The organism is Citrobacter sp. CK185, assembly GCF_030333565.1.
GTDB classification, from domain to species: domain Bacteria; phylum Pseudomonadota; class Gammaproteobacteria; order Enterobacterales; family Enterobacteriaceae; genus Citrobacter_B; species Citrobacter_B koseri.
In genome coordinates, this window is the sequence record NZ_JAOWFR010000026.1 from 910,137 (window position 1) to 1,025,479 (window position 115,343).

The 115,343-nt window shown below is 53.5% G+C and carries 101 protein-coding genes, 1 tRNA gene and 3 pseudogenes (2 of these 105 cut by a window edge); 30 read left to right on the top strand and 75 right to left on the bottom strand.

Annotated elements, in window-relative coordinates:
* Nucleotides 1-233: the 5' portion of a YfaZ family protein gene (locus OGV79_RS18995; RefSeq protein ID WP_012131513.1), read on the bottom strand. 310 nt of this gene lie to the left of the window's left edge; only the first 233 of its 543 coding nucleotides appear in the window; the start codon lies at nucleotides 231-233; its stop codon lies beyond the left edge, outside the window.
* A gap of 272 nt (nucleotides 234-505) precedes the next feature.
* Here OGV79_RS18995 and OGV79_RS19000 point away from each other — a divergent pair, with 272 nt between their 5' ends.
* Entirely contained in the window at nucleotides 506-1,954 is a 1,449-nt protein-coding gene (locus OGV79_RS19000; RefSeq protein WP_286468801.1) for a catalase, read from the top strand.
* Between the two features lie 38 nt (nucleotides 1,955-1,992).
* Here OGV79_RS19000 and menE read toward each other — a convergent pair whose 3' ends face one another.
* The 8 genes from menE to OGV79_RS19040 all read right to left on the bottom strand — a co-directional run bounded on the left by menE (nucleotide 1,993) and on the right by OGV79_RS19040 (nucleotide 10,007).
* On the bottom strand, nucleotides 1,993-3,408 hold the full coding sequence (menE, locus tag OGV79_RS19005; RefSeq protein WP_286468802.1) for an o-succinylbenzoate--CoA ligase: 1,416 nt from the start codon (nucleotides 3,406-3,408) through the stop codon (nucleotides 1,993-1,995).
* Nucleotides 3,405-4,367, bottom strand: a complete 963-nt coding sequence (gene menC / locus OGV79_RS19010; protein WP_012131510.1) for an o-succinylbenzoate synthase — start codon at nucleotides 4,365-4,367, stop codon at nucleotides 3,405-3,407. Before menC ends, menE begins: the two co-directional genes overlap by 4 nt.
* Nucleotides 4,367-5,224, bottom strand: coding sequence for a 1,4-dihydroxy-2-naphthoyl-CoA synthase (gene menB, locus OGV79_RS19015; protein WP_012131509.1), 858 nt, complete (start codon nucleotides 5,222-5,224; stop codon nucleotides 4,367-4,369). Before menB ends, menC begins: the two co-directional genes overlap by 1 nt.
* Before the next feature lie 14 nt (nucleotides 5,225-5,238).
* The gene (gene menH / locus OGV79_RS19020) at nucleotides 5,239-5,997 is read right to left on the bottom strand and encodes a 2-succinyl-6-hydroxy-2,4-cyclohexadiene-1-carboxylate synthase (RefSeq protein WP_286468803.1); all 759 of its coding nucleotides are present in this window, start codon (nucleotides 5,995-5,997) and stop codon (nucleotides 5,239-5,241) included.
* Nucleotides 5,994-7,664: a 2-succinyl-5-enolpyruvyl-6-hydroxy-3-cyclohexene-1-carboxylic-acid synthase gene (menD, locus tag OGV79_RS19025; protein ID WP_286468804.1), complete on the bottom strand. Its 1,671-nt coding sequence runs from the start codon at nucleotides 7,662-7,664 to the stop codon at nucleotides 5,994-5,996. The genes menH and menD overlap by 4 nt, the downstream gene beginning before the upstream one ends.
* 128 nt (nucleotides 7,665-7,792) lie before the next feature.
* Entirely contained in the window at nucleotides 7,793-9,091 is a 1,299-nt protein-coding gene (menF, locus tag OGV79_RS19030) for an isochorismate synthase MenF (RefSeq protein ID WP_286468805.1), read from the bottom strand.
* Nucleotides 9,092-9,186: 95 nt separating this feature from the next.
* Entirely contained in the window at nucleotides 9,187-9,492 is a 306-nt protein-coding gene (gene elaB, locus OGV79_RS19035) for a stress response protein ElaB (protein WP_012131505.1), read from the bottom strand.
* 53 nt (nucleotides 9,493-9,545) lie between these two features.
* Nucleotides 9,546-10,007 (bottom strand): GNAT family N-acetyltransferase, encoded by a 462-nt coding sequence (locus tag OGV79_RS19040; protein ID WP_153258813.1) that lies wholly within the window; start codon nucleotides 10,005-10,007, stop codon nucleotides 9,546-9,548.
* Nucleotides 10,008-10,072: 65 nt separating this feature from the next.
* Between OGV79_RS19040 and rbn the strand changes: the two genes are divergently transcribed.
* Together rbn and OGV79_RS19050 are read left to right on the top strand one after the other, a co-directional pair.
* Complete coding sequence (rbn, locus tag OGV79_RS19045; protein WP_286468806.1) at nucleotides 10,073-10,990, top strand: ribonuclease BN; 918 nt, start codon at nucleotides 10,073-10,075, stop codon at nucleotides 10,988-10,990.
* Nucleotides 10,991-11,054: 64 nt separating this feature from the next.
* Nucleotides 11,055-12,059 (top strand): chemotaxis protein, encoded by a 1,005-nt coding sequence (locus tag OGV79_RS19050; protein WP_012131502.1) that lies wholly within the window; start codon nucleotides 11,055-11,057, stop codon nucleotides 12,057-12,059.
* Between the two features lie 62 nt (nucleotides 12,060-12,121).
* Here OGV79_RS19050 and nuoN read toward each other — a convergent pair whose 3' ends face one another.
* From nuoN to lrhA, 14 genes are all read right to left on the bottom strand, one after another.
* Complete coding sequence (nuoN, locus tag OGV79_RS19055) at nucleotides 12,122-13,579, bottom strand: NADH-quinone oxidoreductase subunit NuoN (RefSeq protein ID WP_012131501.1); 1,458 nt, start codon at nucleotides 13,577-13,579, stop codon at nucleotides 12,122-12,124.
* Between the two features lie 6 nt (nucleotides 13,580-13,585).
* A complete protein-coding gene (gene nuoM, locus OGV79_RS19060) occupies nucleotides 13,586-15,115 on the bottom strand; it encodes an NADH-quinone oxidoreductase subunit M (protein ID WP_012131500.1) in 1,530 nt (509 codons plus the stop codon).
* A 183-nt stretch (nucleotides 15,116-15,298) separates the two neighbouring features.
* Nucleotides 15,299-17,140, bottom strand: coding sequence for an NADH-quinone oxidoreductase subunit L (gene nuoL, locus OGV79_RS19065; RefSeq protein WP_012131499.1), 1,842 nt, complete (start codon nucleotides 17,138-17,140; stop codon nucleotides 15,299-15,301).
* Complete coding sequence (gene nuoK, locus OGV79_RS19070) at nucleotides 17,137-17,439, bottom strand: NADH-quinone oxidoreductase subunit NuoK (protein ID WP_000612644.1); 303 nt, start codon at nucleotides 17,437-17,439, stop codon at nucleotides 17,137-17,139. The genes nuoL and nuoK overlap by 4 nt, the downstream gene beginning before the upstream one ends.
* Nucleotides 17,436-17,990 (bottom strand): NADH-quinone oxidoreductase subunit J, encoded by a 555-nt coding sequence (nuoJ, locus tag OGV79_RS19075; protein WP_012131498.1) that lies wholly within the window; start codon nucleotides 17,988-17,990, stop codon nucleotides 17,436-17,438. Before nuoJ ends, nuoK begins: the two co-directional genes overlap by 4 nt.
* Nucleotides 17,991-18,001: 11 nt before the next feature.
* Nucleotides 18,002-18,544, bottom strand: a complete 543-nt coding sequence (nuoI, locus tag OGV79_RS19080; protein WP_012131497.1) for an NADH-quinone oxidoreductase subunit NuoI — start codon at nucleotides 18,542-18,544, stop codon at nucleotides 18,002-18,004.
* A gap of 14 nt (nucleotides 18,545-18,558) precedes the next feature.
* The gene (gene nuoH / locus OGV79_RS19085; RefSeq protein WP_012131496.1) at nucleotides 18,559-19,536 is read right to left on the bottom strand and encodes an NADH-quinone oxidoreductase subunit NuoH; all 978 of its coding nucleotides are present in this window, start codon (nucleotides 19,534-19,536) and stop codon (nucleotides 18,559-18,561) included.
* Nucleotides 19,533-22,259, bottom strand: a complete 2,727-nt coding sequence (nuoG, locus tag OGV79_RS19090) for an NADH-quinone oxidoreductase subunit NuoG (RefSeq protein WP_047463972.1) — start codon at nucleotides 22,257-22,259, stop codon at nucleotides 19,533-19,535. The genes nuoH and nuoG overlap by 4 nt, the downstream gene beginning before the upstream one ends.
* An 81-nt stretch (nucleotides 22,260-22,340) precedes the next feature.
* Nucleotides 22,341-23,678 (bottom strand): NADH-quinone oxidoreductase subunit NuoF, encoded by a 1,338-nt coding sequence (gene nuoF / locus OGV79_RS19095; RefSeq protein ID WP_012131494.1) that lies wholly within the window; start codon nucleotides 23,676-23,678, stop codon nucleotides 22,341-22,343.
* Nucleotides 23,675-24,175: an NADH-quinone oxidoreductase subunit NuoE gene (gene nuoE / locus OGV79_RS19100; protein WP_012131493.1), complete on the bottom strand. Its 501-nt coding sequence runs from the start codon at nucleotides 24,173-24,175 to the stop codon at nucleotides 23,675-23,677. Before nuoE ends, nuoF begins: the two co-directional genes overlap by 4 nt.
* 2 nt (nucleotides 24,176-24,177) lie before the next feature.
* A complete protein-coding gene (nuoC, locus tag OGV79_RS19105; RefSeq protein WP_286468807.1) occupies nucleotides 24,178-25,980 on the bottom strand; it encodes an NADH-quinone oxidoreductase subunit C/D in 1,803 nt (600 codons plus the stop codon).
* A gap of 85 nt (nucleotides 25,981-26,065) precedes the next feature.
* Nucleotides 26,066-26,740: an NADH-quinone oxidoreductase subunit NuoB gene (gene nuoB / locus OGV79_RS19110; RefSeq protein ID WP_012131491.1), complete on the bottom strand. Its 675-nt coding sequence runs from the start codon at nucleotides 26,738-26,740 to the stop codon at nucleotides 26,066-26,068.
* A gap of 15 nt (nucleotides 26,741-26,755) precedes the next feature.
* The gene (gene nuoA, locus OGV79_RS19115) at nucleotides 26,756-27,199 is read right to left on the bottom strand and encodes an NADH-quinone oxidoreductase subunit NuoA (RefSeq protein ID WP_012131490.1); all 444 of its coding nucleotides are present in this window, start codon (nucleotides 27,197-27,199) and stop codon (nucleotides 26,756-26,758) included.
* A 628-nt stretch (nucleotides 27,200-27,827) separates the two neighbouring features.
* On the bottom strand, nucleotides 27,828-28,766 hold the full coding sequence (gene lrhA / locus OGV79_RS19120; protein ID WP_012131489.1) for a transcriptional regulator LrhA: 939 nt from the start codon (nucleotides 28,764-28,766) through the stop codon (nucleotides 27,828-27,830).
* A gap of 935 nt (nucleotides 28,767-29,701) precedes the next feature.
* Here lrhA and alaA point away from each other — a divergent pair.
* Both alaA and yfbR read left to right on the top strand, forming a co-directional pair.
* Nucleotides 29,702-30,919 carry an alanine transaminase AlaA gene (alaA, locus tag OGV79_RS19125; protein ID WP_012131487.1) on the top strand — a complete coding sequence of 406 codons (1,218 nt, stop codon included), beginning with the start codon at nucleotides 29,702-29,704 and terminating at the stop codon, nucleotides 30,917-30,919.
* Nucleotides 30,920-31,023: 104 nt separating this feature from the next.
* The gene (gene yfbR, locus OGV79_RS19130) at nucleotides 31,024-31,623 is read left to right on the top strand and encodes a 5'-deoxynucleotidase (RefSeq protein WP_012131486.1); all 600 of its coding nucleotides are present in this window, start codon (nucleotides 31,024-31,026) and stop codon (nucleotides 31,621-31,623) included.
* Between the two features lie 91 nt (nucleotides 31,624-31,714).
* Here yfbR and OGV79_RS19135 read toward each other — a convergent pair whose 3' ends face one another.
* The 4 genes from OGV79_RS19135 to yfbV all read right to left on the bottom strand — a co-directional run bounded on the left by OGV79_RS19135 (nucleotide 31,715) and on the right by yfbV (nucleotide 35,328).
* Entirely contained in the window at nucleotides 31,715-33,547 is a 1,833-nt protein-coding gene (locus OGV79_RS19135) for an SLC13 family permease (RefSeq protein WP_012131485.1), read from the bottom strand.
* Between the two features lie 77 nt (nucleotides 33,548-33,624).
* Entirely contained in the window at nucleotides 33,625-34,302 is a 678-nt protein-coding gene (locus OGV79_RS19140) for a sugar phosphatase (RefSeq protein ID WP_115625750.1), read from the bottom strand.
* A complete protein-coding gene (locus OGV79_RS19145) occupies nucleotides 34,295-34,789 on the bottom strand; it encodes a YfbU family protein (RefSeq protein ID WP_012131483.1) in 495 nt (164 codons plus the stop codon). The genes OGV79_RS19140 and OGV79_RS19145 overlap by 8 nt, the downstream gene beginning before the upstream one ends.
* An 83-nt stretch (nucleotides 34,790-34,872) precedes the next feature.
* Nucleotides 34,873-35,328 carry a terminus macrodomain insulation protein YfbV gene (yfbV, locus tag OGV79_RS19150; RefSeq protein WP_003028087.1) on the bottom strand — a complete coding sequence of 152 codons (456 nt, stop codon included), beginning with the start codon at nucleotides 35,326-35,328 and terminating at the stop codon, nucleotides 34,873-34,875.
* Nucleotides 35,329-35,666: 338 nt separating this feature from the next.
* Here yfbV and ackA point away from each other — a divergent pair, with 338 nt between their 5' ends.
* The 3 genes from ackA to yfcC all read left to right on the top strand — a co-directional run bounded on the left by ackA (nucleotide 35,667) and on the right by yfcC (nucleotide 40,833).
* Entirely contained in the window at nucleotides 35,667-36,869 is a 1,203-nt protein-coding gene (gene ackA, locus OGV79_RS19155) for an acetate kinase (protein WP_012131481.1), read from the top strand.
* 76 nt (nucleotides 36,870-36,945) lie between these two features.
* Nucleotides 36,946-39,090: a phosphate acetyltransferase gene (gene pta, locus OGV79_RS19160; protein ID WP_024130156.1), complete on the top strand. Its 2,145-nt coding sequence runs from the start codon at nucleotides 36,946-36,948 to the stop codon at nucleotides 39,088-39,090.
* A 216-nt stretch (nucleotides 39,091-39,306) separates the two neighbouring features.
* Complete coding sequence (gene yfcC / locus OGV79_RS19165; protein WP_047462338.1) at nucleotides 39,307-40,833, top strand: putative basic amino acid antiporter YfcC; 1,527 nt, start codon at nucleotides 39,307-39,309, stop codon at nucleotides 40,831-40,833.
* 104 nt (nucleotides 40,834-40,937) lie between these two features.
* On the opposite strand, the gene OGV79_RS19170 is transcribed toward yfcC, so the two are convergent.
* The 5 genes from OGV79_RS19170 to OGV79_RS19190 all read right to left on the bottom strand — a co-directional run bounded on the left by OGV79_RS19170 (nucleotide 40,938) and on the right by OGV79_RS19190 (nucleotide 44,923).
* The gene (locus tag OGV79_RS19170; RefSeq protein WP_047462336.1) at nucleotides 40,938-41,891 is read right to left on the bottom strand and encodes a transketolase family protein; all 954 of its coding nucleotides are present in this window, start codon (nucleotides 41,889-41,891) and stop codon (nucleotides 40,938-40,940) included.
* Nucleotides 41,884-42,714 carry a transketolase gene (locus OGV79_RS19175; RefSeq protein WP_286468808.1) on the bottom strand — a complete coding sequence of 277 codons (831 nt, stop codon included), beginning with the start codon at nucleotides 42,712-42,714 and terminating at the stop codon, nucleotides 41,884-41,886. The genes OGV79_RS19170 and OGV79_RS19175 overlap by 8 nt, the downstream gene beginning before the upstream one ends.
* Nucleotides 42,711-44,102 (bottom strand): PTS ascorbate transporter subunit IIC, encoded by a 1,392-nt coding sequence (locus tag OGV79_RS19180; protein ID WP_012131474.1) that lies wholly within the window; start codon nucleotides 44,100-44,102, stop codon nucleotides 42,711-42,713. Before OGV79_RS19180 ends, OGV79_RS19175 begins: the two co-directional genes overlap by 4 nt.
* 22 nt (nucleotides 44,103-44,124) lie before the next feature.
* The gene (locus OGV79_RS19185; protein ID WP_024130155.1) at nucleotides 44,125-44,397 is read right to left on the bottom strand and encodes a PTS sugar transporter subunit IIB; all 273 of its coding nucleotides are present in this window, start codon (nucleotides 44,395-44,397) and stop codon (nucleotides 44,125-44,127) included.
* An 82-nt stretch (nucleotides 44,398-44,479) separates the two neighbouring features.
* The gene (locus OGV79_RS19190; protein ID WP_024130154.1) at nucleotides 44,480-44,923 is read right to left on the bottom strand and encodes a PTS sugar transporter subunit IIA; all 444 of its coding nucleotides are present in this window, start codon (nucleotides 44,921-44,923) and stop codon (nucleotides 44,480-44,482) included.
* Between the two features lie 250 nt (nucleotides 44,924-45,173).
* On the opposite strand from OGV79_RS19190, the gene OGV79_RS19195 reads away from it, so the two are divergent.
* Nucleotides 45,174-46,193 carry a LacI family DNA-binding transcriptional regulator gene (locus OGV79_RS19195; protein ID WP_012131471.1) on the top strand — a complete coding sequence of 340 codons (1,020 nt, stop codon included), beginning with the start codon at nucleotides 45,174-45,176 and terminating at the stop codon, nucleotides 46,191-46,193.
* A gap of 5 nt (nucleotides 46,194-46,198) precedes the next feature.
* Here OGV79_RS19195 and yfcD read toward each other — a convergent pair whose 3' ends face one another.
* The 3 genes from yfcD to yfcF are packed head-to-tail and all read right to left on the bottom strand — an operon-like array spanning nucleotide 46,199 to nucleotide 48,060.
* Nucleotides 46,199-46,753, bottom strand: a complete 555-nt coding sequence (yfcD, locus tag OGV79_RS19200) for an NUDIX hydrolase YfcD (protein WP_012131470.1) — start codon at nucleotides 46,751-46,753, stop codon at nucleotides 46,199-46,201.
* A gap of 55 nt (nucleotides 46,754-46,808) precedes the next feature.
* On the bottom strand, nucleotides 46,809-47,360 hold the full coding sequence (yfcE, locus tag OGV79_RS19205; protein ID WP_047462326.1) for a phosphodiesterase: 552 nt from the start codon (nucleotides 47,358-47,360) through the stop codon (nucleotides 46,809-46,811).
* Nucleotides 47,361-47,415: 55 nt separating this feature from the next.
* A complete protein-coding gene (gene yfcF, locus OGV79_RS19210; protein ID WP_047462323.1) occupies nucleotides 47,416-48,060 on the bottom strand; it encodes a glutathione transferase in 645 nt (214 codons plus the stop codon).
* A gap of 196 nt (nucleotides 48,061-48,256) precedes the next feature.
* Between yfcF and folX the strand changes: the two genes are divergently transcribed.
* From folX to OGV79_RS19225, 3 genes are all read left to right on the top strand, one after another.
* On the top strand, nucleotides 48,257-48,619 hold the full coding sequence (gene folX, locus OGV79_RS19215) for a dihydroneopterin triphosphate 2'-epimerase (protein ID WP_012131467.1): 363 nt from the start codon (nucleotides 48,257-48,259) through the stop codon (nucleotides 48,617-48,619).
* Between the two features lie 19 nt (nucleotides 48,620-48,638).
* Nucleotides 48,639-49,532 (top strand): TIGR01777 family oxidoreductase, encoded by an 894-nt coding sequence (locus OGV79_RS19220; RefSeq protein WP_110493998.1) that lies wholly within the window; start codon nucleotides 48,639-48,641, stop codon nucleotides 49,530-49,532.
* Nucleotides 49,533-49,602: 70 nt separating this feature from the next.
* Nucleotides 49,603-50,115 carry a GNAT family N-acetyltransferase gene (locus OGV79_RS19225; RefSeq protein ID WP_049008706.1) on the top strand — a complete coding sequence of 171 codons (513 nt, stop codon included), beginning with the start codon at nucleotides 49,603-49,605 and terminating at the stop codon, nucleotides 50,113-50,115.
* Between the two features lie 97 nt (nucleotides 50,116-50,212).
* On the opposite strand, the gene hisP is transcribed toward OGV79_RS19225, so the two are convergent.
* The 15 genes and pseudogenes from hisP to pdxB form a co-directional block, all read right to left on the bottom strand.
* Entirely contained in the window at nucleotides 50,213-50,986 is a 774-nt protein-coding gene (hisP, locus tag OGV79_RS19230) for a histidine ABC transporter ATP-binding protein HisP (RefSeq protein ID WP_049008687.1), read from the bottom strand.
* A gap of 7 nt (nucleotides 50,987-50,993) precedes the next feature.
* Nucleotides 50,994-51,710: a histidine ABC transporter permease HisM gene (gene hisM / locus OGV79_RS19235; protein ID WP_012131463.1), complete on the bottom strand. Its 717-nt coding sequence runs from the start codon at nucleotides 51,708-51,710 to the stop codon at nucleotides 50,994-50,996.
* A complete protein-coding gene (locus OGV79_RS19240; protein ID WP_012131462.1) occupies nucleotides 51,707-52,393 on the bottom strand; it encodes a histidine ABC transporter permease HisQ in 687 nt (228 codons plus the stop codon). Before OGV79_RS19240 ends, hisM begins: the two co-directional genes overlap by 4 nt.
* A gap of 185 nt (nucleotides 52,394-52,578) precedes the next feature.
* On the bottom strand, nucleotides 52,579-53,361 hold the full coding sequence (gene hisJ / locus OGV79_RS19245; RefSeq protein ID WP_286468809.1) for a histidine ABC transporter substrate-binding protein HisJ: 783 nt from the start codon (nucleotides 53,359-53,361) through the stop codon (nucleotides 52,579-52,581).
* Nucleotides 53,362-53,608: 247 nt separating this feature from the next.
* On the bottom strand, nucleotides 53,609-54,391 hold the full coding sequence (gene argT / locus OGV79_RS19250) for a lysine/arginine/ornithine ABC transporter substrate-binding protein ArgT (protein ID WP_012131460.1): 783 nt from the start codon (nucleotides 54,389-54,391) through the stop codon (nucleotides 53,609-53,611).
* 288 nt (nucleotides 54,392-54,679) lie between these two features.
* A pseudogene (locus OGV79_RS19255) lies at nucleotides 54,680-55,255 on the bottom strand (UbiX family flavin prenyltransferase); the annotation flags it as partial.
* A 91-nt stretch (nucleotides 55,256-55,346) separates the two neighbouring features.
* Complete coding sequence (purF, locus tag OGV79_RS19260) at nucleotides 55,347-56,864, bottom strand: amidophosphoribosyltransferase (RefSeq protein ID WP_012131457.1); 1,518 nt, start codon at nucleotides 56,862-56,864, stop codon at nucleotides 55,347-55,349.
* Between the two features lie 35 nt (nucleotides 56,865-56,899).
* Complete coding sequence (gene cvpA / locus OGV79_RS19265; protein WP_012131456.1) at nucleotides 56,900-57,388, bottom strand: colicin V production protein; 489 nt, start codon at nucleotides 57,386-57,388, stop codon at nucleotides 56,900-56,902.
* 314 nt (nucleotides 57,389-57,702) lie between these two features.
* Nucleotides 57,703-58,386: a cell division protein DedD gene (dedD, locus tag OGV79_RS19270; RefSeq protein WP_012131455.1), complete on the bottom strand. Its 684-nt coding sequence runs from the start codon at nucleotides 58,384-58,386 to the stop codon at nucleotides 57,703-57,705.
* Nucleotides 58,376-59,644, bottom strand: coding sequence for a bifunctional tetrahydrofolate synthase/dihydrofolate synthase (gene folC / locus OGV79_RS19275; RefSeq protein WP_286468810.1), 1,269 nt, complete (start codon nucleotides 59,642-59,644; stop codon nucleotides 58,376-58,378). The genes dedD and folC overlap by 11 nt, the downstream gene beginning before the upstream one ends.
* A 192-nt stretch (nucleotides 59,645-59,836) precedes the next feature.
* On the bottom strand, nucleotides 59,837-60,751 hold the full coding sequence (gene accD / locus OGV79_RS19280; RefSeq protein WP_104868401.1) for an acetyl-CoA carboxylase, carboxyltransferase subunit beta: 915 nt from the start codon (nucleotides 60,749-60,751) through the stop codon (nucleotides 59,837-59,839).
* Nucleotides 60,752-60,903: 152 nt separating this feature from the next.
* On the bottom strand, nucleotides 60,904-61,563 hold the full coding sequence (locus tag OGV79_RS19285; protein ID WP_012131452.1) for a DedA family protein: 660 nt from the start codon (nucleotides 61,561-61,563) through the stop codon (nucleotides 60,904-60,906).
* 23 nt (nucleotides 61,564-61,586) lie between these two features.
* Nucleotides 61,587-62,399 carry a tRNA pseudouridine(38-40) synthase TruA gene (gene truA, locus OGV79_RS19290; protein ID WP_130028612.1) on the bottom strand — a complete coding sequence of 271 codons (813 nt, stop codon included), beginning with the start codon at nucleotides 62,397-62,399 and terminating at the stop codon, nucleotides 61,587-61,589.
* Nucleotides 62,399-63,412, bottom strand: a complete 1,014-nt coding sequence (locus tag OGV79_RS19295) for an aspartate-semialdehyde dehydrogenase (RefSeq protein ID WP_012131450.1) — start codon at nucleotides 63,410-63,412, stop codon at nucleotides 62,399-62,401. Before OGV79_RS19295 ends, truA begins: the two co-directional genes overlap by 1 nt.
* A gap of 61 nt (nucleotides 63,413-63,473) precedes the next feature.
* Nucleotides 63,474-64,610, bottom strand: a complete 1,137-nt coding sequence (gene pdxB, locus OGV79_RS19300; RefSeq protein ID WP_200090852.1) for a 4-phosphoerythronate dehydrogenase PdxB — start codon at nucleotides 64,608-64,610, stop codon at nucleotides 63,474-63,476.
* A 102-nt stretch (nucleotides 64,611-64,712) separates the two neighbouring features.
* Between pdxB and flk the strand changes: the two genes are divergently transcribed.
* Nucleotides 64,713-65,714 carry a flagella biosynthesis regulator Flk gene (gene flk, locus OGV79_RS19305; RefSeq protein ID WP_049008705.1) on the top strand — a complete coding sequence of 334 codons (1,002 nt, stop codon included), beginning with the start codon at nucleotides 64,713-64,715 and terminating at the stop codon, nucleotides 65,712-65,714.
* Here the strand turns inward: flk and OGV79_RS19310 are convergent.
* Complete coding sequence (locus tag OGV79_RS19310; RefSeq protein ID WP_286468811.1) at nucleotides 65,711-66,889, bottom strand: MFS transporter; 1,179 nt, start codon at nucleotides 66,887-66,889, stop codon at nucleotides 65,711-65,713. The genes flk and OGV79_RS19310 overlap by 4 nt on opposite strands.
* A 241-nt stretch (nucleotides 66,890-67,130) precedes the next feature.
* Between OGV79_RS19310 and OGV79_RS19315 the strand changes: the two genes are divergently transcribed.
* The gene (locus tag OGV79_RS19315) at nucleotides 67,131-67,655 is read left to right on the top strand and encodes a YqhG/Tai3 family protein (RefSeq protein ID WP_286468812.1); all 525 of its coding nucleotides are present in this window, start codon (nucleotides 67,131-67,133) and stop codon (nucleotides 67,653-67,655) included.
* A gap of 111 nt (nucleotides 67,656-67,766) precedes the next feature.
* Here the strand turns inward: OGV79_RS19315 and fabB are convergent, their stop codons facing one another.
* Nucleotides 67,767-68,987 (bottom strand): beta-ketoacyl-ACP synthase I, encoded by a 1,221-nt coding sequence (gene fabB, locus OGV79_RS19320; protein ID WP_047462293.1) that lies wholly within the window; start codon nucleotides 68,985-68,987, stop codon nucleotides 67,767-67,769.
* Nucleotides 68,988-69,145: 158 nt separating this feature from the next.
* On the opposite strand from fabB, the gene mnmC reads away from it, so the two are divergent.
* On the top strand, nucleotides 69,146-71,146 hold the full coding sequence (gene mnmC / locus OGV79_RS19325; RefSeq protein ID WP_248622929.1) for a bifunctional tRNA (5-methylaminomethyl-2-thiouridine)(34)-methyltransferase MnmC2/FAD-dependent 5-carboxymethylaminomethyl-2-thiouridine(34) oxidoreductase MnmC1: 2,001 nt from the start codon (nucleotides 69,146-69,148) through the stop codon (nucleotides 71,144-71,146).
* Nucleotides 71,147-71,214: 68 nt separating this feature from the next.
* Here mnmC and OGV79_RS19330 read toward each other — a convergent pair whose 3' ends face one another.
* From OGV79_RS19330 to prmB, 6 genes are read right to left on the bottom strand one after another with little or no spacing between them, the layout of a single operon-like run.
* Nucleotides 71,215-71,493: a YfcL family protein gene (locus tag OGV79_RS19330; RefSeq protein WP_012131443.1), complete on the bottom strand. Its 279-nt coding sequence runs from the start codon at nucleotides 71,491-71,493 to the stop codon at nucleotides 71,215-71,217.
* A gap of 32 nt (nucleotides 71,494-71,525) precedes the next feature.
* On the bottom strand, nucleotides 71,526-72,074 hold the full coding sequence (locus OGV79_RS19335; RefSeq protein ID WP_012131442.1) for an elongation factor P hydroxylase: 549 nt from the start codon (nucleotides 72,072-72,074) through the stop codon (nucleotides 71,526-71,528).
* Nucleotides 72,074-72,883 carry a sulfite exporter TauE/SafE family protein gene (locus OGV79_RS19340; protein ID WP_012131441.1) on the bottom strand — a complete coding sequence of 270 codons (810 nt, stop codon included), beginning with the start codon at nucleotides 72,881-72,883 and terminating at the stop codon, nucleotides 72,074-72,076. The genes OGV79_RS19335 and OGV79_RS19340 overlap by 1 nt, the downstream gene beginning before the upstream one ends.
* Nucleotides 72,883-73,707 (bottom strand): penicillin-insensitive murein endopeptidase, encoded by an 825-nt coding sequence (gene mepA / locus OGV79_RS19345; protein WP_248622928.1) that lies wholly within the window; start codon nucleotides 73,705-73,707, stop codon nucleotides 72,883-72,885. Before mepA ends, OGV79_RS19340 begins: the two co-directional genes overlap by 1 nt.
* A 3-nt stretch (nucleotides 73,708-73,710) precedes the next feature.
* Entirely contained in the window at nucleotides 73,711-74,796 is a 1,086-nt protein-coding gene (gene aroC / locus OGV79_RS19350) for a chorismate synthase (protein WP_012131439.1), read from the bottom strand.
* A 38-nt stretch (nucleotides 74,797-74,834) separates the two neighbouring features.
* A complete protein-coding gene (gene prmB, locus OGV79_RS19355; protein WP_248622927.1) occupies nucleotides 74,835-75,767 on the bottom strand; it encodes a 50S ribosomal protein L3 N(5)-glutamine methyltransferase in 933 nt (310 codons plus the stop codon).
* Between the two features lie 165 nt (nucleotides 75,768-75,932).
* On the opposite strand from prmB, the gene smrB reads away from it, so the two are divergent.
* Nucleotides 75,933-76,484, top strand: a complete 552-nt coding sequence (smrB, locus tag OGV79_RS19360) for an endonuclease SmrB (RefSeq protein WP_248622926.1) — start codon at nucleotides 75,933-75,935, stop codon at nucleotides 76,482-76,484.
* 180 nt (nucleotides 76,485-76,664) lie between these two features.
* Here the strand turns inward: smrB and sixA are convergent, their stop codons facing one another.
* The 4 genes from sixA to OGV79_RS19380 form a co-directional block, all read right to left on the bottom strand.
* The gene (gene sixA, locus OGV79_RS19365) at nucleotides 76,665-77,150 is read right to left on the bottom strand and encodes a phosphohistidine phosphatase SixA (protein ID WP_047462281.1); all 486 of its coding nucleotides are present in this window, start codon (nucleotides 77,148-77,150) and stop codon (nucleotides 76,665-76,667) included.
* Between the two features lie 206 nt (nucleotides 77,151-77,356).
* Nucleotides 77,357-79,504, bottom strand: a complete 2,148-nt coding sequence (gene fadJ / locus OGV79_RS19370) for a fatty acid oxidation complex subunit alpha FadJ (RefSeq protein ID WP_286468813.1) — start codon at nucleotides 79,502-79,504, stop codon at nucleotides 77,357-77,359.
* Nucleotides 79,504-80,814, bottom strand: coding sequence for an acetyl-CoA C-acyltransferase FadI (fadI, locus tag OGV79_RS19375; protein WP_248622925.1), 1,311 nt, complete (start codon nucleotides 80,812-80,814; stop codon nucleotides 79,504-79,506). Before fadI ends, fadJ begins: the two co-directional genes overlap by 1 nt.
* Nucleotides 80,815-80,990: 176 nt before the next feature.
* Nucleotides 80,991-81,275, bottom strand: coding sequence for a YfcZ/YiiS family protein (locus tag OGV79_RS19380; RefSeq protein WP_024130148.1), 285 nt, complete (start codon nucleotides 81,273-81,275; stop codon nucleotides 80,991-80,993).
* Nucleotides 81,276-81,646: 371 nt separating this feature from the next.
* On the opposite strand from OGV79_RS19380, the gene fadL reads away from it, so the two are divergent.
* Entirely contained in the window at nucleotides 81,647-82,996 is a 1,350-nt protein-coding gene (gene fadL, locus OGV79_RS19385; protein WP_024130146.1) for a long-chain fatty acid transporter FadL, read from the top strand.
* A gap of 62 nt (nucleotides 82,997-83,058) precedes the next feature.
* On the opposite strand, the gene mlaA is transcribed toward fadL, so the two are convergent.
* A complete protein-coding gene (gene mlaA, locus OGV79_RS19390) occupies nucleotides 83,059-83,814 on the bottom strand; it encodes a phospholipid-binding lipoprotein MlaA (protein ID WP_024130145.1) in 756 nt (251 codons plus the stop codon).
* A 288-nt stretch (nucleotides 83,815-84,102) separates the two neighbouring features.
* Here mlaA and OGV79_RS19395 point away from each other — a divergent pair, with 288 nt between their 5' ends.
* A complete protein-coding gene (locus OGV79_RS19395; protein WP_012131426.1) occupies nucleotides 84,103-85,035 on the top strand; it encodes a formate/nitrite transporter family protein in 933 nt (310 codons plus the stop codon).
* Nucleotides 85,036-85,110: 75 nt separating this feature from the next.
* Nucleotides 85,111-85,185: transfer RNA gene (locus OGV79_RS19400), tRNA-Arg, on the top strand.
* Nucleotides 85,186-85,357: 172 nt separating this feature from the next.
* Here the strand turns inward: OGV79_RS19400 and OGV79_RS19405 are convergent.
* Nucleotides 85,358-86,962, bottom strand: coding sequence for an MFS transporter (locus OGV79_RS19405; RefSeq protein ID WP_052194464.1), 1,605 nt, complete (start codon nucleotides 86,960-86,962; stop codon nucleotides 85,358-85,360).
* A gap of 627 nt (nucleotides 86,963-87,589) precedes the next feature.
* Between OGV79_RS19405 and OGV79_RS19410 the strand changes: the two genes are divergently transcribed.
* Nucleotides 87,590-89,014 carry a glucose/sorbosone family PQQ-dependent dehydrogenase gene (locus OGV79_RS19410; RefSeq protein WP_199976271.1) on the top strand — a complete coding sequence of 475 codons (1,425 nt, stop codon included), beginning with the start codon at nucleotides 87,590-87,592 and terminating at the stop codon, nucleotides 89,012-89,014.
* 42 nt (nucleotides 89,015-89,056) lie between these two features.
* Here the strand turns inward: OGV79_RS19410 and OGV79_RS19415 are convergent, their stop codons facing one another.
* The 3 genes from OGV79_RS19415 to gap form a co-directional block, all read right to left on the bottom strand.
* Nucleotides 89,057-90,619: a sensor domain-containing diguanylate cyclase gene (locus OGV79_RS19415; RefSeq protein WP_012131422.1), complete on the bottom strand. Its 1,563-nt coding sequence runs from the start codon at nucleotides 90,617-90,619 to the stop codon at nucleotides 89,057-89,059.
* Nucleotides 90,616-93,159: an oxygen-sensing cyclic-di-GMP phosphodiesterase DosP gene (dosP, locus tag OGV79_RS19420; protein WP_286468814.1), complete on the bottom strand. Its 2,544-nt coding sequence runs from the start codon at nucleotides 93,157-93,159 to the stop codon at nucleotides 90,616-90,618. The genes OGV79_RS19415 and dosP overlap by 4 nt, the downstream gene beginning before the upstream one ends.
* 384 nt (nucleotides 93,160-93,543) lie before the next feature.
* On the bottom strand, nucleotides 93,544-94,545 hold the full coding sequence (gene gap, locus OGV79_RS19425; protein WP_286468815.1) for a type I glyceraldehyde-3-phosphate dehydrogenase: 1,002 nt from the start codon (nucleotides 94,543-94,545) through the stop codon (nucleotides 93,544-93,546).
* 182 nt (nucleotides 94,546-94,727) lie between these two features.
* Between gap and OGV79_RS19430 the strand changes: the two genes are divergently transcribed.
* Nucleotides 94,728-95,069: a helix-turn-helix transcriptional regulator gene (locus OGV79_RS19430; protein ID WP_071818848.1), complete on the top strand. Its 342-nt coding sequence runs from the start codon at nucleotides 94,728-94,730 to the stop codon at nucleotides 95,067-95,069.
* A 211-nt stretch (nucleotides 95,070-95,280) separates the two neighbouring features.
* Here the strand turns inward: OGV79_RS19430 and OGV79_RS19435 are convergent, their stop codons facing one another.
* Nucleotides 95,281-96,183 carry a LysR family transcriptional regulator gene (locus tag OGV79_RS19435; RefSeq protein WP_112001801.1) on the bottom strand — a complete coding sequence of 301 codons (903 nt, stop codon included), beginning with the start codon at nucleotides 96,181-96,183 and terminating at the stop codon, nucleotides 95,281-95,283.
* Nucleotides 96,184-96,707: 524 nt separating this feature from the next.
* Here OGV79_RS19435 and OGV79_RS19440 point away from each other — a divergent pair.
* The 4 genes from OGV79_RS19440 (at nucleotide 96,708) to OGV79_RS19455 (ending at nucleotide 100,073) form a co-directional block, all read left to right on the top strand.
* On the top strand, nucleotides 96,708-97,388 hold the full coding sequence (locus tag OGV79_RS19440; protein WP_012131416.1) for a hydrolase: 681 nt from the start codon (nucleotides 96,708-96,710) through the stop codon (nucleotides 97,386-97,388).
* A 65-nt stretch (nucleotides 97,389-97,453) separates the two neighbouring features.
* Nucleotides 97,454-97,732 carry a XapX domain-containing protein gene (locus OGV79_RS19445; RefSeq protein ID WP_012131415.1) on the top strand — a complete coding sequence of 93 codons (279 nt, stop codon included), beginning with the start codon at nucleotides 97,454-97,456 and terminating at the stop codon, nucleotides 97,730-97,732.
* Nucleotides 97,729-99,624, top strand: coding sequence for an amidohydrolase (locus OGV79_RS19450; protein ID WP_071260188.1), 1,896 nt, complete (start codon nucleotides 97,729-97,731; stop codon nucleotides 99,622-99,624). The genes OGV79_RS19445 and OGV79_RS19450 overlap by 4 nt, the downstream gene beginning before the upstream one ends.
* Before the next feature lie 14 nt (nucleotides 99,625-99,638).
* Entirely contained in the window at nucleotides 99,639-100,073 is a 435-nt protein-coding gene (locus tag OGV79_RS19455; protein ID WP_049008221.1) for a DoxX family protein, read from the top strand.
* Nucleotides 100,074-100,263: 190 nt separating this feature from the next.
* Here the strand turns inward: OGV79_RS19455 and OGV79_RS19460 are convergent, their stop codons facing one another.
* The 5 genes and pseudogenes from OGV79_RS19460 to OGV79_RS19475 form a co-directional block, all read right to left on the bottom strand.
* Entirely contained in the window at nucleotides 100,264-101,775 is a 1,512-nt protein-coding gene (locus tag OGV79_RS19460) for an EAL domain-containing protein (RefSeq protein WP_104868388.1), read from the bottom strand.
* A gap of 62 nt (nucleotides 101,776-101,837) precedes the next feature.
* Complete coding sequence (locus OGV79_RS19465) at nucleotides 101,838-102,419, bottom strand: LuxR C-terminal-related transcriptional regulator (protein ID WP_047462248.1); 582 nt, start codon at nucleotides 102,417-102,419, stop codon at nucleotides 101,838-101,840.
* A 97-nt stretch (nucleotides 102,420-102,516) separates the two neighbouring features.
* A pseudogene (locus OGV79_RS19470) lies at nucleotides 102,517-105,885 on the bottom strand (autotransporter outer membrane beta-barrel domain-containing protein); the annotation flags it as partial.
* A gap of 279 nt (nucleotides 105,886-106,164) precedes the next feature.
* Nucleotides 106,165-106,788: pseudogene (locus OGV79_RS21650) on the bottom strand (hypothetical protein); the annotation flags it as partial.
* 324 nt (nucleotides 106,789-107,112) lie between these two features.
* Complete coding sequence (locus tag OGV79_RS19475; protein WP_147293097.1) at nucleotides 107,113-107,331, bottom strand: hypothetical protein; 219 nt, start codon at nucleotides 107,329-107,331, stop codon at nucleotides 107,113-107,115.
* Between the two features lie 147 nt (nucleotides 107,332-107,478).
* Here OGV79_RS19475 and lpxP point away from each other — a divergent pair, with 147 nt between their 5' ends.
* On the top strand, nucleotides 107,479-108,399 hold the full coding sequence (lpxP, locus tag OGV79_RS19480) for a kdo(2)-lipid IV(A) palmitoleoyltransferase (RefSeq protein ID WP_101744049.1): 921 nt from the start codon (nucleotides 107,479-107,481) through the stop codon (nucleotides 108,397-108,399).
* A gap of 378 nt (nucleotides 108,400-108,777) precedes the next feature.
* Nucleotides 108,778-108,849 carry a membrane protein YpdK gene (gene ypdK / locus OGV79_RS19485; protein WP_010723117.1) on the top strand — a complete coding sequence of 24 codons (72 nt, stop codon included), beginning with the start codon at nucleotides 108,778-108,780 and terminating at the stop codon, nucleotides 108,847-108,849.
* A 51-nt stretch (nucleotides 108,850-108,900) separates the two neighbouring features.
* On the opposite strand, the gene alaC is transcribed toward ypdK, so the two are convergent.
* On the bottom strand, nucleotides 108,901-110,139 hold the full coding sequence (alaC, locus tag OGV79_RS19490; RefSeq protein WP_114848267.1) for an alanine transaminase: 1,239 nt from the start codon (nucleotides 110,137-110,139) through the stop codon (nucleotides 108,901-108,903).
* Between the two features lie 389 nt (nucleotides 110,140-110,528).
* Here alaC and ypdA point away from each other — a divergent pair, with 389 nt between their 5' ends.
* The 3 genes from ypdA to OGV79_RS19505 are packed head-to-tail and all read left to right on the top strand — an operon-like array spanning nucleotide 110,529 to nucleotide 113,847.
* The gene (gene ypdA, locus OGV79_RS19495; RefSeq protein ID WP_096753865.1) at nucleotides 110,529-112,226 is read left to right on the top strand and encodes a two-component system sensor histidine kinase YpdA; all 1,698 of its coding nucleotides are present in this window, start codon (nucleotides 110,529-110,531) and stop codon (nucleotides 112,224-112,226) included.
* Between the two features lie 14 nt (nucleotides 112,227-112,240).
* Nucleotides 112,241-112,975: a two-component system response regulator YpdB gene (gene ypdB / locus OGV79_RS19500; protein ID WP_012131403.1), complete on the top strand. Its 735-nt coding sequence runs from the start codon at nucleotides 112,241-112,243 to the stop codon at nucleotides 112,973-112,975.
* A 14-nt stretch (nucleotides 112,976-112,989) separates the two neighbouring features.
* The gene (locus OGV79_RS19505; RefSeq protein WP_012131402.1) at nucleotides 112,990-113,847 is read left to right on the top strand and encodes an AraC family transcriptional regulator; all 858 of its coding nucleotides are present in this window, start codon (nucleotides 112,990-112,992) and stop codon (nucleotides 113,845-113,847) included.
* A gap of 95 nt (nucleotides 113,848-113,942) precedes the next feature.
* Here the strand turns inward: OGV79_RS19505 and ptsP are convergent, their stop codons facing one another.
* A protein-coding gene (ptsP, locus tag OGV79_RS19510) for a phosphoenolpyruvate--protein phosphotransferase (protein WP_230010361.1) crosses the window boundary here: on the bottom strand, nucleotides 113,943-115,343 show its 3' portion. The gene runs 1,095 nt beyond the window's last position; 1,401 of the gene's 2,496 nt are visible here — the last part of the coding sequence; its start codon lies beyond the right edge, outside the window; its stop codon occupies nucleotides 113,943-113,945.

Sequence of the window (115,343 nt, forward strand, 5' to 3'; positions counted from 1 at the left end):
GTTGCCAGCAGCGGCCCAAGCGGAATATTCAGGCCGAGCCCCACGCCGGCAGCGTCGCCATCGTCGTCGTTATGCATCCAGTTGCCGCTCAACGCCAGCCCGGTGGATTCAGTACCGAAACCTACGCCAACGTTGGTGTAATCTTTACCCGCCTGGCCGCTAATGCTCATCGCATTCGCCGATGCAGAAGCGAACAACAGTCCGGCAACGCCTAATAAAATGCTTTTTTTCATTTTTACCCTTTCCAGCAAAGAAATAAACAAAAGACCCCAAAACCGCAGGATTGTACTGCCAGGCGCAACAGAATCAATGAGCTAAAAAAGCGATCTAATAACATATTGTAACTAAACACTACCTTTCAGGTTTATTAAACGTTACAAGAAGAGGCGTTCAGCGCAGCAGTCATTGCCCGAGATCAATATTTCATTCACAAATATTTTCTACATTAGTTTCCGAAATTAAACGGAAATTAAACATTTTTTCTAACGATCGTCGGGAGATAAAGATGAGCAAAAAAGGACTCACCACCGCAGCAGGCGTGCCTGTCGCCCATAATAACAACGTTGCAACCGCAGGCCCGCGCGGCCCCATGCTGCTACAGGACATCTGGTTCCTGGAAAAACTGGCCCACTTCGATCGTGAAGTGATCCCTGAGCGCCGTATGCATGCCAAAGGCTCAGGCGCGTACGGCACCTTCACCGTCACGCACGATATTTCACGTTACACTCGCGCAAAAATCTTTTCGGAGCCCGGTAAAAAAACGGATCTGTTCCTGCGTTTTTCCACCGTGGCGGGAGAGCGCGGCGCGGCGGATGCCGAGCGCGATATTCGCGGGTTTGCGATCAAGTTTTACACTGAAGAGGGCAACTGGGATCTGGTGGGTAACAACACGCCCGTTTTCTATCTGCGCGATCCGCTGAAATTCCCGGATCTGAACCATGTCGTGAAGCGCGACCCACGCACCAACCTGCGCAATCCGACCTACAAATGGGACTTTTTCTCCCATCTGCCGGAATCGCTGCACCAGTTGACTATCGACTTTAGCGACCGGGGTTTGCCTTTCTCTTACCGTACTATGCACGGTTTCGGTAGCCACACATTCAGCTTTATCAACAGCGACAACGAACGTTTCTGGGTGAAATTCCACCTGAAATCGCAGCAGGGCATCGCCAACCTGATGGATGACGAAGCGAAACGCCTGATGGCGGACGATCGCGAAAGTTCTCAGCGCGACCTGTACAGCGCCATCGAACAGGGCAACTTCCCCCGCTGGAAATTCTACGTGCAGATCATGCCGGAAGCCGAAGCCTCACAGGTGCCGTACAACCCGTTTGATCTGACCAAAGTATGGCCACACGGCGATTACCCGCTGATTGAAGTCGGCGTGCTGGAACTGAACCGCAACCCGGAAAACTATTTCTCCGAAGTGGAACAGGTGGCGATGAATCCGGCGAACGTCGTGCCGGGGATTAGCTTCTCCCCTGACCGTATGTTGCAGGGGCGTCTCTTCTCCTATGGCGATGCGCACCGCTATCGTCTGGGCGTTAACCATCAGCAGATCCCGGTCAACGCCCCGCGCTGCCCGTTCCATAACTACCATCGTGACGGCGCGATGCGGGTGGACGGCAACAGCGGCAACGGCCCAACCTATGAGCCAAACAGCTTTGGCGTCTTCCAGGAACAGCCTGATTTCAGCGAACCGCCGCTCTCTGTCGAAGGCGCTGCCGCGCACTGGGATCACCGGGAAGATACGGACTACTTCAGCCAGCCGCGTAAGCTGTATGAGTTGCTGAGTGATGAAGAACATCAGCGTATGTTCGCGCGCATCGCCGGCGACATGAAAGATGTGCCAGAATTTATTCAGCAGCGTCAGATTGGCTTGTTTAGCGAAGTTCATCCTGACTATGGCGCGGGCGTCGCCGCTGCCCTGCGGGCGTTAAAAGAAGCGAAATAACCGTTTCCACGGGAGCTGCGGCTCCCGTGTTGTTTACATTACGGACGGTTAGCGCGCACCCACTCCTGCAATGCCCGGCGCGAAACTTTGATCCCGCCGTTTTTCAGCGCTGATGGCAACGTCAACCAGCGTACCGGCTGCTGAAAACGCGCCAGCTTGTCTTTCACCCATTCCGCGAGATCGACGTTCCCGGCCTGCGCATCATATTCCACCACCGCCACCGGACGATGGCCGAACTCCCTGTCCTCTACCGGCACCACGAACGCCTGTAGAACATATGGATGCGCCGAGATAACGCGTTCCACCTCTTCCGGCTGAATGCCTTCCCCGCCGCTAAAGAACAGATTATCCAGCCGACCGGCAATCGTCAGCTTACCGTCGTTCAGTTCGCCGCGATCGCGGGTGGCGAACCAGCCTTCGCCGTTCACCAGCGGGATCAGCTTACCGTCGCACCAGTAGCCTTCCGCCATGCTGGCGGCGCGTAGCCAGACTTCGTCATTCACGATTCGGACTTCCCGCCCCGGTAACGCCGCGCCGACATCGCCCAGGCCGTCGGCCTCTTTCGCGCACACCGTCGAGGCAAATTCCGTCAGGCCATAACCGCACCAGCAGCGAATACCCTGCGCGCGAGCCTGCTCCGTCAGTTCAATCGGGATAGCCGCGCCGCCCAGCAGTACCGCTTTCAACGTTACCGATGCCGGATTCTCCAGCAGCCGCCACAGCTGAGTGGGAACCAGAGACGCATGCGTACACCCTTGCAGCATTGCTTCCAGCGGCAGCTTCTCACGCACGGTCATTCGGGCGCCCGCAAACAACCAGCGCCACATAATGCCCTGGCCGGAAACGTGAAACAGCGGCAGCGATAATAGCCAGTCATCCCCATCGGCAAACGGCATCAGGGACAGCACCCCCTCCGCGCTGGCCAGATGCGCCTGGCAGGTATGCACTGCGGCCTTGGGTAATCCGGTTGAGCCAGAGGTCAGCGTCATTGAACTCAGCCGCGTCGGCTGCCAGTCTGCGGCGTGTTCGCCTGACTCTTGCTGCATTTGCAGCGGTTGCAACGCCGGGAAGGTATTCTCCCCCTCCAGCAGCAAAGCAAACCGGAGCGTTAAGTCCGGCAGCAGCGCGTCGAGCAGCGGTTGCGGAAGCTGCGGGTTAACCGGCAGGACTCTTGCCCCGCATTGCAGTAAAGCCAGCCAGGCCAGCAGCGTTTGCGGGTGATTCCAGGCGCGCAGCATCACACCGCAGCCTTCAGAGACACCCTGAGCGGCAAAACCGCTCGCCAGCGCGTCAATACGGGTACAGAGTGTGCGCCAGCTTAGCACTTCATCATTAAGGCGTAAGGCGGGCGCATCTCCCCGCACCTGCCGCCAGTGACGCCACGGCCAGTCATTAAAAGATGACGGCTGGAGGCCCGATACGCTTGCGCTATCGGGCATTTCCCGGAGGCTCATAGCAGCCGTTCCAGCGCATCGTCGCTAACACACGGCAAAGCGCTGCCCGGCCAGCGGCGCACCTGCTGGGTTTGCATCAGGCTTAGCGTATCCAGACCCGGAATGGTCTGCGGCGTCAGCCACGCGGCAATACGCGCCAGCTGCGTTAAACCGAGGCTCGACTCGATGGAAGAGCTGATCACCGCCGTCAGTCCCAGCGTATGCGCGGCCTGTACCTGCTCGCGAACCTTTTCCAGGCTTCCGGTGAGCGTCGGTTTGATGACCACCGCGCTGACGCCCGCTTCCGCCGCAAAGACAAAATCGTCTTCACGCAGACTTTCATCCCAGGCAATCGCAATCCCGGTTTCACGCGCAAAAGCGCGGGAGTCGTCGCGGGTTTTACACGGTTCTTCAAGGAAGGCGATGCGGGCACGGTAGTCCGGGTTGACGTATTTCGCGAACTGCTGCGCTTTCAGCGGCGTCCAGGCGCGATTGGCATCCAGACGCAGATGCAGATCGGGAACCGCCTCCAGCAGCAGGTTGACCACCATTCCGTCGCGTACCGCTTCGTACAGACCGACTTTGATCTTGGCGACTTTCTCGCCAGGCATATCAGCCAGTTGTAGCACCAGATCGTCTGGATCGCCCGTACACAGCGGCGCGGCGCGGTAATCCGCCGCCTCTGGCAACGTCCCCGCCGCCTCCGCCAGCGCGCAGCTAACGCCAAACGCCACGGAGGGCACTTCAGGCAACGTTGACTGGCCTTGCAGCCAGCCGTTAACCCAGTCCAGCAGCGCGGCCTGCGCCTCCTCCAGGGTTTCCTGGCTGAAACCCGGAAGCGGGGAGATCTCCCCCCACCCTTCGCGCTCGCCGTCGCACAGACGGACATACAGCCCGTCGCGAGTTTTTAACCGCCTGTCGCGCAGAACCACCCCCGCGTCCATGGGGATCTGCCAGCGGTACACCTGCGCGCTACGCATTACGGATTCCGTTTGAATTTGCTGAAATCAGGCTGACGTTTCTGGTTGAAAGCGTTACGGCCTTCCTGACCTTCTTCCGTCATGTAGAACAGCATCGTGGCGTTGCCCGCCAGCTCCTGTAGACCCGCCTGACCGTCGCAGTCGGCGTTCAGCGCGGCTTTCAGGCAGCGCAGCGCCATCGGGCTGTTCTGCAACATTTCGCGGCACCAACGCACGGTCTCTTTTTCGAGGGAGTCCAGCGGTACGACGGTGTTGACCAGCCCCATATCCAACGCCTGTTTAGCGTCGTACTGACGGCACAGGAACCAGATTTCACGCGCTTTTTTCTGCCCGACGATACGCGCCATATAGGAAGCGCCCCAGCCGCCGTCGAAGGAGCCGACTTTCGGGCCCGTCTGGCCGAAGATGGCGTTTTCCGCCGCGATGGTCAGGTCACACATCATGTGCAGTACGTGACCACCGCCGATAGAGTACCCTGCGACCATCGCCACGACCGGTTTCGGGCAGGTACGGATCTGGCGCTGGAAATCCAGTACGTTCAGGTGATGCACGCCGGAATCATCCTGGTATCCGCCGTAGTCGCCGCGTACCTTCTGGTCGCCGCCCGCACAGAAGGCTTTCTCGCCTTCGCCGGTCAGAATAATGACGCCCACGTTGTCGTCATACCGGGCATCCGCCAGCGCCTGGATCATCTCTTTGACGGTCAAAGGACGGAATGCGTTGCGCACCTGTGGACGGTTAATGGTGATTTTTGCAATACCATCGGTGGATTTTTCATAACGAATGTCCGTGTAACCTTCGGAGCAGTCGTGCCATTCAACCGGTGCGTAAAGCATTGTTTCATCAGGATAGATCATAGTGTGTCCTTTAGTCAGAGACGCAGAATCTGAGCCAGACTGTCCACCACGCCTGCGGGGTTTTCCCGATGCGCGTTGTGTCCGGCGTTACGAATCATATGGCAAGGTACAGACAACTCCGCCGCCAGCGCGCGGAATTTGCTGTCGCGTTCACCACATAAATAATAAAACGGAAATGTGCGCGCATTTAGCCGCGCGCGTAAATCAGGCTGTACGGCAAGCGAGGTTGCCTCCAGCATCGCCGCCAGCGTTTCGCCATTGTTCTGGCTGCGCAGCGCGACTAATGCCTCTCTTTTCGAAGCATCCAGCGAAGCGAAAACCGGCTGCTGATACCAGTCAGTAAACACGTCGCGCAGCGGTTCACGGCGAAAGCGCGCTGCCCAACGACCGTCAGACCGTCGGCGCGCGTCACGCTCAGCCTCGCGTTGCAGTCCCGGGTGGCCGCCTTCAACCACCAGCCCGCAAAGACCCGGCAGAGTCTGGCACGCCGCCATCATCGCCACTCTGCCGCCGAGCGAGTAGCCGACCAGCCAGTATTTAAGTATGTTGTAACTAAATAATGTGTTACGCAATAAGTCGCACACATCAGCAAAGCCGCTGACACGAATATCGGCAGAATCGCCGTGACCAGGCAAGTCGATATACAGGCGCGAAAAGTCGGGAAACTGCTCACCGATCTGCTGCCATTCCCGGCAATCACCGGAAAATCCATGCAGAAAAACCAGCCAGGGAGACCCCGGCTGACCACCGTTCGCCTGCGCGCGCAGGATCATAGATGGCTCACCTGCGCCAGCAGCTGTTGCAGGGTTTGCGCCCCGTCCGTATCGTTCACGACCAGCTCAATCACCGTGGTTGTCGGCGTTCGCCAGACGCCAGCCAGCGCCACATCCAGCTCATCCCAGCTTTGCGGGCGGTGATATTTGAGGTTAAACATAGCCGCTGCGTGTTCAAAGTGGACGTTTTGCGGCATCAGGTAAAACCGCTCGCGCTCGCTCTGCGGTGTCGGCAACAAAGAGAAAATTTGTCCGCCGTTGTTATTCACCACAATCAGCACAAACGGCGCGGACACCTGGCGCAATAGCGCCAGTGCGTTGAGATCGTAGAGCGCAGACAGATCGCCGACGATAGCCAGCGTCGATTTCGCGCTGGCGCGCTGAACGCCCGCCGCCGTCGAGATCAAACCATCAATACCGCTGGCTCCCCGGTTGCTGTACACCGGGTAGCCCGCCGGTAGCTGCGACAGCGCGTCAATCAGGCGTACCACCAGGCTGTTGCCGACAAACAGTTGCCCTTGTTCCGGCAGATAGTCGCGAATGCGGTGCGCCAGTTGCGCTTCGCCGAACATATCGCGACGCGCGACAACCGCCTGCCACGCCTGCTCTGCCAGGCGCGGGATATCGACGCACCAGGGATGGCGTTTCTCCGCCGGATGCAGCTCCAGCCAGTCGGCGATTTTCGCCACCAGCCTGCGTCCGCGATGATGCGCCGGGTCCAGACGACCTTCGATATTATCAATAATCCAGTACTCTTCCGGCTCGCAGGTGGCCTGCCATTGCAGCAGACGCTTTCCGGTCAGGCTGCTGCCGAGTTGCACCACAATTTGCGCCTGCTGAAGCTCAGTGACGGCCTTCGCATTACCCAGCCAGAGATCGGCGCACGGCAGCGGCTGCCCGGTTTGCGACAGCACGTCGCCAATCAGCGGCCAGCCCAGCGTCTGCGCCCAAAGCGCGACTTTCTTGCCCTCTTCCGCGCTCATGCGCCCGGCCACCACTACGCCGCGTTTTTGCCGCCAGAAGAACCAGTCGCGCTGTTTGTCGCTTTCCAGCCGACGCGCTTCGCGCAGCCAGGGTTTGTCATCCTGCCACCAGTCGCCAAGGCTCTGCTGCCAGGCAAGCCCCGTGTCGTCCATATCGCCATACAGCGGTTCCGCAAATGGACAGTTGATGTGTACCGCGCCGGCATGCAGCGTCGCCAGGACGTTATCAAGGGTGGAGACCAGCCAGCGCGCGGAAATATCCTGCGTCGGGCGCGGCAAAGAGAGCGTCTGAGAAGGATGAGAAGCAAACATCCCGGCCTGACGAATCGCCTGATTCGCGCCGCAGTCAATCAGTTCCGGCGGACGGTCCGCAGTCAATAAAATCAGTTTTTCACCGGTAAGCCCCGCTTCAATCAGCGCCGGATAGAGATTTGCCACCGCCGTACCGGAAGTAACAATAACGGCAACGGGCTGCTTACTGACTTTCGCCAGCCCTAACGCCAGATGACCAAGACCACGCTCATCAAAGTGCGTGTGATGAATAAAGGCTGAATTTTCCGCTGCCGCCAGGGTTAAAGGCGTGGAGCGGGAGCCAGGGGCAATGCAAACATGCCTGACGCCGTGGCGAGTGAGTGCTTCCAGAATGACCGCCGCCCAGCGTCGGTTAAATGCGCTTACTGACATGAGATTGTCCGGTATCAATATTGCGACTCAGTATAAGGATCAGAAAAAATGGATTATTGATATGAGTCGGGAATATACACAAAATCATTCAGCAGAGCGCCTGAAGGATGAGGTGTATGTGCGACTCATTAGCTTTCCATCTGTAATAACGTGCGTAGCCCGGCTGCTTTGTTGTCGATCTCTTGCCATTCCTGTTCCGGGTCAGACCCGCGCACAATGCCTGCCCCGGCATACAGACGAACAACGTTCGCCGCGACTTTCGCCGAGCGCAGCGTCACGCAGAATTCGCTTTGCTGTAAAGACAGATAACCCGCCGACCCGGCATACCACTCACGTTCAAACGGTTCATGTTGCTGAATAAACGCGCGCGCCCGTTCACGCGGGATCCCCGCGACGGCGGCCGTGGGCTGTAGCTGTAGCAAACAGAGCGTGTCGTCAGCCTGATTGAGCGCCGTCCAGATACAGCGGCGCAGATGCTGTACTTTGCGTAATCTGAGCACCTGCGGCGGCAAAACATCGAGCGAGTGGGTGCAGCTTTGCAGGCGTTGACAAATATCTTCCACCACCAGCATGTTTTCACGCTGGTTTTTATCATCCTTCATCAACCATTCGCCCAGTTGCCAGGCCTGATGGTCGTCGGGATGATTCGCCACCGTGCCGGCCAGCGCCTCGGTGCGCAATGCCGTTTCACGTCGCCGCCAAAGACGTTCCGGCGACGAGCCAAGAAAGGCGCTTCCGGCGGAGAACGCCATAAAAAAATGGTAGCAGTTAAGGTTTAAACGGCGACTGGATGCCATCACGGCGGCGGCATTCACCGAGTGGGAAAACTGCAAATCCGTCGCCCGCGCCAGCACCACTTTGTCGAGATCGTCTTCGGCGATAGTCTGCGTGGCAAGCTGAATCAGGCTGGTCCAGCCTGCTTTATCCGGCCAGTGCTGCTCGCCCGTCAGGTGCAGGCGCAGCACCGGAATCGGCTTCACGCCCCTTAATGAAGAGAGAAACGCGATCGCCCGCCCGGCGTCTTCACGCAGTGAAACCGGGCTGTAGAGATACAGCCGCAGCGTTGCCATAGCGCCAGCGCGTCGCCATTCAAGACGCGGCAGCAGCAAATGCCCCTGCTGCGGTTCAAACGCATTCAGTCCCCAGATACGCAAATCGGATTGTGATTCATGCTGGCGGAGAAAGTGTTGCGCCTGTTCGAGAGAGGGGAACGTTTCAACGGCGCCGAGCACCGCGGCTTCTTCATCGCCATTACGCTGTTGCCAGTAAAATTGCGGCCAGATGGCCTGACTGACCAGCCAGCTTAATGCGTCAAACGCATCATTCAGAGGGAAAGGCACATCAACAATACGCATTCCTGGCGCCGCCGGTATCTCCTGCGATAACTGGCGCCGCAGATTTTCCAGCGCAGTAGTGATTGAATGCACGCGGACCTCTCCCTGTTAAAAACCTCACATTATACGGGGTACAGCGGAGAAAAAGCAGTACCCCCGTTTAGGGAGGAAATGCGATCCCGGTTACATTACCGCCGCGCCAGCAGTAATCCCAGCACCAGGCCGACCGCCGCGCCTGCGCCAATCCCTTGCCAGGGTTTTTCATGCACGTAATCATCCGCTTTATAAACCGCCTGTTTTGCGCGGTAATAGTAGCTGTCAGACGCATGGCTGACGCGATTTTTTACCTCTTCAAGCGCCCGTTCTGCGCGTGCTTTTAACTCAACATATTTTTGATCGGCAGGATCGCCGGAGGAACGCAGCACCTCTTCCAGCGTTTCGCTCAGGAGTTCCAGGTCGTCATCAATACGTGAACCATAAGAATGAAAAGACATTATATTCTCCCTTTCGATTAACGTTCCCACTAACTATAGACAAAACCGGAACATCACACCTGGCTAACCTCGCGCGCCATACCCATGTGCGGGATACCGTCTTCGTCATAAACGTCCGTCACCGGAACAAAGCCGAATCGCGCATAGAAGGATTGCAGATGCGCCTGTGCGCCGAGATAAAGCGCCTTCTCCGGCCAGTGTTGCTCGCAGGATGCCAGGGTCTGCGCCATAAGCTGTTGCCCCAGTTTTTCGCCGCGCAGCGCTTCGCTGACGATCACACGCCCAATCACCACCGGCTCCAGTTCGTCGTCGCTTTTCAGAATCCTCGCATACGCTACCAGCTCATCGTTATGCCAGCCCAGGATATGACGGTTCCCCCCCACCAGGTCATCGCCGTCCACATCCAGATACGGACACTGTTGTTCAACCACAAATACCGCGCAGCGCAATTTCAGTAACGCATAGAGTTGCGGGACGGATAATTCAGAATGATGCAGGTCTTGCCAGTGAATCATGGTGCGCTCCTTTTACGTATTCGCTTTATACTAGCCAGAATATTTTTTAAACGTGTAATGAAATAATGGAATTAATTTTTTTAGGTACTTCTGCCGGCGTTCCTACCCGCACGCGTAATGTCACGGCCATATTACTGAATTTACAGCACCCGACGCAGGCGGGGCTATGGTTATTCGACTGCGGTGAAGGCACCCAGCACCAGATGCTCAACACCGCGTTCAACCCAGGTAAGCTCGATCGCATTTTCATCAGCCATCTGCATGGCGATCACCTTTTCGGTTTGCCCGGTCTGCTGTGCAGCCGTTCGATGGCGGGAAACGCACAGCCGCTGACGATTTACGGCCCCAAAGGCATTCGCGAGTTCACCGAAACCGCATTGCGTCTTAGCGGCTCCTGGACAGATTATCCGCTGGAGATCGTTGAAATTACCGCCGGCGAAATTCTGGACGACGGCCTGCGCAAAGTGACCGCCTTTGCGCTTGAGCATCCGCTTGAATGCTATGGCTATCGGATTGAAGAGCATGACAAGCCCGGCGCGCTGGATGCCAGTGCGCTAAAAGCGGCAGGCGTGAAGCCCGGCCCGCTGTTTCAGGATCTGAAAGCGGGTAAAACCGTCACCCTGAACGATGGTCGCGTTATTAACGGCGCCGATTTTCTCGCGCCAGCCACGCCCGGGAAATCGGTGGCGATATTTGGCGACACCGCGCCATGCGCGTCGGCCATCACGCTGGCAAAAGGCGTGGACGTAATGGTGCACGAAGCAACGCTGGATACCTCAATGGAAGAAAAAGCCAACAGCCGTGGGCACAGCTCCACCAGGCAGGCCGCGCAGCTGGCGCACGATGCCGAGGTAGGCCAGCTCATCATTACTCACGTCAGCTCGCGTTACGACGACAGAGGCAGTCAACGCCTGCTGGCAGAATGTCAGGCGATCTTCCCCGCAACTGCGCTGGCTCACGATTTCGCCGTTTTCACGGTTTAACGCTCCATTTTTCTTCCTCAGTGCCGATAACAGAGAAAAGGCTGGCTTTCATATTGAGGATGCGATGGATAATTTCCAGAAAGATATTGATGACAGGGCTAACTTAACCCTGTCTAACCGCTTTGAACTGCTGTTATTCCGTCTCGGCACATCGCTGCATGAGCAGAAGTCGGAGCTATTTGGCATCAACGTATTCAAACTGCGCGAAATTGTGCCAATGCCCACATTTACGCGCCCTGCCGGAATGAAAGCCCCGCTTTTAGGTATGGTCAACATCCGCGATCAGGTGATCCCGGTCATCGACCTGCCCGCCGTGGCCGGGTGTAAACCGGAGAATGGGCTTAACATCCTGCTGATCACCGAATATGCGCGCAGCGTACAGGCATTTGCGGTGGAGTCCGTCGAGAATATTATGCGTCTGGACTGGCAGCAGGTGCATACCGCCGAGAAAGCGGTTAACGGCCGCTATATCACCAGCATTGCCTGTCTGGATGAAGACAAAGAGACCAACAACCTGGCGCTGGTACTCGACGTAGAGCAAATTCTCTATGATATCGTGCCGTCAAATCACGACTTGCGCGCCACCAATTTGAAAACCAGCAAGTTCAACATCACGCCGGGTGCGGTGGCGATTGTGGCGGAAGATTCTAAAGTTGCCCGCGCCATGCTGGAGAAAGGGCTGAATGCAATGGAGATCCCGCATCAGATGCACGTTACCGGTCAGGATGCCTGGGAGAAAATCCAGCAACTGGCGAAAGAAGCGGAGGCGGAAGGCAAACCAATTAGCGAGAAAATCGCTCTGGTGCTGACCGACCTCGAAATGCCGGAGATGGACGGTTTCACCCTGACGCGTAAGATCAAAACCGACGAGCGCCTGAAGAAAATTCCGGTGGTGATCCACTCTTCCCTTTCCGGCAGCGCCAACGAAGATCATGTGCGTAAAGTCAAAGCGGATGGTTATGTCGCGAAGTTTGAAGTCAACGAACTGTCGTCGGTGATTCAGGAAGTAATGGAACGCGCCGCGCAAAACGTCAGCGGGCCGCTGGTCAGCCGTCAGTTGCTGAGTTAACGTCCTGACGTTCAGGGCATAAAAAAACCCGCCACGGCGGGTTTTTTCGTTTCTGCTTTCGCTTACATCAGCGGCGTAGCTAACTGCACGATGCTAATCAGCGGTTGCGGGTAGATACCCAGCACCAGAACCAGCAGCGCGGAGATCAGAACCACAATACCGCCCGCGCTGTACTGCCAGTTAGACGGCGCATCGCGGTTAAGCTGCTGCGGCGCGCTCAGATAGAGGCTTACCGCAACACGCAGGTAGTAGTAGAGACCAATCGCGGAACCAACCACCACCGCGGCAACCAGCCACCACAGGCTGGCCTGCACACCGACCGCCAGGACGTAGAACTTGCCGATAAAGCCCAGCGTCATCGGGATACCCGCCAGAGAGAGCATCATCACGGTCATCACCGCCGCGAGGATCGGACGATGCCAGAACAGACCACGGTAGGAGAACAGTGAATCGGCATCCGGGCCACGGAACGGGCTGGACATCAGGCTGACCACGCCGAACGCGCCGAGGCTGCTGAACAGATAACCGGCCAGATAGACGCCGACGGCTTCCATCGACATCTCGCCGCTTTGCAGGGCGATCAACGCCACCAGCAGATAGCCGAGGTGAGAGATAGAGGAGTAACCGAGCAGACGCTTAATGTTGGTCTGGCTCAGCGCCATCAGGTTACCGAAGATGATGGAGGCAAAGGCAATCACGCCCAGCACGATACGTACCGCTTCGCTGTCGCCAACCGGCGCGTACAGGAACAGACGCATCACCACGCCGAAGATAGCGATTTTGCTCGCCGTCGCCAGGAAGGTGGAAACCGGCGCTGGCGCGCCCTGGTATACGTCTGGCGTCCACAGGTGGAACGGCACCAGCGAGAGTTTAAAGCCGAGACCAACAATCATCAGACCGAAGCCCGCCAGCAGCAGCGGTTCGTGCAGCATGCCGTCGCCGAGGCTCTTACCGAGCGCGACAAACGACAGGTTGCCAGACTGCGCGTACACCAGCGCCATACCGAACAGCAGGAAGGAAGACGCTGCGGCAGACAGAATGGTGTATTTGATACTGGCTTCCAGCGAGCGTTTCTGACGGAAGGCGTAACCAATCAGGCCAAACAGCGGCAGAGAGATCAGCTCAATACCGAGGAACAGCGCCGCCAGGTGGTTGGCGTTCGCCAGCAGAATACCGCCCAATGCGGCAATCAGCACCAGCAGGTAGAACTCTTCCTGGTTGTCGTTATAGCCTTCAAGCCACGGATAGGCAAAGGTACAGGTGGCAAGACTCGCCAGCAGAACCAGCCCGGTGTAAAGCATGGCGAAACCGTCAACGCGCATCAGCGGGGTGACGTCCATCGCGCCCGCCTGGCCGACAAACCAGAGCGAAACCAGCGCGGCGTTAAGCCCAATGACCGACAGCGTGGCATTGAGGAAGTGATTGCGTCGCCACGCAATGGAGAGCATCACAACCACCACCGTCAAGCCGACGATCAGCAGCGGTAGCAGCGCAATCAGGTGTTGTGGAGTTATTGTCATGGCGATTTACGGCCTTGTAGTAGTAACGGAATTAACAAACCACTGCTGGATGTTGCTCATCGCAGAATGCGAGGTATCCAGAATCGGCTGCGGATAGAAGCCAAGCAGTACCAGAAGCACGACCAGCAACAGGATGATAAACAGCTCTCGCAGCGACATCCCTGGCATGTCCTGGCTGGCAATCTGGCTCTTCGCTTTACCGAAGTAAGCGCGATGCAGCATCGCCAGCGAGTAAACGGAAGCAAACACCAGACCAAAGGTTGAGATCACGGTAATGACCGGAACCACCTGGTAGCTACCGAACAGAATCATAAATTCGCCAACGAAGTTACCGGTGCCCGGCATACCGAGCGTCGCCACCGCGAAGAACATCGACAGCGCAGGCAACCATTTAATTTTGCTCCACAGACCGCCCATCATACGCATATCACGCGTATGCAGACGTTCGTACAGCTGACCACACAGGATGAACAGACCCGCTGCCGACAGACCGTGCGCAATCATCTGGATTACAGCGCCCTGGTACGCCAGCTGGCTGCCGGTGTAGATAGCAATCAGTACGAAGCCCATGTGCGAAACGGAAGTGTACGCAATCAGACGTTTAATGTCGTACTGGGTGAAGGCCATCCACGCGCCGTAGAAGATGCCAATCACACCCAGCCACATCGCAATCGGCGCAAACTCGGCGGAGGCGTTCGGGAACAGCGGCAGCGAGAAGCGCAGCAGACCGTAAGCCGCCGTTTTCAGCAAAATACCGGCGAGGTCAACGGAACCTGCGGTCGGCGCCTGGGAGTGCGCGTCCGGCAGCCAGCCGTGCAGCGGAACCACCGGCATTTTCACCGCAAACGCGATGAAGAAGCCCAGCATCAGCAGGTATTCCACCCCGTGCGACATCGGCGTTTTCAGCAGGTCTTCGTAGTTGAAGGTCCAGACGCCGGTCGCATTGTGGTGTACAAACACCAGCGCCAGGATGGCAATCAACATCACCAGACCGCTCGCCTGGGTATAGATGAAGAACTTGGTAGCCGCCGTGATACGCGTTTTACCGTCAGAGGCTTTGTGCCCCCACAGCGCGATCAGGAAGTACATCGGCACCAGCATCATTTCCCAGAAGAAGAAGAACAGGAACATGTCGATGGCAAGGAACACGCCGATAACGCCGCCCAGAATCCACATCAGGTTCAGGTGGAAGAAGCCCTGATATTTTTCGATTTCATTCCAGGAGCAGAGTACCGCCAGAACGCCCAGCAGACCGGTCAGCACCACCATCAGCAGCGACAAACCGTCAATAGCCAGATGGATAGAGATGCCGAAGCGCGGGATCCACGGCAGAATGAACTCAGACTGCCACTGCGGAATGCCAGCGGCTTGCGTCAGTGAATAGCCGCCCTGCAACCACAGTTGCAGGCCAAGCGCCAGCGTCAGTCCCATGGTGATCAGCGCAATCCAGCGCGGCACCTTCACGCCGAAGCGTTCGGTCTGCCAGCACAGAAAGCCACCGATAAAGGGAATTAATATTAGCCAGGGTAGTAACATGGCGATCTTTATTCCTTGTTAAAGTCCCATCAGGACCTGATTTTCAACGAATTCTCACAACAGAAAATTCACTTCGGATTGCGGCCTTTTTTGCCCGGTGGCGCTAACGCTTACCGGGCCTACAGATTCCCGTAGGTCGGATAAGCGCCAGCGCCATCCGACATCAACCCACAATCCTCAAACTCAACGCAGTACCATCAACAGCGCCAGCACAACGACCGCACCGATGCTCATGGATGCCACATACCAGCGCAGATATCCGTTCTCGCTGAGCAGCAGGCCTTTACCTGCAAAGCGGGAAAGGATAGCCGGAACGTTCATCAGCGCATTGAGCGGGTCGCGTTTCAGCAGCCAGGCGACGCCGAGGAACGGCTTCACGAACACTTTGTCGTACAGCCAGTCGAAGCCCCAGGCGTTATACCACCAGGTGCCCAGCAGACGGCCCGGCGCACTGTTGGCGACAGAAGTCACCAGAGTACGTTTACCCAACCACAGCCATGCGGCAATCAGGATGCCGACAATCGCAACCACGCCGGAGGCAATTTCCAGGGTCATCACGCGGCTATGCTCAAGCTCGGTCGTCTGCGGCAGCACACCCTGCAACGGCGGCACAATCAGCGCGCCAACAAAGGTGGACAGTACCATCAGCACAATCAGCGGCAGGTGATGCGTAATCCCCTTCCCTGCATGAGCGTGAATTTGTTCTTTACCGTGGAACACGATGAAAATCATACGGAAGGTGTACAAGGAGGTCATGAACGCACCGACCAGACCTGCAACCATCAGATTGATATGACCATTCGCCATCGCGCCAGCCAGAATCTCATCCTTACTGAAGAAGCCGGCGGTAATCAGCGGCAGAGCCGACAGCGCCGCGCCACCCACCAGGAAGCAGAGATACACCAGCGGAATAGACTTACGCAAGCCGCCCATCTTGAAGATGTTCTGTTCGTGGTGGCAGGCCAGAATCACCGAGCCGGACGCCAGGAACAGCAGCGCTTTAAAGAAGGCGTGCGTCATCAGGTGGAAAATCGCCGCATCCCACGCCTGGACGCCCAGCGCCAGGAACATGTAGCCAATCTGGCTCATGGTGGAGTAAGCGAGAACACGTTTGATGTCGGTCTGCACCAGCGCGGCGAAACCGGCCAGCACCAGCGTAATCGCCCCAACGATCCCCACCAGATGCAGCACTTCCGGCGTCATCAGGAACAGGCCGTGGGTACGGGCAATCAGGTAAACACCGGCGGTAACCATCGTCGCGGCGTGGATCAGCGCGGAGACAGGCGTCGGGCCCGCCATCGCGTCTGCAAGCCAGGTCTGCAACGGCAGCTGCGCAGATTTACCTACCGCGCCGCCCAGCAGCATCAGCGTCGCCCACATCAGCATGTTGTTGCCGTCGGCGAAGTGCGCTGGCGCCAGTTCCACCATTTCGCGGAAGTTCAGGGTGCCCAGTTCGTTGTACAGAATGAACAGCGCAAACGCGAGGAACACGTCACCCACGCGGGTCACAACAAACGCTTTCATTGCCGCTGCGCCATTCTTCGGATCGGTGTAGTAGAAACCGATCAGCAGATAGGAGCACAGACCCACGCCTTCCCAGCCGAGGTACATCAACAGCAGGTTATCGGACAGCACCAGAATAACCATGCTGGCGATAAACAGGTTGGTGTAGGCGAAGAAGCGGGAGTATCCCTCTTCACCGCGCATATACCAGGAGGCGAACATGTGGATCAGGAAACCCACGCCGGTCACTACCGAGAGCATGGTCAGCGACAGGCCGTCCAGCACCAGGTTGAAACCGATGTTGAAATCACCCACCGACATCCACGTCCACAGCGGCTGGCTGAACGCCTGCTTGCCGTTAGCGAAGAAGTCAACGCCGACAAACGCCGTCACCAGCGCCGCCAGGCCAATGGAGCCGACGCCCACGGTCGCGGAGAGGTTTTCCGACCAGCGACCGCGAGAGAACGCCAGTAATACAAAGCCAATCAATGGCAGAATAATGGTTAAGGCAAGCATGTTCATCCACGCATCTCACTTACTGAATCGATGTTCAGGTTCTGGCGACGGCGGTGAAGTTGCAGTAACAGCGCCAGGCCAATACTCGCCTCCGCAGCCGCAAGGCTGATGGCAAGAATGTACATCACCTGACCATCCGTCTGGCCCCAGTAGCTTCCGGCGACCACGAAGGCCAGCGCGGAGGCGTTAATCATGATTTCCAGCCCAATCAGCATAAACAGCAGATTGCGGCGGATAACCAGACCGGTTAAGCCCAGCACGAATAAAATCGCCGCGAGGATCAGTCCATGTTGTAAGGGGATCATGCGTGCTCCTCCGTTTTTCTTTTCGCGCTGTCACCAGGACGGTTGCTCAGCACTTCGCCCACACGCTCTTCGCGACCGACGTGGAAGGCGACAACCAGACCGGCCAGCAGCAGCATAGAGGCCAGTTCGACCGCCAGAACGTAAGGCCCAAACAGCGAGATACCGACCGCTTTGGCGCTAATTGGCGTACCGTCGATACCCTGGTCGTTGACGCCCAGAATGGCGTACACGATCACCACCAGCATGATGGCCGACAAAATCGCCGGGCCAATCCACACCTGCGGTTTCAGCCACTGGCGTTCCTGCTCGATTTCCGAACCGCCGAGGTTGAGCATCATGACCACGAACACGAACAGCACCATGATGGCGCCCGCATAAACGATAATTTCCAGCGCACCGGCAAAGTAAGCGCCCAGCGAGAAAAACACCCCGGAAATCGCCAGCAGCGAAATAATCAGATACAGCAGCGCGTGTACCGGATTGGTGTGGGTGATGACTCGCAAGGTTGCGAGAATGGCGATCAGGCCACAGATATAAAAAGCGAACTCCATTGCCCCTCTCCTTACGGTAACAGGCTCTTGACGTCGATAGGCTTGGCTTCGTTCTCTGCTTCGCCCTTATCTTTGCCGTCGATTGCCATACCTGCCATCCGGTAGAAGTTATATTCCGGGTATTTGCCCGGACCGGAGATCAGCAGATCCTCTTTCTCATAAACCAGGTCCTGGCGCTTGTACTCACCCATTTCAAAATCGGGGGTGAGCTGAATGGCCGTCGTCGGACAGGCTTCTTCGCACAGGCCGCAGAAAATGCAGCGTGAGAAGTTGATACGGAAAAACTCAGGATACCAGCGACCATCTTTCATCTCTGCTTTTTGCAGCGAGATACAGCCTACCGGGCAGGCTACCGCACACAGGTTACAGGCAACGCAACGCTCCTCGCCGTCCGGGTCGCGCGTCAGCACGATACGGCCACGGTAACGAGGCGGTAGATAGACCGGCTCTTCCGGGTACATCTGCGTTTCGCGTTTCGCGAACGCATGCAGGCCGATCATCCAGATACTGCGTACCTGGGTGCCGAAGCCTACTAACAATTCTTTTAAGGTCATGGTCTTTGTGCCCCTTATTGCGCCTGCCAGAGAATGACAGCCGCCGTTACCAGCAAGTTGATGAGCGTCAACGGCAGGCAGACTTTCCAGCCGAAGGACATTACCTGGTCATAACGAGGACGCGGTAACGACGCACGAATCAAAATGAACATCATCATAAAGAACGCGGTTTTCAGCGCGAACCAGATGAATGGCGGTAAGAACGGGCCATGCCAGCCACCGAAGAACAGCGTCACCATCAGTGCGGAGATAGTAACGATACCGATGTATTCCCCCACGAAGAACAGACCGAATTTCATACCGGAGTATTCAATGTGATAACCATCGGCCAGTTCCTGTTCGGCTTCCGGCTGGTCAAACGGATGACGGTGACACACCGCCACGCCCGCGATGGCAAAGGTGACAAAACCAAAGAACTGCGGAATAACGTTCCAGATATCAGCCTGGTTGTTGACGATGTCGGTCATATTAAATGAACCGGCCTGCGCCACCACGCCCATCAGGGAAAGCCCGAGGAACACTTCGTAGCTGAGCGTCTGTGCTGATGCACGCATCGCCCCCAGCAGCGAGTATTTGTTGTTGCTCGACCAACCGGCGAACAGCACCGCATACACCGCCAGGCCCGCCATCATCAGGAAGAACAAAATCCCGATGTTCAGGTCAGCGACAACCCAGGTAGGGCTAACCGGAACGATAGCGAACGCCAGCAGCAGCGAGGTAAAAGCGATCATCGGCGCCAGGGTAAAGATGACGCGATCCGAGAATTTCGGGATCCAGTCCTCTTTAAAGAACATTTTGATCATGTCCGCGACCAGCTGGAGCGAACCGCCCCAGCCAACGCGGTTTGGCCCATAACGGTTCTGGAACAGACCCAGCAGACGACGTTCGCCAAAGCTCATGAATGCCCCGCAGGTGACCACCACCAGCAGGATCACCACCGCTTTGAGAATGCTCAGCAGGATCTCGATCAGATCCGGTGTAATCCAACTCATTGTTGCGCCTCCTGCAGATTCTCAAGACGACCGCCCGCCAGAACCGGCGCGATGCCAGGCATACCCATCGGCAATCCGACCTGCCCTGCCGTTAAGCCTTCAGCAATTTCAACCGGCAGCGTTACCGTATTGCCGTCGTAGCTGAAGGAAACGCGCGTTCCCGCATTCACGCCCAACTTCGCGGCATCAGCCGGGTTGAGTTTGATGTACGGTTGCGGCATACGGCTCTGGAAGACCGGAGAGCGCTGCGACATTTCGTCACTGCCAAACAGGTGATAGTACGGCGCGATACGCCACTGACCATCCTGTGCCTGGAAGCTGGCCGGAACGGTAGTGAAGTAATCAAGACCGTTTTCAGATGCTTCAATCAAACGCACGCCCGGATCGCCATGACGCAGTTTGCCGCCCACTTCATCCTGGAACTTGTTCCACGCCTGCGGGGAGTTCCAGCCTGGCGCCCAGGCAAACGGAATCTGCGAACGCGGCGCGCCCGGCTGGTTGTTCCCTTCCATTGAGAAGGCGAACATGGTGTCTTTATCCTGCGGCTGACGCGGCTCGTGAACGCTGATGTTAGCGCGCATCGCGGTACGACCGCTGTAACGGTGCGGCTCACGCGCCAGTTTCTGCCCGCGAATGCGGAAGGTCGCGTCCGGCGCGGCATCTTTAATGCCCGCCAGTTGCGGCATTGCGGCGATCGCGGCGTCAATAACGTGGTCCAGTTGCGTCCAGTCCACCTCGCGGTTCTGCACGGTGCTGTGCAGCGAGTGCAGCCAGCGCCAGCTTTCCAGCATCACGGTGTTGCTGTCGTAATAGGCCGGGTCATAAACCTGGAAGAAACGCTGCGCGCGGCCTTCGTTGTTGATGACCGTACCGTCGCTTTCCGCAAAACTTGCGGCGGAGAGCACCAGATGCGCATTCTCCATAATCGCCGTGCGCTGATGGTCAACCACCATCACCAGCGGCGCTTTTGCCAGCGCGGCATTTACGCGAACGGCGCTTGCATGACGGTGCAGATCGTTTTCCAGCACCACGACAGCGTCGGCACGACCGGTTTCCAGTTCGGTTAACGCGTCATCCAGCGAACCACCGCCCATCATGCCCAGCCCCATGCTGTTGACCGAGCGGGCAATCATGGTGATGCCGACATCCGAACCACGGCCTTTCAGCGCTTTCGCCACGTTGGCGGCCGCCTGAATCACTTCCGCGCTACCGGCGTTGGTGCCGGAGATAATCAGTGGTTTCTTCGCACCCGCCAGCGCCTGAACGATGACGTCGATTTTGTTCTGCAAATCGCTGCTGATGCCGTCGACCACCGGTGCGCTGTCGTCCAGCGCATGAGCGATGGCAAAGCCTAAACGCGCCTGATCTTCCACCGGCGCACGGTAAGTCCATGCCGCGATGTCATCCAGACGGGTGTTGTCAACATTGGTCACAAACAGCGGATGCTTAGCGCGCTGGCCGATGTTGAGGATGGCCGCAATCTGCCAGTCGGCCACTTTCTGGGCCGCCGCCATTTCACGCGCTTTGCCTTTCACCGCCTGGCGAACCGCCAACGCAACGCGCGCGCCGGTCTGGGTAATATCTTCGCCCAGCACCAGTACCGCATCGTAAGATTCGATGTCACGCAGCGCCGGAGTATGAATGCCGCCTTCGCGCAGCACTTTCAGCGCCAGTTGCAGACGTTCCTGCTCGCCCTGAGCGATACCGGTATAGAAGTTATCCGCGCCCACCAGTTCACGCAGCGCGAAGTTGCTCTCAACGCTGGCGCGCGGAGAACCGATGCCGATCACTTTCTTCGACTGACGCAGAATATCCGCCGCGCCCTGCATCGCCTGCTCGGCGTTGAGGGTGATCAGGTCATCGCCACGACGCTGAATCGGCTGACGAGGCCTGTCTTTCAGGTTCACATAGCCATAACCGAAACGACCACGGTCGCAGAGGAAGTAGTGGTTAACGGTCCCGTTGTAACGGTTCTCGATACGACGCAGTTCGCCGTAGCGCTCGCCCGGGCTGGTGTTACAACCGATGGAGCACTGCTGGCAGATGCTTGGCGCAAACTGCATGTCCCACTTACGGTTATAGCGCTCGGAGTGCGTTTTGTCGGTGAATACGCCGGTCGGGCAGATTTCTACCAGGTTGCCGGAGAATTCGCTTTCAAGCGTACCGTCTTCAGGACGACCGAAGTAGACGTTGTCATGCGCGCCATATACGCCCAGATCCGCGCCGTCTGCGTAGTCTTTGTAGTAACGCACGCAGCGGTAGCAGGCGATGCAGCGGTTCATTTCGTGAGAGATGAACGGCCCCAAATCCTGGTTGCGGTGAGTACGCTTAGTGAAACGGTAACGACGGAAGTTGTGGCCCGTCATCACGGTCATATCCTGAAGGTGGCAGTTACCGCCCTCTTCACAGACCGGACAATCGTGCGGGTGGTTGGTCATTAACCATTCCACCACGCTTTCGCGGAACTGTTTCGCTTCTTCGTCATCAATAGAAATAAAGGTGCCGTCGGTGGCAGGCGTCATACAAGACATCACCAGGCGACCACGCGTATCTTCCGCGTTTTGATATTGCTTCACCGCACACTGGCGGCAAGCACCGACGCTACCCAGCGCCGGGTGCCAGCAAAAGTACGGAATATCAAGGCCGAGGGACAGACATGCCTGTAGCAGGTTGTCTGCGCCGTTGACCTCATATTCTTTGCCGTCTACATGAATCGTAGCCATAGTCAGCATGCTTCCAGTTGGCTTAGTCAGGGACTAAGCGTTAATCGAATGACTTATCGCGATGCAGGGGTAAGCCCGCAATTACCAGCGCTCTTTCAGCAGGTTCGGCTGTATACCACCAATCACATGGGTATTGCTGAACGGCTGCTTGATGCCAGCTTCGAATTCTTCGCGGAAATATTTAATGGCGCTCTGCAACGGTTCGACCGCGCCTGGCGCATGCGCACAGAAGGTTTTACCCGGCCCGAGGAAACGACACAGTTGCTCAAGTGTCTCGATATCCCCAGGCTGGCCTTCGCCGCGTTCCAGCGCACGCAGAATTTTTACACTCCACGGCAGGCCGTCGCGGCACGGCGTACACCAGCCGCACGATTCGCGCGCAAAAAACTCTTCCAGGTTACGCACCAGCGACACCATGCCAATTTCGTGGTCAACGGCCATCGCCAGCGCCGTACCCAGACGGCTGCCCGCTTTACCGATGCTTTCAAATTCCATCGGCAGGTCGAGGTGCGCTTCGGTCAGGAAGTCGGTTCCCGCGCCGCCTGGCTGCCAGGCTTTGAATTTCAGGCCATCGCGCATGCCACCGGCGTAATCTTCGAGGATCTCACGCGCGGTAGTGCCGAACGGCAGTTCCCACAGTCCCGGATTTTTCACGCGACCGGAGAAACCCATCAGCTTGGTGCCCGCATCTTTGCTCTTCGAAATGTTCTGATACCACTCCACGCCGTTCGCGAGGATCGCCGGGACGTTACACAGCGTTTCCACGTTGTTGACGCAGGTCGGCTTGCCCCATACGCCGGAACTTGCCGGGAACGGCGGCTTGGAGCGCGGGTTGGCGCGACGACCTTCAAGGGAGTTAATCAGCGCGGTTTCTTCACCGCAGATGTAACGCCCTGCCCCAGTGTGAACAAACAGTTCGAAGTCGAAACCGGTGCCCATGATGTTTTTGCCGAGCAGACCTGCTTCGGTCGCTTCCGCGATTGCGCGGCGCAGATGCACAGCCGCTTCGATGTATTCGCCACGCAGGAAGATGTAGCCACGGTACGCTTTCAGGGCAAAGGCGGAGATCAACATACCTTCCACCAGCAGGTGCGGCAGTTGCTCCATCAGCAGACGGTCTTTATAGGTGCCTGGCTCCATTTCATCGGCGTTACACAGCAGGTAACGGATGTTCATGGATTCATCTTTCGGCATCAGGCTCCACTTCAGACCGGTGGAGAAGCCCGCGCCGCCGCGCCCTTTCAGGCCAGCGTCTTTCACCTGATTGACGATCTCGTCAGGAGACAGCCCGGTCAGCGCTTTACGCGCGCCTTCGTAGCCGTTTTTACTGCGGTATTCGTCCAGCCATACCGGCTGCTTGTCATCACGAAGACGCCAGGTCAGCGGATGCGTTTCGGGAGTACGGATAACGTTTTTCATTTATACCGCTCCAGTAGTTCGGGAATGGCTTCCGGGGTCAGATGGCTGTGAGTATCCTCATCAATCATCATGTTCGGCCCTTTGTCGCAGTTCCCCAGGCAACAGGTCGGCAGCAGCGTAAAGCGACCGTCAAAGGTCGTCTGCCCCGGCTTGATATTGAGTTTTTTCTCCAGCGCGGCCTGGATGCCCTGATAACCGGTGATATGGCACACCACGCTGTCACAGTAACGGATCACATGGCGACCGACCGGCTGGCGGAAGATCTGGCTGTAGAATGTGGCGACGCCTTCGACATCGCTCGCCGGAATACCCAGCACGTCGGCGATCGCGTAGATCGCGCCATCCGGCACCCAGCCACGCTGCTTCTGTACGATTTTCAGCGCTTCAATGGACGCCGCACGCGGGTCTTCGTAGTGGTGCTTCTCGTGCTCAATGGCTTCACGCTCTGCCGCACTCAGCTCAAAAGCCTCGGTTTGTGGTTGTTGATTCTCGTGCATAATTAGCGGTCCACATCTGACATAACAAAATCGATACTACCTAAATGAACGATCAGGTCAGACACCAGGCTGCCGCGCACCGCCACCGGAATCTGCTGCAAATGCGCATAGCTCGGGGTACGGATACGAGTACGGTAACTCATGGTGCTGCCATCGCTGGTCAGGTAGTAACTGTTAATACCCTTGGTCGCCTCTACCATCTGGAAGGATTCATTCGCAGGCATGACCGGGCCCCACGACACTTGCAGGAAGTGGGTGATCAGGGTTTCGATATGTTGCAGCGTGCGCTCTTTCGGCGGCGGCGTCGTCAGCGGGTGATCCGCTTTGAACGGGCCTTCCGGCATGTTATTGAGGCACTGCTCAAGGATGCGCAGACTCTGACGCAGCTCTTCGACTTTCAGCATCACGCGGGTATAGCAGTCGGACACGCCGCCGCCAACCGGGATTTCAAAGTCAAAGTTTTCGTAGCCAGAGTACGGACGTGATTTACGCACGTCGAAATCAATACCGGTCGCACGCAGCGCGGCGCCTGTACAGCCCCAGTCCAGCGCTTCTTTCTTGCCGTAAGCGGCAACGCCCTGGGAACGCCCTTTCAGGATGGTGTTGCGCAGCGCCGCTTTCTCGTAGGAGTCCAGACGTTTCGGCATCCAGTCCAGGAAATTGCGCAGCAGGCGATCCCAGCCGCGCGGCAGGTCGTGCGCGACGCCGCCGATACGGAACCAGGCCGGGTGCATACGGAAACCGGTGATCGCTTCCACCACATCGTAAATTTTCTGACGGTCGGTAAAGGCGAAGAAGACCGGGGTCATCGCGCCGACGTCCTGAATAAACGTCGAGATGTACAGCAGGTGGCTGTTAATGCGGAACAGCTCGGAGAGCATAACGCGAATCACGTTTACGCGATCCGGTACGGTGATACCCGCCAGTTTCTCTACCGCCAGTACGTACGGCATTTCGTTGACGCAGCCGCCGAGGTATTCGATACGGTCGGTATACGGAATGTAGCTGTGCCAGGACTGGCGTTCGCCCATTTTCTCAGCGCCACGGTGGTGGTAGCCGATGTCAGGCACGCAGTCGACAATTTCTTCGCCGTCAAGCTGAAGAACGATACGGAATGCGCCGTGTGAGGACGGGTGGTTCGGACCGAGGTTGAGGAACATAAAGTCCTCGTTTTCGGTGCCGCGTTGCATCCCCCAGTCTTCCGGTTTGAAGGTCAGCGCTTCCATCTCCAGATCCTGCTTGGCTTTGGTCAGCTCAAACGGATCGAATTCGGTGGCGCGCGCCGGGTAGTCTTTACGCAGCGGATGCCCTTCCCAGGTCGGCGGCATCAGCAGACGCGTCAGGTGCGGGTGGCCGTCAAACGTGATGCCAAACATCTCCCAGGTTTCACGCTCGTACCAGTTGGCGTTCGGGAAGAGTTTGGTAAACGTCGGCACATGCAGGTCGTTTTCAGACAATGCCACCTTGAGCATGATGTCGCGATTGCGGTCTATTGAGATCAGGTGGTAGAAAACAGAAAAATCCGCAGCGGGTAATCCGTCGCGGTGCGTGCGCAGACGCTCGTCCATGCCGTGTAAGTCAAACAGCATGACGTAAGGTTTCGGCAGTTTCTTTAAGAAATCGCCAACTTCCAGTAATTGTTCACGCTTGACCCAAACAACGGGTACCCCGGTGCGGGTCGCCTGAACGGTAAAGGCATCCGGCCCAAAACGGTTGCGCAGTTCGCCAATGACCGGGTCATCCAGATGATCCCGGGTTTGCCATACAGCGTCTTGCGCGGTTAAGTCGGTCATATTGTTCACCATTGCAAATGGTCCGTGGTAGTCGGCAGTGCTTCGCGTTATTTATGTAGTGATAAGCGAAGTGAAGTCTGCTGCCGACAGGCGCAAATTAAATCTCGTCTGGTGTACGTAGATTCGTTACTGCAATGCGTTCGCCGCGTTTACGTTCGCGCTCTGACTGCATATTGGCGCGATAAACGCCCTGATCGCCAACCACCCAGGAGAGCGGACGACGTTCTTTGCCAATTGATTCCTGCAACAACATCAGCGCCTGCATGTACGCTTCGGGGCGCGGCGGGCAGCCCGGGATATACACATCTACCGGGATAAATTTATCAACGCCCTGCACAACCGAATAAATATCGTACATACCGCCAGAGTTAGCGCATGCCCCCATGGAAATCACCCACTTCGGCTCCAGCATCTGGTCATACAAACGCTGAATAACAGGCGCCATCTTGGTAAAGCATGTTCCCGCTACCACCATCAGGTCGGCCTGACGCGGCGAAGCACGCAGTACTTCCGCGCCGAAGCGCGCCACGTCATGCACGGCGGTAAAAGAGGTCACCATCTCGACATAGCAGCAGGAAAGGCCGAAGTTATACGGCCAAATTGAATTCTTACGACCCCAGTTAACCATGTCATGCAGCGCGTGTTCGAGCTTGCCCATATACACGCTTTTGTTGATTTCTTGCTCCAGGGGGTCGGTTACGATCTCCTGTTTTTGCAGGGGGTAACGGTCATTCTCACCGTTGGGATCTATGCGGGTGAGCGTATAATCCATCTTAATGCCTCGCGGTTAGCGTTGACGATTAGCGATACTGTTCGTTTCCGGGTTCATACGCTCGCGGCGTGAACGCGCGGGCGTCCAGTCCAGCGCGCCAATACGCACCAGATAAACCAGACCAGCCAGTAACACAAAAATAAAAATTGCAGCTTCCACAAAGCCTACCCAACCGCTTTCACGGATAGAGGTCGACCATGCGAACAGATACAGCGCTTCAACGTCGAAGATAACGAAGAACATGGCTACCAGGTAAAACTTGGCAGACAGGCGTAAGCGGGCGGAGCCGACCGAGTCGATACCTGATTCAAACGGGGTGTTTTTCGACCTCGCGCGTGCGCGACCGCCTAAAAACCAACCGCCGACGAGCATCAGGCAGCACAGGCCAATGGCAATAATAAGAAAGATAGCGAATGCCCAGTGATGAGCGATGATTTCAGTGGATGTTGACATACTCATTGCTTACTCATCAAAAGTAGCGCCAAATTCTCTGCTCTTTTCGGCAGATGAACGCCACATCGATTCATGGGGAGGAATAAAAAAAACCTTACAATCACTGTAGAAAATGATTAAACAGCTAATTGATGTGGTTTTTTACTCCTTTCTATAACCTTTTGTCAACTTTAACAAAAGTTTCCTCACATTAATTTACATCGACCCAACACCATTAACATTTAATGCCATTTTGACTGATTTCGATCGCATCACCAGCCCGAATTTAATGTTGTTGAATCGTGTCCGTTGTGAAGTAAATGAGATAATACACTCCTATTTTGACAGGATTTTACGCAGATGCCTCCCCCTAAATGGGAGTATTTTCTTGATCTGTGACACGCTTTTGTTAATCCGCCATAAAAAACAGCAACAATTTCTCTAGTTTTTTAACATGGAAACAAAACCTGACCGTCAGTGCCTATTTTTCATCCAAATTAACAGGTTAATGACTACTTACTGATTTTTTAGGCTTTTTCCCGCATTTACGTTCGAAACGCCGGTAAATTGTATAAAAAAAGAACCGCTGGATGTTTTTTCAGCATCAGCGGCCCTTTTTTACACTTACATTTTATAACGTTTTTTTTGTGACTGGCTACTCAAAGTCACCTTCAACCATCAGCGAATCGTCTCCTCCTTCGGGAGTAAACTGACTGTATTGCCAGGGGTTTTGGTAACTGTCCATCGCCTGATAGATAACCTGCGCCAGTTCGTTCTGGCCTGATGGATCGCGACACAGTAAGTATTCCGTATCTGGCAACGGCGGTAATCCATCCGCAGCGCCGAGTACGCGTAAATCCGGGCTCATCATCTCAACCGGTCGCGCGGTGATCCCCAGTCCGGCTTTTACGGCCGCTCGTACCGCCGCTAACGTTGAGGCCACATAGGCAAGGCGCCAGGGAATATTCGCCGCATTCAACGTCGCTAATACGATATCGCGGAACGGGCTGGGATCGTCTAACAACACCAGCGGGATCGGTTCCCCCTTCTGTAGCACATATTCCGCCGCGCAGTACCAGTGTGTCGGCGATGTGCGCAGGTTCAGGAACTCGAAAGATCCCGGACGGTGCGTAGTGACAATCAAATCCACTTCCTGCGATTTCAGCATATCCACCATAAAGGCGTTACGTTTCACCCTCACATCCAGAGCAAGCTTCGGGTAAACCGAACTGATCCGATTGAGCAGGAAAGGCAATATCGTATCGGCGGATTCATCAGAAGCGCCAATTGTTAATACGCCCTGAAGATTGCTAAACATCAATGATGAGCACGCCTCATCATTAAAGCGCAGGATTTTTCTGGCGTAACCCAGAAGCTGAATACCGTGTTCAGTCAACAGCTTGTTACGACCATGACGGGCGAACAACTCCTTGCCCACAAGCTGCTCAAGACGCTGCATTTGCTGACTCACCGCAGACTGAGTACGACACACCGCCGCCGCCGCAGCGGCGAACGTGTTCAGATCGGCAACAGCAACAAACGTTCTCAGCAGATCGAGGTCGAGGTTAATTATCGGACGATTTGCATTTATCATAATTTTTCACTTACTGGCGGGTCATACCATGCTGACCTGGTTAATGCTGTGTGTTCATAAACAAACAATTCCATTTGTAATGTGCTTCCCTCGCCGTTTCACTTGCGTAACCAAGTGAAAGTAAAAATGTATTTGGTGCTGCTAACAACCTCTTCTCCTTTCTTTTCGAATAATCCCAGAGGTCATTACCAGGGATATATCGAGGAGAAGACGCATACCTTTTTAGGTAACAACGGAATTCTGCTAAGGATAAACGTGTAATTTTGTAAATGTAAAAGAAGTTAACGGACATTTACCGACACAAAAAAAGCCTACTGAGCAACAAGTTAGTTATAGATGCTCGTCATAAAAATTAGCAGACAACGCAGACTGCGCACCATTTCCTGGGGCTTATCTTAACCCAAAACCACTATATTTATAAGCCTTAATACGAATAATCTGAAGCGTGATTATGTTATCTTAACCAAGAAAATTATGTATTATTAATCTCACCAGCAGGTGCTTTTTAAATATTAAATAATAATTAATTAAGATCGCCACTACTCATTAATTCTACTTAACAATAGATTTACACCCTAACGTTTACAGATCATGGCGATAACAGTAGTTTCGTAAAAGCATTCAGTATTTTCCTGATAATTGAGTTATGCTGACGCCGCTAACACTTTCCTCCCTGAGTTTAGACTATTTTTTAACAAAACATACAACCACACAAAAGCCTGATACCAAAAACAAAAAACCAATAAAATAAATAAAAGCAGCAATAAAAACTGCAAGAATGGCATTAAAGCAGGACTTAACAGCACAATCCCACACTAAGCCTGAGCAAAATCTTCTACTGCTGACCCTTCAAAACTCACCGCTGTGGGAGTACATTGTTCCGTGCTGACTTCCACGGCAGGGAGTGGCGATAACAGCTAAAAAGGTCAAGATTCATGTCCCCCATTGAAAAATCCAGCAAACTAGAAAATGTCTGTTATGACATCCGCGGCCCTGTTCTGAAAGAAGCGAAACGCCTGGAAGAAGAAGGCAATAAAGTTCTGAAACTGAACATCGGCAACCCCGCCCCTTTTGGGTTTGAAGCGCCTGATGAGATCCTGGTCGATGTCATCCGCAATTTACCAACGGCGCAGGGGTATTGCGATTCAAAGGGTCTGTATTCCGCACGCAAAGCGATCATGCAGCATTACCAGGCGCGCGGCATGCGCGACGTCACCGTAGAAGATATCTATATTGGTAACGGCGTATCCGAATTGATCGTGCAGGCAATGCAGGCGTTGCTGAACAGCGGGGACGAAATGCTGGTTCCCGCGCCGGATTACCCGCTGTGGACAGCGGCAGTCTCGCTCTCCAGCGGCAAAGCGGTACACTATCTTTGCGATGAATCTTCTGACTGGTTCCCGGATCTCGACGACATCCGCGCCAAAATCACGCCGCGTACCCGTGGCATTGTGATAATCAACCCGAATAACCCAACTGGCGCGGTTTACTCCAAAGAGTTGCTGATGGAGATCGTTGAGATTGCCCGTCAACATAATCTGATCATTTTCGCCGATGAGATTTACGACAAGATCCTCTACGACGACGCTGAGCATCATTCTATCGCCGCGCTGGCGCCGGACCTGCTGACCATTACGTTCAACGGGCTGTCCAAAACCTATCGCGTCGCCGGATTCCGCCAGGGCTGGATGGTGCTGAATGGGCCAAAAAAACACGCCAAAGGCTACATTGAAGGGCTGGAGATGCTGGCGTCAATGCGTCTGTGCGCCAACGTTCCGGCGCAGCACGCGATCCAGACGGCGCTGGGCGGCTACCAGAGTATTAGCGAATTCATCATGCCGGGCGGGCGTTTGTATGAACAACGTAACCGTGCGTGGGAGCTGATTAACGATATTCCGGGCGTTTCCTGCGTGAAACCGCGCGGCGCACTGTATATGTTCCCGAAAATAGATGCGAAGCGCTTTAACATCCACGATGACCAGAAGATGGTGCTCGACTTCCTGTTGCAGGAAAAAGTGCTGCTGGTGCAGGGAACCGCGTTCAACTGGCCCTGGCCGGATCACTTCCGCATTGTAACGCTGCCTCGTATTGACGACATTGAAATGTCGCTGAGTAAATTCGGGCGCTTCCTGTCAGGATATCATCAGCTGTAACCGTAAACTGGCCGTCGGGTGCAACGTGAGCAAGACGAGTATTTGCATCCGATGGCCTTCTCTGCGCACAATGACCCTCAGGTTGTCATCATGAAAAGGTCACTATGAAGCAGAGCCATTTTTTTGCCCACCTCTCCCGCCTGAAACTGATTAACCGCTGGCCATTGATGCGCAACGTGCGCACCGAAAACGTCTCCGAACACAGTTTGCAGGTGGCAATGGTCGCCCACGCGCTTGCCGCTATCAAAAATCGCAAATTCGGCGGCCAGGTCAATGCCGAGCGTATTGCGCTACTGGCGATGTACCACGATGCCTCTGAAGTGTTGACCGGCGATCTCCCGACTCCGGTGAAATACTTCAATTCGCAAATCGCGCAGGAATACAAAGCGATTGAGAAAATTGCCCAACAAAAACTGGTGGATATGGTTCCTGACGAACTGCGCGATATTTTTGCACCGCTGATCGACGAACATGCTTACAGCGAAGAAGAGAAATCGGTTGTGAAGCAAGCCGACGCGCTTTGCGCCTATCTGAAGTGTCTGGAAGAGTTATCGGCGGGCAATAATGAATTCCTGCTGGCAAAAACGCGACTGGAAAAAACCCTGGCGTCGCGCCGCAGCGAAGAAATGGACTATTTTATGGCGGTGTTTGTGCCCAGTTTTCACCTCTCGCTGGATGAAATCAGCCAGGATTCGCCGCTATAAATCGTTTTGCCGGATGGCGACGTAAACGTCTTATCCGACCTACTGCTACATTTGTAGGCCGGATAAGCGAATAGCGCCATCCGGCAAAAAATCAAAACGGAAACAGCACCGGGATCATCACCACGCATACCGCCATAACGATTATCGTAAACGGCACCCCGATCTTAACAAAGTCGCTAAAACTGTAGTTCCCCGGCCCCAGAACCAGCGTGTTTACCGGCGAGGAGACCGGCGTCATGAACGCCGCCGACGCCGCCATTGCCACCACCATCGCGAAAGGATACGGTGACACCCCCATCGACTTCGCTGCCGCAAGGGCTATCGGCGCCATCAGCACGGCGGTCGCGGTATTGGAAATAAACAGCCCGATGGTGGCGCACAGCACAAACAGACATGCCAGCATCATATAGGGGCCATAACCGCCGCCGACATCCATCAATCCTTTAACGACCAGATCAACACCGCCGGTCTTTTGCAACGCCAGCGCAAAAGGCATCATCCCGACAATCAGGATAATGCTCGGCCAGTGAATCGCTTTGTAGGAGCTTTCTGCATCAATACAGCGGAATTTCCCCATCAGCAGGCAAGCAATGATTGCCGCGATCGGGTTAGGGATCTCATCGGTCAGCATCAGCGCAACCATCAGCACCAGACAGAAGATCGCATGCGGCGCCTGGCTGTGCGCCGGGGAGGCGTCGCTCACTTCCACAGGCATATTCAGCACCACGAAGTCACGGCCCTGTTTCGCCAGCTGACCAATCAGCTTCCAGTTTCCTACTACCAGAATAATGTCGCCCATTAACAGCGCTTCATCAGCAAGCGACCCTTCGATTGCCACGCCGTCACGCTTCAGACCGACGACATTCAGGCCATAGCGCGTACGAAAACCGATCTCGCGCACCGATTTGCCAATCAGTTCCGATTCGGGAATCAGGGAGATTTCCGCCATCCCCACGTCCAGCGCCTGATCGGAAAAATACTCGCCGCGTAAAACCATCGGCTCCAGCAGTTGCTCGCTGCAAAATTCCCGGAGATCCACCTCGGCGGCAGACATATCGATCAGTAACACATCGCGGGCGCGAAATTCCGACACCCCATTGACGTTAACAATAACGCGCCGAAAGCGCCGCCAGCGTTCAACGCCGATAACGTTCGCGCCATAGCGTTCACGCAGCTTGAGGTCATCCAGACGCTGGCCGACCATCGGCGAACCTGGACGAATGGCAAGCCGACGAGCGCGACCGGTCAGACGGTACTCTTTGATTAAATCGCGAAAGGCGCGACGCTTCCAGCCATCACGCTGCTGCGACGCATCATCCCCTTTCAACATAAAGCGCATCACCAGCATGTAGATAATGCCGAGGAACAGCACCACCAGCCCAATCGGCGTGACGCTAAAGAAGCTAAAACCGTGCAGCCCTTCGCGCAGCAGTTCACTGTTCACCACCAGGTTGGGCGGCGTCGCCACCAGCGTCATCATGCCGCTGATAAGACCGGCAAAACTGAGCGGCATCATCAGGCGTGAAGGCGAGGTCTGCATACGCATAGAAACGCTTAACACCACCGGGATGAAAATCGCGACCACGCCGGTTGAACTCATAAACGCGCCAAGCCCGGCAACGGTGATCATCAGCAGCACCAGCATTTTGACTTCGCTGCTACCAGCCATTTTCACCAGCCAGGCGCCCATGACCGTTGCGACGCCGGTACGCACCAGCCCGTCGCCGATAATGAACAAGGCGGCAATCAGAACAACGTTAGGATCGCTGAAGCCGGAAAAGGCCTCTGAGATGCTCAATGTTCCACTCAGAACAAAGGCGACAATGACCAGCAAAGCAATCGCGTCCATGCGCACTTTGCCCGTCGCAAACAAGATAACGGCAATCGCCAGTAAGGAGAGAACCCATATCAATTCACCGTTCACAACATATCCTTGTTAAATGAGAGGGATGGACTGATTCTGCCATAAAAAAGCCCCAACAATGCGGGGCTAAATCATGTTCAGGTATTTCTAAGAACGACCACGTTTCCGTTGGGCTGTTTGGTCACGGAAATGTGCTCAAGGCTGCTCAGGGCAAAATCGACGTCCGCAATGCGGGGCGTGTCCTCAGGCGCATTGACCGCAATGACATGACACCCGGCGGTCAGCCCGGAGAGAATCCCGGCAGGCGCGTCTTCCACCACCGCGCATTCCTGCGGCGAGAGGCCGAGCAGTTGGGCGCCCAGCAGATAGGCATCCGGTTCCGGTTTGCCGCGCTTCACACGCTCAGCGGTAACAAACACCTCTGGCGCAGGAAGGCCGGCCGCCTGATGGCGCGCCCGCGCAACCGGCATCGAGCCTGAGGTAACGATAGCCCAGGGGATACCGGCTTTATTGAGATGGTTCAGCAATTCGACCGCGCCCGGCAACGCCACAATCCCTGCCGTATCCGTCGCTTCTATCTGTTCCAGACGGGTAAACTCTGCGGCGATCTCCTCTTCCGGCTTTCCCGCCATGAAGTGTCGCAGAGAGGTGATAGCCTGCTTGCCATGAATAAAGCTCAGCACTTCATCATGCGTGAGGCCAAAACGATCGGCCCAGTTGCACCATGTCCGCTCTACAACGGGTAAGGAGTCAACCAACGTTCCATCCAGATCAAACAGAAAGCCTTTGCACTGCACGCTCACCCCCTCAGGCATTGATAATCTGATTAATTTCGTTCGAGCTCAGGTGATACTGGCGCGGGCAGGAGTGCCAGACATTCAGCATACGCTGGTATTTTTCCCACATCGGCGTCTGGGCATTAAAGCCATGCGTACCGGCATCAAAGTGGGTATAGCGCCCTTCCACGTTCACCATAAAGCGAACGTAGCCCAGATAACGCGCTTCGGTTGCGGCATCAAACCCGAGGAACGTCACGCGACGCTCGTCAATAGTCTGCGCGTCTTTCAGGTTAGTCCAGGACACATGTAAGGCGTGATACATCTCCATGATATCGATAATCGTGCGGCAGGTTTCTTCCTTCAGTTCGCCAAACTCACGATCCAGCTCACGCATCTGCAAGCCGTAGCCGCGTTCAATGATCGTTTGCAGACGGCGATAACGCTCGGCGTTGGTCGGGTCGAGCATGGTCATCATTTTGTACTGGTTAGACAAAATCAGACGTTGAGCGTTGGTCATTTCCATTTTGGGACTCCTGTATCACTCTACTGCGGTCAAAAAAAGAAGGCATTGGTATGCCTTCTTTTATATGCGTAATCAGGGGTCAATTACAAATCATCAAGGAAAGTTTTATCCAGTTGTTTGAAGGCGCGCTTAAGCGTGTCAGCTAATGCCTGGTAATCCGGCTTGCCTTCTACTGGCGACAACGCCTGCCCGGCTTCCTGCAATTTTCCCCGAACCTCATAGAACCAGTTCAGGATGGAAGGCGGGAGTGGCGTAACGGAGCGTTTTCCCAGCCACCACATGCCTTGCATCGGTAAACTGAGCGCAAACAGGGCTGTGGCAACCGCCGGGCCTAACTGACCGCCCAGCGCGATTTGCCAGCACAGCGTAAACACCGCGATCGGCGGCATAAAGCGAATGGCGTAACGCGTCATACGAATCACGCGGTTCTCAACAAAGACCGGCGCAAGGCGCTTTTCCATCGGCCACGTCTTTGCGTAGTGCTGCCCCCGGCGAAACAAACTAAAAAAATTCACGGAGCGATTATCCGGTGTCGACATGGCTTTACCTCAACTTCACATATAAAAATTCAAAAATTTGTGCAAAACAACAACTGCAAGGGACATCGTTCAAAACATTTTGTCATTGATACCCACTATCAGGTATCCTGTGTCGGCCTCTAAGGCCAGTAGTCCAAAATCATTGAGTCGTCAAATTTACATATAGTATGCCATTGGCTGAAAAATACGCAAAATGGCATAGACTCAAAGGTATTTCTTCCATCATGCCGAAAAAGATTATTGCGCATGATGTTAATCATAAACGTCAGCGTCATCATGCGTTACGCTCTATGGCTCACTGACGTTTTTTTAGCCACGTATCATAAATAGGTACTTCCATGTCGAGTAAGTTAGTACTGGTTCTGAACTGCGGTAGCTCCTCACTGAAATTTGCAATCATCGATGCAGCGAACGGTGAAGAATACCTTTCTGGTTTAGCCGAATGTTTCCATCTTCCTGAAGCACGTATCAAATGGAAAATGGACGGCAATAAACAAGAAGCGGCTTTAGGTGCAGGCGCCGCTCACAGTGAAGCGCTGAACTTTATTGTTAATACTATTCTGGCACAAAAACCAGAACTGTCTGCGCAGTTGACCGCAATTGGTCACCGTATCGTACACGGCGGCGAGAAGTATACCAGCTCCGTGGTCATTGATGACTCCGTTATCCAGGGCATCAAAGACGCTGCGCCGTTCGCTCCGCTGCACAACCCGGCTCACCTGATCGGGATTACTGAAGCGCTGAAATCCTTCCCGGAACTGAAAGAAAAGAACGTTGCAGTTTTCGACACCGCGTTCCATCAGACCATGCCGGAAGAGTCTTACCTGTATGCCCTGCCGTACAGCCTGTACAAAGAACACGGCGTACGTCGTTACGGTTTCCACGGCACCAGCCACTACTATGTGACTCAGGAAGCCGCAAAAATGCTGAACAAGCCGGTTGAAGAACTGAACATCATCACCTGCCATCTGGGCAACGGTGGTTCCGTTTCTGCAATCCGCAACGGCCAGTGCGTTGACACCTCTATGGGTCTGACCCCGCTGGAAGGTCTGGTGATGGGCACCCGTACCGGTGACATCGACCCGGCAATCATCTTCTTCCTGCATGACAACCTGGGCATGAACATCGATCAGATCAACAAAATGCTGACCAAAGAATCAGGTCTGTTGGGTCTGACCGAAGTCACCAGCGACTGCCGTTATGTTGAAGACAACTACACCGCTAAAGAAGATGCAAAACGTGCGATGGACGTATACTGCCACCGTCTGGCGAAATACATCGGCTCTTACACCGCGCTGATGGAAGGTCGTCTGGACGCAGTGGTCTTCACTGGCGGTATCGGTGAAAACGCGGCGATGGTGCGTGAGCTGTCTCTGGGTAAACTGGGCGTGCTGGGCTTTGAAGTCGATCACGAACGTAACCTGGCTGCCCGTTTCGGCAAATCTGGTTTCATCAACAAAGAAGGTACCCGTCCTGCGGTGGTTATCCCAACCAACGAAGAACTGGTTATCGCGCAAGACGCGAGCCGTCTGACTGCCTGATTTTACACCGCCAGCCTAGCTGGCGGTGCTGTTTTGTAACCCGCCTGAAACCGGCGGTAACGAAAGAGGATAAACCGTGTCCCGTATTATTATGCTGATCCCTACCGGAACCAGCGTCGGCCTGACCAGCGTCAGCCTTGGCGTCATCCGTGCTATGGAACGCAAAGGCGTTCGTCTGAGCGTCTTTAAGCCAATCGCTCAACCGCGCGCGGGTGGCAATGCGCCAGACCAGACTACCGCTATCGTTCGTGCAAACTCATCTGTCCCGGCGGCTGAACCGCTGAAGATGAGCCACGTTGAATCTCTGCTGTCCAGCAATCAGAAAGATGTGCTGATGGAAGAGATCATCGCGAACTATCACGCGAACACCAAAGATGCGGAAGTGGTGCTGGTTGAAGGCCTGGTTCCGACGCGTAAACACCAGTTCGCTCAGTCTCTGAACTACGAAATCGCGAAAACGCTGAATGCGGAAATCGTCTTCGTGATGTCTCAGGGCACCGACACCCCGGAACAGCTGAATGAGCGTATCGAACTGACTCGCAGCAGCTTCGGCGGCGCGAAAAATACCAACATCACCGGCGTTATTGTTAACAAACTGAACGCACCGGTTGATGAGCAGGGCCGTACCCGCCCGGATCTGTCTGAGATTTTCGACGACTCTTCCAAAGCGAAAGTGGTGAAAGTCGATCCGGCTAAACTCCAGGAATCCAGCCCGCTGCCGGTTCTGGGCGCGGTGCCGTGGAGCTTCGATCTGATTGCAACCCGTGCAATCGACATGGCGCGTCACCTGAACGCTACCGTTGTGAACGAAGGCGATATCAACACCCGTCGCGTGAAGTCTGTCACGTTCTGCGCGCGCAGCATTCCGCACATGCTGGAGCACTTCCGTGCGGGTTCTCTGCTGGTGACTTCTGCTGACCGTCCTGACGTACTGGTTGCGGCTTGCCTGGCGGCAATGAACGGCGTGGAAATCGGCGCTCTGCTGCTGACCGGCGGCTACGAAATGGACGCGCGCATCTCTAAACTGTGCGAACGTGCTTTCGCAACCGGCCTGCCGGTATTCATGGTGAATACCAACACCTGGCAAACCTCTCTGAGCCTACAGAGCTTCAACCTGGAAGTTCCGGTTGATGACCATGAGCGTATCGAAAAAGTTCAGGAATACGTTGCCAACTACATCAACGCTGACTGGATTGAATCCCTGACCGCGACCTCTGAGCGCAGCCGTCGTCTGTCTCCGCCTGCATTCCGCTACCAGCTGACCGAGCTGGCGCGTAAAGCCGGTAAACGCGTCGTTCTGCCGGAAGGCGACGAACCGCGTACCGTTAAAGCGGCAGCCATCTGTGCTGAACGTGGCATCGCGACTTGCGTCCTGCTGGGTAACCCGGAAGAGATCAACCGCGTTGCCGCCTCTCAGGGCGTAGAACTGGGCGCAGGCATTGAAATCGTCGACCCGGAAGTGGTTCGCGAAAGCTATGTCGCTCGTCTGGTTGAGCTGCGTAAGAGCAAAGGCATGACCGAAACCGTCGCCCGCGAACAGCTGGAAGACAATGTGGTTCTCGGTACGCTGATGCTGGAACAGGATGAAGTTGACGGTCTGGTTTCCGGTGCGGTTCACACCACGGCAAACACCATTCGTCCGCCGCTACAGCTGATCAAAACAGCACCAGGCAGCTCTCTGGTCTCTTCCGTGTTCTTCATGCTGCTGCCGGAACAGGTCTACGTTTACGGCGACTGCGCGATCAACCCGGACCCGACGGCAGAACAGCTGGCTGAAATCGCCATCCAGTCTGCGGAATCCGCAATTGCCTTCGGCATCGAACCGCGCGTTGCGATGCTCTCCTACTCCACCGGCACCTCTGGCGCAGGCAGCGACGTAGAGAAAGTGCGTGAAGCGACCCGTCTGGCGCAGGAAAAACGTCCTGACCTGATGATCGACGGCCCGCTGCAATACGACGCCGCAGTCATGGCTGATGTTGCGAAATCCAAAGCGCCGAACTCTCCGGTTGCAGGTCGCGCGACCGTGTTCATCTTCCCGGATCTGAACACCGGTAACACCACCTACAAAGCGGTACAGCGTTCTGCTGACCTGATCTCCATCGGGCCGATGCTACAGGGTATGCGCAAGCCGGTGAACGACCTGTCCCGTGGCGCGCTGGTAGATGATATCGTCTACACCATCGCCCTGACCGCGATTCAGTCTTCACAGCAACAGCAGTAATCTGCTTTGTGTGCCGGATAGCGACGCTAAGGCGTCCTTATCCGGCCAGCACTTCATATCTAAGGTCTGGAAATAGCGATTATTTCCAGATTTTTTATGCCCGCCGAACCGGCATGAACGAAATCCGATTTTCCCGCTTAGCTGCGCTGTATCAATGAATAACTATTCCTCTGTTCGCATAATTATCTCTTTGCCTTGCAACAGGGATAGTGTGTTATGTCCGCAGTAACAGAATCGCAATCGCGGCCTGCCAAAAAATGGGCGATGCCCGATACGCTGGTGATTATTTTTTTCGTCGCCATTCTGACCAGTCTTGCCACCTGGGTTGTTCCCGTCGGAATGTTCGACAGCCAGGAGGTGCAGTATCAGGTTGACGGGCAGACGAAAACCCGCAAAGTGGTCGATCCCCACTCTTTTCGTATTCTCACCAACGAAGCCGGTGAAGCGCAGTATCACCGCGTCCAGCTCTTTACAACCGGCGATGAAAGACCCGGCTTAATGAATTTCCCGTTCGAAGGATTAACCTCCGGTTCTAAATTCGGCACGGCTGTCGGCATCATCATGTTTATGCTGGTGATCGGCGGCGCGTTCGGCATCGTCATGCGTACAGGCACCATTGATAACGGTATTCTGGCGCTGATACGCCATACGCGCGGCAATGAGGTGCTGTTTATCCCGGTGCTGTTCATCCTCTTCTCACTGGGCGGCGCGGTTTTTGGTATGGGGGAAGAGGCCGTCGCCTTTGCGATTATTATCGCACCGCTGATGGTACGCCTGGGCTATGACAGCATTACCACCGTACTGGTCACCTATATCGCCACCCAGATTGGTTTTGCCAGTTCATGGATGAACCCGTTTTGCGTCGTGGTCGCGCAGGGGATTGCGGGCGTACCGGTCCTTTCCGGCTCTGGCTTGCGCATTGTTGTGTGGTTCGTTTCCACGCTGATTGGTCTTCTTTTTACCCTGACCTATGCCGCGCGGGTGAAAAAGAATCCCCATCTGTCGCGCGTCCATGAATCCGATCGCTATTTCCGTGAGAAGCAGGACGAAATCGCCCAACGTCCTTTCACAGCAGGCGACTGGCTGGTGCTGATTGTGCTGACTGGAGTGATGATTTGGGTTATCTGGGGAGTGATTGTTCACGCGTGGTTTATTCCTGAGATTGCCAGCCAGTTCTTCACGATGGGCGTGGTCATCGGCATCATTGGGGTTATTTTCCGCCTCAACGGTATGACGGTGAACATCATGGCCTCCTCGTTCACCGAAGGCGCCAGAATGATGATTGCCCCGGCCCTGCTGGTCGGCTTCGCCAAAGGCATTTTATTGCTCGTGGGCAATGGCGAGGCGGGCGACGCCAGCGTGTTAAATACCCTGTTGAACAGTATTGCTCACGGCATTAGCGGTCTGAACAACGCTGTCGCCGCATGGTTTATGCTGCTGTTTCAGGCCGTATTCAATTTCTTTGTTACCTCCGGTTCCGGTCAGGCGGCGTTAACGATGCCGCTTCTGGCTCCGTTAGGCGATCTGGTAGGCGTAAACCGTCAGGTTACGGTACTGGCCTTCCAGTTTGGCGATGGCTTCAGTCACATCATCTATCCAACGTCCGCATCGTTAATGGCGACATTAGGCGTGTGCCGGGTCGATTTTCGCAACTGGCTGAAGGTTGGCGCGACGCTGCTGGGGTTGCTGTTTATCATGTCCAGCGTGGTGGTTATCGGCGCACAGTTGATGGGATACCATTGATCAAAAATGCCGGATGGCGACGCTGGCGCGTCTTATCCGGCCTACGAGTCAGGTTATTGTAGGCCGGATAAGCGGCAGCGCCATCCGGCAACAACACATCGTTATTACAGCAGCGTTTTCGCCGCTTCCACAATGGCCTCTGCGGTCAAACCATACTCCTTCTGCAAGAAATCCTGCGTCCCGACCTGACCATAACGCTCTTTAACGCCGACGCGACGCATGGGCACCGGGCACGTTTCAACCAGCACTTCAGCCACGGCCGACCCAAGTCCATTATGAATGCTGTGGTTTTCACAGGTGACGATTCGCCCGGTTTTCTCCGCGTAATTTTTTACCAGCATGCGGTCGATGGGCTTGAGGGTAAACATATCGATAACCGCCGCGTTCACGCCATCCTGCTCCAGCTGGCGCGCCGCCTCCAGCGCCTCGGCAACCATAATGCCGTTGGCAATTAGCGTGATATCACTGCCTTCACGCAGAACATTCCCTTTACCGATGGTGAACGTCGATCCCGGCGCATAAATGCTCGGGGCCTGTTTGCGGATGGTTCGAACCCAGTAAAAACCCTCAAGATCGATAAGCTGGCGCAAAATATCCTTAAACATGACGGCATCGGTCACTTCCAGCACGACCGAATGCGCCAGCCCGCGCACAATGCCCATATCTTCAAAAGACATATGGGTGCCGCCGTTATGGCAGGCAGTCACGCCGGCATCCGACGCGATCACCTTGACGTTGTTGCGCTGGTAATCGAGCGACATAAACAGCTGATCAAAACAGCGACGGCTGGCAAAGGCGGTGAAGGTATGGACAAACGGTTTGCGTCCGGTGAGCGATAGCCCTGCCGCAGTGCCGATCACATTGGCTTCCATAATGCCGCAGTTGATCACATGCTGAGGATAATCCCTCGCAACGCCGTCCATCGCCATAGAACTCATGAGATCCGCTTCAAGTGCGATAATCTGGCTTCCGGCCTCTATCTGCTCCGCCACAAATCCGGCGTACACTTTACGCATTTCCATGCTCTCTTTTTGTCCCGCGGGTGCAACCTTAATCATGCGCGGCCTCCAGTTGGCGAATCGTCTCGTTAAGCGCCTTTTTCATCTCATCGGTCAGACGCAGGTGGTGGGAGTTGCTTAATTGTTCCAGGTAGGGCACGCCCTGTCCTTTAATACTGTCGAGGATCACCATGCGCGGACGGGCATCCGCCGCCGGAACCGGCTGAACGACCTCCAGCAGCCGGGCAATGTCATCGCCTTTCACGGTGACAACATCAAAACCGAAAGCGCGGAATTTCCCTTCCAGATCGAACGGGCAAATAATCTCATCCAGTTCGCCGTCCAGTTGCTGCTTGTTCCAGTCGATAAACACCGTCAGGTTGTTCAGGCGATGATGGGCGATAAACTGAAACGCTTCCCAGCACTGCCCTTCGTTCAGCTCGCCGTCACCGACGATACAAAATACCCGATTCGGGCGCCCGGCAAGTTTGTGCGACAGCGCCATCCCTCCGGCAATCGAGATCCCCTGCCCCAGTGAACCGGTCGTCGCATCCACGCCGCGTGTTTTTAACCTGTCTGGATGGCTCGGCAGACGGGTGCCGTTCTGGTTAAGCGTGTTCAGTTCTTCTGTCGGAAAGTAACCTTTAATCGCCAGCGTGCTGTAGAGCGCCGGGCCAGCATGACCTTTAGACAGCACAAAGTAATCGCGCTCCGGCCAGTCAGGGTCGGCCGGGTCAATCTTCATCACCGCGCCGTACAGCACCGCCAGCGTCTCCACTACCGACATGCTGCCACCGTAGTGGCCAAAGCCAAGCTGCGTCAATGACTTAAGAGTGGCAACGCGAATATCGCGCGCCAGTTGAGTAACTTCATTCACATTCATAATTTGGCTCCGGTATTCTCCTGCGTGTTACCCCCCGCAGATTTGTTTTTCGCAAACACGTTGTACGCCACCAGCAGCACGAACAACGCCACAACAAGCCCAGTGATGGCAAGCGGCGACAGGTAGCGCGCCAGATTGCCCAGCACAATTCCCACTGCGCCGAAATCAGCGTCTGAGAAGGTCGTATTCGCAAAGCCGATCGCCCCCAGCACGGGCAGCAGCAGAACGGGCAGGAAAGTGATCAACAGACCGTTGGCAAATGCGCCGATCATCGCGCCGCGACGCCCGCCGGTGGCATTACCAAATACGCCAGCCGTCGCACCGGTAAAGAAGTGCGGCACCACGCCCGGCAGGATCAGCACCAGCTTCATCTGTCCGAGCAGGAACAGACCGACCAGGCCACCGAGGAAGCTAAACAGGAAGCCAATCAGCACCGCGTTAGGCGCATACGGATAGACGACCGGGCAGTCCAGCGCCGGGCGGGCGTTCGGCACCAGTTTTTCTGAGAATCCGGTAAAGGCCGGTACGATTTCCGCCAGAATCAGACGTACGCCCTGTAGGATGATGAACACGCCCGCCGCAAAGGTGATCGCCATAATGATGGCGTAGACCAGGTAGTTCTGACCGCCGCTGAAGGTGCTCTCGACATATTCACGCCCCGCGCTCACCGCCATGATCAGATAGATAATCATCATGGTCAGAGAGATAGAGATCGAACTGTCGCGCAGGAAGCTTAAGTTTTTAGGCAGGTTCATCTCTTCGGTAGAGCGGGAACCTTTACCGCAAAGGCTGCCGATCCAGCCGGACAGCACATAACCCAGCGTGCCGAAGTGACCAAACGCAATATCATCAGTGCCGGTGATACGCTTCATATAGCGCTGCGCCAGCGCCGGGAAAAAGGCCATCACCAGCCCCAGAATCAGCGATCCGGTAAAGACGAGACCAACGCCGTCAAAACCGGCAACCGTCAGGATTACGCCGATCATACAGGCCATATAAAACGTATGGTGTCCTGTCAGAAAGATGTATTTCAGACGGGTAAAACGGGCGACCACAATATTCGCCACCATGCCAAAGGCCATGATCAGCGCCGTAGACGCCCCGTATTTTTCCAGCGCAATGGAAACAATCGCTTCGTTATTTGGAATAATCCCCTGGATATTAAATGCATGTTCAAACATTCCGCCGAGTGGATTTAAAGACCCGACCAGTACCGTTGCGCCGCCGCCCAGTACAATAAAACCTAAAATAGTTTTAATCGTGCCTTTCACCACATCGGAAAACGCTTTTTTCTGCGCGACAAGGCCAATTAAGGCAATTAACCCCACCAGCACCGAGGGCACTTTTAAGATATCAACAACAAAATTCAGCGTTTCAAGGATAAACATATCCGCCTCGCTTGCAATAAGGTTATTGTTTGGCGAACCAGGCGCGCAGCTGCGCTTCAAGTTCATTAATATCGATAATGTTATTAATCACCACCAGCTGGCTTTCCGGCACGCTGGCGCTGGCGGCAATATCTTTCGCCATGACAAACAGATCCGCAGCGCCAGGCGTCGCCGAGGAGAGGTCGGAATGCTCAACATCGGCATCAATTTCAAGCTTCCTGAGCACTTTTTTAATATTCATTTCGACCATAAAACTACTGCCCAGGCCAGAACCGCAAATAGCCATAATTTTCATTATCATCACCTTCTTTTAAGTAGAGTACGACCGCATCACGCAGGCGCGTAATGTGTCAGGTAATTCGGAATGCGTAATTAAATTAGAAACGTGCGATTATTGTTTTTATTTCCTCCAGCGACTTCGCCTGATGTAATTTATCCATATCGTCATCGCTGGAAAATAACTCTGCCAGCGCCGAAATCATTTCAATATGGCTGTGTTTGTCGGGTGCCGCGAGCATCACGATGATATCCACCGGATCGAACTCGCCCGCCCCAAATGAGACACCCTGCTCCAGCTTTAACAACGACAAGCCTAATCCCTTTGCTCCCTCTTCCGGTCGCGCATGCGGCATCGCCAGACCCGGCGCCAGAACGTAATACGCGCCCAGCTTATGGTGCTGCTCAACAATCGCCGTCACATATTCAGGTGTGATAACGCCAGCATCCAGCAGCGGTCTGGCGCATATTTCCAGCGCCTGCGGCCAGTTTTCCACCCTCGCCTGCCGCATGATGGTTGCATCCGTTAGCCAGTGATTGAGCACATATCCTCCTCGCGTGATTGCCAGATATGAGCAAACTTTATTCAAGCGCTGAAACCTTATCTGTGATCATATTCACAAAGATAGCGCTATCAAAAGTTATCAGTCAGATATGTGATAGCGCTATCAAAATACAATCAACGCGTGAAATCACAGCCTTAAACCGGATTTAAGGCGTATACTGCTATTCCCGTGAAGCGATGAATGACAATAAAAAAACATCTCAATACGTTGTAATTGCGCAGGAATCTGTATGTCTATAACTCGAAAACGGCGTAGTACTGGTAAGGTGACCATCGCCGATGTTGCTCAGCTTGCCGGTGTCGGCACCATGACCGTGTCCCGTGCGTTACGCACGCCTGAGCAAGTTTCCGATAAACTCCGGGAAAAAATCGAAGCCGCAGTAAATGAACTCGGTTATATGCCCAATCTCGCCGCAAGCGCGCTGGCTTCCGCCTCGTCACGGACCATCGCGATGGTCGTCCCAAACCTCACGGAAGCCGGTTGTTCAGAAATGTTTGCCGGACTTCAGCAAGTTTTACAGCCTGCGGGATACCAGATTATGCTGGCGGAGTCCCTTCACCATCTCGAACAGGAAGAGAAACTGCTGGAGACGCTGCTGGCCTCCAACATCGCCGCAGCCATTTTACTCAGCGTCGAGCACAGCGACACGGTGCGTCACTGGTTAAAAAACGCGTCGATTCCGGTGATGGAAATTGGCGCCATTCGTACCGATCCGATTGATATGAATATCGGTATTGATAACGTCGCGGCAATGTACGAACTGACCGAAATGCTCATTCAGCGCGGTTATCAGAATATTGGCCTGCTTTGCGCCAATCAGGAGCAGTGGATCTTTCAACAGCATTTGCAGGGCTGGTACAAGGCGATGTTGCGCCACCATATGTCGCCCAATCGCGTGATTAACGCCGCCCTGCCGCCAAACTTTTCCACCGGCGCCTCGCAGCTTCCCGAATTTATTCTGGCGTGGCCCGAGCTGGACGCGCTGGTGTGCGTATCCGATGAACTGGCTTGCGGTGCGTTATATGAGTGCCAGCGCAGACGGATCAAAGTCCCTGACGATCTGGCGGTGGTAGGATTCGGCGACAGCGATGTGAGCCGGGTTTGTCAGCCGCCGTTAACGACAATGGCCGTACCGCATCGTAAGATAGGCCTTGAAGCCGGACGCGCGCTGCTGGAACGTCTGAAGGATGGCAACTGGAGCGATCGGAAACAGATCGCCTCCAGTTTATGCCTGCGGGATAGCTGTTAGAGACCTTATTCCGTCTCTTCTTGCTTCTCTTGCTTTGCCGATTCATTGTTGGCATTGCGGGTCATCCACAACGCCAGCGCTTTCAATGAGTCCGGGGTGAACTCATCGCAACGCGCCGTAATTTCTTCCGGCGTCAGCCAGCAGACTTCGCTGATCTCTTCTTCCTGAAGCGCGAATGGTCCATGAGAAACGCAGCTAAATAATCCGCCCCAGACACGGCAATTATCATCTTCAAAATAGAACTGACCGTGCTCAGCAAACGGCACGCCTGCGATACCCAGTTCTTCTTCCGCTTCACGTCGTGCAGACTCCAGCAGTTGCTCATCGGCCTGCACCACCCCACCTGCGGTGGCATCTAACATGCCGGGCAAAAAGTCTTTTGTCTCAGTACGGCGTTGAACCAGAATTTTGCCCATACCATCATGCACGACGATATACGTTGCACGATGACGTAAGCGCTGCGCTCGCATTTGCTCCCGGCTGGATTGCGCAATGACTTCGTTCTCTTCATTCACAATATCCACCCATTCAGTACTTGCCAAACGACGCTGTTCCACCATCAGGAAACCTTCTTTTTCTGGCGCTCTTACGGCGCATTTACAATTGTGGGGTAAATTACGGATTAATCGCGACCTGCGCAATGATACTTTGATCATTGAGTGCGATTACGCTCAAAACATTATCATCCAGAATGCCGTAGCTTGCTGCAAACCCACCTTTCGGGATGCTGACTGAGCCTGGATTAAAGTGATACAGCTCGCCGCGTTTTTCAGCGACCGGCAGATGAGTATGCCCATAAGCAAGAACGTCGCCCGCATTTAACGCGGGTACATTATCCGCCCCGAACAGGTGTCCGTGGGTCAGGAAGATGCGCCGGTTTTCCAGCAGCACTTGCTGCCACGGCGCGGTTATCGGGAAATGGAGCAGCATCTGATCCACTTCGCTGTCACAGTTTCCCCGTACCGCAATAATACGCGCCGCCTGCTCGTTCAGGCGTTCTGCCACCTGCGCCGGTGCGTAGCCTTCCGGCAGCGCGTTACGCGGCCCGTGATAAAGCACATCACCCAGTATCACCAGCCATTGCGCGCCACTTTGCGCAAACCGTTCAAGTACGCGCTCTGTCGCAGGTAACGAACCATGAATGTCCGATGCAAACATCAGTTTCATCACTCACTCCTCGTCATAAAAAACCGCTCTATGATACTGGATTATACGCGGATTATCAGCCTGAACGCTTTGCGGAAAGCGCAATAAAACGTTGAACGGAGGCGCGCTGCCACTGGAATGCTGCATATTCCGCCAGTGCCTCAGGAATCTCGTCGCCGTTCAGTACGAGGCGGTTAAGCATGAGCGCCAAATCGGTATCCGCAATACACCATTCGCCAAATAAATTCGGCTTACCGTGAGCGAGCAAACCACTGGCCGTCGCCACCAGTTTTGCCGCGCTCTCTTTCCCCGCTTCGCTCAACGGGCCTTTCCTGGCCGCCGCAAAGACCACATCCGTCGAACGTTCCTCGCGAATGGGCATTAAATCACTGCGTAACCACGCCTGAATCTGGCGCGCGCGGGCGCGTTTTTGCAGATCGTGCGGGTAGATGCGCTCCCACTGCGGCGGCGCAAAGCGATCTTCCAGATACTCGGTAATCGCCGACGACTCGCTAAGCTCAAAGCCATCGATTTCCAGCACCGGGACGCGGCGCGTTAACGCGTAGCCCTGCCATGAGGGCTGCAAATGCTCGCCGCTGCTCAGGTCAACGGTTTTGAGGCTAAAAGGCAGTCCTTTCTCCTGCAAGGCAACATAAACGGATAAGACGTAAGGAGAGAAAAAGTTAGCGTCTGACCAAAGCGTAATCTCGGGTTTGCTCATAATGTCCTCTTCGTTCTTTGGGCTTTCTCTCAAAATATAGAGTCTTTCGCATACTGTCACCTGATGAAAACTCATACTGAGCCCGACAACAGAACGCGCAAGACTGCGACCTTAGCAGAAGCCTGAGAGTCAGAGCGAATAACGCGGCCGGGTTCTCGTGTATCATGCAAAGGTTCAACCATGGAGGACGCCTGCAATGTCACAACCTGACGCTATTATTCGTATAAAAAACCTTCGTCTGCGCACGTTTATCGGTATCAAAGAGGAAGAGATCCTCAACCGCCAGGATATCGTTATTAACGTTGCCATTCACTATCCGGCGGAAAAAGCCCGCGTAAGCGAGGACATCAACGACGCGCTGAATTACCGCACCATCACAAAAAACATTATTCAGCATGTGGAGAGCAACCGATTCTCGCTGTTAGAAAAATTAACTCAGGATGTGCTCGACATCGCACGCGAACATCACTGGGTCACTTATGCTGAAGTAGAGATCGACAAACTTCATGCGCTGCGTTATGCCGATTCCGTCTCCATGACGCTCAGCTGGCGACGTTAAACGCTATCCGGGAGGAAACATGCAGATTCTGATTACCGGCGGTACTGGCCTGATAGGACGCCACCTGATTCCCCGTCTGCTGGAACTGGGGCATCAGGTGACGGTCGTCACACGGAGTCCCGATAAGGCGCGTCAGCTTCTCGACTCCCGGGTTGCGCTGTGGAAAGGGCTGGAGGACAGGCAAAACCTCAACGACATAGACGCCGTGGTCAACCTTGCTGGCGAGCCTATCGCCGACAAACGCTGGACCGCGCAGCAAAAAGAGCGTTTGTGTCAAAGCCGCTGGTCCATCACGCAAAAGCTGGCGGATTTGATCAACGCCAGCGAGACGCCCCCATCCACGTTAATTTCCGGGTCTGCCGCAGGCTATTACGGCGATCTGGGCGAAGTTGTCGTAACGGAAGAAGAGCCGCCGCATAACGAATTTACCCATAAATTATGCGCGCGTTGGGAGCAGATTGCCTGTAGCGCGCAAAGTGATAAAACGCGCGTTTGTCTGCTACGCACCGGCGTCGTCCTGGCACCGGAAGGCGGCATTCTGGCCAAAATGATCCCGCCGTTTCGCCTGGGGCTGGGAGGGCCAATTGGCAATGGGCGTCAGTATCTGGCCTGGATCCATATTGATGATATGGTAAACGGTATTCTCTGGCTGCTGGATAACGACCTGCGCGGTCCGTTCAATATGGTTTCGCCTTATCCGGTTCGTAATGAACAGTTCGCCCATGCGCTGGGTCATGCGCTGAACCGCCCCGCAATCCTGCGCGTTCCCGCGACCGTCATCCGCCTGTTAATGGGGGAATCATCGGTACTGGTGCTGGGCGGACAGCGCGCATTGCCAAAAAGACTGGAGGCGGCGGGGTTTTCATTTCGCTGGTACGATTTAGAAGAAGCGCTGGCCGATGTGATCCGTTAAACCATTCACCTGGTCACTGTAGCCATTCCGGTGGTAAGGTAGTATGCCTGACTTCTGGAATGGCGATTTTATGGCGATAATAACCACCTCCCGATTGACCCTCTCCCTTTTTCAACCTACTGACTGGTCCTTTTTTCTCGCACTGCGTGAAAACCCTGAAATCATGCGTTATATGGCTGATATCACGCCGGAAAAAGACACTCGCCTGCTGTTCGCCCGTCGCCTCGTCTCAAAGCATACCTTCGTCATCCGCCTGCATAACAGCGATAAGCCTTTGGGCGACATTGGCTTACAAATTAGCCACCATTATCCGCAGGAAGCCGATATCGGCTATACGGTGCTCCCGGAAGCGCAAGGGAGAGGGATCGCCACAGAAGCCTTATATGCCGTCTGCGATTACGCCTTTACGCATACCAGCGTGAAAGCGATAAACGCCTATGTGCTGGCAGAGAATCACGCGTCTGTGCGCGTGCTGGAAAAGCGTGGTTTTACGCGGACTCAGGTGCTGGAAAACGCCTATGAGGTGAACGGCATCCGGTATGACGAATGGGTATACCGTCTGGAAAGCGAAATGGGGCGATAATCGCCGGATGGCGGCGATGCTTTATCCGGCCTACGTGTCGGCCCGGTAAGCACAGCGCCACCGGGCAAAATTGTTTCTCTGAGCGACGGATAAACCGCTACTTCAGCGAGCCTTTCAGGAACTGTTGCAAACGCGGGCTTTGCGGGTTGCCAAATACCTGCTCTGGATCGCCTTCTTCTTCGATTTTCCCCTGATGCAGGAAAATCACATGGGTGGAAACATGGCGGGCAAACCCCATTTCATGCGTCACCACCACCATCGTTTTCCCCTCTTCCGCTAACTGCTGCATGATACGCAAGACTTCGCCTACCAGTTCGGGGTCAAGCGCCGATGTCGGCTCATCAAACAGCAGCACCTCAGGTTCCATCGCCAACGCGCGGGCAATTGAGACGCGCTGCTGCTGACCACCTGAGAGGTGTACCGGGTATTTTCCCTGCGCACGTTCATCAATACCGACTTTCGCCAGGTATTTCACCGCACGCTCGCGCGCTTCATGTTTGCTTAATCCCAGCACCTGAATCGGCGCTTCCATAACGTTCTCCAGCACCGTCATGTGGCTCCAGAGATTGAAGTGCTGAAATACCATCGTCAGGCGCGTACGCAGCAGCCGCAGCTGGTTTTTATCGGCGACCTTGAGCTGGCCGTCTTTATCACGCACCAGGGAAATATTCTGGCCGCTCACCACAATCGACCCTTCGCTCGGTTTTTCGAGGAAGTTAATACAGCGCAGAAAGGTACTCTTACCGGAGCCAGACGATCCGATAATACTGATCACATCTCCGGCGTTAGCCTGTAGCGATACCCCTTTCAGCACCTCATGTTCGCCGTAGCGCTTGTGCAAATCGATAACGTTTAATTTATTCTCAGACATCGTATTCTCAGTGCGTTGAAGAAGGTTTCACGTGCTGGAGCCAGCGCTTTTCCGCTTTACGGAACAGGCTAATCAGGACATACGAAATAATCAAATACAGCACAGCGGCAATGCCGAATGCGGTAAACGGTTGATAGGTTGCCGAGTTAATATCACGGGCGATTTTCAGCAAATCTGGCACCGTCGCGGTAAACGCCAGCGCGGTTGAGTGCAGCATCAGGATCACTTCGTTACTGTATGCTGGCAGCGCGATACGCAGCGCGGAAGGTAAAATAATACAGCGATACATTTTGAACGATGAGAAGCCATACGCCCGCGCCGCTTCAATTTCCCCGTGCGGTACTGAACGGATGGCGCCAGCGAAAATCTCCGTGGTATAGGCGCAGGTATTCAGCGTCAACGCCAGAACGGTACAGTTAAGACCGCTACGGAAAAACGCGTTGAGGAGATCGGTTCCTTTCACGATCTCCAGCGTGTACATCCCGGAATAGAACACCAGCAGTTGCACATACAGCGGCGTACCGCGAAAAACATAGGTAAACAACCAGATGGGGAACTGGATAAATTTGTTGCTGGAAACGCGGCCAATCGCCAAAAACAGCGCCAGAATGCCGCCCATCACCACCGAGGAGATCAGCAGCCACAGCGTAATGGCCACGCCGGTAAAGCGATAGCCATCGCTCCAGAGTAGGGATTTCCAGTACTCCTGAATAATCTCGATCACAGGTCAGCCCTCTTCACACCCACGGAGTAGCGGCGCTCGAGGAACAGCAGCACACCATTGGAAACCGTTGTAAATACCAGATAAATCAGCCCGCACACTACGGCGAAATAGAATGGCTCCCAGGTGCTCTTGCCGGCCAGCTGCGTGGCTTTGACCACATCTTCCAGCCCGAGCAGCGAAACCAGCGCCGTCGCTTTGAGGATAACCTGCCAGTTATTACCAATCCCCGGTAAGGCGTAGCGCATCATCGCCGGGAACATAATCCGCCGGAATATTTGCGAACCGGTGAAACCGAATGCCGTCGCCGCTTCAATATGCCCTTTTGGCACCGCCATAAACGCGCCACGGAAGGTTTCCGTAAAGTACGCGCCATAGATAAAACCCAGGGTGATAATACCGGCGACCATCGGATCAATATCAATCTGCCCTATTCCCATCGCGTCGGTCACCGCATTGAGCGCGATTTGCAACCCGTAGAAAATCAGCAGCATTAAAACCAGATCCGGCACCCCGCGAATCAGGGTGGTATAGCCTTCGAAAATAAGTCCCGTCACCCGGTTTTGCGAAAGTTTCGCGCCCGCGCCGACAAGACCGATCAGCACGGCCAGCACAACTGAGCTGAGGGCCAGCTCAAGCGTGACAAGCGCGCCCTGAAAAATAACACCTGAAAACCCGTACAACATGCTGCCTGTCCTGTCGTGTGTGGTGAGTAAGACGCCTCTTTTGATCTCAGTCGAACCGTTAAATGCCGGATGGCGGCTTTGCCTTATCCGACCTACAAAATCTCTGTAGGCCTGATAAGCGCAGCGCCATCAGGCATAAAATCAGCGCGTCAAAAATCTGCGGGCGTTATCTGCACCAGCGGCGATTAACCGCCGTAAACATCAAAATCAAAGTACTTTTTCGCCAGCTTCTCGTAAGTACCGTCAGCACGCATTTCCGCAAATGCTTTGTTCAGGGCTTCGCGCAGTTCGTTATCCTCTTTGCGCAGCCCCATACCCGTACCCACACCGAACAGTTTCTCGTCTTTCACCGACGGGCCGCCGAATTTGTAATCTTTGCCTACAGGCTGCTTCAGGAAGCCTTCGCTGGCTGCGACTTCATCCTGGAAAGCGGCATCGATACGCCCTGCCGTCAGGTCGGAATAGATATTGTCCTGACCCTGGTAAGAGACGATTTCAATGCCTTTCGGCGCCCAGTGCTCATTACCAAACGTTTCCTGCGTGGTGCCCTGCAATACGCCAACACGCTTGCCTTTCAGGGACTCAACGGTCGGTTGAATATCAGAATTTTTGGCGACGACCAGGCGAGAGTCTGCTGCATAGAACTTGTCGGTAAACGCGATTTCCTGCTGACGCTTTTCGGTGATGGAAAGCGAGGACATGATGGCATCGATTTTCTTCGCTTTTAACGACGGGATCAGCGCATCCAGCGGGTTTTCCACGAAGGTACATTGTGTATTAATGCGTTTGCACAGCTCTTTGGCCAGATCGATATCAAAACCGACCAATTCACCCTGTGCATTTTTCGATTCAAAAGGGGCATAAGTCGGATCGGTACCGATACGAACTTTTTGCGGAATGGCTGCAAATGCTGCGGTAGCACTGGAGAAAGCCAGGACCAGAGAAAGAGACAACACCAGTTTTTTCATAACTATCCTCAACAGACTGTCTTTTATAGGGGATCTTTACAGGACCAGGTGCAGTTATCGTGCCATTAATCGGGCCGACAAGGCAAAGCATTCTACCCTGTCAGCCGGTTTATTTTGCATGAAAAGCGCTTAAGTATGCATTTATGCTCATTTTGACAGCGACAAACGCACCATGATGGTGCAAATCTCTCATCACGCACCGTGATGGTTAACCAAAACGGTGCGCAACACTCCCCGCAGCAACCTGTCAGTCGCCGTAGACGTTAAAGTCAAAGTACTTTTTCGCCATCTTGTCGTAGGTGCCGTCAGCACGCAGATCGCTCAGCGCTTTATCAAACGCCGCTTTCAGCTCGGTATCGTCTTTACGTAAGCCAACCCCGGTGCCGTCGCCAAAGTACTTTTTATCTTTCACGGAAGGACCGGCAAACGCATAGTCCTTGCCCGCAGGCTGTTTGAGGAACCCTTCGCTGGCCGCAACTTCATCCTGCAATGCAGCATCAAGACGACCCGCCGTCAGGTCGGAATAGATGAGATCCTGGTTCGCGTAGGCCACAACATCCACGCCTTTGCTGCGCCAGTTATCATTCGCATAGGCTTCCTGAGTGGAGCCTTGCAGTACGCCAACGTGCTTGCCCTTCAGCGAGTCAATCGTCGGCTGGACAGATGAGCCTTTCGCGGCAATCAGGCGCGAGTCGGCGGCATACAGTTTGTCGGAGAAGGCAATCTCCTGCTGGCGTTTCTCGGTAATGGAGAGCGATGAAATGATGGCATCGATTTTCTTCGCTTTCAGGGAAGGAATCAGCGCATCAAAATCGCTACCGACCCAGGTGCATTTGATCTGCATACGCTTGCACATCTCATTGCCCAGATCGATATCAAAACCGACAAAATCCCCTTTGGCATCTTTCGATGAGAAAGGCGCATATGTCGCGTCTGTACCAATACGAACCGTCTGCGGTAGCGCTGCGTAGCTGGCCGCCGTTGCGGAAAGTCCTACCAGCAAAGACAAAGCGAGAACTGTCTTCTTCATACATAACCCTCAAGTGGCGTAATTTTATTATGTTTTGCATTGTGTTGTGTGTTTGCAGACTTTTTCATGCAGGTCTTATGCCATTTTCACGTCGGCGTCCCTATTTGACGTTAAATATGTTAATAAAACGTTGCAATATTGTCCTGATGTTGAAGATAGCAGGTATGACGGTTGAACCGCAGCGTTTCGGTCGCTTTTAGCGAATTAAATGTTGAGGATATGATCGCGGTTACAAAATTGCCCTGAAACAGGGCAATTTGTGCAAAAACGCACTGTGAACGGGCAGCGTTATGCACCCTGCCAACGGGTGAAAAGATCGTGCGGCAACGTGATATCAAACTGATCCAGAACTCGATTAACCGTCTGATTAATCACATCATCCAGCGTTTGCGGGCAATGATAAAACGCGGGAACCGGTGGCATAATAACGGCGCCAATTTCAGCCGCCTGAGTCATGAGGCGCAGGTGTCCTAAATGCAGCGGCGTTTCCCGCACGCACAACACCAGCGGGCGGCGTTCTTTCAGAACAACATCCGCCGCACGGGTGAGAAGTCCGTCAGTATAGCTGTGCACAATACCGGAGAGCGTTTTGATCGAGCACGGTAAAATCACCATCCCCGCCGTCTGAAAGGAGCCAGAAGAGATACTGGCGGCAATATCGCGCGCATCATGGGTGACATCGGCCAGAGCCTGCACCTCCCGCAAGGAAAATTCGGTTTCCAGCGCAAGCGTCTGACGCGCTGCCGGACTCATCACCAGGTGGGTCTCCACATCCGCCACGTCACGCAGAACCTGCAACAAGCGCACGCCATAAATCGCGCCGCTGGCGCCGCTAATCCCTACAATGAGTCGTTTCATGATTTTTGCCCTTTCTTGCGTCTGGGCTGACTTTGCAGGATTTTACGGGGCGTTGCAAGCAAGGGCGCGGATTGCGCGCCCTTGCCGGGAGGAGAGATTAACCTTCGTTATGCATTTCCAGGTTTTCCACTTCGTTCTGACGCTGCATCGCTTTGACGTCGTCATTACGCAGGGAATCCAGATAATCGAGATACTGCTGGTCAACGTCTTTCGTGACATACACGCCGTTAAAGACCGAACATTCAAACTGCTGAATATCCGGGTTCTCAGCGCGAACAGCTTCAATCAGATCGTCCAGATCCTGGAAGATAAGCCCATCAGCGCCGATGATCTGGCGAATTTCATCCACTTCACGACCGTGAGCAATTAGCTCATTTGCCGTTGGCATATCGATACCGTAAACGTTCGGGAAGCGAATTTCCGGCGCCGCAGAAGCCAGATAGACCTTCTTCGCGCCGGCTTCACGGGCCATCTCAATAATCTGTTCAGAGGTGGTGCCGCGCACGATGGAGTCATCCACCAGCAGGACGTTCTTATCGCGGAATTCAGCGCGGTTGGCGTTCAGCTTGCGACGCACGGACTTACGGCGCAACTGCTGGCCCGGCATGATAAACGTCCGGCCAACGTAGCGGTTTTTCACAAAGCCCTGGCGGTACGGTTTACCCAGAATGCGGGCGATTTCCAGCGCGATATCGCAGGAGGTTTCTGGAATCGGGATCACCACGTCGATATCCAGATCTTCCCATTCACGGGCAATTTTTTCGCCCAGCTTCGTCCCCATATTCACGCGGGCGCTGTAGACGGAAATTTTATCGATGAACGAGTCCGGGCGCGCAAAGTAGACGTATTCGAACAAACACGGATTGCTGACCGGGTTATCCGCGCACTGGCGGGTAAATAACTGGCCTTTTTCGGTGATGTACACCGCTTCGCCCGGCGCCACATCGCGCAAGAATTCGAAGCCCAGCGTATCAAGCGCCACGCTTTCGGACGCAACCATATATTCAGTGCGGCCATCGCCAATGTCGCGCTTGCCCAGCACCAGCGGGCGGATGCCGTTCGGATCGCGGAAAGCCACCATACCGTGCCCGATAATCATCGCCACACAGGCATACGCGCCGCGAATCTGGCGGTTGGTCGCGGCAATGGCGGCAAAGATGTTATCGGCTTCCAGTGGGTAATGACGGAAGTTATCCAGCTCGCTGGCAAAAATATTGAGCAGGATTTCAGAATCTGACGTGGTGTTGATGTGACGACGTTTTTCTTCAAACAGCTTTTTACGCAGCTCATGCGCGTTGGTCAGGTTGCCGTTATGAGCAAGCGTGATGCCATACGGCGAGTTGACGTAAAAAGGTTGAGCTTCGGAGGCGCTGGAGCTGCCAGCCGTTGGGTAACGCACATGCCCGATGCCCATATTGCCCTGCATACGCTGCATATGACGAGCTTCAAAAACATCGCTCACCAGTCCGTTTGCCTTACGCAAGCGGAAGCAGTTGTTGGCATCAATGGTGATGATGCCAGCGGCATCCTGACCACGATGCTGGAGCACCGTTAACGCGTCATAAATCGACTGGTTTACCGGCATAACACCGGCGATACCGACAATACCGCACATACGTCTTTTCCTCGTTAAGCCACATCTCAGAACCGTTACGTTCTGGGCAAGAAACTTGACGAGCTTTGCAGATAGTCAAAGAACCATCTGATGATAAAACTGAACTGCGGGATAAGCTGCGACTTGCTCCAGTCTTCGCTTTTCGACAGGCCGGTAAACGTATCGAGAAAGAACAGAATGGCGGCGACGATTAACGCTCCTCGCAGCGCGCCAAAACAGATCCCCAACACCCTGTCAGTACCCGACAGGCCGGTTTTCTCCACCAGCTGACCTATCACAAAGTTCACGATAGCGCCGACGATAAGCGTCGCGATAAACAGTATCGCGATAGCAATCCCATTTCGAACCAGTTCGTCTTCAAAGCCCGTAAACCAGACAGACAGGTAAGTGTAGTAATGGCTGGCGACAAAGAAAGCACAACCCCATGTCACCAACGATAACGCTTCACGAACAAAGCCACGGATCAAGCTAACCAGACAGGAAAAACCAATCACCGCGATAATGGCGTAATCAATCCAGACCATATGTGTCCCACGATTTTACGCCCTGTCGTCCTGTTCGGGGCGCATTCTAACAGAAAAAGAAAACGTTTGCGTAGGGATTTCCTTCCCGTGCGTAAATAAAAATGGCGCTGAAAAAATATTCAACGCCATCAAACTTTTTGCCTCTTCGGGCATTGCCGGATGGCGGTGCAAGCACCTTATCCGGCCTACAAAACAGTACACCGTAGGCCTGGCTGAACTCCGCGCGGATGGCGGGCAAGCACCTTATCCGGCCTGGAAAACAGTACATCGTAGGCCTGATAAGACGCGCAGCGTCGCCATCAGGCAGCGGTGGCTTAGTTCGGGCTGTAACCCATCACCACGCCACTCAAACCGGAGATCTGCTGTAACTCGCCAAGAGAATTTTTCAGCTTGTCTCTTGAGGCGTCAGGCCCGACGAGGATACGGGTTATTTTACCCTGTACCGGCGTTGACGGAGAAGTATATACCCGGAAGCCCGCGCCACGAAGTTTACCCACTATCTCATTGACCTTATCGGCATTTTTCAACGCCCCCAACTGCACAACGTACGCTTTACCCGTTGGCGCGGGTTTTTCTTCAGCAGCAGGTTTCGGCTCAGGCGCCGGTGTCGGCGTTGCCGCTACCGGTTGCTGCGGCTTCGGCTGTGGTTTCGGCTTTTCAACCGGTTTCGGTTTCGGCGGCTCAACAGGTGCGGGGACAGGATCGAAACTGGCGTTGTTTTCCGCAGCAAAACGGGAAGGGTCCAGAGACGGCGCTGCCGCATCTCCGGCACGCACCTCCTCAGCAGCGCCTTCAGGCGGCTGGGTCGGCAACGCCTGTGTTGCGGCTGGCATCATATCAGGCTCATCGCGATCGCCAGGCTTTGGCACCAGCGGGATCGCCGCGAACTCATCCTGATAATGTTTTTTCTGCCCGTCGAGCAACCCGGGAAGCACAATCACCCCGAGAGCGACCAGCACGATTGTGCCAACTAAACGATTCTGAAACTTACTCGCCACCGCTTCTCCCCGCGTCTATCACTTCCATGACATGTGCAACCGTGTGAAATGATCCACACACCAGCACGGTATCTTCTGGTTTCGCCTCTGCCAGCGCTGCATGCCACGCCAGCGCGACACTGTCATAGACAGTGCCTTTGCCCAGATGTTCCAGCAATTGCTCCGCCGTCGCGCCGCGCGGCCCTTCCAGCGGCGCGCAATACCAGTCGTCGACCACGCTTTTCAGCCAGGCTAACGTCCCTGCGATATCTTTATCATGTAGCATACCGATAACGGCAAGTATACGCCCGTTTTTCGGCAACATTTTCAGGCGTTCTGTCAGATATTCCGCAGCATGGGGATTATGTGCAACATCCAGAATCACCCGTGGCGATTCGCTCACTATCTGGAAACGACCGGGCAAAATCGCCCGGGCAATACCGTCACGAATCGCCTGCTCGCTGATGTTCAGCCCGCTGGCGCGCAGTGCCGCCAGCGCGGTGGCGGCGTTAGGCTGAGGCACCTGCGGCAGCGGAAGATTCGCCAGCGTACCTTCGCCGTCCGTAAACGACCAGCCGTCGCCCGTCACATCATAATGCCAGTCCACGCCGCGACGCTGTAACTGCGCCCCGGTTTCCTGCGCCACATCGGCGATGGTATACGGCATTTCCGGTTCGCCGACGATAGCCGGTTTTTCCGCCCGGAAGATCCCCGCCTTCTCACGCCCGATACTTTCGCGGTCCGGCCCCAGCCAGTCGGTATGATCCAGCGCAATGCTGGTCACTACCGCAACATCCGCATCAACAATATTGGTCGCGTCCAGACGTCCGCCCAGCCCGACTTCCAGAATCACCACGTCAAGCTGAGCCTGCTTAAACAGCCACAGCGCCGACAGCGTGCCATATTCAAAGTAGGTCAGAGAAATGTCTTCGCGCGCGGCCTCAATCTCGGCAAACGAGGCGGTATGAGCAGACTCCGGCAACTCGTTCCCCTGCACGCGAACGCGCTCGGTATAGCGCACCAGATGCGGAGAACTGTAGACGCCCACTTTATAGCCCGCCGCCGTCAGCACAAACTCCAGCGTGCGGCAGGTTGTTCCTTTACCGTTAGTGCCCGCCACCGTAAAGACAAATGCCGCGGGTTTCAGCACGCCCAGACGCGCCGCAACCCGGCTTACGCGTTCCAGACCCAAATCGATAGTTTTACTGTGCAGGTTTTCCAGATAAGAAAGCCACGCTGCCAGGGGCGACGCGGCTTGGGGAATGCGTTTATTGTCCATGATGCCTGTAAATTTATTACGTTGAGAAAAGCAAAAGGCAGCGCCAGCTGGCCCTGCCCTTTTGTACTCGTCGTCTTTCAAGCTGCAGGTGTGTTGGCTGCTCTCGCTCACCCGAATCACTTGCCTGTGCAAGCTCATCGGGATTCGCTCTCTTGCCGCCTTCCTGCAACTCGAAATCCATAGAGTAAATTATCAGGCCTCGGGTTCCTGATCGGGTACCGGCGGCACCACCTCGCCTTCGCGCGGCGCATCCGGGTTCGGCGCCGGAAGATTCATCAGCTTCGCCAGAACGCTTGCCAGTTTCAGGCGCATTTCCGGGCGGCGGACGATCATATCGATAGCGCCTTTTTCAATCAGAAACTCACTGCGCTGGAATCCCGGCGGCAGTTTCTCACGTACGGTTTGTTCAATAACACGCGGTCCCGCAAAACCGATTAACGCTTTCGGTTCTGCAATGTTGAGATCGCCGAGCATCGCAAAACTTGCGGAAACGCCGCCCATTGTCGGATCGGTCAACACGGAGATATACGGCAGACCACGCTCCTGCATTTTCGCCAGCGCAGCGGAGGTTTTCGCCATCTGCATCAGCGACATCAGCGCTTCCTGCATACGCGCGCCGCCGGAAGCGGAGAAGCAGATCAGCGGGCAGTTATCTTCCAGCGCCTGCTCAACGGCACGGACAAAACGCGCGCCGACCACAGACCCCATAGAACCGCCCATAAAGGAGAACTCAAACGCCGCCGCGACAACCGGCATGTCGTGGAGCGTACCTTTCATCACCACCAGCGCGTCTTTCTCGCCGGTTTCCTTCTGCGCGGAAGCCAGACGATCTTTATACTTCTTGGAGTCACGGAACTTCAGCACATCTTTCGGCTCAAGTTCGCTGCCCAGTTCCACAAGGCTTCCTTCATCTAACAGGCTATGCAGGCGATTGCGCGCCGACATGCGCATATGATGGTCACACTTCGGACAGACCTCAAGATTACGTTCCAGCTCAGCACGGTATAAAACCTGACCGCAGCTATCACACTTGGTCCACACCCCTTCAGGAATGCTTGCCTTGCGGGTGGGAGTAATGTTGCTTTTAATTCGTTCAATCCAGCTCATTAGTGACCTTTCTGCCTGAACCTTAGTCGTCAGCTTTGTTATCAGGAGCGCATAATGCCATTTTTGCCCCCAACAGACTATGAATGTTGCACATTAAAACATAACAGCCCGAAACTTTGGATAAAAAAGTGGTCGAACCGCTGAGTTACTTTCTATTTTGCGGCACGCGACGCAGCGCGCTTATGACGAATGATTTCAACCACGCCTGGCAATATCGACACCACAATAATCCCTACGATCAGTAATTTAAGGTTATCCTGAATCATAGGAATCGTACCGAAGAAATACCCCGCATATGTGAAGAGCAGCACCCATAAAAGCGCGCCAATGACGTTATACGCGGCAAAATGGCGATAAGACATATGTCCCATACCCGCAACAAACGGCGCAAAGGTTCTGACAATCGGGACAAAACGGGCCAGAATAATGGTTTTTCCGCCATGCTTTTCATAAAACTGGTGCGTCTTATCAAGGTAACTGCGACGGAAAATTTTTGAATTCGGGTTACTGAATAACCGTTCACCAAACAATCTGCCGATCGTGTAGTTCACCGCGTCGCCGACAATCGCGGCGATCAGCATTAACATCACCATAATATGTACGTTGAGATCGTTGGTTTCCAGCGACGCCAACGCGCCCGCCACAAACAGCAACGAATCCCCCGGCAGAAACGGCGTCACCACCAGTCCGGTTTCACAAAACAGGATCAGGAACAGAATGGCATATACCCAGACGCCGTATTCCGCGACCAGCTCCGCCAGGTGCACGTCAATGTGCAGGATAAAATCAATCAGAAAATAAATCAGGTCCATATTGATGCCTTATACGACTCAAATTAGTCCGCCAGAAACAGCGGGCCCAGTGGCGTTTTGGGAAGGTCAAACCGTTCCGGGTAATCAACCGCAACCAGATACAACCCTTCCGCTTTCGCCGTTGCTGCTGAAAGCCGCCTGTCCTTAGCCGCCAGCAACTCTGCTATCCAGCTCTCCGGCTGGTTGTGGGCGCCTACTTCCATCAGGCTACCGACAATATTCCTGACCATATGATGTACAAAGGCATTGGCTTTTATATCGACCACCACATACGCACTGTGACGCGTCACGTTAATGTGCATCACGTTTCGCCACGGCGTACGCGACTGGCACTGTACCGCGCGAAACGAGGTAAAATCATTTTCACCAATCAGACACTGCGCCGCCCGGTGCATACGTTCTGCGTCCAGCGGCTCATAAAAGTGCGTAACCCCATGACCTAAAATCGCCGGGCGCAACCGATGATTGTAGATGATGTAGCGATAACGGCGAGCCGTTGCGCTAAACCGGGCGTGAAAATCCTCAGGTACAGCTTTAACCCAACGAACCGCGATGTCACCAGGTAAATTCGCATTTACACCCAGCGTCCATGCCGCGTCTTTACGCAACGCGGTGGTTTCAAAATGCACCACCTGCCCCGTTCCGTGTACGCCAGCATCTGTCCGCCCGGCGCAAAACACGTTAACAGGTTCGTTGGCAACCTGAGAAAGCGCCTTTTCCAGCTTTTCCTGAACGCTGCGCACTTCGTTCTGGCGTTGCCAGCCATAATATTTGCTGCCGTCGTACTCAATGCCCAGCGCAATTTTATAAACTGGCGGTTGTTCCACTGCTGACATCAGTACAGGTACTCCTGCACCAGTTTTTCCGCGGTTTTGACCGCCATCAGCGCGCCGCCAAAGCGAACGTTATCGGCCACCGACCAGAACTGAACCTGCTCCGGCATGCCATAGTCGTTACGCACACAGCCGACAGAAAGCTGCGGATTGCCTGACGCATCGCCCACCTGAGTCGGGAAGTCAGTCTCTTCAGACAGCACAATATCTTCGCCGCGAGAAAAGGCATCGCGCGCCTCTTCCGCCGCCAGCGGGCGCAGCGCTTCAAAACTGACCATTTGCGCATGGCCATAAAATACTGGCGACTGAATGCAACTGGCGGAAATCATCAGCCCGTCGTCCTGCAAAATCTTACGCACTTCATCAACGATACGGCGCTCTTCGCGCACGCTGCCTTCACTGTCCGGCAGGAGCGGCAGCATGTTAAACGCCAGTTGGCGACCAAAGAAATCATCTTCGTCGATAGGGATACCGTTGAGCAGTTTCGCGCTCTGACCGGCCAGCGCATCCACCGCTTTTTTCCCGTGTGCCGAAGCGGAAAGCAGGCTGGTGACGCTAATGCGCGACAGACCGCCTTCATCAATCAGCGGCTTCAGCGAGGCCAGCAACTGGCTGGTCAGACTGTTGGCTACGGCGATCACATTGCGGTTGCGGTAATCGGCCAGCACAGACGGGTTCACTTCCGGCACCACTAATGGCACATCCGGTTCCAGGGCAAACAGGCCGCTGCTGTCGATCACCAGACAGCCCGCATTGGTGGCTTCCTCAACCCATGCGGCAGAGGCTTCAGCGCCAGCGACAAAAAACGCCAGTTGCGCCTGCGTCCAGTCAAAATCAGCGACATCCTGCACAATGACCGACTTGCCGCTATAGCGCAGATGTTCGCCCGCACTTTCATTACGCGCCAGCGCATAAATCTCACCGACCGGGAACTGACGTTCAGCCAGCGTTTCGAGCAGGGCTTCGCCTACGGCGCCTGTTGCGCCCAGGATGGCAATGTTCCAGCCTTCAGACATGGTGGTTTACTCCAGAAATAGCAAAGCTCCCCGCGCTATGCAGGGAGCGACAAAAAGAATGTTAATGGGCCGGATGATGAACGGCGTTGAAACCGAGCTTATGCAGCAGCGTGGCGGCACTGGCATCGTCGCACATCACGTACAAGGAAGACCATTCACGGCGCTCAAGGTAATTCTTACGCAGCTTATCAAACTCGCCCGGAATTCCGGCGACTTTACGCAGTGGCGCATCATCGCGGCGCACATCATACACCAAATGCGCCAGCCTTTTCAGCGTCGGCTGATCCAGCGGGCCATGCAGCGTAATACGCCCAAACTCCGGCGCGGGTAGCAGCGTATCCAGCGCCACTTTTTGCCCCCGTCCGATAAACGTACTATAGGCTTCAAAGACCTGCGTGGTGCCGCGCGCCTTCCCTTCCAGGGTATAACCGGCAATGTGCGATGTGCCGATATCAATTTTTTCCAGCAGCGCCACGTTGAGATCGGGCTCCCCTTCCCAGACATCAAGCACCACGCTCAGCGACTGCCCGGCATTCAGGCGCGCCAGCAGCGCGGTGTTATCCACCACCGGGCCGCGACAGGCGTTAATCAGAATCGTCCCCGGCTTCAGCCGCCCGATCAGCGCCTCATCCGCCAGGTGCAGCGTCTTGTAAGGCCCCTCTTTATACAATGGCGTGTGGAACGTCAGAATATCCGCTTCCTGGACCAGCTCATCCAGCGAGCGGAAATCACCTTCATCGCCCCGGTCCGCACGCGGCGGATCGCACAGCAAAGTGCGAATGCCCAACGCTTCCAGCCTCGCCTGCAAGCGAGCGCCAACATTACCTACGCCGACAATCCCCACGGTGCGGTCGCTTAAAGCAAAACCGTCACGCTCCGCCAGCATCAGTAAAGCGGAAAAAACATATTCAACAACAGCGATAGCATTGCAGCCAGGCGCCGCTGAAAACCCCACGCCAGCCTGCTTAAGCCACGCCTCATCCACATGATCGGTTCCGGCGGTTGCGGTGCCGACAAATTTGATGGATTTCCCCCCAAGCAGCGCTTCATTCACTTTGGTGACTGAACGCACCATTAACGCATCCGCATCATCAAGTTCTGCAACGGGAATGGGGCGACCGGGAACCGCTTTGACCTCGCCCAGACGGCTAAATAATTCGCGGGCATAAGGCATATTTTCATCAACGAGGATTTTCACGTCTGCGTACCTGTTTGAGAACGAGAGTTAACCGGGCAAGTGTGCCATAATCTGGCCGCCAGGCATACTTTGCTAAGATTTATGGTTTAAGGATAAGTGATGATGCAACCCATTTCCGGTACTCCCGCACGCCCTCCCGGTGAAGGTCAGACTGCGCCTTCCGTTGCCGGAGAACAGCCGCTATCCACCCAGCAGCGCACGGTGCTGGAACGCCTGATTACGCGTCTGATTTCGCTGACGCAACAGCAAAGTGCGGAAGTCTGGGCCGGAATGAAACACGATCTGGGCGTAAAAAGCGACACGCCGTTGCTGTCGCGTCACTTCCCCGCCGCAGAACAAAATCTCACGCAACGCCTGAGCGTCGCTCAGCAGAACCACGCGAATCGTCAGGTACTCTCGCAGTTGACGGAATTATTGAGCCAGGGGAACAACCGCCAGGCCGTCAGCGATTTTATTCGCCAACAGTACGGTCAGACGGCGCTCAGCCAGTTAACGCCCGAGCAGTTAAAGAATGTGCTGACGCTACTGCAACAGGGGCAACTTTCCATTCCTCAGCCTCAACAACGTCCGCCAACCGACAGACCGTTATTGCCTGCCGAGCATAATACGCTCAACCAACTGGTGACGAAGCTGGCCGCCGCGACGGGCGAATCGGGCAAACTTATCTGGCAGTCCATGCTGGAACTTTCCGGTGTGAAAAGCGGCGAGCTGATCCCCGCAAAACAGTTCACGCACCTGGTCACCTGGCTGCAAGCGCGCCAGACCCTCAGCAACCAGAGCGCGCCCACCCTACAGACGCTACAGGCGGCGCTAAAACTGCCGCTGGAGCCGAATGAATTCACGGCGTTAAGAGATTACGCCCAACAGACATATCAGGCGTTGCCGCATACGATTCTGACAACCGCTCAGGTTCAGGATCTGCTGAACCAGGTCTTTCTGCGCCGCGTTGCGCGCGAAAGAGAGTTAACCGAGCCGCATCACATTCAGCCGATATACAGCCCATTCGCCCCGATGATTGAAACCATCAAATCCGTAACGGCGCGACCGGGGCTGATCTTTATCGCACTGGCGGTTGCCTTCATTCTGTTCTGGCTGGTGTCTTAACCCCGGCGAAACGACAGCAGCGTCACCACAATCCCCACGACGGCAGAAATCGCCCCGGCGAGGAATACGGAAGAGTAGCCGCACGAGGTGGCTAACAGCCCGGCCAGCGGGCCGGTAACGCCGTAGGAGATGTCCTGAAACGCGGCATAGCCGCCAAGTGCCGTACCGCGTACCTGAGAAGGTACGCGCTTCACCACTTCAACGCCCAACGCCGGGAAGATAAGCGAGCACCCAGCCCCGGTTAATGCCGCGCCCAATAGCGCAATCCAGGCCACAGGCGCCAGCCAAAGCAGCACCAGCCCTGCCGTTTCGACCAACAGGGACGCAACCGCCACCTTCACACCGCCAAAGCGATCCGGCATCCAGCCAAACAGCACGCGCATCAGCACGAAAGCGCCGCCAAACGCGGTCAACGTAAAACCGGCCATCGCCCAGCCTTTACTGGCGAAATAGAGTGAAATAAAGGTGCCGATAACGGCGAAGCCAACCCCCTGTAGCGCCAGCCCCAGGCCCGGCTTCCAGATGAAGCCAACGACGCTCCACAGCGACGGACGTTCGCCCGCGTGCGCAGGTACTTTACGCACGGTGCCATTAAATGCCCAGGCCAGCAGCGGCAGCGCCATTGTTGTTCCCGCCAGCGCCGCAAAACCGTAATGGCTGTGAATCAGTAAACCAAGCGGCGCACCGGCAGCCAGCGCGCCGTAAATCGCCATGCCATTCCACGACATCACTTTACCGGAGCGCGAAGGCCCTACCAGCCCCATCCCCCAGGTCAGGGTTCCGGTCAGTAGCTGGCTTTCGCCAAAACCCAGGATCAGTCGCCCGACGATCAGCAACGCGAATTTTACAGGTACAGAAACAGGTAACAACGCCGCCAACAGCCACGCGCCCCCCGCCAGCGCGCAGGCCAACATCCCCTGTAGCGCGGAACGTTTGGCGCCATATTGATCGGCCAGTCGCCCGGCGTAACCACGGGTTAATACCGTTGCAAGGAATTGAATGCCCACCGCGATGCCGACCATCGTGTTGCCATAGCCCAGCTCATGGTGAACAAAAAGAGGGATTACAGGTAACGGTAAACCGACCGTCATATAGGTCAGAAAAACCGCAAAAGCGATACGAAAAAGCGAAAAATTCGCAGAAGGTGTTTTTTCTTTTTGGGATACAGCTGTCATGCGTTACTCCAGAATGCAGAGTAAGGCGAGGAAATGCCACGCCCCCTCCACCTGACCATCAGGATTAAGGTGCGTTGGATAACGTTAAACGCTTACGCATTATCATGGGGATAATGTTGAGCGTGAAGTCTGCCTGTGGGAGACCGGGCTTGTCAACTTAGAAATCACAGCATTATTTGTCATTTCTGTCGAATTGAACACGGTTAAAACATACTGTCATTTTCTTTCAGGGAAAAAAGTAATGAAAGCGTTTCCTCTTATTACGCTTATCCTGTTGCTTTGCGGCTGCGCTACACCTCATCGCGATAGTACGCAGGATATTAACCAATTCTATCTCTCATGGATGAAAACATTCACAGAGGATCAGGATACCCCTCATGATAAGTTGGCATTAATGCAACGCTATGTCGCGAAAGAACTTATCAATCGCCTGACGCTAATTGATAACCTTTATGAGCAGGAAATCGTGGCGTCAGACTACTTTATGTACGTGCAGGACTACGCGCCGGAATGGATCGCTAAATTCCACGCAGGAACAGCCAGTGCTTTTTTGGGAGGTGAAAAAGTGGATGTGTGGCTTGGCGATTCCGATACCCGCCTTATCCATTTAATGGTGTACACTCGCCGGGAAAATGGTCAATGGAAAATTTATCGGGTACGCGATCTTACCCACCAGTTTGAACACCCGATCTACGATGCAGGCGCTATTTCCCGCGCCAGGGCGTGGTCGGCAAAAGTCGCGCAGGAATACGAAAACAAGCAATAAAAAAGGGAGCCATTATCGGCTCCCCTGTAGGCCTGATAAGCGAAGCGCCATCAGGCAAACGTTGATGTCGGATAGCGGCGTAAACGCCTTATCCGCCCAACGTCTTCAGATTTACGCTTTCAGCTTACGCATAACCAGCGTCGCGTTGGTGCCGCCAAAGCCGAAGCTGTTGGACATAACGGTCGTCAGCTCGCGATCGGTGGCTTCGGTGACGATGTTCAAACCTGCCGCTTGCTCGTCCATCTCTTCAATGTTGATGCTCGGCGCGATAAAGCCGTGTTCCAGCATCAGCAGCGAATAGATAGCTTCCTGCACGCCAGCCGCACCCAGAGAGTGACCGGTCATCGCTTTGGTCGCGGAGATAGCTGGGCTCTTATCGCCAAAGACTTCACGAATTGCGCCCAACTCTTTCACGTCGCCTACCGGCGTAGAAGTACCGTGGGAGTTCAGGTAGTCAATCGGAGTGTCAACGCCGTGCATCGCCATCTGCATGCAGCGCACTGCGCCTTCGCCTGACGGTGCAACCATGTCAGCGCCATCGGACGTTGCGCCATAACCGACGATTTCCGCATAGATGTGCGCGCCGCGCGCCAGAGCATGTTCCAGTTCTTCAACCACAACCATACCGCCGCCGCCCGCGATAACGAAACCATCACGGTTCGCATCATAGGTACGGGAAGCTTTAGACGGATCGTCGTTGTATTTGGTGGACAGTGCGCCCATCGCGTCGAATTCACACGCCATTTCCCAGCACAGCTCTTCGCCGCCGCCGGCAAAGACGATGTCCTGTTTGCCCAGTTGAATCTGTTCAACCGCGTTGCCGATGCAGTGTGCAGAGGTCGCGCAAGCAGAGCTGATGGAGTAGTTCACGCCGTGGATTTTAAACGGCGTAGCGAGGCAGGCAGAAACGCCGGAGGCCATCGCTTTGGTCACTACATACGGGCCAACGGCTTTCAGACCACGCGGGCTACGCATGGCATCTGCGCCAAAGACCTGGAATTTCGGGGAGCCGCCGCCGGAACCTGCAATCAGGCCAACGCGCGGGTTATTCTGGTAAGTTTCTACAGAGAGACCCGCATCAGCAATCGCCTGCTCCATAGAAAGGTAAGCATAGATGGATGCGTCGCTCATAAAGCGCACTACTTTGCGGTCAATGAGGCCAGTGGTATCCAGTTTGACGTTACCCCAAACATGGCTACGCATGCCGGAGTCCTTCAGCTCCTGAGAGAAAGTGATCCCTGAACGTCCTTCACGCAGAGATGCCAGGACTTCCTGCTGGTTATTACCGATGCTGGAAACGATGCCCAGGCCAGTAATCACTGCACGTTTCATTCAATACCTCTGTAAGTCGCACTATTTTAAGATTCGACTCGCACAATAGCGTACACTTGTACGCCGAACAAGTCCGATCAGCCAATTAATATGGAAATTTGCGCCTCCGGGCGCACATCGCTAAGATCGTGACACTGCCTGTCAGACGAGTAACTTACGTGAAACAATACGCTATACAACCTGCCAACCTTGAATTCAACGCTGAGGGTACACCTGTTTCCCGAGATTTCGATGACGTCTACTTTTCCAATGATAATGGGCTGGAAGAGACGCGTTATGTTTTTCTCGGCGGCAATCAGCTTGAGGAGCGTTTTCCGCTGCACCCTCGCCCATTATTCGTGGTGGCGGAGAGCGGTTTCGGCACTGGCCTTAACTTCCTGATGCTCTGGCAGGCGTTCTCGCAGTTTCGCGACGCTCACCCTGAGGCTACGCTACAAAGATTACATTTTATCAGTTTTGAAAAATTTCCCCTGACGCAGGCCGATCTCGCGTTAGCCCATCAACACTGGCCGGAGCTTGCCCCCTGGGCACAGCAGCTACACGCGCAGTGGCCGCTGCCGCTGGCCGGGTGCCATCGTCTGATTCTTGATGACGGTCGCGTGACGCTGGATCTCTGGTTCGGCGATATTAATGAACTGACGGGGAAACTGGATGAATCTCTGAACCAGAAAGTGGACGCCTGGTTTCTGGATGGTTTTGCCCCCGCGAAAAACCCTGACATGTGGACGCAGAATCTGTTTTCCACCATGGCGCGACTGGCTCGCCCCGGCGGAACGCTGGCGACGTTTACCTCTGCGGGATTCGTGCGCCGGGGGTTGCAGGAGGCAGGGTTCACGATGCAAAAACGCAAAGGTTTTGGCCGCAAGCGTGAAATGCTTTGCGGCGTCATAGCGCACGCGCTGAGGTTCCCCTCTCCGACGCCGTGGTTCACCCGCAGCGGCAGCGCCAAACGAGACGTCGCAATCATCGGCGGTGGCATCGCCAGCGCGCTGCTGTCACTGGCGCTTCTGCGCCGCGGCTGGCAGGTAACGCTCTATTGTTCAGATGAGCAGCCCGCGCAAGGCGCATCCGGCAATCGCCAGGGGGCACTTTATCCCCTGCTCAGCAAACACGATGCGGCGATTAACCTCTTTTTCCCGAGCGCGTTTACGTTCGCGCGGCGTCTGTATGACGCGCTGCCGGTGACTTTCGACCATGACTGGTGCGGCGTCACGCAACTGGGCTGGGACGAAAAGAGCCAGCATAAAATCGATCAGATGCTGTCGCTGGCGTTGCCCGATGCGCTCGCAGTGGCTGTAGATCCAGACCAGGCGCAGCAGGAAACAGGCGTGGCGACACACTGTCGCGGAATAACGTATCCGGCTGGCGGCTGGCTGTGCCCCGCACAATTAACCGCTGCGCTGCTGGCGCTAGCGGCCACACAAGGGCTGCGGAGGCATTATACACACACGCTCACCGCCCTTTCGCACCAGGCCACAGGCTGGCAGTTGCAATTTGCAGAGGGTAAGGCAGTTGAACATGAGGTGGTCGTGCTGGCAAACGGGCATCAGATTAACCACGTTGACCAGACGCGTCCGTTACCGGTCTATTCGGTGGCTGGTCAGGTAAGCCATATCCCGACGACGCCTGCGCTTTCCGCATTACGCCAGGTGCTGTGCTACGACGGATACCTCACGCCGCAAAACCCTGCCACTCATCAGCACTGCATTGGCGCCAGTTACCATCGCGGCAGTGAGGAAACTGCCTATCGTGAAGACGATCAGCAGCAGAATCGCCAGCGCTTGATCGACTGCTTCCCGAATGCCGCATGGGCAAAAGAGGTTGATGTCAGCGAAAAAGCAGCGCGCTGTGGCGTACGCTGCGCCACGCGCGATCATCTGCCGATGGTCGGAAATGTGCCGGACTATGATGCAACGCTCGCACAATACGCCGCTCTTGCCAGACAGAAAGACGCCGCCGAACGCGCGCCGGTTTATCCTAATTTGTTTATGCTAGGAGCGCTCGGATCGCGCGGGTTGTGTTCAGCCCCGCTCTGTGCGGAAATTCTCGCGGCGCAAATGAGTGAAGAGCCCATTCCGATGGATGCTGACACGCTGGCGGCGTTAAACCCGAATCGTCTGTGGGTACGGAAGTTATTGAAGGGAAAAGCGGTGAAATAAGTCCATCCGTTGGATGAACGTTAACGCCACCCGGCAAGGTGAAAATGCCGGATGGCGACGCATCCGGCCTACGCGTTAATGGCCTTCTGGAACAGGTTATCCCACATCTCTTTTACTAACGCCTGGTCACGCGGCGACAACTCGCCTGCGCCAATCGCTTTTTCCAGGCTGCTGGTGACGTTGGCATACACCGCTTCTGCGGAATGGTCATCACCGCCTTCCAGTTCTGCAACTGCTAACGTCAGGTGGCCACGCAGATATCCGCTGGCAAACAGCTCGTCATCGCTTGCGTGCTCTACCATATCGTCGATTAATGCCAGAATGCGTGATTCAAACTCCGCGATCATCTTCTTTCCTCATTGTAAACGTGGCGTCGGCCTCAGTTGAGCGCTTCCGGCCACGGGAACTGTTCCGCCGTAATGTCAGGCGTGTGATAATAATTCTGTAACGCTTTAATAAACCGGGCCGGGCGTTCAGGAATGCCTTTTTCCAGGTACTCCATCACCTGGGCATGAACCCGGCGCTGAAATACCACGCGATCCGGTTCGAAGTCCCCTTCCAGATTGTCGCAACTGACGTTAAACGGATAACCCGCCGCCACGCAAAACAACCAGTCAAAGGCCTGCGGTTTCACTTCCACGTCTTCAAACTGGCTTTGGGTTTGCGCATCACGCCCATCCGGGCAATACCAGTAACCAAAATCCACCAGCTCACGACGCGCCTTTCCGGCAATACACCAGTGCGAAATCTCATGCAGCGCGCTGGCGTAAAAGCCGTGCGCAAAAACAATCCGGTGGTACGGCACGTCCGCATCAGCAGGAAGATAGACCGGTTCGTCATCGCCTTTAATCAGACGGGTATTAAAATCGTCGGCAAAGCAGCCGTTAAAAATATCAATTAGCTGTTGGTAATGATGCGTACTGTTCATTAGTTCATCCCCAGCAAGTGGAGAATCTCCTGTCCGTGGTTATCATAAAGTAGTTTGGCGCTCATCACCGCAGAGACGATGACAATCATCGGGCGAATGAGCTTCTGTCCTTTGCTTAACACCAGTCGCGAGCCCATACGAGCGCCCAGAAACTGGCCAATCAGCATCACGAAACCTGTCGCCCAAATGACTTTACCGCCAATAGCGAACAGCAACAGGCCGCCAATATTCGAGGTGGCATTCAACACTTTGGCATGGGCGGTGGATTTCGCCAGGTTGTACCCGCACAGCGTCACAAACGCCAGCGCGTAAAACGATCCGGCAGCCGGGCCGAAGAAGCCATCGTAGAATCCGACACAGCCCCCGGCGACCAGCGCGAAAGGCAGGCCATAAAGCCGACGCTGACGATCCTCTTCGCCGAGTTTCGGCATCAACAGGAAATAAAGGCCAATACAAATAACCAGCACCGGTAAAATCTGCCGCAAAATGCTCGCCTGGACATATTGCACCAGTAACGCGCCGCTCATTGAGCCAATGAACGTCATCAGAATATTGAGTTTCTGATCGGCAAGATTAACCACTTTGCGACGAATGAAATAGATTGACGCGGAGAGGGAGCCGCCGCAGGCCTGCAATTTATTGGTCGCCAGCGCCTGTGCTGGCGACATGCCTGCCGCCATTAATGCAGGGATCGTTAATAAGCCGCCTCCCCCCGCCAGCGAATCAATAAATCCAGCCAGCATTGCCACGAAAAAAAGAACAATCAATAACAGCGGGGACACCATAAACAGATTTAAAAAATTGTCCATTAGAGTACATGCTCATCCAGTAGCGCCTGGCAGGAAGGCGGCAACGGTGGCGGTGTCTTCTTCTCAGGCTTTGTTGTTCCAGGTTCAGGAGGTTCAAACCAACTTTGTAGTTCTGCGCCACATCCATCGCCAGGCGGAGGCAAAGGCTGATCTTCGCACTCCAGGCTGTCGGCAGGGCAACGTAATCGTACATGCATATGCGCACGATGCTGGAACCAGGGTCGCACTTTACGCAACCAGTCACGATCGGTTCCGGCATCCAGGCATAACTGCTGTTTAATGGCAGGATTAACAAAAATACGCGTGACGTCGTTATCTTCCGCCGCCAGTTTGATCAGGCTGGAGATTTCCGGCTTCCACAGCGAAGGCACCACATGTTTGCCGTCGCGGGAGACCAGGTCAATTGCCTGAGGTCGCAGTAGCTGCGCCTGCGTCCAGCGTGTTTTCGGCAGTTGCAGAAAAATATCAACATCGAGCCCGGTCTGGTGGCTGGCATGTCCGCCGTTGAACCGCCCGCCCGCAGGCATCCCCATATCGCCGATCAACACCGTTCCAAACCCAAGATTGCTGACCTGAGTGCTCAGTCGTTGAATAAACATCACGAGATCGGGATGACCAAAATAGCGGCGCTGATCGGTACGCATCACCTGATAGTGTTCGGACAGCACGGGAAGCGTGTCTGCCCCAACAATGCAGCCATTCGAAAAGCCGCCGATGGATTGCGCACTTCCGGGAACAGGATGCGTAATTTTCTGCCAGGGCGTCGCCGCCAGGCTGGCGCTGCTGACCAGAAGAGCCAGCAACGCGAGTGCCGTTTTTTTCATTGATTACCAGCGTGGAATATCAGTCTTTACATCCGCATTTTGCGCGCGCTGACGCAGAAGGTGATCCATCAGCACGATCGCCAGCATGGCCTCAGCGATCGGCACGGCGCGGATCCCAACGCACGGATCGTGACGCCCTTTGGTGATCATCTCGACTTCTTCACCAAAGCGGTTAATCGTACGTCCCGGCACCGTAATACTGGAAGTGGGTTTCAGCGCCATATGTGCAACAATTTGTTGCCCGCTGCTGATACCGCCGAGAATACCGCCCGCATGGTTGCTCAGGAAGCCCTCTTTGGTAATTTCATCGCGATTCTGGCTGCCTCGCAACGCGACCACATCAAACCCATCGCCAATCTCCACGCCTTTTACCGCGTTGATGCTCATCAGCGCATGAGCGATGTCCGCATCCAGACGGTCAAAGACCGGTTCGCCAAGCCCTGCCGGAACGCCGTTTGCCACGACGGTCACTTTTGCCCCAATCGAATCGCCCTCTTTCTTCAGGGCGCGCATCAGTTCGTCCAGCGCGTCGATTTTATCTGGATCAGGACAGAAAAACGGGTTTTGTTCAACCTGCTGCCAGTCTTTGATTTCAAGCGGAATATCGCCCATCTGGGTCAGACACCCCTGAATGACGATGCCGTGTTTCTCCGCCAGATATTTTTTAGCAATCGCGCCAGCCGCGACGCGCATCGCCGTTTCACGGGCGGAAGAACGACCGCCGCCACGGTAATCGCGCAGACCGTATTTCTGCTCGTAGGTATAGTCGGCATGGCCCGGGCGGAAAACGTCCTTAATGGCGCTGTAATCCTGTGAACGCTGATCGGTATTTTCAATCAACAGGCCAATGCTGGTGCCCGTCGTCACACCTTCAAAGACACCGGAGAGAATTTTCACCTGGTCCGGTTCACGACGCTGGGTCGTGTAACGCGAGGTTCCCGGACGGCGTCTGTCGAGATCGTGTTGCAGGTCGGCTTCCGTTAGCGGAATGCCCGGCGGAACGCCATCAACGATACAACCGAGCGCCAGCCCGTGTGATTCACCAAAAGTCGTTACGCGAAAGAGTTGTCCAAGTGTATTTCCTGCCATCACGGCTCCGTTATCGTTGTTGTGTTGTTGACCGTTGATTAATCTTTATAGATGCTGAAATGCTCGCGAGCCGCAATGAGCTGCGCTTTCGTCAGCATAAAGACGCCGTCGCCGCCGTTATCGAACTCCAGCCAGGTAAACGGTACATCGGGATATTGTTCTATCAGATGTACCATGCTGTTTCCGACTTCACAAATCAGAATACCGTCATCGGACAAGTAGTCCGGCGCGTTGCCCAGAATACGGCGGGTCAGTTTTAAACCGTCAGTGCCGGACGCCAGGCCCAGTTCAGGTTCATGACGATATTCATTCGGCAGATCGGACATATCTTCCGCATCAACGTACGGCGGGTTCGTCACAATCAGGCCATACTGCACTTTCGGCAGATCGCGGAACAGATCGGAGCGAATCGGCGTGACATGGTTGAGCAGACCGTGCTCTTCAATGTTGTGTTCGGTTACGGCTAACGCGTCGCTGGAGATATCAACGGCATCCACTTCCGCCTCCGGGAAAGCATAAGCACAGGCGATAGCGATACATCCGCTGCCGGTACACATATCCAGAATGTGGTGCGGCTGCTCGCTGATAAGCCCCGCGAAGCGGTTGTTGATCAGCTCGCCAATCGGCGAACGTGGCACTAATACGCGTTCATCAACATAGAATTCATGGCCGCAGAACCAGGCTTTATTGGTCAGGTAGGCCACCGGAATACGCTCGTTGACACGACGAATGACCCGTTCAACAATGCGGTGACGTTCGCTGGACGTCAGGCGCGCGGTGCGCATGTCTTCTGGAATATCCAGCGGCAGATAAAGTGACGGCAGTACCAGCTGTACGGCCTCATCCCACGGGTTGTCCGTGCCGTGACCATACCAGATATTCGCCGCGCTAAACCGGCTTACCGCCCAGCGCAACATGTCCTGAATGGTATGCAGCTCACTCACTGCTTCATCAACGAAAATTTTATCCACGTATTCCTCCAGGGCATGCTCGCATTAAATTCGGCGGCTAGTTTGCCACGAAGACGGCGATAAATCAGCACTCACGCGGCGCCAGAGCGTGAAAATTGCGTTTTGGCTGAACGAATGTCCCCTGAGTCGGGTAAACTAACGCAAAATAAAAGATGAGACGTTCGAATGAAAAAGAAAACATCGCTCAGCGAGGAGGACCAGGCGTTGTTCCGGCAGTTAATGACCGGCACCCGCCAGATTAAGCAGGACACCATTGTCCACCGACCGCAACGTAAAAAAATCACAGAAGCCCCGGTCAAGCGTCTGATACAGGAGCAGGCTGATGCCAGCCACTATTTCTCCGATGAATTTCAACCGTTATTGAATACGGACGGCCCGGTGAAATATGTGCGTGCCGACGTCAGCCATTTCGAGCTGAAGAAAATGCGTCGGGGCGACTATTCGCCGGAGTTGTTCCTGGATTTGCACGGTCTGACGCAACAACAGGCCAAACAAGAGCTGGGGGCGCTGATTGCCGCCTGTCGCCGCGAGCATGTCTTTTGCGCCTGTGTGATGCACGGCCACGGAAAGCATATTCTTAAGCAACAAACGCCGTTATGGCTGGCGCAACATCCGCACGTTATGGCCTTCCATCAGGCGCCAAAAGAGTACGGCGGGGACGCTGCGCTGCTGGTATTGATTGAAGTAGAAGAGTGGTTGCCGCCGGAGCTTCCCTGACAATGCCGATTGCCGGATGGCGGCGCAAGCGCCTTATCCGGCCTACGGGGTCAGTGCAGGCTATAGGCCTGATAAACGAAGCGCCATCAGGCGCCTTATCCGGCCTACGGAGTCAGTGCAGGATGTAGGCCTGATAAGCGAAGCGCCATCAGGCACAGTATCCAACCGACGATAATAACGTTAAATCGCTTTTGCCATTTTCAGATTACACGGGCTCATCTGCCAGTTGAAAATCCCTTTGCCGCTTTCATCAAGCGTTACGCTGGCAATCGCAGATGTGGTGAACATTGGCGGCGTCTCGCCAGGACAGAGTTCAGACACCAGATATCCCACCAAAGGCAGGTGAGAGATCACTAACACCGATGCGACGCCTTCATTCGCCAGCGTCTGCAACCAGGCGCTGACCATACCGACATCGCCGCAAGGAGTAAGCTCCGGCAAAACGTCCACATTGCCAGGCAGGTTCATACACTCCCCTACCACATCCAACGTTTGCTCGGCTCGTAGAAACGGGCTCACCAGAACACGTTCGATATCCACTTTTTGACCTTTCAGCCAGTTCGCCATAAGGCGGGATTCGTCACAACCACACGAGGTTAAGGGACGAACCGAATCACTGGCGGCATCGAGGGCCGCGTCGCCGTGACGCATGATAAAAACTTGCATATTGCACCGCTTTTGTTAACCAGAATCACCCACATTCTTAGCAAAAACCCTGACGGGTATGATAAAAATGCGGTGGCCGGCATTGTGCCTTATCCATTCACCGAATGAAACGCTGTTTTTTACCTCAATGGCGTAAGTATAGTCAATCTTTGTTTACAAATTGACCACCACACAGTCATTCGGTGCGGTCTCGTCCTGATATGACCTTATTCCTTCAGGTCTGTTTCCCCACTGTTCCAGAAACGTTCACCGCGTTCAGCCATCCGCAATAAGCGCTCGCACGGGGTAAACCGGTCGCCATACTGCGTAGCCAGTCGTTGCAGAACCGCAACCACTTCACCCGCGCCGAGAGTGTCCATATAACGGAACGGACCGCCAAGAAACGGCGGAAAACCAATACCAAATACCGCGCCGATGTCGCCATCACGCGCGCTGCGGATCACCTTCTCATCAAAGCAGCGCGCCGCTTCATTGAGCATTAACATCACGCACCGCTCAGCCATTTGCTGCGCAGAAAGTCGGCTCTGCCCTTGCGTACCAATAAGCCTATAAATTGCAGGGTCGACCTGTTTTTTGCTTTTACGCCCTTTCACGCCATAAAGATAGAAACCGCGACCATTTTTTCTGCCTTTGCGATCGTCATTCAAAATTGAGGCAACAACGTTTGCAGGCGCGCTAAAACGTTCGCCGTAAGCGGCCTCCAGTACAGGTATAATTTTAGTGCCTGTATCGATGCCAACCTCATCCAAAAGTTGGATTGGCCCGACCGGAAAACCAAACTTGACCAGCGCGGCATCGATCGCTTCGACGCGTTCGCCTTCGGTCAGCAGCCGTATTGCTTCGTTGATATACGGGGCAAGAATACGATTAACGTAGAACCCGGCTTTATCGCTGACCACAATCGGCGTTTTGCCCTGTTTTTTCGCCAGCTTAACGGTCGTTGCGATCGTCTGCGCGGAGGTTGTCGCATGAGGAATGACCTCCACCAACGGCATTTTTTCTACCGGGCTAAAGAAGTGCAAACCAATCACCTGCTCAGGCCTGGCCGCGTTAGCCGCGATGTCGCCGATGGGTAAAGATGAGGTGTTGGAGGCAAAAATGGTGTGAGGAGCGCAGTTTTGCTCGACTTCCGCCACCATCTGCTGTTTTAACGCCAGATCTTCAAACACCGCTTCAATAACCAGATCCCAATGCGAGAAGCCGCGGTAATCCGTTGAGCCGGAGATTAGCGCCAGCTGTTTGTCGCGTTCGCCCGCTTTGATATGGCGGCGGCGAACTTTGGTTTCAAGCTGATCCCAGCTGTACTTCAGCGCGTGGTTGATGCCTTTGGCATTAATATCTTTGATGCGAACCGGCAAGCCGCCTTTACAGGCCGTCACGTAAGCAATACCGCCGCCCATCAGACCTCCGCCCAGCACGCCTACGCTGGCTAACGGGCCAGGCTGCGCATCGCTCCCCGGATCTTTTTTCACTTCGGTACTGGCAAAAAAGATATTCCGCAACGCCTGCGACTGCGGCGTCATCGCCAGTTCGCCAAACGCCCGCGCTTCCGCGTCGTATCCGCTACTGCTTCCCTGCGCCAGCCCGGTTTCAATCACCTCAAGGATTCGCTCTGTCGCCGGGTAATTACCCTGCGTTTTCTGCCCGGTTTTTTTACTGACCATGCGAAACAGCAGCGTGCGTCCAAGCGGTCCGGCCAGAATACGTTCACGCACCGGTAAATTCCGCTGAGCGGAACGCCCTTTAATCGCCAGTTCCACGGCAGCCTCAAGCAAGATGGCATGCGGCACGACTTCGTCCACCAGGCCAACCCTGAGCGCTTGTTTTGGCCGTAACTGCTTACCGGTGAGGATCATGTCCAGCGCCGTACTCACCCCAACCAGGCGCGGTAATCGCTGCGTACCGCCAGACCCTGGCAGCAGCCCCAGTTGCACTTCCGGCAGGCCCAGCACGGTTTTCGCATCATCAGTACAAATGCGCCGATGGCAAGCCAGCGCCATCTCTAACCCGCCGCCAAGACACGCGCCGTGAATGGCGGCGACAACCGGAACAGACAACGCCTGAATTTCAGCCATTATCTGCTGGCCCTGACGCGCCAGCGTTTCAGCTTCCTGCGCGCTTTTGCAGTTGCCGATCATGTTGATATCCGCCCCCGCGATAAAGTTATCCGGCTTCGCAGAAATAAAAACCACACCGCGCAGCGCCTTGTTTTCCCGAATCTGTTTCAGGATGGCGCGAACCTGCGTCGCGAACTCCGCCTTCAGGGTATTCATTTTCTCACCGGGGACATCAATAGAGACGACCGCGACGTTATCCAGACGCACGTTAAGCGTGAACGCTGATGTCATGTCCATTATTCCGCCTCCAGAACCATTGCCGCCCCTAAACCCCCCGCAGCACACGCGGTCACCAGGCCAAAACCGCCTCCCCGACGGCGTAGCTCATGCAGGGTTTGCGTGATCATCCGCGCCCCCGTTGCGGCAAACGGATGTCCATAGGCAATCGACCCGCCGAGGACGTTAAACTTACTGTCATCCACTTCCCCGGTCGCATGCGCCCTGCCCAGTACGTCGCGAGCAAAACGCTCGCTGCCAAGCAGTTGAATGTTAGCCAGCGTCTGAGCGGCAAAGGCTTCATGCATATCAATTAACGAGAGATCGGCCAGCGTTAATCCGGCCCGCTCCAGCGCCAGCGGCGTCGACCAGGCCGGGCCCAGCAGCATGTCCTGCCAGACGTCAATTGCGGTAAACGCATAGCTACGCAGATAGCCCAACGGCGCCAGGCCAAGTTCTTTAGCGCGAGACTCCGTCATCAGGATGACGGCTGCCGCGCCATCCGTCAGCGGCGTACTGTTCGCCGCAGTGACCGTCCCGTGTTGTCGATCAAACGCGGGGCGCAGCTTCGCATAATCTGCCAGAGTAGAGTTGCCACGAATATTATTGTCTTCAGAGAAAGGATCTTTATACGGCGGCGCATATGTCGTCATCACCTCATCCGCCAGTTTACCTTCGGCCCAGGCCTGTGCGGCACGTTGATGGGAACGATGCGCCAGCGCATCCTGCTGCTCACGCGTAATGCCATAGGTTTTCGCCATTTGCTCGGCCGTATCGCCCATCCGCAGCCCGGTGGAATATTCAGCGACCGCGGGCGGAACAGGCATCAGGTCTCGCAGACGCAGGCGGGAAAAGAGTTTGAGTTTTTGCCCGGTCGTGCGGGCTTTATTGACGTCCACCAGTATACGCGCCAACTTTTTGCTGACGCCAATGGGTAACACGGAAGAGGAGTCCGCGCCGCCAGCAATCCCCGCGCGAATCGTCCCCGCCATCAGGCTTTCCGCAACATTCGCTACCGCCTGAAAACTGGTCGCGCACGCCCGGCTTACGCTGTAGGCATCGGTGTGAACATTCATCCCCGTACCCAGCACAATTTCCCGGGCGATGTTGGGAGCTTCAGGCATTTGCACCACCTGGCCAAAAACCAGTTGCTCAATAACCTCGGCAGGTATTTCACTGCGCGCCAGCAATTCCCCAACAACCATTTTTCCCAACTCAACAGCAGGAATGCCATGAAAAGCGGTGGCCTGACGAGCAAACGGCGTACGTAATCCGCTTACAATGGCGATACGATCGCCCTGGCGGGTAACCAGTGGTAAAGCCTGACTCATAACATTCCCCTGTAAAAAATAAAATAAGTGGTCTGACCTGATCACAGTCTTAACCAATTTTTTACATTTCGCCAAGCGGAGACGCCAGAAAGTGAGAGCTAAGACACAGAGGATAGTAACAGAGGGTTACGAAAATGCCCCTGCCAGAATTTGACAGGGGCATTCAAAGAAGGGGATTAACGCAGACCCAGCTGGAAGATCAGCGTTTCAGCTTCGCAGGCGAAGACAAAGTCGATGTCCAGACGCACGCCTTCAGCTTCTTCGGTAAAGGTGGATGTAATCTGGCAAGGTTCAGACTCCACGCCACGCGCTTTTTCTGTCAGAGCCGCCAGCGTCTCTTCGGCCTGCGCGCGGTTTTCAAACACACGGCTGTAAGACGCGGTGCAATCGGAGTTGTCCATAATGGTGCCAACATCCATACAGCAGCAAACCGGGGTTTCATCAGCACTGCATTTACTCATTGTAGATTTCCTCTGTATTTGCACTCAAAGTGCCAGATAAATATTGAGGATATTTTACGCTCGTGGAAAAAGGCTCTCCAGTCGTTAATGACGCAAAATGGGATAAGTGACCGAAATCACACTTAAAAATGATCTAAAACAAAAATCGCCCAATCGAGTGAGTGCGCCAGGCCTCAAATTTGCCAGCTGGATCGCGTTTCCACGATCACAATTGAAAAATATTATAAACATACTTGCAACATTCCAGCTGGTCAGACCTATACTCACGCCACTGGTCTGATTTCTCTGTCGTACCTCAGACCCTACACTTCGCGCTCCTGTTACGGCATGTAACATAGTTTGTATAAAAATAAATCGATGAGGTTATGGTCATGAGCCAGAAAACCCTGTTTACAAAGTCTGCTCTCGCAGTCGCAGTGGCAATCGTCTCCACACAGGCCTGGTCTGCAGGCTTTCAGTTAAACGAATTTTCTTCCTCTGGCCTTGGCCGGGCTTATTCGGGTGAAGGCGCTATCGCAGATGATGCCGGTAACGTTAGCCGCAACCCGGCGTTAATTATGATGTTCGATCGCCCCACCTTCTCTGCGGGTGCGGTGTATATCGATCCAGATGTCAATGTGACCGGCCGCTCTAACTTAACCGGGCAAAATGCCAACGCGAATAATATTGCGCCAACAGCGTGGGTTCCTAACCTGCACTTCGTTGCGCCGATCAACGATCAGTTCGGTTGGGGGGCATCCATTACCTCCAACTATGGCCTCGCCACCGAATTCAATAAAGATTATTCAGCCGGTATCTATGGCGGTAAAACAGACCTGCAAACGGTGAACCTGAACCTCAGCGGCGCCTATCGCCTGAATAATAGCTGGAGCTTCGGGGTCGGTTTTGATGCGGTTTACGCGAAGGCTAAAATTGAGCGCTACGCGGGTTCCCTCGGTCCGGTGCTTTCACAACAGCTGGTTGGACAAGGCGTACCCTCTCAGTGGACGGATGGCATTAACTCCCCTGACTCCCAGATCGCCCACCTGAAGGGTGATGAGTGGGGATTCGGCTGGAATGCAGGCATCCTGTATGAACTCGACAAGGATAACCGTTGGGGCCTGACCTACCGCTCTGAAGTGAAAATCGACTTCGAAGGCGATTACAAAAGCTCCATTAACCCAAATCTGAACAATATTTTCGCCAGTATGGGGCTTTCAAGCCTGCCATACGGCACTGGCGGCGCAACACAGAATGGTTCCTTAACCCTGAACCTGCCTGAAATGTGGGAAATCTCCGGTTATAACCGCGTCGCGCCGCAATGGGCTATCCACTATAGCCTGACTTATACCAGCTGGAGCCAGTTCCAGGAGTTAAAAGCCAAAGGCGACGACGGCCAGACGCTCTTCTATAAAGATGAAAGCTTTAAGGATGCGTACCGTATCGCGTTGGGTACGACCTACTACTACGATAAGAACTGGACTTTCCGTACCGGTATCGCGTATGACGATAGCCCGGTTCCGGCAAACAAACGTTCCATTTCTATTCCCGATCAGGACCGTCTGTGGCTGAGCGCGGGTGCAACTTACGCCTTCAATGAAGATGCTTCTATTGACGTTGGCGCATCCTATATGCACGGTCAGAACGTGAAATTCACCGAAGGGGAAGGCCCGGCAGCTTACTCCTTCAAGTCTGACGGTAAAGCCTGGCTGTTCGGTACGAACTTTAACTACGCGTTCTGATTTTCATCAGACGTAAAAAAAGGTGAGTCTTTTGACTCACCTTTTTTATTAGCCTCGTGTGGTTATTCAGAATCAATCTCTTTGAGATCGTCCTGAATCGCCTGGGCATTCGGGTTTTCCTGCGGTTTAAGCTTCCCGCCGTTAGCGATGAAGTCATGACGCTGGAAGTATGCTTCACGCACCAGAATATACGGGTCGGAAGACTGACGCAGCAGACCATCGGAATCCAGCAGTTGCGCGCGGGTTTCAATTCCTTCAATGGTCCATTTACCAATAGACATCGGCCAGGTGAGCCAGGAGAGTACCGGATAAAGGGTATCGGCCATATCACCGCCATCTTCACGCAGCGTGAAGCTGCCATAGAACGGAAGTTGCACGTAGGGGCCATACCCCACACCGTAATGGCCTAACGTACTGCCGAAACGGTGCGGTTCAACACGCTGTAGTTTTGGATTCGCCATCCCCGCAACATCAATAAAGCCCCCCATTCCCAAAATACTATTCAGGAAGAAGCGGGTGAAGTGCACCATGCCCTGATAGGGATCGCCCTGCAGGAAATAGTTCACCATAATCGCAGGCTCTTCGAGGTTGCTGGTAAAATTACTCAAACCATTTCTGGCAGGCTGCGGAACATAATCACGCCAGGCGACAGCGACCGGTCGAACGACATACGGGTCCAACACGTTAAAGTTGAAGTTGTACATGGTGCGGTTAAATCCTTCGAGCGGATCTGAACGCCCCTGCTGTTCTGTACCGGAGCTTGCACATCCCACCAGCAGTGTGCTCCCCAGCGCAAGCGCCGACAGGCGAAGCTTCATAAATGTCTCCCTGTTGATTATGGCTATCGCTGATTGCCATCCATGACGGAACGAGACCGTATCCGCCTGTTTAGGTGTGAGCGATTGTAACAGCACGTCAAATGATGTCTATATACTGATTCTTGTTGATTTGATCATAGCCTGTAACTCTGGCTCATGGCGGGTTTCATTCTAACCGGGCGGGTAAAAACGCGCGTCGCCTTTTTTGCGATTTCAGAGTTTGCCCTGCCTTCAGTCGGATAAAAGCCACTACGCTTTAGACAAATGTGTTCATCACGAGGTCTCACAATGGATAAATTCAGCGAAGAGAAAATTGATCAACACAGTGACGAACTCGAAGTCGAAAGCGAAGAAAAACAACGCGGGAAAAAGATAGAGGTCGACGAGGATCGCCTCCCCTCACGCGCGATGGCGATTCACGAACATATCCGCCAGGACGGCGAAAAAGAGCTGGAGCGTGACGCTATGGCGCTGCTGTGGTCAGCCATTGCCGCAGGGCTCTCAATGGGCGCCTCGCTACTGGCGAAAGGTATTTTTCACGTACAGCTGGACGGCGTCCCCGGCAGTTTTTTACTTGAGAATCTGGGTTATACCTTTGGTTTTATCATCGTCATCATGGCGCGCCAGCAGTTGTTTACTGAAAATACCGTCACCGCCGTTCTGCCGGTGATGCAAAACCCGACGATGGGCAACGCGGGTCTGCTGATGCGGCTCTGGAGCGTGGTGTTACTGGGCAACGTAGTCGGTACTGGCATCGCCGCATGGGCTTTTGAATATATGCCTATATTTGACGAAGAAACGCGTGATGCGTTTGTCAAAATCGGCATGGATGTGATGAAAAACAGCCCTGGCGAGATGTTTGCCAATGCCATTATCTCCGGCTGGATCATTGCCACAATGGTATGGATGTTTCCCGCTGCCGGCGCCGCAAAAATCGTGGTGATCATTCTGATGACCTGGCTTATCGCCCTCGCTGACACGACCCATATCGTCGTGGGTTCGGTTGAAATCCTCTATCTGGTGTTTAACGGCACGCTGCACTGGAGCGACTTTTTCTGGCCCTTTGCTTTGCCCACGCTGGCGGGGAATATCTGCGGCGGTACATTCATCTTCGCGCTTATGAGCCATGCGCAGATCCGTAATGATATGAGCGCCAGACGCAAAGAAGAGGCCAGGCTGCGTGCCGGAAAGAAGGCGGAAAAGCAGAAAAAACAGTCCTGAATGGCGACTGTTTGAGCAGTCAGGCGGCGATATACTTACTGTGCAGGGTAAAAAACGCTATACTCGTGCCGCCTCGTCTCCTTAGTTAAATGGATATAACGAGCCCCTCCTAAGGGCTAGTTGCAGGTTCGATTCCTGCAGGGGACACCATACATACCTCTCCTGACGTCTGCCGGGTTCAGTAAAACCGCCACAATCAGCCATCGTCTTGTGATTTTGCATTTCTACATTGCCACGAGGCAGACAGGATGATGCGTGATTCAGTCCTGCCGCCCCACAACGTTCTATTATTCACCAGACGGTATAAGCTGAACGCTTATTCTTATTCCTCTTGTATGACAAAGGATTCCGCTACACTCGCAGAAAAATAGTGTGTTGCTTTTTTATTCAGAATGACGTCATCCAGTTGCTGCTGTATTTGTCTGTCATCGACAGTCGCTCTGTCGTGCTGACGCAGATGTTCAGCCAATGACGACACCATGAATGTTTCAATAAATTCATTGGATTTCTCAGGAACTACAAACAGTCCCCAGGCGTAACCGCCATCCCTTAACCGGATATTTTTTAACTTTTTCATCAAACTGATAAATTGGCCATTCTTTTCAGCATCGACATGATAATAAACAGACACCAGCATCGGGCCGGTATGGCCGGTAATATCATTAAGACCGTCCTCAGCAAGGCTAAAGTGATCTGAATGCTGCAAGTTAATATTGTCATGGTCAATTTTTACCTTTAATACGCATAACCAGACAACGACAATACCGATTGCGGCAGAAAGTAATGCTGTGGTTACTGACGTATGCGAGGCAATTTGTCCCCAGACCAGAGAACCGAATGCCATTGACCCGGAAAATACGGTCAGGTACAAGGCCAGCCCTCTTGCGCGAACCCAGTCCGGGAGCGCTGTCTGGGCTGATATCATGAGCGTTGACAAGGTAATAATCCAGCTGAAACCAGCCACAATACTGGCGAAAATGGCGGCATATTGAGATGCTGCTCCGGCGAATATCAGTAATACGGCAGCAGTACCGAATGTTCCTGAGGTAATAAGAGCGCCGGCACTGAGTCGCTTACGCAGCGCGGGCAAACTGAATGCGCCACAGACAGCGCCGATCCCGATACTGGTTGTTAACACGCCATATAATGTTGCATCTCCCTGAAGTGAGAGTCTCACCACCAGCGGGAGCATTGCCCAATACGCGCTGGCAAAAACAAAGAAGCTGGCAGCCTTTATTATTGTTCTCATTAATTCAGGGCTGTAACGGGCATAACGCAAACCTGAAACCATTGCGGCAACAACAGATTCAGCCGGAAGACTCCCGTTCGTTTTTTCTTCTCCTTTCCACCACCATACCGCAGCAATAATCGCAATAAAACTCAACGCATTCAGAAGAAAAGGAAGATAAAGACCGACCTGTGAAATCAAAATACCGGCCAGCGCGGGCCCGATCGCCCGGCTGATGTTAATACCCATACTGTTTAACGCAATCCCGGATTTTAATTCATGAGGTTCAACAATAGCAGGTACAATGGCCTGCCATGCCGGGCCTAAAAACGCGGCGCCGGACCCGAGAATAAACGTGATGAATAATAACCATCCGATACTGACAACATTAAAATAGACGATAATTGCGAGCAGAGACGCGGCACACAGCATCATAATATTAACAAGAATAAGTAATTTTCTCTTGTCGAAAATATCCGCAATAGCCCCCGCAGGTAACGCCAGCAAGAATACGGGCAGCGTGGTCATTGCCTGAATAGCGGCAATCATGACAGGGTCCGGGCTTAAATTGGTCATCAACCAACCGGCGCCAACATCATTCATCCAGGTCCCGATATTGGAAAAGAGTGTGGCTATCCATAACATGAAGAAAACACGGTTACGTAAAGGTGACCATGCTGATGAATGTTGTTCTGCCATATAAATATGCCCTCCAGCTTAAGATGACCGGTAATCATTTACTTGTCACAGATATCAACGATATCGTAATCAAAATACAAAACAGGAAAAGAAGATTTATGGGGAATATTTAGATACAGTCCCTTATCTCATGACATTACCTTTTATAAAAATAAATAACAAGAATTAAAATCCGCGTTCAGACAATACCATCTCCGGTAGAAATGTGCCTGATAATCCTTAAATAAAGTGTTATCACTGAAAAATAGAGATTATTCATGGACATCACTCTCATTATAGAACACAACTACATAATCCAGTGGGTGAAAATCAACATTAACAACACATGTCGGACAGTGAATTTCAAAAAATGAGACAATAAATTCATATCGCGATATTGTGAGAAGCCAACAAATGAACCTCTAACAACTGCCAGAGAAAACATTCAGTACAAACAACACGTTAAACAACCCCCCAATGCCGACACACCCAAATCGACTTATTCCACCTTATCGCAACAGATTCATTTTTAATAAATTATCGGCTTCTGGCGCAACTTGACAAATTACCTCTCAAGGACAATAGTTGTTACATCTTTGAAAATTTCGACATCCGTCGAAACTATTTATCATATACAGGAACGCAATGATGAATAATAAAATAAAGCGCATCAGTCAGGCTGTTACGTTAGCCCTTGCCATATCTGGCGTTAGTTATGCCGCAACCTCATCACAGGCCGCAAATTCAAAACAAACCGAGATACAAGCCTCAGAACCTTTTTCCGCGCATGTCCTCATTAGCGGGCTTGATGCCCCGTGGGATATGGTGTGGGGGCCGGATGATTATTTATGGGTAACCGAACGTAAAGCCGCTTCTATCGATCGTATCAACCCGAAAACCGGTGAGAAAAAAGTCGCCATTACGCTGAGCAGGGTTCATACCGGGCCGCAGCATGAAGGCGTTCTGGGCCTGGCGTTGTCACCGAACTTCATGAAACCGGGTGGCGATAATTATGTTTATACGGCCTATACCTATATGAACGGCGACAAGGAACACGCCAAAATCGTTCGCCTGGAATATGACGAAAAAACCCAGAAGCTAGGTAATGAAAAAGAGATCCTGGCTGGATTCCCGGCGGGCAATGACCACAACGGTGGACGCCTGCGCTTTGGCCCGGACGGGAAGTTGTATTATACCATCGGTGAACAAGGGCATAACCAGGGCGCGAATTTCTGTAAACCTATCGAAGCTCAGCGTATTCCCACTGAGAATGAACTGAAGAATAAAGACTATGCCGCCTATGCCGGTAAAGTGCTGCGTCTGAATACCGATGGTTCTATTCCAGATGATAACCCCGTTATTAAAGGCATCAAAAGCCACCTGTTTACTTACGGACACCGTAACCCTCAGGGACTGGTATTTATTGGCGATACCCTTTACGCATCCGAACAAGGGCCATCCTCCGATGACGAGCTGAATATCCTCGAACCCGGCGGCAACTATGGCTGGCCACACGTTGCCGGTTTCCAGGACGATCAGGCTTATGTTTATGCCAACTACTCTGAAGCGGCGAATTGCCCGTCTCTGACCTGGGACCCTAACCATATTCCGGCAGGCGTTCCGGTCCAGAAAGAAACAGAGTGGAAAGCCGCAGACTTTAAAGCGCCGATTAAAACGTTCTTTACGGTCAAAGAAGGCTTTACCTATAACGACGCCAGCTGCGGCCCGGATTCTTCATATATCTGCTGGCCGACAATTGCACCATCCAGCGTGGCATACTACCCGGAAAACGGCGTAATTAAAGGCTGGCGAAACTCGGTGATTATCAGCTCCATGAAAAATGGCGCGCTGTACCGTGTTCTGCTGAATGCCGATAAGAAAGATGTTCAGGGTGACGTCGCGAAATATTTCCACACGGCAAACCGTTACCGCATGGTGCTGGTCAGCCCGGACACCCGTAAAATCTACGTGGCGACGGATAACTTTGGTAATGTGATGGATGAATCCAACCATCCAACGCATAATCTGAGTAACCCGGGTTCTATTATCGTCTTTGAATACACGGGCAAATAATTCAATAACAGGCGAATACGAATAAGGTATTCGCCTGCTTTTTTATCCTGCGACCACCTGGTTTCTGCCCGCCTGTTTCGCCTGGTACATCAATTCATCAGCCCGTTTCAGCGCCTGAGAGACAGAGTCAACGCCCGACGGCCACACCGTCACGCCAAGAGAAATGGTGATATGCCCTACCGTCTCTATCTTTGCGGCGGCGACCTCTTTTCTCAGCCGCTCCGCAATATCCGCCGCAGCCTCTACCGACGTCTCCGGGAAAAACATCATAAACTCCTCTCCTCCCATACGGCAGGCGGTATCATTTTTACGACAGCTTCGCTTCAGCAGCTGCGCCAGCGCTTTTAACGTAACATCGCCAATGTCATGACCAAACGTGTCGTTGACGGCTTTGAAGCGATCGATATCCAGAGAAATCACCGCAAACTGTCGCTGCTGATGTTCGTATTCAGCCAGCAGTTTCTCTGCCGCCCGTCGGTTGACCAGCCCGGTAAGCGGGTCAGTGCTGGCCTGATCGTTCAGCCATTTCATTTTCTCCCGGATTAATTCCATTCCCTGAAGCAACGCGCGCCTGAGTCGGGAGGCTTCGATATACCATGATCGAACGTTTCGTACTTTTTCTGCGGACTCATCGCTGTCCATCGAAATGGCGTGATCCGCCAGTTGACGCAATGGTCTGACGATTTCATTCCCCAGCCACCAGAGAATAAACAACCCCACAATACCCAGCGGTACAACGCCGCGTATCATTTGCCACATGAGCCCATCAAGCGCAGTAAGGGTTTTATCTTTTGGTTTTTGCGCCACAACGCCCCAGCCCGAGGTGTTTATACTGGCATACCCCGCCAGCATTTCCACGCCACGGGAGTTTGTCACCTCCATCGCGCCGCTCAGCCCTTGCTCCACGGCTTTCACTGCGGCATTGCCTTCCTCTTTTTCCCCTCTGCGGGCCGGATCGGGGTGATATAAGAGCTGGTCATTTTTATCAACGACATAAATATAGCTGTCATCATTGCGGAAATGATTAGAAATGAGCGCAGAAAGAACGTTGCTTCTTTGCAGATAAATCGCGCCGCCAATAAAACCGAGGTATTTCCCCTGCGCATTCCTGACGGGATGTGAAATATACACCACCAGATTACCGGACAGAGAATTGTAGGCGCTGCTGACCGTCGGCTGCATTTCTTTGAGAGCCTCGACGCCGCCTGGCGTGGTCAGCATTTTCCCCTTCAGGTTCAGGGATTCAGGCAGCACGCCAATAATTTTGCCTTTTTCATCCACCAGCGTAACGGAATCAAAACCAAAATCTCGCCGCTGCATCCTCATCATTTCACCAGAGATAATGCTCTCATCATCGAAATGCTGACCGATGACGCTCGCACTGTATTCCAGACGCTCCATGAAAACCGCCAGATACAAATCAATAGTGGAAGCAATCCTCTCCGCATATGCCTGGTTTTCACTGAGTTCATTCTCAATAAGTACCTGCTTCTGGACACGCCAGGCTGAATAGAAACTATTGAAAAGAGTAAGGAGGGTCATCAGAAACGCAAAAGCAATAATAAGCAGACGCAAATTCAGCATCTGTAACAGTTTTTTCTTCATGATTGTGCATCCTGCAAGGGTGAACGGTAAGCCTCTAGCCATACCGGTAACGTATTCGCCGACAATGGTCGGGAAAAAAGAAATCCCTGAAGTACGGAACAGCCCATTTTTCTCAGTTGCTGATGCTGATGGGTATTTTCCACACCTTCCGCCACAACCGTCAGGTCGAGGTTATGCCCAATACTGACAACCGCTTCGACCAGCGCATTGACGCGACGATCGCGGGCGAACCGGTCAATGAAGCTTTTATCAATTTTGACCTCCGTCACCGGCAGATACGCCAGGCTGGCCAGACTGGAAAAGCCGGTGCCGAAATCATCCATTGAGACCCCCGCGCCCATCGCACGAATCTCCCTGACCCGCGCAAGCATCTCGTCCGTCAGTTCCATCATGGCGCTTTCCGTAATTTCAATGGTCAGGATATTGCCGGGCAGCTGATATTCATTCAGCAGGTCGGCGATATAACGGGGTAAATCAGGCTTACGGAAGTTATGGGCAGACAGGTTTACAGATACTGCCGACACATTCGTGCCCTTTTCCCGCCATTCAAAAAGCTGTCGGCAGACTTCACGCAGCGCCCAGAGGCCGATATGCTCTATCTCTCCCGTCTCTTCAGCCAGAGGAATAAACGTCCCTGGAGAGATGTCGCCAGCGTGCGGATCGTGCCATCGGGTCAGCGCTTCAAAACCGTATACCTGCCCGTCCGCAGCCCTGATCTGAGGCTGATATTCCAGCCGCAAATGCCCCTCCGTAATCGCATTTCGCAGCGCCATGCCCAGTTTCAGACGTTGCATGACGGCCTGATTCAGTTCCGGGTTAAAAAACTGATAGCTTCCACCGCTTTCACGTACCCGCTCCATCGCGCTCTCGGCGTGGGCCAGCAGCGTTTCCCTGTCGCCGCCAATGGAATGGCTGATCCCAATACAGGCTTTAAGCTCGAAGGTCTGCCCGGCGGCGCTCATTTCAGCGCCAACGATATGCTGCATAAGCTCAGCCAGGTGTGAGGCCTCATCAACACGACAGGCGCTCGCCACCACAACAAACTGCGCGCCACCCACCCGGCTGATAAAGTGATGCGGCCCGAACCTCTCCTGCAAGCGGTTAGCCAGCGTGATAATCACCTGGTCGCCAGCGGAATACCCCAGTGACTCATTCACCTTACGAAAACGGTTAATATCGAGGAAAAACACGGCGAGTTCCGGTTCGTTACCCGACAGCAGTTTATCCAGATGGTGATAGAGATACTGACGATTGGGCAGCCCCGTAAGGGCATCGAACCGAACCAGCCGGTCGATTTGCTGGCGACCTTCCTCCCGCTCAATCGCCAGAGCGCAAAGATGAACGCTGGCATCGGCAATGCGAACCAGAAATGTATCCGGCTCATTCTGTGTCCTGAAATAAAAAGCAAACGTCCCTGCCACGGAACCATCTCGACGTTTTACAGGGTATGTCCAGCATGCCCGAAAACCATGAGGCAACGTCTGATGTTTATAGGGAGCCCATAGAGGATCGGTGCTGATATCCTGGACCATGACGGGCTCGCCACGCACAGCACAAGTACCGCAGCTTGCCACGCCTTCACCGACGGCCACGCCATCCCAGTATTCACCATATTCTTTTGGAAAACCGGGAGCTGCCCACGGGCGCATCCGGTTATCGACGATCCGGCATACCGAGACCAGTACGCCTGGCGCAATATTTCCAATTCGCTGGCAGATGTAATCACCCGTTTCCTGGAAAGTCATCCGGCTGGTCAGCGCGGCCAGTACATCCCGTTCCAGATTACGAATATTACGTTCTTCCGTAATATCAACGAAGGTTACGACAAGGTTACGGGTCTGGCGGTGGTCACGCTCATTGAGGACAGGGTTTACCGAAACCCGGCTCCAGACTTCCCTGCCGTTTCTGGTCGCGGTGAGGAGTTCTTCCTGAAACCAGCGACTTCCCCGCAGATGTTCTTCCACACGCTTTAGCGCGTCATCGCTGTTTCCTGAAGACAGCAGGAAATCAGGGAATACCTGGTTCATGGCTTCATCTGCGCCATATCCAAACATGCTGGTGAACGCACGGTTGGTCTGGACAATACGACGTTGTTCATCCAGAACAACCACGGCTCTGTCCGTATTATTGACGGCAAGCAACAACAGACGGTTTTGCTCGCGCCTGGCCACCTCTTTGCTGACGTCCCGGGCGGCGGCCATGTAGTGGATGCGGCCATCCACGTCTATTTTGGAGAGCGAAAAGCTGGTCCAGACCTGCGTGCCGTCTTTTCGTTCCAGTTGAAGTTCACGATTCATCCCGACAACCCGGGAATTTCCCCCGTCGCGGTGATGGTGGACATAATCCCCATGAACATGCTTCAGAGGCCCGGGAATTAATATATTCATATCCCGGCCAAGCACTTCATCCCTGGAATAGCCCCACAATTTCTCTGCGGCTTCGTTAAAGAACAGAACCCGGTTACGCTCGTCGACGAGGACAACCGCCATGAACGTCTGCTCAAGAGCAGGAAACAGAATATTGTCAGCCGCAGCTTTCATTTTCAGATAACTCCTCAACAGATAATGCCTGACTGACGGAAAGTCGCATTATCCTGAACAATTGTCCCTGCAAACCACAGCCTCAGGCAGGCCGATACATGGTGATGACGTCACCTGCCGCGTTTCGCTATTCAAACCCTGTAGGAAAAGTCTACTGAAGCAAACGGATTACTTCCACTCAGCGGTATAAAATATGTCACGCTTATCATGCCTGCTATTCCTTTTCTGCCCGGTTCCTTTTCTTACGCAGTACGAAGCCATGTTTGCCGTTTTCATTACCTGAACGACAGCGCACATCAACAATAAAAATCTGACATAACCTAAATTTATATCACCATTTAAAAACCCCCGCATTTTTGTGCAGGGGTTTCTTTTCAACAAAAATCAGAGGGAAATATACTTCTTCAATACTCTGACCAACTGGGTCACAAACCCGTATTCATTATCATACCAGGCGACCGTTTTGACCAGTTGCACGCCATCAAATTCGGTCACTTCCGTTTGGGTCGCATCAAAAACGGAACCAAAATGGATGCCAATAATATCAGACGATACAATTGGCTCATCCGTATAGCCAAATGACTCATTATCAACTGTTGCATTTCTCAGCGCGTTATTGACCTCTTCAACGGTGACGGTCTTATTCAGGACGGTCACTAACTCCGTCACTGAACCCGTTTTTACCGGAATACGCTGGGCATGACCTTTCAGTTTCCCGTTAAGTTCAGGAATAACAAGACCAATCGCTTTGGCCGCCCCTGTCGTATGCGGGATAATATTTTCCGCCGCAGCACGAGAAGCCCTGAAGTCTTTACCTCGGGGACCATCCACCAGAGCTTGGGTGCCGGTATAAGCATGTACCGTCGTCATCGTGCCGACGTTAATACCAAAGGCGTCATTCAGGGCTTTTGCCACCGGCGCCAGACAGTTTGTCGTACAGGACGCAACGGAAATAATGTTATCAGCAGAAGTGAGCGTTTCATCATTCACATGATAAACGATGGTCTTCATATCGCCAGCAGGCGCGGAGATAAGCACTTTTTTCGCTCCGGCTTCAATATGGGCATTCGCTTTTTCTGCTGAGGTATAAAAACCGGTACATTCCACAACAACATCAATACCCAGGCTACCCCAGGGGATATCACCCGCATTTTTCTCAGCAAATACTTTGATGACTTTACCATTGACGATAATTGAACCGTCAGCATGGGAAACCGTGCCGTTAAAGGGACCATAGTTTGAATCATATTTCAGCAAATAAGCAAAAACATCCGGCGAGGTAAGATCGTTTATAGCGACAATTTCCACATTCAGTTCGGTTTCCAGAATCCGGCGTAATACCAGTCTGCCAATACGACCGAAACCATTGATGCCAATTCTTTTCATATTCAATCCTCAAAATAAAAGCGCTCATAAGACACTACCAACATACACAACAAGATTACCGATGCTGCATAATTTTATTGCTGGTTATCATCAAAAAAACTGCACAATAAAGTTCGATATAAGCATTATGATTATGATACGTTGATACATAATCAATAACCGAAAATGGCAGATGTATTATCATGTACAAAAGTGTGCTCGACGTTCTACTTGAATGGCTCCACAACAATACAGACAAACCATTACGAATTACTGACATAGCCGCGAGATCTGGATATTCTCCCTGGCACCTCCAGAGAATATTCAAGTCGCATACCGGCGTAACCCTTGGTCAGTATGTGACAGAGTTAAAATTAAATAAGGCCTTTGAACTTTTATCGACAACCAGAACACCGATAATGGATGTGTCCTTTATCGTAGGTTTTTCCAGTCAGCAAGCCTTTTCAAGACGATTCCATCAATACTTTGGGAAAACGCCAGGACAAGTCAGACGCGATATGACAGAAAAAAGAGAACGCGTTTAATTTCAACCGAACATCAGGCAAGCATAATTTTAAAGAGCAACGAACATCTTATCCCTTCTGGAATACCAGGGATTACATCGCTTTGATGATCATATGATAGTTATCAGCGTCGGCTTGACACGGCCATTTTATGTCACTGCCTGAGCCCATCAATACTCAAATAACATATTCACTATCCTGATTTAGTTGACAACATCGGCCCCTACATCACTCATATTTTTTTAATCGGGTCGACGATGCCGGCAATTCTTTCGGCCAGAAATGGCAATAAGATCCGGGTCACTGCGCTGCGCTGGCGATGTTTTGGATACAGCGCGCTGATCGTCAGCGGAGGCGGCGAGTAATCAGACAATATCTGCACTAAAGCACCTTGTTGCAGCGAGTCTTCAACGATAAAAAGCGGCAAAAGCGCAATACCGGCCCCCGCTTCTGCGGCCTCGCGGATCACGTCCCCGTTATTACTGCTCAGATTGCCTCTGACGGCATACGTATTCGGTGAATTTTCCTCCGTCAATTTCCAGCCGAATTGCCCCTCCCGACCATACAAAAGGCAGCTATGCTGCGCCAGTTCAGAAGGCGCCAGAGGCGTACCGTGCAAACGGAGATAATCCGGGCTGGCGCAAATCACCATCGGTAATTTACCCAGACAGCGAGCAATTAAGGTAGAGTCCATCAGGTTCCCGATGCGCAAAACCATATCGTAGCCTTCGCCCACCACATCAACATATCTGTCATTCATATCAATATGAACGGTAAGTTCTGGATGCGCCGCCTGAAATTCAACAATCAGGGGGGCAAGTCGCCTGATGCCGTATGTCATCGGCAGGCTAATCCTGAATGACCCGGCCAGTTTTTGCTGCCGGGCGGAGATAACCTGCTCGGCTTCATGAACCTCTTCCAGAATGCGCCGGGCATGATGAAAAAAAGCCTGGCCGGTATCCGTAACGGACAACTTTCGGGTATTTCGCACCAGTAATCGGGCTGAAACTTTTTTCTCCAGCGCGGCCATTCTTCTGCTGACAAATTGTTTGGATAGACTCAGGTGTTCGGCTGCTGCTGTAAAACTTCCCATATTTACGATGGTTACAAAAATTCGAATATCTTCTAAATGCATTACTGTCACCAGATACGGGACGTATGATTGTCCTGTTATGAATACAGTCCCTATAATAGTTTACCGATGGTGAAATCGTAAACCCCATGAGTCATGACAAGGAACAATATTTAATAAATAATAAGTTTCCAAAAGTTTTCTTAAACATGTTGTATAAAATTCTTAAACAAGACATGAGAAAAATATGATTGTCACATTTTAAAAGACAGTGAGTAATGTTTTTGAACATTGATGTTAGCCATAAAACTTCTAAACTGAGTCTGTCGTCACATTCTGACCGACAGATCAAAATGATGGTAAAGATATTCCCCTGTCATTAATCAGATGACGGATGGATAACAAATAAAAGGAAGAGTACGCGGATAAGGAACGAACATTGCTGACAGCACGTATACCGTAACATGAAATAAATGCGACGGGAAAATGTTGAACGTCAGGAAGGAATAACACGGCATTATTCTCTTCGGGAATGCGCATTTCTAATCATGTTGTGCTTACACTATATTAGTTCAGGAGAAAGTGATATGTCTCATTACCTTGATGTCCTCACCCCGCAGAACAGTCAACTGATTTTTATCGACCAGCAACCCCAGATGGCCTTCGGGGTACAATCTATTGACCGTCAGGTACTGAAAAACAACGTTGTTGGCCTGGCCAAAGCGGCAAAACTGTTTAATATCCCCACCACCATCACGACCGTAGAAACCGAAAGTTTTTCCGGTAACACCTATCCCGAACTCCTGGCCGTTTTCCCGGAAAACAACATCCTGGAACGTACTTCAATGAACTCATGGGACGATCAGAACGTTCGTGATGCACTGGCGGCGAATGGTCGTAAGAAAGTGATTGTTTCCGGTCTGTGGACGGAAGTCTGTAACACCACGTTTGCCCTGTGTGCAGTCAAAGACGCGGATTATCAAATCTATATGGTGGTTGATGCTTCCGGCGGCACCTCCGTTGATGCGCACAAATACGCTATCGATCGTATGGTTCAGGCAGGCATCGTACCGGTAACCTGGCAGCAGGTCATTCTTGAGTGGCAGCGCGACTGGGCCCGTAAAGAGACCTACAACGGCATTATGGATATCGTGCGTGAACACTCCGGCGCCTACGGCATGGGCGTCGATTATGCCTATACTATGGTTCATAAAGCGCCTGAGCGCGTACAACACGGCGAACGTATCGGCCCAAACCCGGCTAAATAACACCTCCAACTGATTTACGGCAGGCGTAATGCACCACGCATTGCGCCTGTCCTGATGAGGTCCGCATGAAAATGTATATCCTTTCTCTGGGTGCCGGACTTCTTGTCGGCATTATTTACAGTTTGCTGAATGTCCGCTCCCCCGCCCCACCGCTGATAGCCCTCCTTGGCTTGCTGGGAATGCTGGTCGGCGAACAAGTTATTCCGGTAGGCAAACAACTTCTGTCCGGCACAGCCTTTTCTTCGGCCTGTACCAAAACACATGCCATCAGCCATATCTTCGGGCAGCTCCCCGGCCGCCAGGCAGCTGAAGACAGTCATTCCTCAGAGGAGAAACGCTCATGACACAACATGTTGTCGCAGACGTTATTCTGCATCATGGTCTGTTTACCACTCTCGATAAAAGCAACCCAACCGCCAGCGCCGTCGCAGTCAAAGACGGGAAGTTTCTCGCGGTTGGCGGCGACGCTGAAATTATGGCCTTCGCAGGTCCGGCAACCAAAGTCGTCGACCTGAAAGGCAAACGGGTATTACCCGGGCTGATTGATAACCACACGCACGTAGTACGCGGCGGGCTTAATTACAATATGGAGCTTCGCTGGGATGGCGTACGTTCGCTGGCTGACGCGATGGATATGTTGCGTCGGCAGGTAGCCATCACCCCGGCACCGCAGTGGGTTCGCGTGGTTGGCGGTTTTACTGAACATCAGTTTGTGGAAAAGCGTCTGCCAACTATCGAAGAGATCAACGCCATTGCGCCGGACACCCCGGTGTTTCTGCTGCATCTCTATGACCGCGCGCTCCTGAACGCCGCGGCTTTGCGTGCTGTCGGGTATACAAAAGAGACGCCGGAACCACCCGGAGGCGAGATAACCCGCGATGCGAAAGGCAATCCTACCGGATTATTACTGGCACGCCCCAACGCAGGCATCCTTTATGCCACGCTGGCCAAAGGCCCCAAACTGCCGTTTGACTACCAGGTTAACTCCACCCGCCATTTCATGCGTGAGCTGAATCGTCTGGGCGTAACCGGTGTCATCGACGCCGGTGGCGGATTCCAGAATTACCCCGATGACTACGCCGTTATTCAGAAACTTGCAGATGAAAATCTGATGACCGTGCGCCTGGCCTATAACCTCTTCACGCAGAAACCCCAGGAAGAGAAAGAGGATTTCCTCAACTGGACCCGCTCCGTCACCTACAAACAGGGTAACGACTACTTCCGCCATAACGGCGCCGGTGAAATGCTGGTATTTTCGGCGGCGGATTTCGAAGACTTCCGCCAGCCGCGACCGGATATGCCGCCGGAAATGGAAGGCGAGCTGGAAGAAGTGGTTCGCATTCTGGCGGAAAACCGCTGGCCCTGGCGTCTGCATGCCACCTATGACGAGACCATTTCTCGCGCCCTCGATGTTTTTGAGAAGGTCAATCAGGATATCCCGCTTGAAGGGATTAACTGGTTCTTCGACCACGCCGAAACAATTTCTGAGCGTTCAATCGATCGTATCGCGGCGTTAGGCGGCGGTATTGCGGTTCAGCACCGTATGGCATATCAGGGTGAATATTTCGTTGAGCGTTACGGTGCCGGCGCTGCGGAAGCCACGCCGCCCATTGCCCGTATGCTGGAAAAAGGGGTGAAAGTATCCGCCGGTACGGATGCCACCCGCGTAGCATCCTATAACCCGTGGGTTTCTCTCGCCTGGATGATCACCGGGAAAACCGTGGGAGGCATGCAGCTTTATCCGCGTCGTAACTGCCTGGATCGGGAAACAGCGCTCCGAATGTGGACGGAGAACGTCACCTGGTTCTCCAATGAAGAAGGTAAAAAAGGCCGTATTCAGGCCGGTCAGTTCGCTGACCTCATTGTGCCGGACAAAGACTTTTTTGCCTGCGCCGAGGATGAGATCTCCTTCCTGTCTTCAGAATTAACGATGGTGGGCGGAAAAATCGTCTGGGGGGCGGGGTCTTTCGAATCCCTGGATGACAATCCTGTCCCACCCGCGATGCCGGACTGGTCGCCGACGCGCACCTTCAAAGGCTACGCCGCATGGGGAGAGCCAGAAGGCGCGGGGAAAAACTCGCTTGCCGTACGACAAATGGCGATGGCCTCCTGCGGTTGCTCTCACGGCTGCGGCCTGCACGGGCACGATCATGCTGGCGCATGGACATCCAGCCTGCCGGTATCGGATCTGAAAGGGTTCTTTGGCGCGCTTGGCTGCTCCTGCTGGGCTGTCTGACCGTGGAACCTGACATGACATTTTCACAACGTCTGACGCATGCCGTTCGCCCCCTTATCGGGGCGGCGGTATGCCGTTGGCTGGCTTATCTCGGGCTATGCGCGGCCTACTTGCAGGGCGGGATCAATAAGCTGCTGGATTTTCAGGGCGCTATCGGCGAGATGAACCATTTCGGCCTGTCTCCTGCGCCGTTGTTTGCCGCGCTGGTTATTGCGCTGGAACTGGGCGCGTCAATCATGATCCTGACGGGTTGCCTGCGCTGGCTTGCTTCGCTGGCACTGGCGGGGTTCACCCTTGTCGCGACGTTCCTGGCGCTGCGCTTTTGGGAACTTCCGGCAGGCATGGAGAGATTCAGCACCGCCAACGCATTTTTTGAGCATCTGGGTCTTGTTGGCGGCTTTCTGCTCGTGGCCTGGCTGGACGTGCAGAAAAAGACGGCTGACGAATAAAAAAACATTCAGCAATGGCGGTAATCCGTGGTGGATCATTCGTGACAGTCGTGAACTGGATATCGCCCGCCACCAGGGTAAATATGTGGTTGAGATCGCGCTACAACTTAAGTCCTGATATATACATGCGCATATTACTCCGGGTAATATGCGCATGATATATCGATAAATTTCGCATTATTATCAGAAATTAACACAGTAATACTTTATCGCTCTGAATAATATACTGCATTAAATGAAAACTGGACAATGGCATTGACCAGTAATTCCCCTGTTGTAAAACAACACCGCGCAGTGATAAATAGTGGTACTGCTGATCATTTTCAATACCATCCGCGATAATCGTATAGTTTTTATTTACTGCCGAACGAATAATATCATCAACACTCGCGACAGGTTCTTTGGAGTCCGAAATTAATCCGGTAATTGACTTTTCAATTCTGACAGCGTCAACCGGAAGGTATAAATTACGGTCAGCATTTAAACGCTCTAAAAATAAGGAACTCATTTTAATTTTAATGCCTTCAACACGTAACCTCCTGAGAACTGAATCAAACTCAAGCGTTGTATCACGATAAACAACCTCAGGAAATTCCAGCGTCAGTTTTACATCGCTGGGCAAGCGTTGTTGAAACTCAACAAACGAATCAATAAGTTCTGGCATAGCGATCATCGATTCACTAAGTCGGAAATTAATGTAGAATGTTCTCGGCAGTCTGAGGCGTAAAGAGAGTATATCTTTTTCCACCTGTCGTAAAATAAAGTTAACTAATGGAGATATCATCCCGGTTTTATTTGCCAGAGAGATAATCTCTTCATTAATAACGGATGTATCGTTCCCCTTCTTCCATCGCATGACCACTTCTGCGCCATATAATGCCCCGGAAGCACAATTCATGACGGGTTCGTAATAAGGAACGAACTGCTGTTTGCGCAGCCCCCGGCGAAGTTGTATATACCGGGACATCGCGATTCGTTGTAGCGTATAGTTAAACAGAAAAGCGGCAGGGACGGCAATCGCTGCGGATAAAAAGAGAATAAAAATAAAGTTAAGAACAGAAGCAATGCCCGTATGTTCCGGGTATTCCATTACCTGATAATCAAACATATTAGATTGTTGCCAGGCGGAGTTTTGAAAATCAATACTGTTTGTACTGATTAACTTATCATCGGAGAGAATATTTCCATTCACGTTAACAAGTAAACGACTGTCTGCAAGCAGCGACTTAAACCAGTAGGTACTGATCGTCACCACTATTGCGTTATTTCCTCTCACAGTAACGTAGGCTAATACAGGCTCCCCGCGAAATGCCGGCGTTTCATCAACTAAAAATAGCCGATTACCGTTCTCCCCTGCGGTTAAATTGCTGAGTTCAGGTTTCGCCATCCCGGATGAGCAATATACCCGCGAATCCTGCAACAGGAAAATGCCCCCAATATGCGGATAACGGTGTATCTGTTTCGTCAGCATACGCACCGTTTCATCTGAGCAGCGTTCTGTTAAATGGGCGGTCAACGAATCTGATATCTGTTTCGCTTCAAACAGTAGCGAATCTACGCGCTGGATTAATGCTCTTTTGTCATTATCTACCCGGCTGGACGCACCCAGCCAAAAAGTCACCATGCCGGTTATAGTGATGGTTAAGAATACGATCACAAAAACTAGCTTGTTTCCCACCAATCCCCCAGCATGTTGTTTCATTGAGTTCTGTAAAAGTCCCTTTAAATATAAGCAAGACTCATTGTCATCCTGGCTTACGTAGATTAAACCTCTATTAAAACCTCACTCCGCCTTTTTGTAAAGGTTTCAGGCGTGATGACAGAGAGTTTAACCGGTTTTCGCATTTGATTGTTTTTATACTCAACATACTCATGCCACAATCTCAGCCAGGCCAGATACTCAACGAAAAACTTTGTTGTTTTATTGATGCTCAGCTTTCGCAAGGCGTTCATTTTTTGATTACTGATCGTCTTTTCGCTGACCTTGAACTGTTCTGCAATTCGTCGTTGACTGATCCCCTGACAAACTTTTTTTATGACGCGTAACTCACTTACGGTTAATACTTCTCGCTTCCGTCTGACAGCGGGATGAGATTTCGTTTTTGATAGCAGCGTTTCGATTTTGAATTTTCTGTTTTTCTCGGTGAGATAAATACGCCGACAATGTGAAAAAATCAAAATCGGTTCATGGAAAAAAGGCATCTTTGCCTCTTCAGTATCAAGCATATAGAGACAATCGCGCCCCGTATCAAACACAATCAAATTACGGGTGGTATTCAATGCCATTCTTTCTACTAATGCGCTAACCCCAAGATGGAAAAAACTATTTTCTGAGATTACAATCATTCATCCCTCACTCTATTCTTCCTGAAGAAAATTGTTTTTTAATGTTATAAAGATGAGAACTCACGACAGAAAAAGGGGGCACAACGCCCCCTTTCTGCTATTTAAAATTATATTTAATCCCTATCATTGCTGAGGTGTCATTGTATCCTTTATCGCCCAGCTGGACGCCGACATTCCCCCAGACATTGAGTTGTTGATTAATTTGCCCCTCAACGCCCGTTTTTATTTCACCCAGATTACGCGCGCCTTCCTGCCGGATGCTGACACCATCCATTTTTGTGCCGAAATCGCGCGTATTGTGGAGCCAGTTCACTTCCACGAACGGCTGGAACTCGCGCGCTTTGCCTTCATCAATCGCGCTGTGGCCTTTCAGGAAAGTACGTACGCCCAGTCGGGTCTGAACGTTGCCGTCCCCTTCACCGCTGATACGTGTGCCATTCGATTCACGATGATCGTCAGCTTCGACGCCCATCCAAATGGCCTGCGCCTGCGGCTGGATAAACCATTCATTTTTAGAACCCTTACTTCCTGCAAATTCACCCAGCTTGTGGGTGTACCCCAGCTCCAGCGACCCGGTGATCCCTTTAGATTTGTACGATTCGCTCTGAATATCCTGGCCTTTGACGCTGTTATTAAACCAGCTGTACTGTGCCCATGAATCCAGATAAGCGCCCTGATGCGTTTCATCATTGGCATACCACGTTGCATACACACCGGCGCTGTAGCCGTTCACGGAACCGTCAGAGCGATACCCTGTCGATGAGGAGCGCGTGTTGCTGCTGTTGTGTCCATATCCAGCCATGACGCCAAGGTGCCAGCGATCCAGTCCGTCGCCGCTCCAGCGGGCAACATCGCCCCCTACCTGCATCACATAGCGGTTACTCTGGGTTTTAAGCTGACCGGAGCTGTCCCGCCAGGCATTATGCCCGCCCGCCTGACGCATCCACATGCTGGTGACTTTCTTCTCGCCCGTCAGCGCGTCAATGTACTGCGTTTCGCCAAGACGATCGTGAAGCCGCGTAACAAACAGCGTATTGGCTGCCGCCAGGTTAGCCGTCCAGGAGCCCGGTTCAGGACGGATATCGGGTTCAGGTTTCGGGCCCGGCCCCGGATTTGGATCTGTCTTATGACTGGTTAAATACCAGTTACCGTTGTTGTCGCCCTGACCACGAGCCAGTGAATAATCATACGCCCCGGCCACAATCCTGCCGTCCTGCGTAAACTCACCGTCGGACTGACCATCAACATGAATCACTTCAATGCCATTGATCGTCTGCGCACCAGAACCGCCAGCATTCGTCACGCTGACGCCGGTTGTGCCAGAGGTGTTTCCTTTAACAATCAGTTTATCCGTGACGGAATTATCATCATTCAACGCGGTATTCAGATGAAGATGACCGCCATCTCCCTGATAGTTCCCGTTTACCACAAGCTGATTACCGGCATCTTTACCTTTGCTTCCGGTCCAGATATCGCCGCTGTTCGTCAGATTGCCGCCTACGGTAAAGCTGACAGGTGAAGAAGCCGCTCTGCGAGCCGCGCTGACGTCATCGCCAATCAATAACGTGCCCTGGTTAGCCATATTTCCGGCTACGCCGCCAAACCCGGATAAGCGCCCGTCTTTCCCGATATTGACCTGATGACTGGCCAACGTGAACGCGTTATCCGCGCTGCCCAGAGTCAGACCACCGGCGTTGATATCCGTCGCGCCGGTCCACTGGGCGCTGTCGCTAAGCGTGACGTTGCCGCTGCCATTCTTCACCACGCTCCCGCTGCCTGTAACACCGTTCTCCAGCGACCAGTTTTCGTGAGTGTTCAGCACAAACTTACCGGCATTCTGAATCGCGGAGGTGCCTAACTGCTGCGCGGAAGAGGCCGTCAGCGTGGAGTCGTTGTCGATGTCGAAGGTCCCGGCAAAATGGCTATTGTTGCCGGCAAGCACCACATCACTGGCATCCAGCGCGACTTTCCCGGCATCGCTGATGCTGTTGTACAGCACGCCCGTGGCGTTGCTCAGATTAAGCAGCCCGGCGGCAACAATATCTCCGGTACCCAGCCCCAGCGTATTATCCAGCACCGCCGTCGCGCCCTGAGCAATCGTGGTCGTCGCCTTCAGCCCCGTATTCGCCCCGGAGACATTCAGGGTTCCGCCTGCAACGGTGAGCTCCCCGTCGCCCGTCAGTACGCCAGACGCTTCACCGCCGTTTGTCAGCGTCAGATGACCGCCGTTCAAATCGGTCAGAGAGCCGCTTTCAGCCGTGAGCTTGCCGATGGTTTGTGAATGACCGCGCATATCAAACCCGGTATCGCCAGCCAGTTTCAGCTCGCGGGTATTTCCCAGCACGTTATCGTTCAGCATCGCCAGATTACCGCTGCGCACATCGGTGACGCCGCTGTAATCATTATCCATATTCGACAGCGTCACCGTCTGGCCTTTCTGGCTGTCAAACGCCAGATCGCCGCTGCCGGTCACTCTGGCGCTCAGGTCAGCCGCGTTGCCGCTTTTCCCGTTCGCATCAAGGATAAGCGCATCGGCGTCTTTACCCAACAAATCGACCTGGGTCAGGCCATAGCTGACATAAAGTCCGTCATCACTGTCACCGCCGGTCAGACGATAGTCATACGTTCCTTTCGCCACCACCACGCCATTCTGGGCGATATCGGCTTCAACAGCATCACTGATAGCATTACTGCTCTGGTCAGTTAGCGTTAAATTACCACCGTTACCGATAACGCCTCCGTCACTGGACACAAGTTGAACAAGAATATTGCTGTTATCCTGTTCCAGAAGAGGGATATGAGTATCCGGCGTTGGTCTGTCGTTACTGAAGGCCGCTCCCGTTGTAACCTGTACGGTTCCCTGACCTGAAATATCCAGTATTCCTGTGGTATGTACGGTATTTTCTGTCGTCGTCTGGCCCGGAATAATATCGCCAAAAACCAGCGTACCGCCGTCAAAGGCAAGTCCATCAATAACCTGCTGTCCTGGCCCCACTTTAACTGTCGCTCCCTGGCCCACCTTTAGCCACATAGTTTTCAGCGCAGCTGTATTCGTATTTGCAAGGTTAAATAAGGTCTCTTTAAGCGCCAGAATGCCGCTGAAATTATCGGTCAATGAAGAGGAGTTAAAATCAAAAATATTCCCCCCGGTATTCACTGCAAGCGTACCCTGCCCCGTCAGCAGGTTAATAAACTGCCAGTCATGATCGGTATTAATCGCCAGTGTGCCGCCAGTAACCGCAATATCATTGGAGCCGATATTTTTTTGTTCTGAAATAACCAGCGTGGCAGGAGCATCAATATTAAAGTCCCCCTGATAAGCTGAGTTATCACCAGACAGCGCAGAAACTCCGCTTAACGCATTTATTGCCCCATTACCGCTGATATCTGCCCCAAGGGAAAAATCACTGCTGGTATGATTCAGAGTCAGTACGCCATTTCCGGAACCAAAAATAATTTTTTGAGCGTCGATCATTCCCGCAGCGACAGCATTCTCGCCGGCTCTGGCGCCGGTTGCTAATTCCCCTAAAGAACCTGCACTGTTCGCAATACGGATTTCCGGAGCGTTCAACGTTCCGTTATCGGAAGCAACCGCGGTTCCTCTTCCAGCAAGTCCAACGGTTAATATGCCCCCCGCAGAGACTATTGAATCCGTTCCATCAACTTTAAGCAGGTTATCGTAGACCTTCGTTTCCGCCTGGTTTCCTACCTGAATATTAGCTTCGGCGCGAGTAACCCCGCCATTCGATGTGATGAGGCTTCCAGAGCCATATGTTCCAACAATAATTCGACTGGCAGTCCTGAGCTCACTTCCTTTACCGTCAACATTAACGATGCCAAAAGTCTCCGCAGATGTTGCTCTTCGTCCACCAATCCATATTCCACCGAATGATATGCTCGGATCTTCATGATAAAATTTACCGCCATCAGTGATATTCAGTACACCACTTCCGGCGCCAGCGCCAACCTGCATGGCACTGGTTCCCACAGATACAGTAACGATACTCCCCTCACCAGAAACATTGAGCGTACCAGTCCCCCCCTTGCTTTGAGTACTGGAAACATCTGTTGTACCGCCAATATCCAAAGGATAAGAATAACTGGAAGCCCTGATTGTCAATTTTCCACCATCGACAACATTTACGATTCCGTTGGAACCGGCTCTGCCAATCTTTAATAAATCAGTTTGTACTTCACCACCACGAATAATATTCAGGATACCGTTAGTTTCATATCCTACATTCGTGGGAGAGGTATCACTCCATAAATAATCAATTGTGCTTTCCTGATTATTGTTGATATTTGTCGCCACCGCGTTTGTTGCGCATAACGCAGAAACAACAGCAAGAAACACTTTACTCAGTTGCATAAGAGACCAACTTTAAGCTCACGGTTAATCATGAATACTTAAACTCTGCTATAGCAGGATACGAGCTACGCTGACGGGAGCTCATCCACCCCAGGTAATACCTGGGCTATGACGCAGATGTAAAAGCCGTAACCAGAATAAAAGTCAGTTAAGCTGCGAAGCAGAAACAAACCCCTACTCAGAGGAGTACTATTATTATACAAAATATCAATTAGATCGACAAAAACGATCAATATCATAATTTCAATAGGAAATAACAATCAAAAATACATAGATCGATCGTCACCGGCGATCGGAAATTTAAAAAATATCAATAAAAAAACCTTATATTTCAGCATGAAAAACAGAAAAATGAATAAAATAAGAGGAAGAGTAGAAATGCAGTGTCAGTACCTGATATTTCAGACTGTGTGATGTGGGTAATGCCATGACAAGCAGCACATTCGCGTCATCCTTCACCCCCATCAAAAAATATTTACGCATCTTAATTAATAATTTCTGGCTGATATTAATCCCCCGGTGGTACATTAGTTGTCCAAGCATTCATGCCCCTCGTGGTTTTGTCCTGACTAAGCTTTACACTCTTTACAGGAACCATTGTCGTACATGATGGCCTAACTATCGTGAGTGTACCGCTGCGGACAATGAATCTTCTGCGATACATATTGTTCGTATCAACAGAGGGTATTTATGTTCCCACAATGCAAATTTTCTCGTGCGTTACTGCACCCGCGCTACTGGCTTACCTGGTTTGGTCTTACTGTACTCTGGTTACTGGTGCTGCTTCCCTACCCCGTTTTACGCTTCCTGGGTACGCGAACCGGCAGACTTGCCCGTCCCTTTCTGAAACGTCGCGAATCCATCGCCCGTAAGAATCTTGAGCTTTGCTTCCCCAATCTGATGCCGGAAGAAAGGGAAAAGATGATAGTGGAGAACTTCCACTCCCTCGGTATGGCACTTATTGAAACGGGTATGGCGTGGTTCTGGCCTGATAAGCGGGTACGTAAATGGTTTGATGTGGACGGTCTGGATAACCTCATGCAGGCGCAAGCGCAAAAACGCGGTGTGATGGTCGTTGGCGTCCACTTTATGTCGCTGGAATTAGGCGGTCGGGTCATGGGGCTGTGCCAGCCGATGATGGCGACATACCGCCCGCACAATAACTCGCTGATGGAGTGGGTTCAGACGCGGGGTCGCATGCGTTCAAATAAAGCGATGATTGGGCGCAACAATCTGCGCGGCATCGTCGGCGCGCTGAAAAAAGGTGAAGCCGTATGGTTCGCCCCGGATCAGGATTACGGCCGTAAAGGCAGTTCATTTGCCCCCTTCTTCGCGGTCAAAGACGTCGCAACGACTAACGGCACCTATGTGTTATCCCGCCTTTCCGGCGCAGCGATGCTGACCGTCACCATGATCAGAAAAGGTGATAACTCAGGTTATCGTCTGTACATCACGCCAGAAATGGAAGGCTACCCGGAAGAAGAGAACCAGGCGGCAGCCTATATGAACAAGATTATTGAGAAAGAGATTATGCGCGCACCTGAGCAATATCTCTGGATTCATCGTCGTTTCAAAACGCGCCCTTTAGGGGAAGCATCGTTGTATGTTTAAAAAAGGCCGCAAGGCCTTTTTTATTGCCCGGCGCTATCTTTCCTTCCAATATCCCTGTTAACCATCTGGTTTTTATGTGACTTTTTCTGAACAGCAATAGCGTCGCTGAATAGCAATTTATTACCGTCAGAAATTAAACTGTCGCCGAATCACGACAGTTGTAAGTTACTAAAAGTAAATAAAAAAATGCCTCTTGTCTCGCCTCATTTTTAGGCGTACATTAGCGCCGTCTGGAGCAATAACGCACAGAATTCTGAGGTGATGCCACAAGAAAGACGGAGAACATTCTCAATCTCATTCTGGCGGGCACCAGCTCTCTATACACAGGTAAATTTAAGTTCATTTAGGCGTGCTTAAAGCGACGCGGAGAGATGAAACGTGAAATATTTCTTTATGGGCATTTCATTTATGGTCATCGTTTGGGCCGGTACTTTTGCCCTGATGATCTAAATTGAGAAGATGCAGCAAAAAACAGGAGCCAGATGGCTCCTGTTTGCTTTTCTACTCGGTACCTTCTGTTACCGATTTCGCCCCCACAGGCAGCAGACCGTCTGCGCGGAACATGGTCTTAATGCCTCTGATCGCCTGACGTATACGATCCCGGTTTTCTATCAGCGCGAAACGCACATGGGTGTCGCCGTAGTCGCCGAAACCGATCCCCGGCGACACGCACACTTTGGCGTCGTTGAGCAGCTTTTTCGCAAATTCCAGCGACCCCATTGCCGCGTACTGCTCCGGTATTTTTGCCCAGACATACATCGAGGCTTTTGGCATTTCGACCATCCATCCGGCTTCATGCAAGCCTTTCACCAGTACGTCACGGCGACGTTTATACTGCTCAGCGATATCACGCACGCACTGTTGATCGCCTTCCAGCGCGGCAATCGCCGCCACCTGTAACGGCGTGAAGGTTCCGTAATCGTGGTAGCTCTTAATCCGCGACAGCGCACTGACTAACGTCTGGTTGCCCACCATAAAGCCAATGCGCCAGCCCGCCATGTTGTAACTTTTTGACAGGGTGAAAAACTCCACCGCCACGTCGCGCGCGCCCGGCACCTGCATAATTGACGGCGCTTTCCAGCCGTCATATACGATATCGGCATAGGCCAGATCGTGAACCACCAGCACGTCGTAGCGTTTGGCCAGCGCAACCACTTTTTCGAAGAATTCTAACTCAACGCACTGTGCCGTCGGGTTGGAGGGGAAACCAAGAATCATCATCTTCGGTTTCGGGTAGCTTTCACGGATCGCGCGTTCCAGCTCGTTGAAGAAATCCACGCCTTCCACCAGCGGAACCGAACGCACCTGCGCGCCGGCGATGACGGCGCCATAAATATGGATGGGATAACTGGGGTTCGGCACCAGCACGGTATCGCCATGATCGAGGGTTGCCAGCATCAGGTGCGCTAACCCTTCTTTCGAACCAATAGTGACGATCGCTTCCGTTTCTGGATCGATATCCACGTCGTAACGTTCCTGATACCAGCGGGAGATCGCCCGGCGTAAACGCGGGATACCGCGTGAGGTCGAGTAACCATGCGTATCCGGGCGTTGAGCCACCGTACAGAGTTTCTCGACGATATGAGGAGGCGTTGCCCCATCCGGGTTCCCCATGCTGAAGTCGATAATATCTTCGCCGCGCCGACGCGCAGCCATCTTCAGCTCAGCGGTAATGTTAAAAACGTAGGGAGGGAGACGATCAATACGCGTAAAGCGACGTTCAGGGCGGGTATCAGCCATAGTATCCTCAGATTCACGTTAGCGCCCGGACCGTCCGAGCGACGCTGCCACGACCGTGGCATGCTTAGAAAATAGCCTGAAAAAAATCCTCCTGTCGAGAGGCAAACGAAAATATTTTTCATCGGCTTAAAAGGGGAATACTAAAAAGAAAACGGGAATATTCAGCAAAATACCGCCCATAACAACCATCAATTAATTAACATTTTGATATCAATAAAATTACCTTAAGGCGTTCCTCATCCTGGTGAGGTCTTGTCATTTCTCTAACAAAAGATCAATCCCCTTTTAATATTATGGTTTTTCCTCATTAACAGCGCCGCATCAGCGGGCTGGTCATATGGGTGCGGGTTACCTATCATAGTGGTTTAACCCAGTCACAAGAGTCACCCGTGCACGAAATATTCAACATGCTGCTGGCGGTATTTGACCGGGCAGCGCTAATGCTGTTCTGTCTGTTTTTCCTCATCCGTATCCGCCTGTTTCGCGAACTGTTGCATAAGTCAGCGCACTCCCCAAAAGAGCTGCTCGCCGTTACCGCAATTTTCTCGATGTTCGCCCTGTTCAGCACCTGGTCCGGCGTGCCGGTCGAAGGCTCGCTGGTGAATGTTCGCATCATCGCCGTGATGTCCGGGGGCATTTTGTTTGGCCCGTGGGTCGGGATCATTACGGGTGTGATCGCCGGTATTCACCGCTACCTTATTGATATTGGCGGGGTCACTGCCGTACCGTGTTTTATCACCAGTATTCTGGCGGGATGTATCGCGGGCTGGATAAACCGGAAAATCCCAAAAGCACAGCACTGGCGCGTGGGTATTTTGGGCGGGATGCTTTGTGAAACCTTGACCATGATTCTGGTCATTGTCTGGGCGCCGACCATCGCGCTGGGCGTAGATATCGTGTCCAAAATCGGTATCCCGATGATCCTCGGCAGCGTATGTATCGGTTTTATCGTGCTGCTGGTTCAAAGCGTGGAGGGCGAGAAAGAGGCCAGCGCCGCGCGGCAGGCCAAGCTGGCGCTGGATATCGCCAACAAAACGTTGCCGCTCTTTCGCCAGGTCAACAGCGAATCACTCCGCCAGGTGTGCGAAATCATCCGTCATGATATCCATGCCGACGCGGTAGCAATCACCAATACCGAACACGTTCTGGCCTATGTCGGCGTGGGGGAAACCAACTACCGCAATAACGATGATTTTGTCAGCCCGACCACGCAACAGGCCATCAATTACGGGAAAATCATCATTAAAAACAATGATGAAGCGCACCGCACGCCGGAAATACACTCAATGCTGGTCATCCCATTATGGGAAAAAGGCGTAGTGACCGGGACGCTAAAAATCTACTACTGCCACGCGCATCAGATCACCTCTTCCCTGCAAGAGATGGCGATCGGCCTGTCGCAGATTATCTCCACCCAACTGGAAGTGTCCCGCGCGGAGCAACTGCGGGAAATGGCAAATAAGGCAGAACTGCGAGCGCTGCAAAGTAAAATTAATCCCCATTTCCTGTTTAATGCGCTGAACGCCATTTCATCATCCATTCGACTCAACCCGGACACCGCACGCCAGCTCATTTTTAATCTGTCACGCTATCTTCGCTATAACATTGAATTAAAAGATGATGAGCAAATTGATATCAAAAAGGAGCTGTATCAAATCAAGGACTACATCGCCATTGAGCAGGCTCGTTTTGGCGACAAGCTGACCGTCATTTATGATATTGATGAAGAGGTGAACTGCTACATTCCCAGCCTGCTTATTCAGCCGCTGGTAGAGAATGCAATCGTCCACGGCATTCAGCCCTGTAAAGGAAAAGGCGTAGTGACCATCAGCGTCGCCGAATGCGGCAATCGTGTGCGAATCACCGTCAGGGATACCGGCCACGGTATTGATCCTAAAGTAATTGAGCGGGTGGAGGCGAATGAAATGCCGGGAAATAAAATCGGCCTGCTGAATGTCCATCATCGCGTTAAGCTGTTATACGGTGAAGGGCTGCACATCCGCCGTCTGGAACCGGGCACCGAAATCGCCTTTTATGTACCCAATCAGCGCTCCCCTGCCGCCGCACCGGCAACGTTATTGCTTTAACCCGGAGATGAGTAGTGAAAGTCATCATCGTTGAAGATGAATTCCTGGCCCAGCAAGAATTAAGCTGGCTGATAAAAGAGCATAGCCAGATGGAGATTGTCGGTACGTTTGACGACGGTCTGGACGTGCTCAAATTTCTACAGCATAACCGCGTTGACGCCATTTTTCTGGACATCAATATTCCCTCGCTGGATGGCGTACTGCTGGCGCAAAACATCAGCCAGTTTGCCCATAAGCCGTTTATTGTGTTTATTACCGCATGGAAAGAGCACGCGGTAGAGGCGTTTGAACTGGAAGCATTTGACTACATACTGAAGCCGTACCAGGAATCACGCATCGTGGGGATGCTGCAAAAACTGGAGGCCGCCTGGCAACAGCAGCAGGTCGTCGCCGTTCCCGGCAGCCCTGTCGCCCGTGAAAACGACACCATCAATCTGATCAAAGACGAACGCATTATCGTCACGCCGATCAACGATATCTATTACGCCGAAGCGCATGAAAAGATGACGTTTGTCTACACGCGGCGGGAATCGTATGTTATGCCGATGAATATCACCGAGTTTTGCAGCAAACTGCCAGCGTCGCATTTCTTTCGCTGCCACCGCTCGTTTTGTGTGAATTTGAACAAGATCCGCGAAATCGAACCCTGGTTTAACAACACGTACATCCTGCGGCTCAAAGATCTGGAATTTGAAATCCCGGTCAGTCGGAGTAAAGTGAAAGAGTTCAGGCAGTTAATGCATTTATGACGCAGGATTAGGTGATGAAAGAACCAGGCTTGCCCGCAGACCAACAGTTTTTTGCCGATCTGTTCAGCGGCCTGGTGTTAAACCCGCAGCGACTGGGACGCGTCTGGTTTGCCACGCAACATACCGCTCTCCCCACAGGCAGCCTGTGTATTGATTTACCGCGTCTCGACATCGTATTGCGCGGAGAATACGGTAACCTGCTCGAAAAAAAACAGCACGCCCTGACGGAGGGGGAGATGCTGTTTATCCCCGCCAGGGCGGCAAACCTGCCCGGTAGCGATAAACCGGTGATGCTGTTAAGTCTGGTGTTTGCCCCGGCCTGGTTAGGATTATCGTTTTACGATAACCGTACCGCTTCTCTGTTACGCCCGGTGCGACGCATTGAGTTAGCGCACCAGCAGCGCGGCGAAGGGGAAGCCATGCTCACGGCTCTGACCCACCTGAGCCGCTCGCCTCAGGCGCAGGATATTATTCAGCCTCTGGTTCTCAGCCTGCTGCATCTGTGCCGTAGCGTGGTCAATACTCGCCCGGACTCACGCCGCCCGCGCTCGGAATTTCTCTATCACAGTATGTGCAACTGGGTGCAGGACAACTACGCCCGGCCGCTGACGCGGGAAAGCGTGGCGCAGTTTTTCAATATCACGCCGAATCACTTATCAAAACTGTTCACCCAGCACGGCACCATGAGTTTTGTCGAGTATGTTCGCTGGGTGCGAATGGCGAAGGCGCGCATCATTTTGCAGAAGTACCATCTGTCGATTAGCGAGGTGGCGGAACGTTGCGGATATCACGACAGCGACTATTTTTGCCGCCTGTTTCGTCGGCAGTTTGGCCTGACGCCGGGAGAGTACAGCGCGCGTTTTCAGGGTTAACCGCCGGATGCGGCGTACACGTAAAACGAATAATTGGGCGTACACGTAGGCCCGGTAAGCGAAGCGCCACCGGGCATTCACTCAGACACGCAGATTCAAAACGTCAGTTCCGCCTCCAGCAGCGCCAGAAGACTTTCGGCATCCTGAGCGGCGAACAGCGACTGACGGAAGTTTTTATTCACCAGCTTACGCGCCAGCTGCGAAAAGACTTTCACATGGTTAATCCCTTCATCAGCGCCCAGCGTCAACATAATCACCAGCTCAACCTCGCCCATCTCCGACTGCCAGTCAACAGGGCGCGCCAGCCGCGCAATGCTGATGCTGGAATGGCGTATCCACTGTGATTTGGTATGCGGGATCGCCACGCCAAAACCAACGGCAGTCGTGACAATCTCCTCGCGTTGCCAGACATCCTCTTCCAGCTCAAACGGATGCTCAGTACGCCCGTTTACGCCGAGATTGCCGCAAAGAAACTGGATCACCTGCTCTTTGTTGCTCAATGATTCGCCCACAAAGATATTTTCCAGCGCCAGCAGCGGACGCACGTCTTTTTGCGGCGCAAACTGATTCAACAGCGTTTCAATCTCCTCTGCGCTACGACACTCACAGGCCTGCGCCGCAAGCGCCCGGCACGCCTGGCTGTCCATCTGCCGCAACTGGCTTTTCACGCCAGGGATTCGCGGGCTGCTCATGCTTAATTCATCCAGTTCCAACCCCAGCAGCAGCGGTAAATACCGGCTTTCACCGCCCAGCTCGCCGCAAATCCCCACCCATTTCCCGTGCTGATGCGCCGCGTGGACGATCTGCTGCAACATGCGCAGGAATGACGGCGTAATCGGGTTATACAGCGGCGAGACGCGCGGATTATTACGATCGACGGCATACAGATACTGGGTCATATCGTTCGAGCCGATGCTAAAGAAATCCACCTCATCGCAGAAGTGATCGATGATGTAACAGACCGACGGAACTTCCACCATAATCCCCAGCGGGATCGTTGCAGCATGGCGCAGCCCGTCTCTTTTGAGTTCCACGATCGCTTTTTGCAGCTCGCTTTTAACCCACAGGATCTGATCAAGACTGTGCACCATCGGGATCATCAGTTGCGCATGACCAAAGGTTGCCGCACGCAAAATAGCGCGAAGCTGCGTGCGAAACAGCCCGGCAAACTCAGGATAAATACGCACGGCGCGATAGCCGAGGAAAGGGTTCTCTTCCTGCGGGATATTGAGATAGCGAATATTTTTATCGCCGCCAATGTCCATCGTGCGAAAAATAACCGGCTTCTCTCCCGCTGCCAGCAATACCTGCTGGTAGGCCTCAAACTGTTCCTGTTCGTCAGGGGCGCTGTCGCGATCCATAAACAACATTTCGGTGCGAAACAGACCGATGCCTTCCGCGCCATTGGCAAACGCGCCCGGCGCTTCCAGCGCCGTACCAATATTGGCGGCGATATCAAGACGCTGATTATCCCGGGAGAAAGCAGGCAAAGACGC

Coding starts and splice junctions, on each gene's coding strand:
- alaA (WP_012131487.1), top strand. CDS start 29,702: ATGTCCCCCATTGAAAAATCCAGCAAACTAGAAAATGTCTGTTATGAC.
- OGV79_RS19180 (WP_012131474.1), bottom strand. CDS start 44,102: ATGTTTATCCTTGAAACGCTGAATTTTGTTGTTGATATCTTAAAAGTG.
- yfbV (WP_003028087.1), bottom strand. CDS start 35,328: ATGTCGACACCGGATAATCGCTCCGTGAATTTTTTTAGTTTGTTTCGC.
- OGV79_RS19240 (WP_012131462.1), bottom strand. CDS start 52,393: ATGTTGTACGGGTTTTCAGGTGTTATTTTTCAGGGCGCGCTTGTCACG.
- OGV79_RS19175 (WP_286468808.1), bottom strand. CDS start 42,714: ATGAATGTGAATGAAGTTACTCAACTGGCGCGCGATATTCGCGTTGCC.
- menH (WP_286468803.1), bottom strand. CDS start 5,997: ATGATCCTGCGCGCGCAGGCGAACGGTGGTCAGCCGGGGTCTCCCTGG.
- accD (WP_104868401.1), bottom strand. CDS start 60,751: ATGAGCTGGATTGAACGAATTAAAAGCAACATTACTCCCACCCGCAAG.
- OGV79_RS19050 (WP_012131502.1), top strand. CDS start 11,055: ATGGATAATTTCCAGAAAGATATTGATGACAGGGCTAACTTAACCCTG.
- nuoB (WP_012131491.1), bottom strand. CDS start 26,740: ATGGATTATACGCTCACCCGCATAGATCCCAACGGTGAGAATGACCGT.
- OGV79_RS19220 (WP_110493998.1), top strand. CDS start 48,639: ATGCAGATTCTGATTACCGGCGGTACTGGCCTGATAGGACGCCACCTG.
- nuoN (WP_012131501.1), bottom strand. CDS start 13,579: ATGACAATAACTCCACAACACCTGATTGCGCTGCTACCGCTGCTGATC.
- OGV79_RS19405 (WP_052194464.1), bottom strand. CDS start 86,962: ATGGCAGAACAACATTCATCAGCATGGTCACCTTTACGTAACCGTGTT.
- lrhA (WP_012131489.1), bottom strand. CDS start 28,766: ATGATAAATGCAAATCGTCCGATAATTAACCTCGACCTCGATCTGCTG.
- OGV79_RS19330 (WP_012131443.1), bottom strand. CDS start 71,493: ATGATCGCGGAGTTTGAATCACGCATTCTGGCATTAATCGACGATATG.
- nuoA (WP_012131490.1), bottom strand. CDS start 27,199: ATGAGTATGTCAACATCCACTGAAATCATCGCTCATCACTGGGCATTC.
- OGV79_RS19140 (WP_115625750.1), bottom strand. CDS start 34,302: ATGCCTGAGGGGGTGAGCGTGCAGTGCAAAGGCTTTCTGTTTGATCTG.
- OGV79_RS19455 (WP_049008221.1), top strand. CDS start 99,639: ATGACATTTTCACAACGTCTGACGCATGCCGTTCGCCCCCTTATCGGG.
- flk (WP_049008705.1), top strand. CDS start 64,713: ATGCAACCCATTTCCGGTACTCCCGCACGCCCTCCCGGTGAAGGTCAG.
- fabB (WP_047462293.1), bottom strand. CDS start 68,987: ATGAAACGTGCAGTGATTACTGGCCTGGGCATCGTTTCCAGCATCGGT.
- nuoM (WP_012131500.1), bottom strand. CDS start 15,115: ATGTTACTACCCTGGCTAATATTAATTCCCTTTATCGGTGGCTTTCTG.
- nuoL (WP_012131499.1), bottom strand. CDS start 17,140: ATGAACATGCTTGCCTTAACCATTATTCTGCCATTGATTGGCTTTGTA.
- OGV79_RS19145 (WP_012131483.1), bottom strand. CDS start 34,789: ATGGAAATGACCAACGCTCAACGTCTGATTTTGTCTAACCAGTACAAA.
- OGV79_RS19225 (WP_049008706.1), top strand. CDS start 49,603: ATGGCGATAATAACCACCTCCCGATTGACCCTCTCCCTTTTTCAACCT.
- fadJ (WP_286468813.1), bottom strand. CDS start 79,504: ATGGACATGACATCAGCGTTCACGCTTAACGTGCGTCTGGATAACGTC.
- yfbR (WP_012131486.1), top strand. CDS start 31,024: ATGAAGCAGAGCCATTTTTTTGCCCACCTCTCCCGCCTGAAACTGATT.
- OGV79_RS19440 (WP_012131416.1), top strand. CDS start 96,708: ATGTCTCATTACCTTGATGTCCTCACCCCGCAGAACAGTCAACTGATT.
- OGV79_RS19170 (WP_047462336.1), bottom strand. CDS start 41,891: ATGATTAAGGTTGCACCCGCGGGACAAAAAGAGAGCATGGAAATGCGT.
- OGV79_RS19380 (WP_024130148.1), bottom strand. CDS start 81,275: ATGAGTAAATGCAGTGCTGATGAAACCCCGGTTTGCTGCTGTATGGAT.
- nuoG (WP_047463972.1), bottom strand. CDS start 22,259: ATGGCTACGATTCATGTAGACGGCAAAGAATATGAGGTCAACGGCGCA.
- yfcC (WP_047462338.1), top strand. CDS start 39,307: ATGTCCGCAGTAACAGAATCGCAATCGCGGCCTGCCAAAAAATGGGCG.
- nuoK (WP_000612644.1), bottom strand. CDS start 17,439: ATGATCCCCTTACAACATGGACTGATCCTCGCGGCGATTTTATTCGTG.
- OGV79_RS19430 (WP_071818848.1), top strand. CDS start 94,728: ATGTACAAAAGTGTGCTCGACGTTCTACTTGAATGGCTCCACAACAAT.
- nuoH (WP_012131496.1), bottom strand. CDS start 19,536: ATGAGTTGGATTACACCGGATCTGATCGAGATCCTGCTGAGCATTCTC.
- ackA (WP_012131481.1), top strand. CDS start 35,667: ATGTCGAGTAAGTTAGTACTGGTTCTGAACTGCGGTAGCTCCTCACTG.
- folX (WP_012131467.1), top strand. CDS start 48,257: ATGTCACAACCTGACGCTATTATTCGTATAAAAAACCTTCGTCTGCGC.
- OGV79_RS19310 (WP_286468811.1), bottom strand. CDS start 66,889: ATGACAGCTGTATCCCAAAAAGAAAAAACACCTTCTGCGAATTTTTCG.
- OGV79_RS19040 (WP_153258813.1), bottom strand. CDS start 10,007: ATGATTCACTGGCAAGACCTGCATCATTCTGAATTATCCGTCCCGCAA.
- OGV79_RS19505 (WP_012131402.1), top strand. CDS start 112,990: ATGAAAGAACCAGGCTTGCCCGCAGACCAACAGTTTTTTGCCGATCTG.
- OGV79_RS19285 (WP_012131452.1), bottom strand. CDS start 61,563: ATGGACCTGATTTATTTTCTGATTGATTTTATCCTGCACATTGACGTG.
- nuoI (WP_012131497.1), bottom strand. CDS start 18,544: ATGACCTTAAAAGAATTGTTAGTAGGCTTCGGCACCCAGGTACGCAGT.
- lpxP (WP_101744049.1), top strand. CDS start 107,479: ATGTTCCCACAATGCAAATTTTCTCGTGCGTTACTGCACCCGCGCTAC.
- nuoE (WP_012131493.1), bottom strand. CDS start 24,175: ATGCACGAGAATCAACAACCACAAACCGAGGCTTTTGAGCTGAGTGCG.
- gap (WP_286468815.1), bottom strand. CDS start 94,545: ATGAAAAGAATTGGCATCAATGGTTTCGGTCGTATTGGCAGACTGGTA.
- nuoC (WP_286468807.1), bottom strand. CDS start 25,980: ATGGTGAACAATATGACCGACTTAACCGCGCAAGACGCTGTATGGCAA.
- elaB (WP_012131505.1), bottom strand. CDS start 9,492: ATGTCTTTTCATTCTTATGGTTCACGTATTGATGACGACCTGGAACTC.
- menD (WP_286468804.1), bottom strand. CDS start 7,664: ATGTCAGTAAGCGCATTTAACCGACGCTGGGCGGCGGTCATTCTGGAA.
- OGV79_RS19315 (WP_286468812.1), top strand. CDS start 67,131: ATGAAAGCGTTTCCTCTTATTACGCTTATCCTGTTGCTTTGCGGCTGC.
- OGV79_RS19195 (WP_012131471.1), top strand. CDS start 45,174: ATGTCTATAACTCGAAAACGGCGTAGTACTGGTAAGGTGACCATCGCC.
- alaC (WP_114848267.1), bottom strand. CDS start 110,139: ATGGCTGATACCCGCCCTGAACGTCGCTTTACGCGTATTGATCGTCTC.
- menE (WP_286468802.1), bottom strand. CDS start 3,408: ATGAGCCTCCGGGAAATGCCCGATAGCGCAAGCGTATCGGGCCTCCAG.
- hisJ (WP_286468809.1), bottom strand. CDS start 53,361: ATGAAAAAACTGGTGTTGTCTCTTTCTCTGGTCCTGGCTTTCTCCAGT.
- OGV79_RS19415 (WP_012131422.1), bottom strand. CDS start 90,619: ATGAAGAAAAAACTGTTACAGATGCTGAATTTGCGTCTGCTTATTATT.
- fadL (WP_024130146.1), top strand. CDS start 81,647: ATGAGCCAGAAAACCCTGTTTACAAAGTCTGCTCTCGCAGTCGCAGTG.
- OGV79_RS19460 (WP_104868388.1), bottom strand. CDS start 101,775: ATGAAACAACATGCTGGGGGATTGGTGGGAAACAAGCTAGTTTTTGTG.
- folC (WP_286468810.1), bottom strand. CDS start 59,644: ATGGACAATAAACGCATTCCCCAAGCCGCGTCGCCCCTGGCAGCGTGG.
- cvpA (WP_012131456.1), bottom strand. CDS start 57,388: ATGGTCTGGATTGATTACGCCATTATCGCGGTGATTGGTTTTTCCTGT.
- OGV79_RS19465 (WP_047462248.1), bottom strand. CDS start 102,419: ATGATTGTAATCTCAGAAAATAGTTTTTTCCATCTTGGGGTTAGCGCA.
- OGV79_RS19000 (WP_286468801.1), top strand. CDS start 506: ATGAGCAAAAAAGGACTCACCACCGCAGCAGGCGTGCCTGTCGCCCAT.
- menB (WP_012131509.1), bottom strand. CDS start 5,224: ATGATCTATCCTGATGAAACAATGCTTTACGCACCGGTTGAATGGCAC.
- OGV79_RS19445 (WP_012131415.1), top strand. CDS start 97,454: ATGAAAATGTATATCCTTTCTCTGGGTGCCGGACTTCTTGTCGGCATT.
- mepA (WP_248622928.1), bottom strand. CDS start 73,707: ATGAAAAAAACGGCACTCGCGTTGCTGGCTCTTCTGGTCAGCAGCGCC.
- yfcF (WP_047462323.1), bottom strand. CDS start 48,060: ATGAGCAAACCCGAGATTACGCTTTGGTCAGACGCTAACTTTTTCTCT.
- nuoF (WP_012131494.1), bottom strand. CDS start 23,678: ATGAAAAACGTTATCCGTACTCCCGAAACGCATCCGCTGACCTGGCGT.
- mlaA (WP_024130145.1), bottom strand. CDS start 83,814: ATGAAGCTTCGCCTGTCGGCGCTTGCGCTGGGGAGCACACTGCTGGTG.
- rbn (WP_286468806.1), top strand. CDS start 10,073: ATGGAATTAATTTTTTTAGGTACTTCTGCCGGCGTTCCTACCCGCACG.
- OGV79_RS19295 (WP_012131450.1), bottom strand. CDS start 63,412: ATGTCTGAAGGCTGGAACATTGCCATCCTGGGCGCAACAGGCGCCGTA.
- OGV79_RS19185 (WP_024130155.1), bottom strand. CDS start 44,397: ATGAAAATTATGGCTATTTGCGGTTCTGGCCTGGGCAGTAGTTTTATG.
- OGV79_RS19435 (WP_112001801.1), bottom strand. CDS start 96,183: ATGCATTTAGAAGATATTCGAATTTTTGTAACCATCGTAAATATGGGA.
- purF (WP_012131457.1), bottom strand. CDS start 56,864: ATGTGCGGTATTGTCGGTATCGCCGGTGTTATGCCGGTAAACCAGTCG.
- OGV79_RS19340 (WP_012131441.1), bottom strand. CDS start 72,883: ATGGACAATTTTTTAAATCTGTTTATGGTGTCCCCGCTGTTATTGATT.
- hisP (WP_049008687.1), bottom strand. CDS start 50,986: ATGTCTGAGAATAAATTAAACGTTATCGATTTGCACAAGCGCTACGGC.
- OGV79_RS19410 (WP_199976271.1), top strand. CDS start 87,590: ATGAATAATAAAATAAAGCGCATCAGTCAGGCTGTTACGTTAGCCCTT.
- argT (WP_012131460.1), bottom strand. CDS start 54,391: ATGAAGAAGACAGTTCTCGCTTTGTCTTTGCTGGTAGGACTTTCCGCA.
- OGV79_RS19475 (WP_147293097.1), bottom strand. CDS start 107,331: ATGCTTGGACAACTAATGTACCACCGGGGGATTAATATCAGCCAGAAA.
- OGV79_RS19450 (WP_071260188.1), top strand. CDS start 97,729: ATGACACAACATGTTGTCGCAGACGTTATTCTGCATCATGGTCTGTTT.
- OGV79_RS19335 (WP_012131442.1), bottom strand. CDS start 72,074: ATGAACAGTACGCATCATTACCAACAGCTAATTGATATTTTTAACGGC.
- fadI (WP_248622925.1), bottom strand. CDS start 80,814: ATGAGTCAGGCTTTACCACTGGTTACCCGCCAGGGCGATCGTATCGCC.
- yfcD (WP_012131470.1), bottom strand. CDS start 46,753: ATGGTGGAACAGCGTCGTTTGGCAAGTACTGAATGGGTGGATATTGTG.
- nuoJ (WP_012131498.1), bottom strand. CDS start 17,990: ATGGAGTTCGCTTTTTATATCTGTGGCCTGATCGCCATTCTCGCAACC.
- smrB (WP_248622926.1), top strand. CDS start 75,933: ATGAAAAAGAAAACATCGCTCAGCGAGGAGGACCAGGCGTTGTTCCGG.
- menC (WP_012131510.1), bottom strand. CDS start 4,367: ATGCGTAGCGCGCAGGTGTACCGCTGGCAGATCCCCATGGACGCGGGG.
- dosP (WP_286468814.1), bottom strand. CDS start 93,159: ATGAAAGCTGCGGCTGACAATATTCTGTTTCCTGCTCTTGAGCAGACG.
- sixA (WP_047462281.1), bottom strand. CDS start 77,150: ATGCAAGTTTTTATCATGCGTCACGGCGACGCGGCCCTCGATGCCGCC.
- OGV79_RS19395 (WP_012131426.1), top strand. CDS start 84,103: ATGGATAAATTCAGCGAAGAGAAAATTGATCAACACAGTGACGAACTC.
- yfcE (WP_047462326.1), bottom strand. CDS start 47,360: ATGAAACTGATGTTTGCATCGGACATTCATGGTTCGTTACCTGCGACA.
- truA (WP_130028612.1), bottom strand. CDS start 62,399: ATGTCAGCAGTGGAACAACCGCCAGTTTATAAAATTGCGCTGGGCATT.
- aroC (WP_012131439.1), bottom strand. CDS start 74,796: ATGGCAGGAAATACACTTGGACAACTCTTTCGCGTAACGACTTTTGGT.